The sequence below is a fragment of the Streptomyces sp. NPDC004658 genome (assembly GCF_040609555.1).
Lineage (GTDB): Bacteria > Actinomycetota > Actinomycetes > Streptomycetales > Streptomycetaceae > Streptomyces.
Genome location: NZ_JBEXKG010000014.1, coordinates 1 through 87281, shown reverse-complemented (window position 1 = coordinate 87281; position 87281 = coordinate 1). Strand labels below are relative to the sequence as shown.

Sequence of the window (87281 nt, the reverse complement as noted above, 5' to 3'; positions counted from 1 at the left end):
GGGCACCCAGCCCCCGCCGGGCCGCGCCCGCAGGCCCCGGACGCGCCGCCCCCTCTTCGTCCCGTTCGCCACGGTCACCGCCGCGGCGGCGCTCGTCGTCGCCTCCCTCTTCGCGGTCCAGGCGCACCGCACCGAGGACCGGCTCGCCGCCGAGCGGACCCGGGCGCGTGAGATCGCCCACGTTCTGGCCGCTCCGGACGCCCGCGCGGTGAGCAGTGAGGACGCGCGCGGCCGCAGTATCGGAGTAATCGCTTCCGCCTCCGAGCGGGAGGCCGTCGTCACCCTCAGCGGGTACGGCACCCCGCCCGGCGGCCGCGTACACCAGCTCTGGCTCATGCGGCCCCGGGTGCAACCGCGCTCCCTGGGCCTCCTCGCGGGCGACACGCCCTTGGTCGCCAAGGGGCTCGACGCCTCCTCGACGTCACTCGCCGTGACCGTCGAGCCTGACGGAGGATCAGCGCAGCCCACCGGTCAGCCCATTGTCCAACTCACCCTGAAATCGGTCGGATTCGGAGAGTAGTCAAAGGTGGGTGATCAACCCCCTTACGGGGAAGGTGAATCCTGTGGCCGAGATACACGCGTGCCCCACCGGGACGATAGGGTTACCCTGCCCGGGCCGGGTGGACTCGTACGGGTGGGGAGTGACATGGAGCAGATAACAGTGCGCAGCAGGGCCAGGATCCCTGCGATCACCTGCGGGAGCAGTGCGACCAGTTCGCGGCTCGACCGCCATCTGTCGGTGCTGGCGGGTCCCGCCATACCGCAGCGGGAGACGGTCGAGGCGACGTCGCTGATGCGCGAACTGACGGCGCGTGACTCCGTGCGCCAGCGCAGTGACCGGGGCACGCGGATCGGCCGCGTCTCCCTCTTCGCGCCGCTGCGCCGGCTGCGCCGTTCGCTGTTCGGCGGTCACTGACCGCTTCGCAGGGCCCCCTGACCCCGAGCAGGGGTGCCCGCGCTCAGGCCGCCACACCGTCCCGGCGCAGCGCTGCGATCTCGTCGTCCGTCATCCCCACGGCACGCAGCAGCGCTCCGGTGTGCTGTCCGAGCGCGGGCACGTCACCCATCCGTGCCTCGTCCCCGCCCGGCAGCGTGATGGGAGGCAGCAGCGCCTTCAGCGGCCCGGCCGGCGACCCCACCTGACGCCACCGCTCCCGGGCCGCCAGCTGCGGATGCTCCGCCAGTTCGCGCACGTCCCGCAGCCGGGCACACGCGATGCCCGCCTTCTCCAGCCGGGCCAGTGCCTCCTCCGCGTCCAGCACCGCCAGCGCCCCCGCCACCAGGGCGTCGGTCCGCTCCCGGTGCGCCACCCGCGCGGCATTGGTCGCGAACGCCGGGTCCGTGCCCAGTTCCGGGCGGCCCATGACCTGTTCCGCGAGCCGTCGCCACTCCCGGTCGTTCTGCACCGACAGCAGCACCCGCCCACCGTCCGCCGTCTCATAGGCGTCGTACGGCGCGATCACGGCGTGCGCGAGCCCGGTGCGGGCCGGCGGCTCCCCGCCGTGCAGCGCGTGGTGCAGCGGATGGCCCATCCACTCGGCGAGCGCCTCCAGCATGGACACCTCCACCGGCCCGCCCCGCCCGGTCGTCCCGCGCCGCACGAGCGCGGCCAGCACACCGGAGAACGCGTACATGGCCGCCGCGATGTCCGCCGCCGGGATGCCCGCCTTCACCGGCCGCTCCGGCGTCCCGGTCACCGACACCAGCCCGGCCTCGCACTGCACCAGCATGTCGTACGCCCGCTTGTCCGCGTACGGCCCCGAGCCGCCGTAGCCCGAGATGTCCACGGCGATCAGCCGCGGGTGCGCGGCGCACAGGGTGGCCGCGTCCAGGCCGAGCCGGGCCGCCGCGCCGTGCGCGAGGTTCTGCACGAACACGTCCGCGTCCGCGACCAGCCGCCGTACGACGTCCAGGCCGCGCGGGTCCTTCAGGTCCAGCGCGATGGACTCCTTGCCGCGGTTGCACCACACGAAATGCGAGGCGAGACCGCGGGCCGCCGTGTCGTAGCCGCGCGCGAAGTCGCCGCCGTCGACCCGCTCCACCTTGATGACCCTGGCTCCCAGATCGGCGAGCTGCCGGGTCGCGAAGGGCGCGGACACGGCCTGTTCGACGGCGACGACGGTGATGCCGTCCAGCGGCAGCGGGAGATGATCCATGGGGTGGATGATCTCCCCTGACCGGCGGCTTTGTCAGCAGTGCGGGCTCACCCGGTCCGTGCGTACCTGCGCACGGCGAGCGGCAGGAACACCGCGGTCAGGGCGAGGCTCCAGGCGAGTGACCCGGCGACCGGATGGGCCACCGGCCAGGCGGCGCCCTCCGGGACGGGCGCGTTGCCGAAGAGGTCCCGCAGGGCGGTGGTCACCGCGCTGATCGGGTTCCACTCGGCGAGCGCGCGCAGCCAGCCCGGCAGGTTGCCGGTCGGGATGTACGCGTTCGACAGCAGCGGCAGCACGAAGGAGGAGGCGCCGAGCTGCCCGGCGGCGTCCTCGCTGCGGGACAGCAGACCCAGGAGGATCCCGGCGCAGGTGCACGCGAACCGGAAGAGCAGCAGCAGCCCCACCGCACCGGCCGCCCCGGCCGCGGATCCCTCGATCCGCCAGCCCACCGCGAGCCCGGTCAGCAGCAGCGGCACCGTCCCGACGGTCGTGACGAGGAGGTCGGCGACGGCCTGCCCGAGGGGGACCGCGGCCCGGCTCACCGGCATGGTGCGGAACCGGTCCATGACGCCCCGGTGGGTGTCCTGGGCGGCCTGGAACATGCCGGTCATCAGCCCGCCGGCGGCGGTCGCGACGAGCAGCCCGGGGACCAGGAAGGAGCGGTACTCGCGGCCGGGCACCGCCAGGGCGCTGCCGAAGACGTAGCCGAAGAACAGCAGCATGTTGACCGGCATCAGCTGGGTCAGGACCGCCAGGCCGGGGTTGTTGCGGACCCGGCGCAGCTGCCGGCCCGCCATCGCCAGTCCGTCGTACGCCAACGCGCTCACGCGGCACGCTCCCCGGTGCCGGCGGGCTCACCGGTGAGCCGCAGGAAGACGTCGTCGAGGGTGGGCGGCCGGATGCTGGCGTCCAGCAACGGCACACCGGCCGCGTCCAGCTCCCGCACCAGGCGGGGCAGCGTGAGCGTCGGATCGGTGGTGACCGCGCCGACCGCGCCGCGCTCCCGGTCGAACACCGGCTCGCTGCCGGTCAGCCGGTCGAGCACGGCCGCCGCCCGGGTCAGCGCGCCGGCGTCCGCGACGACCGCCTCCACCTGCGACCCGATGAGCGCCTTCAGCTCGGCGGGCGAGCCGGTGTGGGCGACCCGGCCCCGGTCCACCAGGGCGATGTCGTCGGCCAGTCGGTCGGCCTCCTCCAGGTACTGGGTGGTCAGCAGCACGGTCGTGCCGTCCGCCTTCAGCTCGCGCACCGCCTGCCAGATGCGGGCGCGGCTGGCCGGGTCCAGTCCGGTGGTCGGCTCGTCCAGGAAGAGCACGTCGGGACGGCGCAGCAGGCTCGCGGCGAGGTCCAGCCGGCGCCGCATGCCGCCCGAGTACACCGCCGCCTTCCGGTCCGCCGCCTCGGTCAGCCCGAAGCGCTCCAGCAGTTCGTCGGCGCGTGCGGCCGGCCCGCGCACCCGGTGCAGCCGGGCGAACAGCCGCAGGTTCTCCCGGCCGGTGAGGTCCCCGTCGACGGAGGCGTACTGGCCGGTGACCCCGATCCGGCGCCGCACGGCAGCGGCCTCCCGCACGAGGTCGTGCCCGGCGATCCGCGCCGAGCCCCCGTCCGGGCGCAGCAGCGTGGTCAGCAGCCGCACCGCCGTCGTCTTCCCCGCCCCGTTCGGGCCCAGCAGCCCGCAGACCGTGCCCTCGGCCACGGCGAGGTCGAACCCGCGCACGGCCCGTACGGCGCCGAAGCGCTTCTCCAGACCTTCACTAAGTACAGCGTACGTAGTCGTCATGCCGGGACCATATCGCACTCCGTACGGTGTACGTAACTAGGATGGTGGCCGAGGTGATGAGCGATGGCAGTCCGAGGGGCCGTTCCCGAAGTGATCTGGGCACGCCCCGAGCGCGCCGGACGGGGCCCGAAACCGGCGTACACGCGCGACGACATCGCCGCCGCCGCCGTCCGGATCGCCGACGCGCGGGGGCTCGACGCGGTGTCGATGCGGCACGTCGCGGCCGAGCTGGGCTGCGGCACCATGTCGCTGTACAACTACGTCCCCCGCAAGGAGGACCTGCACGAGCTCATGGTGGACGCGGTGAGTGCGGAGCACGAGCTGTGGGAGCCCAGCGGCGACTGGCGCGACGACATGCGCCGCGTGGCCCGCCGGACGCGTGAGCTGATGCACCGGCACCCGTGGCTGCCGCGCCTGATGTCCCCCGTCCACGGGTTCAGCCCGCACGCCCTGCGCTACCTGGAGCACTGCCTGGCCTGCCTGGACCCGCTGGAGGCGGCGTACGGCACCAAGCTGGAGCTGATCGCGATGCTCAACGGCGTCGTGACGACGTACGTCCGCAACGAACTCGACACCGCCGAGCGGGCCCGTGCCCTGCCGTGGTCGCAGGACGAGGAGAACGCGGTCCGCATCGACTACCTGGGCCGCCAGATCGCCTCCGGCGCCTACCCGCGCATGGCGGCGGCGTTCAGCGAGGACCCGGGCCCGGTCGACCTGGAGGCGGTGTTCGAGCGGGCGGTGGAGCGGGTCCTCGACTCCTTCGACCACGCACGGCGGAGCCGGTGAACCACGAGCGCGCCCGGCGCCAGCTGGACCTGATCGCAGGGGTTCTGGAGGCCGCCCGGGCCGACGGCGTCCCGCTGTGGCTGCGCGGCGGCTGGGCCGTGGACTTCTGCCTGGGCGAGGTCACCCGGGACCACGGGGACATCGACTGGTTCGCCTGGGCGAAGGACGCGGCGCCGCTCGCCGCCACCCTCGCCCGGCTCGGCCACACCCCGGTGCCCGGGCCGCCCGCCGACCTCCAGCTGGACTTCGTCAAGGACGGGCTGGAGAGCAGCTTCACCCTGGTCGACCGGGACGCGCGGGGCCGGGTGACCGTCGCCGGCGGGCCCTGGGCCGGTACCCCCTGGCCGGATGGGCTGCTCGGTGCCGAACCCGGCCGGATCGGTGCACTGGAAGCGCCGATCGTCGATCCGCGCGTCCAGATCGAGATCAAGCGCATGATGCCGGTCTGGGACCCCTCCCGGCCCCGCCGCGCCAAGGACGCCGGGGACATCGCCCGGCTGGAGGCCGCCCTGCGCCGGCGGACGAGCGGCTAGAGCAGCGCGAACTGCCCGTCCGGGCCCTCCTCGTGGTGGTCGAGGACCGAGGCGGGGCGGCGGGAGGACTCCGGCACCGGCAGGACGCCCGCCTCCCGCAGCTCGGCCGCCGTGACCGGTGACGTCACCTTCAACTCGTCACGCACGGGCCGCAGTTCGGCCAGCAGGGCGAGGACCGTGATCAGCTCCAGCAGCTCCGACGTCCAGGACTGCGGCCAGGTCGCGGGACGGATCGCGGCGAGCGTGCCCGGCTCGGCCGGCGCGGTGCGCACCGCGAACCAGCTCTCCAGGACCCGTGCCCCGGCCACCTCGTAGTCCCAGGCCTCGGGCGGGACCGGGGAGATACGGCCCTCGTCCAGGTGCAGGGTCTCCTCGTCGCGGTCGTAGTGCAGGGTGAGCGGACGGCTCGGCAGGGGCGCGCGGACGTACGGGCGCCGTCCGCCCGGCAGCCGGGGGCGCTCGCCGTCCCGGCGCATCAGCCACAGCGCCCGGCGGCCCACCTCCACGCCGGCCGCCCACAGTCCGGGGTCGTCGGTGAGGGGGACGGTGAGGCCGGGACCGGCCGCCATGAGGATCCAGGCGAGCACGTCCGGTGCGGAGGGGCGCGTGCCGAGACGGGCCGTCAGATGGTCCAGCAGGCCGGGGGCGAGGTTCGGTTCCGTGCCGCCGGGGCGGCGGTAGAGCGGGCGGACGCGGCCCGGGCGCAGCGTGGGCAGCAGCGCGGTCGCCAGCAGTGGGGCGTGGGCGTCGCCCGTCTCGACCGTGAACACCTGTCGCGCGTCCGCCACCCGCCACAGCTCCGGGCGGGCCGTGTCGATCAGCCGGTGGTCCGGGATCAGCCACTGCTCGTCGAAGGGGGCGGCCAGCACCCGCACCGGCTCCGGGCAGGGCCCCTCGGCGCGCGCGAGCCGCTCGGTGCCGGCGGGGGAACCCGGCAGCTGGCCCACCGCCGACTGGAGCGTACGGGCGCGGGTCGGCTCGAACAGCGCCTCCCGGTCCGGGCCCTCGGCCTTCAGCAGCGCGTCCCAGCGAGCCCTCAGCGAGGCCGGGTCCGGTGCCGTCGGCCAGGCGCGGCCCGGCCGCAGCGGTGCGACGGACCACGGCATGAGGTCCGCCAGCAGCGGAGCGTCGTCGTGCGTCACGCACGGCATGCTACGACAGCGGGTGGCGCCCCCGAAGGGCGCGAGGAACCGCGCTGTCGGCCACCGCGGCCCCGCGGACGACGGACGGCCCCCGCTGAGGCGGCGGAGCGCTCACGCGTCGAGCGTGACGGTGAACGAGAAGCGGTCGCCCCGGTAGTGGATGACCGCCACGTCCAGCACCCGGCCGCCGCTGTCGTACGTGACCCCGGTGTAGTGCAGGATCGGGCTGAGCAGCGGCACGTCGAGCAGCCGGGCCGTCTCCGGGTCGGCGAGCCGGGCCTCCACGGTGTCCGTGATCCGGCTGATGTCCGCCTTGACCACGTCCCGCAGCACCTTGGTCATCGGCCAGCGGACCAGGTCGTCCGGGTCGATGCCCTCGGCCAGTTCGGGGCGGACGTGGTTGACGGCGTGGTTGGTCGGCTCGCCGGTCTTCTCGTCGCTGCGCAGCCGGTGGTACGCCGCCACCTCCGCCAGATCCGGGAAGTACTCGGCGAGCCCGGCCGGCACCGGCACCCGACCGTGGTCGAGCAGCTCGGTCATCATCCCGGACTGCTGGGCCACGATCGCGTCCACCGAGCCCAGCAGCCGCACCGGGGCCCCGCGCCGCGCCCCCGGTTCGATGAACGTGCCGCGCCGCCGGTGCCGGCTGATCAGGCCCTCGTCCTCCAGCTCCTTCAGCGCCTGCCGCATGGTCAGCACGCTCACCCCGTAGTGCTCCGCCAGCCGTTCCTCGGTGGGCAGGCGCAGCGGGGCCTCGGGGGAACGGCCCAGTATCGAGGCGCGCAGCGACTGCGACACCTGATACCACAGCGGCAGCTTGCGGTTCAGGACGATCGAATCCGGGGCGAAAGAGGTCACGCGGCTATCCGTACCTGGCGAAGAACGTTCGGCGCAACGGCGGCGGTCAGCCCCTGAAGTGCCGCTCCAGTCCCTGCCACACGTCGTCGTAGCGCTGCTGGAGGTGGTCGGCGCCTGCCGCCTGCGGGGTGAGCGTCACCGGCCAGCGGGTCTCGAACATGAACGCCAGCCCGTCGTCGAGCTTCTGCGGCTTCAGCTCGGCCGCGCTCGCCCGGTCGAACGTCTCCCGGTCGGGGCCGTGCGCCGACATCATGTTGTGCAGCGAGCCGCCACCGGGCACGAAGCCCTCCGCCTTGGCGTCGTACGCGCCCTCGATCAGGCCCATGTACTCGCTCATCACGTTCCGGTGGAAGTACGGCGGCCGGAAGGTGTCCTCTCCCACCAGCCAGCGCGGCGCGAAGACCACGAAGTCGACGCCGGCCAGGCCCGGGGTGTCCGACGGCGAGGTCAGGACCGTGAAGACGGAGGGGTCCGGGTGGTCGTAGGAGATGGTGCCGATCACATTGAACCGGCGCAGGTCATAGACGTACGGCACATGGTTGCCATGCCAGGCGACCACGTCCAGGGGGCTGTGGTCGTAGGTCGCCGTCCAGAGGTTCCCGCAGAACTTGTTCACCACCTCCACCGGCCCCTCGACGTCCTCGTACGCCGCCACCGGCGCCCGGAAGTCCCGGGGGTTGGCGAGGCCGTTGGCACCGATCGGGCCGAGGTCGGGCAGCCGGAAGGGCGCCCCATAGTTCTCGCACACATAGCCCCGGGCCGACTCATCGAGCAGCTCCACACGGAAGCGCACCCCACGGGGGATCAGCGCGACATGGCCGGGCTCCACGTGAAGCCGGCCGAACTCGGTGTGCAGCAGCAGCCCGCCGCGCTCCGGAACGATCAGCAGCTCGCCGTCGGCGTCGGAGAAGACCCGCTCCATCGAGGCGTTGGCGTGGTACAGGTGCACGGCCATGCCGGTGCGCTGGGTCGCGTCGCCGTTGCCGCCCAGCGTCCACAGACCGGCCAGGAAGTCGGTGCCGGCCGGGGGCTCGGGCAGCGGGTTCCAGCGCAGCCGGTTGGGGTCGGGCACCGCCTCGGTGAAGGGCGCCGTGCGGATCGCGCCGTTGCCGGTGCGGGTGAACGCCGGGTGCGCGGCCGAGGGGCGGATGCGGTAGAGCCAGGAGCGCCGGTTGTGCGCCCGCGGCTCGGTGAACGCCGTACCGCTCAGCTGCTCGGCGTACAGGCCCAGCGGCGCGCGCTGCGGCGAGTTGCGGCCCTCGGGCAGGGCGCCCGGTACCGCCTCCGAGGCGTGCTCGTTGCCGAACCCGGTCAGATACGACAGCCCCTCGGCGGTCTTCCGTGCTCCCCCACGCTCGAACACGCTCGCGCGGGAGGTGCCGCCATCGCTCATCATCGCTCCTTGTGCTCCCGATTCCTATGCATCACCGTAGGAATGAGCGGAGGTCCGCGCAAGAGGGAGCGTGATCCTCCCTCCGGGGTAGGGCCGGAACCAGACTTGAGGGGGATCCGCGGCGCCGGGGCGCTGCTCTACGCTCCCCGTCATGTCGTGGACGAAGTGGACGCGTGGGCCCCTCGCCGCGCTCGCGGTGTGCGTCCTGCTGCCGCTCGGAGCGGCGGCCTGCACCAGCGGTGAGGCGCACGGGGGAACGACCGTCTCGCCGTCGCCCGTGGGGGAGGTCCTGGACGACACCGACGAGACCGGGCGCAATCTGCGCGAGGTGCCCCAGCGGGACGCCCCCGAGGTCGCCGTCGAGGTGACCCCCGACTCGGCCGGCGGCTGGGACGTCCGGCTGACCCTCCGCCACTTCCGGCTCTCCGCGCCCGGCACCCGGCCGGCCGCGGCCATCGGCCGCGGGCTCGCCCACCTGTTCGTCGACGGCCACCGGGTCGCCCGGCTGCGCACACCCGCGTACCACCTGGCCGCCGACCGCGTCCCGCACGGCACCCACCACATCACCGCCCGCCTGTACGCCGACGACGGCACGGTGTGGGCCGTCCGCGGCAAACCGGTCCAGAGCACCGCCGACATCACGGTGTCCGACGCGGAGACGGGCACGGGGTGAGCGCCGGCCGGAACGGCGCCCCCGGCAGATGAGTGCACGGGCCACCCGTCTCCGTACTGTGGGGGGAGGTTCACCGGACCCCGGCGGAAAGGCATCATGAAGCCCGTGCCCCACGCGACATCGCTCCGCCGCGCGCCCGTCCAGCGGCGCAGCGCCGAACGGCTGACCAGGATCCTGGACGCCTGCGCCGAACTCCTCGACGAGGTCGGCTACGACGCCCTGAGCACGCGCGCGGTCGCGCAGCGCGCGGGCGTGCCCATCGGCTCGGTCTACCGCTTCTTCGGCAACAAGCGGCAGATGGCCGACGCCCTCGCCCAGCGCAACCTGGAGCGGTACACCGAGCGTGTCACCGAGCGGCTGAGGAAGGCCGGCCAGGAGGACTGGCGGGCCGCCATGGACGCCGTCCTGGACGAGTACCTGGGCATGAAGCGCACGGCGCCCGGCTTCTCCCTGGTGGACTTCGGCAACCAGATCCCGGTCGGCTCCCGTCACACCGAGCCCAACACCCGGGTCGCCGACCGGCTCACCGACCTGCTCGCCGGCTATCTCGGCCGCACCCCCGACACGGACCTGCGGCGGGTGTTCCTGGTCGCCGTGGAGAGCGCCGACGCCCTCGTCCAGCTGGCCTTCCGGATCGACCCGCAGGGCGACGAGGCGGTCATCGCGGAGACCCGGGAACTGCTCCGGGCGTACCTGGCGCGCGTACTGGACTGAGGCGCGGCCGACCGAAGCGGTATGCCGTCCGGCGGTGCGGCCGGGGGTCCGGTGCGGGGGAGCGGTACGGGTCGGCCGGGTTGGTGTCTGGTGGTCGGTGGGGGTGGGTCGGCGTGCCGCCCGGGGGTCCGGTGCGGGGGAGCGGTATGGGTCGGCCGGGTTGGTGTCTGGTGGTCGGTGGGGGTGGGTCGGTGTGCCGCCCGGGGGTCCGGCGGGGGAGCGGTATGGGTCGGCCGGGTTGGTGTCTGACGCCCGGTGCCGCTGGATCAGCTTGTCGCCCGGGGGTCCGGTGCCGGGCGGTTGGAGTACCGCCCCGCACCCGACGGACTGGTCCGGGCCGGTCGGCGGGAGCGTTCCGGCGGACGAGGCGTGCGCGGGGCCTCCCCTCCGGGCATACCGGTCGGTATGCTCGGCCCAGCCGGTCCGCCCGCCCGTGCGCGGGCGACCCCGTCGCCGACCCTCCGGAGGACCCGTGTCCCGCACCGCCCTGCGAATCTGCCCCCTGTGCGAGGCCACCTGCGGGCTGACCCTCACCATCGAGGGCACCCGCGTCACCGGCGCCCGAGGTGACCGGGACGACGCCTTCAGCAAGGGGTTCCTCTGCCCCAAGGGCGCCGCCTTCGGTGCCGTCGACGGCGACCCCGACCGGCTGCGCGCCCCGCTCGTCCGGGAGAACGGCAGCCTGCGCGAGGCCACCTGGGAGGAGGCCTTCGACGCGGTCGCCGCGGGCCTGCGCCCGGTCGTGGAGCGGTACGGCCCCGACGCCGTGGGCGTGGTCCTCGGCAACCCCAACGTGCACACCATGGCCGGCGCCCTCTACCCGCCGGTCCTGCTCGGCGCCCTGCGCACCCGCAGCCTGTTCACCGCCTCCACGGTCGACCAGATGCCCAAGCACGTCTCCAGCGGACTGCTGTTCGGGGATGCCAACGCCATCCCGGTGCCCGACCTCGACCACACCGACCACCTGCTGCTCATCGGCGCCAACCCCCTGGAGTCCAACGGCAGTCTGTGCACCGCCCCCGACTTCCCCGGCAGGCTCAAGGCCCTCAGGGCGCGCGGCGGCCGGCTCACCGTCGTGGACCCGCGCCGCACCCGCACCGCGAAACTCGCCGACCGCCACCTGGCGATACGCCCCGGCACCGACGCCCTGCTGCTCGCCGCGCTGGCCCACACCCTCTTCGAGGAGGACCTGGCCGACCTGCGGCACCTCGCCCCGCACGTCCAAGACCTCCCCCAACTCCGGGACGCCCTGCGCGACTTCACTCCCGAGGCCGTGGCGCCCGCCTGCGACCTCGACGCCGGCGTCATCCGCACCCTCGCCCGCGAACTCGCCGCCGCCCCGGCCGCCGCCGTCTACGCCCGCATCGGCAGCTGCACCGTCCCGCACGGCACCCTGGCCAGCTGGCTGGTCGACGTCCTCAACATCCTCACCGGCAATCTGGACCGGCCCGGCGGCGCGCTCTTCCCGCAGGCCGCCACCGACAAGACGCCCCGCCCGGCGGGCCCCGGCCGCGGCTTCGCGCTCGGCCGCTGGCACTCGCGGGTGAGCGGACACCCGGAGGCGAAGGGGGAGTTGCCGCTCTCCGCGCTCGCCGAGGAGATCGACACCGCGACCGACGAGGGCACACCGGTCCGCGCGCTGATCGCCGTCGCCGCCAACCCCGTGCTCTCCGCACCCGACGGCGACCGGCTCGACAAGGCCCTGGACGCCCTGGACTTCATGGTCAGCGTCGACCCGTACCTCAACGAGACCTCGCGCCACGCCCACGTCGTCCTGCCCCCGCCGCCGCCCTCCCAGAGCCCGCACCACGACTTCGCCTTCAACACCCTGGCCGTGCGCAACCAGGTCCGCTACACCCGCCCCGCCGTCCCGCTGGAGCCCGGCCGCATGGCCGAGACCGAGATCCTCGCCCGGCTGATCCTGGCCGCCACGGGGATGCACGGCGCCGACCCCGGCGCCGTCGACGCGATGGTCATCGACCAGACCCTCGGCAAGGCCGTCCAGGACCCGCACGGGCCGGTGCACGGCCGCGACCCGCACGACCTCGCCGCGCAGCTGACCGGCGACAACGGCCCCGAGCGGCGGCTCGACATGATGCTGCGCCTCGGCCCGTACGGAGACGGCTTCGGCGCCCGCCCCGACGGGCTGACCCTGGCGAAGCTGCTCGCCCACCCGCACGGCATCGACCTCGGCCCGCTGCGCCCGCGTCTGCCGCAGCCGCTGAAGACCCGCAGCGGCAAGGTCGAGCTGCTGCCCGGGCCCATCGCCGGCGACCTGCCCCGGCTCCGCGCGGCGCTGCGCGAGCGGCCGGCGGGCCTCGTCCTCGTCGGCCGCCGCCATCTGCGCTCCAACAACAGCTGGATGCACAACGTGCCGGCGCTCACCGGCGGCAGCAACCGCTGCACCGTCCACATCCATCCCGAGGACGCGGCCCGCCTCGGCGTCCGGGACGGCGCGGACGTGCGGGTGAAGGGCGCCGGGGGAGAGGTGGTGGTTCCCGCGGAGGTCACCGACGGCGTCCGGCCCGGCGTGGTGAGCCTGCCGCACGGCTGGGGCCACGACCGGCCCGGCACCCGGCTGAGCCACGCCTCCACCGACCCCGGCGTCAACGTCAACCAGTTGCTCGACGGCAGCCTGCTCGACCCGCTGTCGGGCAACGCGGTCCTCAACGGCGTACCCGTTGAGCTCGCAGCGGTCGTAGCACAGCCGTGACCTGGACTTTTGCGCTTATTGCTCGCACGTCGACATCTTGTTAACGCCGTTTGAACGGACCTAACGTCATCGCACCGCCGACCCCCAGGTGGGATGTTCAAGGGCGAACGTTAGGTATCCACTCATGCTGACCATCCTCGGCTTCGCCATGATCGCGACCTTCCTGGTCCTGATCATGCTGAAGAAGATGTCGCCGATCGCGGCGCTCGTGCTCATACCCGCGCTCTTCTGCGTGTTCGTGGGCAAGGGCGCCAAGCTCGGTGACTACGTCATCGACGGCGTCACCGGCCTCGCCCCCACCGCGGCGATGCTCATGTTCGCGATCGTCTACTTCGGTGTGATGATCGACGTCGGCCTCTTCGACCCGGTCGTGCGGGGCATTCTCAAGTTCTGCAAGGCCGACCCGCTGCGGATCGTCGTCGGCACGGCGGTCCTCGCCGCGATCGTCTCCCTGGACGGCGACGGCTCCACCACCTTCATGATCACCGTCTCGGCGATGTACCCGCTGTACAAGCGCCTGAAGATGTCCCTGGTCGTGATGACCGGCGTCGCCGCCATGGCCAACGGCGTGATGAACACGCTGCCGTGGGGCGGCCCCACCGCCCGCGCCGCCACCGCGCTGAAGCTCGACGCCAGTGACATCTTCGTGCCGATGATCCCGGCCCTCGCCATGGGCCTGCTGTTCGTCTTCGCCCTCGCCTACGTCCTCGGCCGCCGCGAGCGCAAGCGGCTCGGTGTGCTCACGCTGGACGAGGTGCTGGTGGAGGAGACCGAGACCGTGCTGGTCGGCGCCGGTGCCGGCAAGGGCGTGCAGAAGACCGGCGGTTCCGGCCCGGGCGCCGGCCTGCCCGACGAGCCCGCGGGCGAGAGCTTCCAGGGCCTGGACCCCGACCGCCCCACCCTGCGCCCCAGGCTCTACTGGTTCAACGCGCTGCTCACGGTCGTCCTGCTCACCGCCATGATCATGGAGTGGCTGCCGATCCCGGTGCTGTTCCTGCTCGGCGCCGCCCTGGCCCTGACCGTCAACTTCCCGCACATGCCGGACCAGAAGGCCCGGATCGCCGCCCACGCCGAGAACGTCCTCAACGTCTCCGGCATGGTCTTCGCCGCCGCCGTCTTCACCGGGGTCCTCCAGGGCACCGGCATGGTCGACCACATGGCCACGTGGCTGGTGGACAACATCCCCGACGGCATGGGCCCGCACATGGCCGTCGTCACCGGCGTGCTGAGCATCCCGCTCACCTACTTCATGTCCAACGACGGCTTCTACTTCGGTGTCCTGCCGGTGCTCGCCGAGGCGGGCCAGGCGCACGGCGTCTCCGCCGTGGAGATCGCCCGCGCCTCGATCGTCGGCCAGCCGCTGCACATGTCCAGCCCGCTCGTGCCGGCTGTGTACGTCCTGGTGGGCATGGCCAAGGTGGAGTTCGGCGACCACACCCGGTTCGTGGTCAAGTGGGCCGCGCTCACCTCCCTCGTGGTGCTCGGAGCGGGCGTCCTGTTCGGCATCATCTGATCTCTCCAGGAGGACACATGGGGCCCGGCGGGAACCGCGGCTGGCTGCTCCGCCTCGTCATCGCCTTCGGCTGCGCGCAGGGGGCGGTGTCGATGGCCCGGCCCGCCGTCTCCTACCGGGCCCTGGCGCTGGGCGCCGACGAACGGGCGGTCGGTGTCATCGCCGGTGTCTACGCCCTGCTGCCGCTGTTCGCCGCCGTACCGCTCGGCCGGCGCACCGACCACGGCCGCTGCGCGCCCCTGCTGCCGGCCGGCGTGGTCCTCATCGCCGCCGGCTGCGCGCTCAGCGGGCTCGCCGGCTCGCTGTGGGCGATGGCCCTGTGGAGCGGGGTGATGGGGCTCGGGCACCTCTGCTTCGTGATCGGCGCCCAGTCGCTGGTGGCCCGCCAGTCCGCACCGCACGAACAGGACCGCAACTTCGGCCACTTCACCATCGGCGCCTCCCTCGGTCAGCTCATCGGCCCCGTCGCCGCGGGCGCCCTCATCGGCGGCCCGGACATGGCCCGCAGCAGCGCGCTCGCGCTCGTCGTGGCGGGAGCGGGCGCGGCGGCCGCGTTCACCTCCCTGTGGCGCATCGAGGACCGTACGGCCGTCGACACCGGTGCGCGCGGCGGCGGGCGGGTGCCGGTCGGCGGCATCCTGCGTGCCCGGGGCGTGCCCGCGGGCATGCTGATCAGCCTGTCGGTGCTGTCGGCGACGGACATCCTGACCGCCTATCTGCCGGTGGTCGGCGAGCACCGGGGCATCGCGCCCTCGGTGATCGGCGTCCTGCTCAGCCTCCGGGCCGGCGCCACCATCGCCTGCCGGCTCGTCCTCACCCCGCTGCTGCGGCTGCTCGGCCGGCCCGCGCTGCTGACCGTGACCTGCCTGCTGGCGGCCCTGCTCTGCGCGGGGGTGGCGCTGCCGGTGCCGGTGTGGGCGCTCGGCGTGATGCTCACGGTCCTCGGCTTCTGCCTGGGCGTGGGCCAGCCGCTGTCGATGACGACGGTGGTGCAGGCCGCGCCGGCCGAGGCCCGCTCCACCGCGCTCGCCCTGCGGCTGACCGGCAACCGGCTGGGCCAGGTCGCCGCCCCGGCCGCCGCCGGCCTGGTCGCCGGTCTGGCGGGTGTGGCTGCGCCGTTCGTGATGCTGGGGGCGCTGCTGCTGGTGTCGTCGGGGGTGGCGCTGCGCTCGCCGGGCCGGCCCGGGGAGTCGTCCGGGCGGGTGACCGGGAAGCGGCCGAAGCGCCCGGGATTGCGCCGCACGAGCGATCTCTGACGGCGCGTCGGGCGTCAGTGCCGTGGGCCGCGCGGCCCATGAAGCAGAGTCCAGGCGAACGAGCGATTTGTATGAAAATCGTCTGAACTCGGAGGATCGCGCATGCCCACCATGACCCCACGTGCCGTCGGCCCCCGCGCGGGCGCCACAGTCGTCCTCACCGCCCTCGCCGCGGCGGGCGCGTCATGGGTGGCGGCGCCGAGCGCGGTGGCCCAGGGGGAGAACGGCGACATCAGGATCCACGACGAGCGTCACCTCCACGGAACGCCGCTCGTCGGGTCGGCCAAGGACGATCCCGTGGTGTGCAGGTTCTATCTGGAGGCCGTCAACTTCGACACGCTCACCAGCATCGCCTACACCATCACCCCGCAGCCTCCGCTTTCCACCGCCGCCACGGTCGCCGGCACCATCCAGCTCGCCGGGGGTGCCGGGCACACCGACGCGCTGGGCCTTTCGGACGGCCAGTACAAGATCAGTTGGCTCGTGGGCACCCCCGCCGCCCTGAAGGAGAAGGTCTTCCACGTCAACTGCAAGGACGGGCGCCACGAGGGGGAGCACGGCCCGGGCGGGCAGATCTCCGACGGCCGGCACGACGACTCCGACGGCCGGCACGACAACGACGCGTCCTGGGGCAAGAGCGACCAGGACGGCCCCAGGGGCGGGGTGCACGCGGGCGGGGGCGGTCTCATCGACACGGCCGCCGCCTACGCCCCGGTGGCCGCCGCGGGCGCGGTGGGCCTGGTCGCCGTCTGCGGTGTCCTGTACATCCGGCTGATCCGCCGGCGTCCCCATGGCGCCGCGTAGGTACCGACGCAGGCCCTGGTACCGGACCCGCGCCTACCGTCTCGCCAGGACGGCCCTGCTGGTGTTCGTCCTGGTGACGGTGGGCTCGCGCTGCGGGGCGGGCGGCGCGGCGGCAGGGCCCGGGCCGCACGCCGTGGCGGCCGGCAAGGACTCCGCCGGCGCCGAGCAGGCCTCGGCCCCTCCGCGCCGCCGCCCCGCCCGCTGCCCCGGTCCCGGCCGACGTCCTTCCGCGTCCCCTCCCTGGGCATCGACGCCCCGATCACCCCGCTGCGCCTCGACCGGAACCGGGAGCTGGAGACACCGCCCGTCGACCGGCCGCACCTGGTCGGCTGGTACCAGGGCGGCCCCACGCCCGGCGAGGCCGGCACCGCCGTCGCCGTCGGCCACCGCGACACCCGGACCGGGCCCGCCGTCTTCGCCGGGCTCGCCCAGGTCCGGCCCGGCAAGCCCATCGAGGTCCGGCGGGCGGACGGCCGTACCGCCGTCTACTCCGTGGACCGGGTGAAGGTCTACGACAAGGCCGGCTTCCCCGACGAGGAGGTCTACGGCGCCACCGGACGCCCGGAACTGCGGGTGCTCACCTGCGGCGGCCTGTTCAGCAGGCGGACCGGCTACACCAGCAACGTGGTGGTCTTCGCCCATCTGACCGCGACCAGGTGACCGGTGGACCGGCCGGTGCGGACGCCCCGCCCGCACCGGCCGGTCCTTCCGCGATGATGTCCCGGGGCGTCCGCGGCCCGGGAATGTCTGGCGCAGGAAAACTATCATCGCTAGTTTGTGTGCCGGACGACGCGGACCCGCCGGGAGGACACAGCAATGAAGGCACACGACGGCCTGTACATCGACGGCGCCTGGCGCCCCGCCGAGAGCAGGGACGAGATCGAGGTCGTCAACCCCGCCGACGAGCAGGTCATCGCCCGGGTCCCGGCCGGCTCGGCCCTGGACGTCGACACCGCCGTACGCGCCGCGCGGGCCGCGCTCCCCGCCTGGGCCGCCACGCCCCCGGCCGAACGCGCCGCGCGCCTGGCCGCCCTCCGGGACGCCCTCGTGGCCCGCAAGGACGAGATCGCCGAGACGGTCACCGCGGAACTCGGCTCGCCCCTGCCGTTCTCCCAGGCCGTGCACGCGGCCGTGCCGATCGCGGTCGCGGGCTCCTACGCCGAACTGGCCGCCTCCCACCCCTTCGAGGAGAAGGTCGGCAACTCCACGGTCCTGCACGAGCCGATCGGCGTGGTCGGCGCCATCACTCCCTGGAACTACCCCCTCCACCAGATCGTCGCCAAGGTCGCCCCGGCCCTCGCCGCCGGCTGCACGATCGTCGTCAAGCCCGCCGAGAACACCCCGCTCACCGCCCGACTGTTCGCCGAGGCGGTACACGAGTCCGGCGTGCCCGGGGGCGTGTTCAACCTGGTCACCGGCCTCGGCCCGGTCGCCGGCCAGGCCCTCGCCGAGCACCCGGGCGTCGACCTGGTCTCCTTCACCGGCTCCACGGCCGTCGGCCGGCGGATCGGCGCGGTGGCGGGAGCCGCCGTCAAGAAGGTGGCCCTCGAACTCGGCGGCAAGTCCGCCAACGTCATCCTGCCGAGCGCCGACCTCGCCAAGGCCGTGAACGTCGGTGTCGCCAACGTGATGTCCAACTCCGGTCAGACGTGCAGCGCCTGGACCCGCATGCTCGTCCACCGCGACCGGTACGCCGAGGCCGTCGAACTCGCCGCGACCGCCGCCGCCAAGTACGGCGACCGCATCGGACCGCTCGTCAGTGCCCGGCAGCAGGACCGGGTGCGCGGCTACATCGAGAAGGGCATCGCCGAGGGCGCCCGGCTCGTCGCGGGCGGCCCCGAATCCCCGCGCGAGCGAGGCTGGTTCGTCAGCCCGACGGTCTTCGCGGACGTCACCCCCGACATGACCATCGCCCAGGAGGAGATCTTCGGCCCGGTCCTGTCGGTCCTGAGGTACGACGACGAGGAGGACGCCCTGCGCATCGCCAACGGCACGGTGTACGGCCTCGCGGGCGCCGTCTGGGCCGCCGAGGAGGCCGAGGCGGTGGCCTTCGCGCGCCGCATGGACACCGGTCAGGTCGACATCAACGGCGGCCGGTTCAACCCCCTCGCGCCCTTCGGCGGTTACAAGCAGTCCGGCGTCGGCCGGGAACTCGGCGCGCACGGACTCGCCGAGTACCTCCAGACCAAGTCCCTCCAGTTCTGAGGAGTTCCGTCACCCATGGCCGTACGAGCCGCCGTCCTGCCCGCCATCGGCGCCCCGCTGGAGATCACCGGCATCGAGCTGCCCGACCCGGGCCCCGGCCAGGTCCGGGTCCGCCTCGCCGCCGCGGGCGTCTGCCACTCCGACCTCTCCCTGTCCGACGGCACCATGCGGGTGCCGGTCCCGGCCGTCCTCGGCCACGAGGGCGCGGGCACGGTCGTCGCCGTCGGGGAGGGCGTCACCCATGTCTCACCCGGGTCCCCGGTCGTCCTCAACTGGGCGCCCTCCTGCGGGCGTTGCCACGCCTGCGCGCTGGGCGAGGTCTGGCTGTGCGCGAACGCGCTGAACGGCGCGGCCGACGTCTACGCCCGCACGGCCGACGGCACCGACCTGCACCCCGGGCTGAACGTGGCCGCGTTCGCCGAGGAGACGGTGGTGGCCGCGTCCTGCGTGCTGCCGCTGCCGGACGGCGTGCCGCTGGTGGACGCCGCCCTCCTGGGCTGCGCCGTCCTCACCGGCTACGGCGCGGTGCACCACTCGGCGCGGGTCCGCTCCGGCGAGACGGTCGCCGTGTTCGGCGTCGGCGGAGTCGGTCTCGCCACCCTGCAGTCGGCCCGCATCGCGGGGGCGTCCCGGATCATCGCCGTCGACGTCTCCCCGGAGAAGGAGGAACTGGCCCGCGCCGCCGGCGCCACGGACTACGTCCTCGCCTCCGAGAACACCCCGCGCGAGATCCGCGGCCTCACCGGCAAGCAGGGCGTCGACGTCTCCGTGGAGTGCGTGGGCCGCGCGGTCTCCATCCGGGCGGCCTGGGAGTCCACGCGCCGGGGCGGGCGGACGACTGTCGTCGGCATCGGCGGCAAGGACCAGCAGGTCACCTTCAACGCCCTGGAGCTCTTCCACTGGGGCCGCACCCTCTCCGGCTGCGTCTACGGCGACAGCGACCCGTCCCGTGACGTGCCGCTCCTGGCCGAGCACGTGCGGGAGGGCCGTCTGGACCTCTCGCTGCTGGTCACCGACCGGATCACCCTGGAGGACATCCCGAAGGCCTTCGAGAACATGCTGGCGGGGAAGGGGGGACGAGCGGTGGTCGTCTTCTGAGGCCGAGCCCCCGAAGGGACGCGGGGGACCGCGCGGGCAGCCGCGCCGGCACCGGCACCCGGCCCGGTGCCCCGGCCCCTCAGCCGGTCTGCAGCCAAGGCCGCCCGGAAATGCCGAGCAGCTCGGAGAACACCCGCTCCCCCGACGCGGTCACCGTGACCGCCCGCCCCGACCCCACCCGGACACACCACCCCGCCTCCAGCGCCCGCCGGCACAGCGCCGCCCCCGCCGCCCCGGCCAGGTGCGGTCGCCGTTCCGTCCAGTCGAGGCACGCGCGGGCCAGGGGGCGCCGGCCGCCGCGGTCCAGGGGAACCCCCGCCGCGGCGAACCACGCCACCCCCGCGTCCGTCAGCGCGAATCCGGTGTCCTGCCGCAGCAGCCCCCGCCGGGTCAGCGCGTCGGTGAGCACGATCCCGAGACGCCCGGCGAGATGGTCGTAACAGGTCCGCCCCCGGGCCATGGCGGCCCCGGCGCTCGCCTCGCGCAGGGTGCGCGGAGGGCGCCGTGCCGCCTCCGGGGGCACCTGCGCGGCGAGGTCCTCGACCACCTGCGCGACCCGCGCGTCGGCCAGCCGCACGTACCGGTGCCGCCCCTGCCGTTCCTCCCTGAGCAGCCCGCCGGCCACCAGCTTGCCGAGGTGCTCGCTCAGCGTGGACGGTGCCACTCCGGCGTGCCGGGCCAGCTCACCGGCCGTCCACGCCCGCCCGTCCAGCAGCGCCAGCAGGCACGCGGCCCGGGTCCGGTCGGCGATCAGCCCGGCCAGCGCCGCCAGCCCGGCCGCCTGGGGATTCTCGGTGCTCATGCCCCCAGCATGCGGCAGCGGTACTTCGGCGGCGGCCGAAGTGCCGCCGGCCCCCGGCGTCCTCATAGCCCGGGGTGGGGGCAGTCGGCGGGGTCCTGGGCGCTCGCGTCGTCCATGAAGCCGCCGACGCCGATGGAGGTGGCCTGCGCGGGCGGCCGGCCGGCGTCGAGCATCGCGCCGTAGCTCATGCCCCGGCATGCGGCAGCGTTGCTTCGGCGGCGGCCGAAGTGCCGCCGGCCCCCGCGTCCTCACACCCGGACCTGCCGGTACTGGTGGGCCAGTCCGTCCAGCAGCGCGGTGAGTCCCGCCTCGAAGGCCCGTTCGTCGATCTTCTCCTGCTGTTCGGCGAGGAGGTGGGCCTGGCCGAGGTGGGGGTAGTCGGCGGGGTCGTAGGCGCTCGCGTCGTCCACGAAGCCGCCGGCGAAGGAGCCGAGCGCCGAGCCCATGATGAAGTAGCGCATCAGCGCGCCGATGGAGGTGGCCTGCGCCGGCGGCCAGCCGGCGTCGACCATCGCGCCGTAGACCGCGTCGGCCAGCCGCAGCGCGGCCGGGCGGCGGCCGGGGCCCCGGGCGAGGACGGGGACGATGTTCGGGTGGTCGCGCAGGGCGGCCCGGTAGGAGACGGCCCAGTCGTGCAGCGCCGTCCGCCAGTCCCGGCCGTCCTCGAACATCGACAGGTCGACCTGGGCGCTGACCGAGTCCGCGACCGCCTCCAGGATCTCGTCCTTGGTGCGGAAGTGGTTGTAGAGCGAGGGTCCGCTCACTCCCAGCTCGGCGGCGAGCCGGCGCGTGGACACGGCCGCCAGCCCCTCCCGGTCCACGAGGTCCCGGGCCGTCTCGACGATCCGGTCGGTGCTGAGGAGGGGCTTGCGCGGTCGGGCCATGGCGCACATAGTAGGGCTGCGCATGGAAACTAGCAGTGCTAATTTAAATGTACGGCTTTCAAGATCCGTGGTGGATGGAGTGATCTCGTGGTGTACCTGGGGCTCGACGAGGAGCAGACGGCCGTACGGCGACTCGCCCGGGACTTCGTGGAGCGCGAGATCGCCCCGCACGTGGTCGCCTGGGACCGCGCCGAGGAGGTCGACCGGGGCATCGTGAAGAAGCTCGGCGAGGTCGGCTTCCTCGGTCTGACCGTGCCCGAGGAGTACGGCGGCTCCGGCGGCGACCACCTCTCCTACTGCCTGGTCACCGAGGAACTGGGGCGCGGCGACTCCTCGGTCCGCGGGATCGTCTCCGTCTCCCTCGGGCTCGTCGCCAAGACGATCGCCGCCTGGGGGAGCGAGGAGCAGAAGCGGCGCTGGCTGCCCGGGCTCACCGCGGGCGAGTACGTCGGCTGCTTCGGGCTCACCGAGCCGGGCACCGGCTCCGACGCGGGCAACCTCACCACCCGGGCGGAGCGCGACGGCGACGACTACGTCGTGAACGGCACCAAGATGTTCATCACCAACGGCACCTGGGCCGACGTGGTGCTGCTCTTCGCCCGCTCCACCGACGCCCCCGGCCACAAGGGCGTGTCCGCGTTCCTCGTCCCCGCCGACACCCCCGGCCTGACCCGCCGTACCGTCCACGGCAAGCTGGGCCTGCGCGGCCAGGCCACCGCCGAACTGGTCCTGGAGGACGTGCGGGTGCCCGCCTCGGCGATGCTCGGCCCGGAGGGCAAGGGCTTCTCCGTCGCCATGTCCGCGCTCGCCAAGGGGCGGATGTCGGTGGCCGCCGGCTGCGTCGGGATAGCCCAGGCCGCCCTGGACGCGGCCGTGCAGTACGCCGGTGAGCGCGAGCAGTTCGGCAAGCCGATCGCCCGTCACCAGCTGGTGCAGGAGCTGATCAGCGACATCGCCGTCGACGTGGACGCGGCCCGGCTGCTGACCTGGCGGGTGGCCGACCTCATCGACCGCGGCGAGCCGTTCGCCGTGGAGTCCTCCAAGGCCAAGCTGTTCGCCTCCGAGGCCGCGGTGCGCGCCGCCAACAACGCCCTCCAGGTCTTCGGCGGCTACGGCTACATCGACGAGTACCCGGCCGGCAAGCTCCTGCGCGACGCTCGCGTGATGACCCTCTACGAGGGCACCAGCCAGATCCAGAAGCTCCTCATCGGCCGCTCCCTGACCGGGGTCTCGGCCTTCTGAGTACGCGCCGCACACGGTTCTGAGTATCCCGGCGGATGTGGCGCGGGCCACGTCCGCCGATGCTGGGGCCATGAGTGACACACCGGTCAAGCAGCAGAGCACGGCCGCCTTCTACGGCCAGGCCGTCGCCTCCTTCGCGATCGCCATGGCGGCCACCGCCATCGGCATCGCCCGGCTCGACGCCAGTGCCTGGGTCCGCGGCTTCCTGGGGATCGCCGTCCTGTACCTCGTCACCTCCGCCTTCACCCTCGCCAAGGTGATCCGGGACCGGCAGGAGGCCGGGCAGATCGTCAGCCGCGTCGACCAGGCCCGGCTGGAGAAGCTGCTCGCCGAGCACGACCCCTTCGAGAAGCTCTGAGGCGACGTGGCTAAGCGCCCGCTCACTGTCGGCGGTATGGTGGTGCTCCTGTCACCGAGAGGGGCGAGCGAGCGATGAGTACGGCGCAGGATACGACCGGCGGCGAAGTGGAGCCGTGGGAAGAGGTCACCCCTGACGCGGCCCGGCGGCTGCTCGTCGCCGCCGTGGAGGCCTTCGCCGAGCGTGGCTATCACGCGACGACGACCCGTGACATCGCGGGCCGCGCCGGCATGAGCCCGGCCGCGCTCTACATCCACTACAAGACCAAGGAAGAGCTGCTCCACCGGATCAGCCGCATCGGCCACGACAAGGCCCTCGACATCCTGCGCACCGCGGCACGGCGGGAGGGCACCGCGGCCGAGCGGCTGGCCGACGCGGTCGGCTCCTTCGTCCGCTGGCACGCGGGCCGGCGCACCACCGCGCGGGTCGTGCAGTACGAACTCGACGCCCTCGGCCCCGAGGCCCGCGCGGAGATCGTCGCGCTGCGCCGCCAGGTGGACGCGGAGGTGCGCGGGATCATCGAGGACGGCGTGGCCTCGGGCGAGTTCGACGTGCTGGACGTCCAGGGCACCACGCTCGCCGTGCTGTCGCTGTGCATCGACGTGGCCCGCTGGTTCAACGTGAACGGCCCGCGCACCCCCGAGGAGGTCGGCGCGCTCTACGCCGACCTCGTGCTGCGCATGGTCGGGGCCCGCTAGGCCCGGTCTACAGGTAGTACCGGGACACCGACTCGGCGACGCACACCGGCTTGTCGCCGCCCTCGCGCTCCACGGTGAACGCGACCGTCACCTGCACACCGCCGGTGACGTCCTCGACGCCGGTGATCTTCCCGGTGGCGCGCAGCCGGGAGCCGACGGGCACGGGGGCGGGGAAACGGACCTTGTTCGTCCCGTAGTTGACGCCCATCTTCACGCCCTCGACCTGGATGAGCCGCGGCCCGAACAGCGGGAGCAGGGACAGGGTGAGGTAGCCGTGGGCGATGGTGGTCCCGAACGGTCCGGCGGCGGCCTTCTCCGGGTCCACGTGGATCCACTGGTGGTCCCCGGTCGCCTCGGCGAACAGGTCGATCCGCTTCTGGTCGATCTCCACCCAGTCGGTGGGGCCCAGCTCCTCGCCCACGGCCGCCCTCAGCTCGTCGGGGGAGGTGAAGGTCCTCGGTTCTGCCATGTTCCCGGCCTCTCGCTCGCGTCTCTAAGCAACTGCTTAGCATGGTCGCGTGAGAGGTCGATGTCAACGGACCGCCGGCCGGCCGGGTCGGTAATCTCTGAGGGGTGCCCCAGATTCCCGAGAAGATCCACGAGCTGACCGTCGGCCAGTTGTCCGCCCGCAGCGGAGCCGCGGTGTCCGCCCTGCACTTCTACGAGTCCAAGGGACTGATCTCCAGCCGCCGGACCCCCGGCAACCAGCGCCGCTACAGCCGGGACACCCTGCGCCGCGTCGCCTTCGTCCGCGCGGCCCAGCGGGTGGGCATCCCGCTCGCCACGATCCGGGAGGCCCTCGCCGAACTGCCCGAGGAACGGACGCCGACCCGGGAGGACTGGGCGCGCCTGTCCGAGAAGTGGCGTTCGGAACTGGACGAGCGCATCCAGCAGCTGAACCGGCTGCGCGACCATCTCACCGACTGCATCGGATGCGGCTGCCTGTCGATGGAGACGTGCGTGCTGTCCAACCCGGACGACGTGTTCGGCGAACGGCAGACCGGATCGCGGCTGATGGCCGAGCGGCGCTGAGGCGGAAGGAGGCCGGCCGGTGCCCCGCTCGTGCCCGGCGGTGCGCCCGTCAGACCGCGTCGGCCGCCGCGGCCAGGATCCGGGCCAGCTCTTCGGGCCGGGAGACCATGGGCCAGTGGCCCGCGTCGAGGTCGGCGAAGTCGACATGCTTGGCCCGGGCGAGCTCCGGGACGTCACCGCCGCCGATCCACTCCCGCGCCTGAGCGGGCGTGAACTCCGGGCACACGACCAGGACCGGGACGTCGTAGCGCCGTTCGTCCGCCAGCCGCACCACGCCCTTGGCGACCGCCGCCGGTACGGGGATCGCGGCGGCCGCCAGCCCCCGCCGGGCCTCGTCGTCCAGGTCGGCGGTCTCCGGCCCCTCGAAGGGGCCCCAGTCCGGGAAGGGCACGACGCCGTCGCGCACCTCGAAGAAGTCGGCGTACGTGTGGCCGTCGGAGAACGGGAAGCCGCCGATGAGGGCGACCTTGGCCAGCCGCTCCGGCCGCCGGTCGGCGGCCAGCCAGGCCAGCGTGCAGGCGGCGGAGTGCCCGACCACCATCGGCCTGTCCGCCGCCGCGTCCACCGCGGCCAGCACCGCCGCCACCTGGTCCTCCAGCGTGGCCGACGAGGAGCCGTCCCCCTGGCCGGGCAGGGTGAGCGGCACCGGGCGATGGCCGAGCGACTCCAGCGTGGACGCCACGCGGTCCCACACGGACGCGTTCAGCCACAGGCCGCCGATGAGCAGGATGTCCATGGTCGGTTCCCCTTCTTCCAGGTCGTGGAGGTCACCGTAGGAGGGGTTCCGGACGAAGCACTGCCGGATTCTCCCGCGACCACCGTCGGACCGGCGCGGCGGACGAAACTCTTTCAAGGGCCCGGAGCCCGGCATGATCCGAACGAGAGGCCTTAGCCTGCACGGGTGCCGAACGATCTCAGTCCCACCGCGCGAGCGCTGCGCGCCCTGGAGATCCTCCAGGCCCGCCCCGGTACGACGGCCGGCGAACTCGCCGAGCGGCTGGGCGTCACGGAGCGGGCCGCGCGCCGGTACGTCGGCATCCTCCGCGAGGCCGGCATCACCGTGGAGTCGACGCGGGGGCCGTACGGCGGGTACCGGCTGGGACGCGGGACGCGGCTGCCGCCCGTCCACTTCACGCAGTCCGAGGCCCTCGCCCTGGTGATGGCGGTTCTCGGTGGCCGGGCCGCCGCGGCCGACGACCTGGTGGGCACCGCCCTGGGCAAGGTCGTCAAGGCCCTGCCGGAGAGCGTCGGCCGGCAGGCGGCCCTGCTGCGGGAGTACGCGGCGGCCGCACCGGACCCGTACGCGGTCCGCCCGGACCCGGCCGTCACCGGCGAACTCGTCGCCGCCGTCGCCGCCCGGCGCCGTGTGTCGGTCACCTACCGCGGCGAGAGCGGTGACGAGTGGGAGGCGGAGGTCGATCCCTGGTCCGTCGTCGTCCGCCACGGACGCTGGTACCTGCTGTGCCACTCCCACCGCGCGGGGGCGATCCGCACCTACCGGGTCGACCGGGTCCGCGCCGTCCGGCCGACCGCGCGCGGATTCGTCCCGCCGGAGGACCTCGACCCTGTCGCGGTGCTGGAGGAGAACCTGAGCCTCGGATGGGTGTTCCCCACCCGCGTGGTGTTCGCCGCCCCCCTCGCCGACGTGGCCCCCTGGATCCCGGCCCCCATGGGACGGCTCGAACCCTCGGGGGACGGGTGCGTGCTGGTCGGCAGCACGCGCAACCCGGCCGTCTACGCCCAGGAGTGGCTGGCGCGCGTGCCGTTCGCCTTCCGCGTCGAGGGCGGGGAGGAACTGCGCTCCGCGGTCGCGGAGCTGGGGGCGCGCTTCACCGCGGCCGCGACCGGCCGTCCCTGACCGGGCCGGGGCGGAGCCGCACGGCGGAACGGCGGAGAACTCCCCTGTGCCGCACCGCTGCCCGCGCTGCCCTCACGGGCGCCCGGCACCGTCCTCGCCGACTCCGTACCGGGCCCGCGCCTGCGCCACCAACTGGGCGTTGGACACGGCTCGCCGGCCGTCCGGCAGCAGCAGGGTGTCCTCCAAGCCGATCCGGGTGGCGAGGCCCAGCCGGCCCGCCAGCCGGAGCACCGGCCAGGTCCCGCCCTCCTCGCCGTGCAGCAGCACCGGGCGGCCGTGTGCCGTGCCCAGCGCGGCCAGCAGCGCCCGCGCCGACGCCTCGGCGGTCGCCGGGTCCGGGTCGGTCACCTCGGCCAGCACCCGCAGCACCCTCGGCCCGAGCGGCGAGACGGTGAACCGGCGCACACCCTCGGTGCCGGACCAGACGCCCGCCTCCACGGCCACGCCCATCGACAGGAGCTGTCCGGCGACCTCCTCGGCGCCCGGCTCGTGCCAGTTGACCGAGGCGAAGTCGGGCAGCACCGACCAGGAGCGCACCCGGGCGACTCGGGCGGACGGGTCGGGCTCCGCCCAGGCACCGGTGGTCACCCCTACCGGCACCGGCACCCGCGCCCGGATCGCCTCCAGAACCGGGGCCAGCACACGCGGGGAGAGGCTGTCGTGGCCGCACGGCGTCTTCGGGTGGACGTGGACCGAGTGGGCGCCGGCCGCCACCGCCTCGGCGGCGGAACGCGCCAGATCCTGCGGGGACATCGGCACGGCGACACCGTCGGCGGCCGTACGGCGCCCGTTGAGACACACCTGCACCATGCCTCGATGGTGCCGCACACCCGCCGGCAGAGGGCACGGCATCCCCTACGCGCCCCCCTTCACCACGCCCCTGGGAACTCCACCGCTCAGGCCGACATCAGCACGCGTCCCCGACGGGCGTACTCCAGGGCCCGCGGGCTGAGGACCGGACGCGGCACCAGGATCCCGCAGTCGGTGCACACCGGACCGGACGACGGCTCGTGGTCCAGGCCGTACTTCCACACCAGGCGCTCGCCGTCGCACACCGGGCACGAGGAGCCCGGTTCCCGCTCCAGCGCGGCGATCAGCCGGCGCAGCACCACCGCCAGCGGCTCATCGGGGTGCAGCCGCGGGTCGTCGCACCAGGCGACCCCGAAGCCGCCCCAGGTCAGCCGGTGCCAGTCGTCCACGCTGCCCGGCCGGCGCAGCCCGTCGTGCTTCTCCTTCCTCCGTCGCTCGGTGAAGTCGGTCTCGTAGGCGAGCCAGACGTCACGGGCCTCCTCCAGCTCCTCCAGCGCGGCCACGAGCCGCACCGGATCGGGGGAGCGGTCCTCGGGGCCGAACCCCGCCCGGGAGCACAGATGGTCCCAGGTCGCCCGATGCCCGTAAGGGGCGAACTTCTCCAGGCACTTGCGCAGCGAGTAGCGCCGCAGCGCCAGATCACAGCCCGGATCGCGTACCTGTCTCGCCAGACTCCGGAAACCTGCCATCGCCCTGCACCTCCGTCACACCTGCACCTGTACTTCGGTCACTTCGGCGTCGTCGCACGGACGTCGCCGAATAGACGTATCGACAGGCGATTCGGCTCCATCTCTTCTCGTGATCCGCTTCCAGACTCCAGAAAGTGACGCATGTTCATCTTTAAAGCTGGGGATACCGGCGGTAACGTTCGGCCACCTCTGTCGCTAGGAGCTGCCATGCCACGGCGAACCCCACGTACCGCCCTTGACAGACTGAGAACGTCCCGCCGACTCCCCGGGTTCCTGAAGACGGCGTCCGTATGCGTCCTCGTCGCCGGTCTTCTCTCACCCCTCACCGGGACGGCGGTGGCGGCGGCCGACGCCACGGCCGCCAACGACTACTGCGGCGGCCGGTGTTCGGACATCCTCCCGCCCGGTGAGAACGGCAACGCGACGCTCGCCCAGATCCTGCTCAACCAGGTCTTCGGCACCCAGCCCGCGCACGCCGAGGACCAGCTCGGCCCGTACGCCGACCTGGCCACCGGCTACAAGGGCCTGACCGACGCCACGGTCAACACCTTCTTCAACGACGCCTCGTTCGGCGTCCCCGCCGACCAGGTCGCCTCCACCGAGAAGCCGGCCGGCCGAGGCGACGTGACCATCGTCCGCGACAAGAAGACCGGTGTGCCGCACATCACGGGCACCACCCGCTACGGCACCGAGTTCGGCGCCGGGTACGCGGCCGCCCAGGACCGGCTGTGGCTGATGGACGTCTTCCGGCACGTGGGCCGCGGCCAGCTGACCTCCTTCGCCGGCGGCGCGCCCGCCAACCAGGGCCTGGAGCAGCAGTTCTACCGCAACGCGCCCTACACCGAGGCCGACCTCCAGGCGCAGATCGACAACGCGGTCGCGAAGAACGGCGCCCGCGGCCAGCAGGCCCTCGCCGACGTCAAGGCCTATCTGGACGGCGTGAACGCCTACATCGACGCCTCCGACAGCGGCCGCTACTTCCCCGGCGAGTACGTCCTGACCGGCCACAAGGACTCGATCACCAACGCCGGCACCATAGAACACTTCAAGGTCACCGACCTCGTGGCGCTCGCCTCCGTGATCGGCTCGCTGTTCGGCTCCGGCGGTGGCGGCGAGGTCGACAACGCCCTCTCCCTGCTCGCCGCCCAGGCCAGGTACGGCGTCGAGGAGGGCACCAGGGTCTGGGAGTCCTTCCGCGAGCGCAACGACCCCGAGGCCGTCCTCACCGTCCACGACGGCAAGAGCTTCCCCTACGGCGCCAAGCCCGCCGACGCCCGGGGCGAGGCCCTGCCCGACCCCGGCTCGGTGACCCTGGAACCGCTCGTCCACGACCGCACCGGCAGCGCGGCCACCGCGACCGCCACCGGCACCTCGTCCTCCGCCGCGCGGACCGCCCTCGGCTCCGCCCGGCGCGGCATGTCCAACGCCCTCGTGGTCAGCGGCAAGCACACCGCCGGCGGCCACCCCATCGCCGTCTTCGGCCCGCAGACCGGCTACTTCGCCCCCCAGCTGCTCATGCTCCAGGAGATCCAGGGCCCGGGCATCAGCGCCCGCGGCGCCTCCTTCGCCGGCCTGAGCATGTACGTCGAACTCGGCCGCGGCCAGGACTACTCCTGGAGCGCCACCACCTCCGGCCAGGACATCATCGACACCTACGCCGTCGAGCTGTGCCAGGACGACTACCACTACCTGTACCACGGCACCTGCACGGCCATGGAGAAGATCGAGCAGAAGAACGCCTGGAAGCCGACCACCGCCGACGGCACGGCCGCCGGGTCGTACACCATGCGCGCGTGGCGGACCAAGTACGGTCCCGTGGAGTACCGGGCGACCGTCGGCGGCAAGAAGGTCGCCTACACCACCCTGCGCTCCTCCTACCTGCACGAGGCCGACTCCATCATCGGCTTCCAGATGCTCAACGACCCCGACTACGTCAAGGGGCCGCAGGACTTCCAGAGCGCGGCGCAGCACATCAACTTCACCTTCAACTGGTTCTACGCCGACTCCCAGCACACCGCCTACTACAACAGCGGTGACAACCCCGTCCGGGCCGACGGCGTCGACACCGAGTTCCCGGTGTGGGCCCGGCCGGACTACGAGTGGCGGAACTGGGACCCGGCCACCAACACCGCCGACTACACCCCGCCCTCCGCACACCCCAACTCCGTCGACCAGGACTACTACGTCTCCTGGAACAACAAGCAGGCCAAGGACTACACGACCGCGTCCTGGGGCGACGGCTCGGTGCACCGCGGCAACCTGCTGGAGGACCGGGTGAAGAAGCTGGTCGCGACCGGCGGGGTGACCCGGGCCAAGCTGGTGCAGGCCATGGCGGACGCGGGCCTCGCCGACCTGCGCGCCGAGGACGTGCTGCCCAAGCTCCTCACGGTGGTCACCTCGTCGCCGGTGACCGACTCCACGGCCGCCGCGGCGGTGAGCAAGCTCCAGGCGTGGGTGACCGCCGGCGCCAAGCGCACGGAGACGTCCGCCGGTTCCAAGAAGTACGCCGACGCCGACGCGATCCGCATCCTGGACGCCTGGTGGCCGCTGCTGGTCAAGGCCGAGTTCGAGCCCGGACTCGGCAGCGACCTCTACACGGCGGTCACCGGCAGCCTGCCGGTCGACGAGGCACCGTCGGCCGGTCACGGCCCGACCGGCTCGCACGCCGGCAGCTCCTTCCAGTACGGCTGGTGGTCCTACGTCGACAAGGACATCCGGGCGGTGCTCGGGGAGTCCGTGCGGGGCGGCCTCGCCCGGACGTACTGCGGCGGCGGCAGCCTCACCGCCTGCCGGGACACCCTGATCAGCACCCTGAAGGAGGCCGCGGGCAAGACCGCCGCCCAGGTCTACCCGGGCGACGACCAGTGCTCGGCGGGCGACCAGTGGTGCGCCGACTCGATCGTCCAGCGCACCCTGGGCGGCATCAAGCACGGCAAGATCAGCTGGCAGAACCGGCCGACCTTCCAGCAGGTCGTGGAGTACACCTCGCACCGCTGAGGCGCCACGGGCGGCGGGTCAGGCGATACGGCCCGCCGCCACCACCACCCGCGCCAGTTCGGGGTGCACGATGTCGCTGTGCGCCCCGGACGGCGCGCCCCCGCGCCGGACCACGGCCGCCGCGTCCACGTTCACGCACCCCGACGCGGGCAGCCGGCCGCCGAGAGCCGCCGCCAGGTCGAGCCGGACGGTGCCCGGCACCGCCTGCACCCCGTCGTGGCCCATGGCACCCCACCGGGGCCCGAGCACCGCCGCGATCTCGTCGCCCGCGCAGCTGCGGTCGTCCCCGGCGAGCCGGGAGGCCAGCGGATAGAACGTGCCGAGGGCCGCGTCGAAGTGCGAGTAGCAGCACACCACCGGCCCGTCGACGCGCCGCTGGAGGTCCCTGAGCGCGCCCGACCGGTCCGGGGCGTGGGGCAGCCGGGCCGCGAACGCGTAGTGCGAGAAGGCACCCTGGAGCAGCGTCACCGACGTCACCGCGGCCACGGACGCGGGCAGCCCGCGCAGCGCGAACGCCACCAGCCGGCCGCCGAAGCTGTGCCCGACCAGATGCACCCGCACCCCGGGCGCAGCGCCCGCCAACCTGCCCAGCAGCGGGCCGAGTCCGCGCTCGCCGACCGTCCCGGCCCGCCGCTTCATCTGGTAGTACGTCGCCTGCCGCAGCAGTTCCTTCGCGCCGTCCCACGGGTTCGGCAGGGTGAACCGGGGGCCGCCGCCGGACGCGTCGAGGGCGGCCAGGGCCTCGGCGAACTGCTCGCACGCGGTCACCGGGTCGCCGGCGAACACGGCCGGTTCGCCGTCCTCGTCCGTGTCGGCCACCACCCCGTGCCGGTCGTCGTCCAGCAGCAGCCGCACCAGCCCCCCGAACTCGGTCAGCCCCGCGGTGCCGCCGGGCCGTTCGTCCAGCATCCGGGCCAGCCGGTCCAGCACGGTCGCCCGGCCCGGAAAGGCCTCCAGCAGGGCGCGCCGGGTCTCCTTGTCCAGCGCCGGGCGCGGTGCCGCCTGCGCCTCCACGGCCGCCACGGACCTCGGAAAGTCGGGGATCGGCTCGTCGCTGAACCGCATCGACGGCCAGATCACGCCGACGTACCCCAGCCGGGCCTTCGGGGCCAGCTGCGGGACCGGCGCGAAGAAGCGGCGGTACAGCGCGGTCGCGCCCGAGCGGTCGTTGTTCCAGCCGTGCGAGAAGACGATCAGGTCACGGACGCCCCGCTCCGCGACCTGCGTCAGCAGCCGGTCGCGTTCGGGGCCGTCCGCGTCCCCGTCCGCGTCGAAGGTCAGCTCCCAGTAGGGAGTCACACTCGTCCCAGGATCCGCCATACCAGGCTCCCTCGCCTCCCGCACCACGGTGTGCGGCGCACGTATCGTCTTGCGCGGAGGCGGGGTTGGCCATACGGCGCGTGTCACTTGTAGAGGAGATACTCCTTTCGAATCCGCCGGAACGCGGCCAGTTCCTCCTGCCAGGCGCCCGTCACCTCGTCGGTGCCGGCGCCCGCGTCGATCATCGTGCGCACCCGCGCCGAACCGGTGAGCTTGTCGATCCAGTCGTCGGCCCGCCAGGCGAAGCCGCTCCACGCCTTCCGGGCCGTCACGAGCAGCGCGATCCCGGTGCGCACGGGGTCGTAGGCGGCCCGGTCGGTCACATGGATCTGCACCCCGCCGACGGTCCTGCCCTGGAACTTGGAGAACGTGGGCGCGAAGTACGCCTCCCGGAACTGCACACCCGGCAGGCCCGCCTCGTTCGCGGCGGCGGCCCAGCGGCCGTCGAGACCCTCGGCGCCGAGGAGTTCGAAGGGCCGGGTCGTGCCGCGCCCCTCGGAGAGGTTGGTGCCCTCGAACAGGCAGGTCCCGGAGTACACCAACGCGGTGTCCGGCGTGGGCATGTTGGGGCTCGGCGGCACCCAGGGCAGGCCGGAGGCGTCGTAGAAGCCGGACCGCTTCCAGCCCGACATGCGGACGGTCTCCAGCGGGACGGGCGTGGCCAGGAACTCCCCGTTGAACAGGCGGGCCAGTTCCGCCACGGTCATCCCGTGCGCCTGCGCGATCGGCTGCCGGCCGACGAAGGTGGCGAACTCCTTGTGCAGCACCGGCCCCCGCGCCTCGCGTCCGGTCACCGGGTTCGGGCGGTCCAGCACGACGAACCGCTTGCCGGCGAGCTGGGCGGCCTCCATGCAGTCGTAGAGGGTCCAGATGTACGTGTAGAAGCGGGCGCCGACGTCCTGGATGTCGAAGACGACGGTGTCGACCCCGGAGGCGGTGAAGACGTCGGCGAGCGGCCGGCCGCTCTTGAGGTACGTGTCGTACACCGGCAGGCCGGTCGCGGGGTCGTCGTAGCGGCCCTCGGAGCCGCCGGCCTGCGCGGTGCCCCGGAAGCCGTGCTCCGGGCCGAAGACCGCGGCCAGCCGGACGCGGGGGTCCCGGTGCATCACGTCGACGATGTGCTCGGCGTCCCTCGTGATGCCGGTGGGGTTGGTGACGACACCCACTCTCTGGCCGGACAGGAGTGCGTAGCCGTCGGCCGCGAGTCTTTCGAAGCCGGTGTGGAGATGCTCGCGGCGTTCGGGCGTGCTGGCGGGCAGGGCCGCTGTCGTCGCCGATGCGAGAAGGGTCCGTCGGGACAGGTGCATGGGGCCTCCGGTGAGTGGGCACGTGCGGGCCGTCTGGGTTGCTCGCGCACGCGCGGCGGAGCCGCATATCGGCAACGCCCCGCGCCCCTAGAGGTTGGTGCAGTCACCCTTTCTTTTACACATACCGACCGGTTAGTCTGACGACCGCTGAGCCGAGTCGCACCGTGTCGAAGGAGACCGATGGTGGAAGCCGTGCAGGATGCGGGAGTGGTCGTCACCGGAGCCGGTGGGGGGATCGGGGCCGCGCTGGCCCGGCGGTTCGCCGCCGAGGGGGCGCGGGTCGTGGTGAACGACCTGGACGCGGGGAAGGCCAAGGCGGTCGCCGACGAGATCGGCGGGACCGCCGTGCCCGGTGACGCCTCCGCCGTCATCGCCGAGGCCCGTGACGCGCTCGGCGGCACGGTGGACGTCTACTGCGCCAACGCGGGCGTCGCCTTCGAGGACGGCGACCTCGAAGGCGGCCTGGACGAGAGGACCTGGGCCACCTCGTGGGACGTGAACCTGATGGCCCACGTCCGGGCCGCGCACGCCCTGCTGCCCGACTGGCTGGAGCGGGGCACCGGCCGGTTCGTCTCCACCGTCTCCGCCGCCGGACTGCTCACCATGATCGGCGCGCCCTCCTACAGCGTGACCAAGCACGGGGCCTACGCCTTCGCCGAGTGGCTGTCGCTGACGTACCGGCACCGGGGGATCAAGGTCCACGCCATCTGCCCGCAGGGCGTGCGCACCGACATGCTGGCCGCCACCGGCAGCGCGGGCGACCTGGTGCTCCAGCCGACCGCGATCGCGCCGGAGACCGTCGCCGACGCCCTCTTCCAGGGCATCGAGCAGGACCGCTTCCTGATCCTGCCGCACCCCGAGGTCGCCGGCTTCTACCAGGTACGGGCCGGCGAGCCCGACCGCTGGCTCGCGAACATGAACCACCTCCAGCAGAAGTGGGAGGCCGCCCGGTGACCGCCTCCCCGTACGCGGCCCGGCCCTGGCTCGCGCTGCTGACCGAGGCCCAGCGCGCCCCCGTCGACCCGGCCGACTCGCTCGTGCACGCCCTGCGCGGTGCCGTCGCCGAGGCCCCCGACCGCACCTTCCTCGCCTACTTCGACGCCCGGCTGAGCTACCGGGAGGTCGACGAGCTGACCGACGCCGTCGCCGCCCACCTCGCCGCGCGCGGCCTGGAGCGCGGCGACCGGGTGGCCGTCCTGCTGCAGAACTCCCCGCACTTCGTGCTCGCCGTGCTCGGCGCCTGGAAGGCGGGCGCGACCGTCGTCCCGGTCAACCCCATGTACAAGTCGGGGGAGGTGGCGCACGTCCTGCGGGACGGCGAGGTGGCCGCGCTCATCTGCTCCGACCGCGCCTGGGAGTCGTACCTGCGGGAGACGGCCGCCGGCTCGCCGGTGCGGATCGTGCTCACCGCCTGCGAACGGGACTTCCAGACCCGCGACGACGCGCGCGTGCTGGCCTTCGAGCGGCTGCCCCAGGCCCCGGACGCCGACGACCTGGTGGCCGTCGCCCGGCAGGGCGGCCGGGCCCCCGAGGGCCGCTCGCCGCGCCCGGACGACATCGCCCTGATCAGCTACACCTCGGGCACCAGCGGCACGCCCAAGGGCGCCACCAACACGCACGCGAACGTGATGTACAACGCCGAGCGGCAGGCCACCGGGCTCGGCCTGCCCGAGGCGCCCGTGTACTACGCGCTCGCACCGCTCTTCCACATCACCGGCATGGTCTGCCAGTTCGGCGCCTGTCTGAACAGCGCGGGCACCCTCGTGCTCACCTACCGCTTCGAGCCCGGGGTCGTCCTGGAGGCCTTCGCCGAGCACCGCCCGCACTACACCGTCGGTCCCTCCACCGCCTACATGGCGCTCGCCGCCCACCCCGAGGTGACCCGCGAGCACTTCGCCTCCTTCGTGAACCTGTCCTCGGGCGGCGCGCCCGTGCCCCCGGCGCTGGTGGAGAGGTTCCGGGAGCGGTTCGGGCCGTACATCCGCGTCGGCTACGGCCTCACCGAGTGCACCGCCCCCTGCGCCTCCGTCCCGCCCCACCTCCAGGCCCCCGTGGACCCGGTCTCCGGGACGCTGTCCGTCGGGCTGCCCGGCGCCGACACGGTCGTGCGGATCGTGGACGAGCAGGGTGCCGAGGTGCCGCTCGGGGAGCACGGCGAGATCGTCGTACGCGGCCCGCAGGTGGTGCCCGGCTACTGGCGGCGGCCGGACGCCACCGCCGAGACCTTCCCGGACGGCGAGCTGCGCACCGGCGACATCGGGTTCATGGACGAGCAGGGCTGGCTGTACGTCGTGGACCGCAAGAAGGACATGATCAACGCGTCCGGCTTCAAGGTGTGGCCGCGCGAGGTCGAGGACGTCCTCTACACGCACCCCGCGGTGCGCGAGGCGGCCGTCGTCGGCGTCCCCGACGGGTACCGTGGCGAGACCGTCAAGGCCTACATCAGCCTCCGTCCGGAGGCCGAGGCGGACCCGGATGAACTCGCGGTGTACTGCAAGGAGAGACTGGCCGCCTACAAGTACCCGCGGCAGGTGGAGATCCTGCCCGACTTGCCCAAGACGGCGAGTGGGAAGATCCTCCGGCGGGAACTGCGTTCCCGCACCAGCGAGTGACCTCACGGAAAGGCAGGTGGCGGCAGTGCCCAGGACGACGGACGGAGACGGGACCCCCGTCCCGCAGCGGCTGCTGGCCGCCGCCACCCGGCTCTTCGCCGAGCAGGGCTACGACCGCACCTCCGTGCAGGAGATCGTGGAGGCCGCCGGCGTCACCAAGGGGGCGCTGTACCACTACTTCGGCTCCAAGGACGACCTGCTGCACGAGGTGTACGCGCGCGTGCTGCGCCTCCAGCAGGAGCGGCTGGACACGTTCGCGAACGCCGACGAGCCCGTGGAGAAGCGGCTCAGGGACGCGGCGGCGGACGTCGTCGTCACGACGATCGACAACCTCGACGACGCGATGATCTTCTTCCGGTCCATGCACCACCTGAGTCCGGAGAAGAACAAGCAGGTCCGCGCCGAGCGCCGGCGCTACCACGAGCGCTTCCGCGCGCTCGTGGAGGAGGGCCAGAAGGCGGGCGTCTTCTCCACGGCGACGCCGGCCGACCTGGTCGTGGACTACCACTTCGGCTCGGTCCACCACCTGTCGACCTGGTACCGGCCGGACGGCCCGATGAGCCCGCAGGAGGTCGCCGACCACCTGGCCGACCTGCTCCTGCGGGCCCTGCGGCCGTAGCGGACCCCCACGGCACGGCGTCCTGCGGGGTCACCCGCGCCTCAGAGGTACTTCGTCAGCTCCCGGCGGGCCAGCGACCGCTGGTGGACCTCGTCCGGGCCGTCGGCGAGCATCAGCGTGCGCGCGCTCGCGTACAGCTCGGCCAGCGGGAAGTCCTGGCTCACCCCGCCCGCGCCGTGCAGCTGGATCGCCCGGTCCAGGATGCCGACCACCGCGCGCGGGGTGGCGATCTTGATGGCCTGGATCTCCGTGTGGGCGCCCTTGTTGCCGACGGTGTCCATCAGCCAGGCCGTCTTCAGCACCAGCAGCCGCAGCTGCTCGACGGTGACCCGGGCGTCGGCGATCCAGTTCTGGACCACTCCCTGCTGGGCCAGCGCCTTGCCGAAGGCCGTCCGGGACACCGCGCGCCGGCACATCAGCTCGATCGCCCGCTCGGCCATCCCGATCAGCCGCATGCAGTGGTGGATGCGGCCGGGGCCGAGCCGGGCCTGGGCGATGGCGAAGCCGCCGCCCTCCTCGCCGACGAGGTTCGACACGGGCACGCGCGCGTGGTCGAAGACGACCTCGGCGTGGCCGCCGTGCGCGTGGTCCTCGTAGCCGAAGACCTGCATCGCGCGCCTGACGGTGACGCCCGGCGTGTCGCGCGGGACCAGGACCATGGACTGCTGGCGGCGGATGTCCGCCCCGTCCGGGTCCGTCTTGCCCATCACGATGAAGATCTTGCAGTCCGGGTTCATCGCGCCGGAGATGTACCACTTGCGGCCCGTGATGACGTACTCGTCCGTGCCATCGGAGGCTCGCTCGATGTGCGTGGTGATGTTCGTGGCGTCCGAGGACGCCACCTCCGGCTCGGTCATCGCGAACGCCGAGCGGATCTCACCGGCCAGCAGCGGCTCCAGCCACTGCTTCTTCTGCTCCTCGGTGCCGAACTGCGCCAGCACCTCCATGTTCCCGGTGTCGGGCGCTGCGCAGTTGGTCGCGGTCGGCGCGAGGTGCGGGGACCGGCCGGTGATCTCGGCGAGCGGCGCGTACTGGAGGTTGGTCAGCCCGGCACCGTACTCGGCGTCCGGGAGGAAGAGGTTCCACAGGCCCTGCCTGCGGGCCTCGGCCTTCAGCTCCTCGACCACGGGCGGGGTGTCCCAGGGGGAGGCGAGGGCGGCCCGCTGCTCCTCGGCGACCGCCTCGGCCGGGTAGACGTACTCGTCCATGAAGGCGAGGAGCCTGGCGCGCAGCTCCTCGGTGCGCGCGTCGAACGCGAAGTCCATGCCGGTCAGCCTTCCTGAAGGGTGGTGAGTCCGTGGTCGATGAAGACGGGCACCAGGTCGCCGATGCGGTCGAAGCCGCGGCCGACCGTCTGCCCGAGCGTGTACCGGTAGTGGATGCCCTCCAGGATCACGGCGAGCTTGAACCAGGCGAACGCCGTGTACCAGGAGACGGCCGAGACGTCCCGGCCGGAGCGGGCGGCGTACCGCTCGACCAGCTCCCGCGGGTCGGGGTGCCCCGGCGCCTCGGCGGTGGTGGAGACGGGCGAGTCGGCCATGCCGAGCGGCAGGCTGTACATCACCAGCAGACCCAGGTCGGTGAGCGGGTCGCCGAGCGTGGACATCTCCCAGTCGAGGATCGCCTTGATCGTGTCGTCCTCCCCGATCAGCACGTTGTCCAGGCGGTAGTCGCCGTGGACGACCGCCGGGGCGGGGGAGGCGGGCAGCCGGCGGCCGAGGGCCGCGTGCAGCTCGTCGATGCCCGCCAGCTCGCGGTTGCGGGAGGCGTCCAGCTGCTTGCCCCAGCGGCGCAACTGCCGGTCCAGGAAGCCCTCCGGGCGGCCGAAGTCGGCGAGGCCCACCTCGGCGGGGTCCACGGCGTGCAGTTCGACCAGCGTGTCCACCAGGGACAGCACCGCGTTCCGGGTGCGCTCGGCGCCGAGCGGGGCGAGCTGGCCGGCGGTGCGGTACGGCGTGCCCTCCACGAACTCCATGACGTAGAAGGGCGCTCCGAGCACCTCCTCGTCCTCGCACAGCAGCAGCGGGCGCGGGACCGGCACCCGGGTCGGGTGCAGCGCGCTGATCACCCGGTGCTCGCGCTTCATGTCGTGCGCGGTGGCCAGTACATGGCCGAGCGGCGGACGCCGGACGACCCACTTCGACGTACCGTCCGAGAGCGCGTAGGTGAGGTTCGACCGTCCGCCCTCGATCAGCCGTCCGGTCAGCGGGCCGTTCACCAGACCGGGGCGCTCGCGGTCGAGCAAGGCGCGCAGCCGGTCCAGGTCGAGGCCGGGCGGGTGGTCGGCGCTCATACGTCACTCCTACGAACGGGCGAACAGGACTGGACTCATGATGCCGACCGGTCGGTATGCCGTCCAGTGCGCGTGAGGAAGATCGGGCGGAACGTGACCGGAGCCACGATAGGCCGACGGCCCCCCGGGTGCACTGTCCGGGGAGCCGTCGGCCCTCGTCCTGGGCGGGTCAGTGGTCGTCCCAGTGGTCCTCGTGCTCGGCGTGCCGGTGGCCGTCGTGCAGATAGTCCACGTGGTCGCCGTGCGGCACCTGGGCGTGCCCGCACTCGTCGTGGTGCACATGCTCATGGCCCTCGTGGACGGCGTGCCCGGCGGGCTCGCACTCGTCCCAGTGGCCCTCGTGCTCCCGGTGCAGATGGCCGTCGTGGACGTAGTCGACATGGTCGCCGTGCGGCACGGCGTGGTGCCCGCAGTCCGGTCCGTGGCTGTGCGTCGCGTGCTCGCTGTGTTCCTGGTGAAGGGTGGTCATGGTGCTCACCTTCGGGGGGTACGGGGTGCCTGACGTCGGAAGACTGCCACGCGAAAGTGGCATATCAGGACATCCCGGTCGCGTGGCGCACGAGTACCCCGGAGGGGCGGCGCTACGGCGGCCCTGAGGTGCTGGAGTACGGCGAGCCGCGCGACCCCAGGGCCGACCCCGACCGGGTCCTGGTCGAGGTGCGCGCGGCACCGCCGGCGAGTCCCACAACGACTAGACCACCAGCACCGCCGCGCACACCGCCATCGCCACCGCGCACAGCACCGCCGCCGCCGCGTGGCGCGGGGCGAGGGCGGGCGGCGGGGTGCCGGCCGCCAGGGCGTGGATGCGGAGGTGGGCGACCCGGAGGAAGCCCAGGCACAGGGCGCAGCACAGCGCACTCATGGCGACCCCGGTGGCCGAGGCGCCTCCGTGCAGCGCCGCTCTCACGGCCAGGACGGCGGCCACGGCGGCCGACAGGGTGGTACGCCGCCAGGCCAGCCGGGTGCGCTCGGGCTGGAGCCCGGGATCCCGTCCGGCGCCCGCCTCCCCGGCACTCACCCTTCCCACCGCACCAGGACCACCAGCACCATCGCGACGGCCACCACCGCCACGACCAGGCTCAGCAGCGCCGGGAAACGGGAGGCGGGCAGGTCCTCGCCGCGGCGCATCGCGCGCTCGCAGCGCACCCAGTGGTTCACCGCGCGCAGGGAGCACAGGACACCGGCCGCGAGCAGCGCGAGCGCGAGTCCTACCCGCCACGCCCAGCGCAGGTCCGGCAGGAACTGGTCCACCGCGAATCCGCCGCCGATCAGCGCCAGCGCGGTCCGCAGCCAGGCGAGGAAGGTGCGCTCGTTGGCCAGCGAGAACCGGTAGTCGGGCGTGCCGCCCTCGTCCCGCACCCGCTCCGGCGCGAACCACAGCCGGATGTTCCGTACGAATTCGCTCACGCGGCCGACCCTACCGGGCGGTCAGCGGCCCGCCCGGAACGCCCGCAGCCGCTCGTAGGCCGCCCGTCCGTCCGGCACCCACTCCCACTCGTCGAGCCGCCGCTCGACCTCCTCCTCGGGCAGGAAGGCGTGCCACTGGACCTCCTCCGCCTGGGGCCGGACGGGCAGCTCGCAGCGGACCTCGTACACCGCCGACCACCAGCTGTTCCCGGCGCCGTCGTCGTAGAGGAACTTGAACAGGAAGTCCGGGCGGGGCAGACCGGTCACGCCCAGTTCCTCCTCGGCCTCCCGCAGCGCCGCCTCGTCGTAGGACTCGCCCGCGCCGACGACCCCGCCGACGAACAGGTCGTACAGGGAGGGGAACACCAGCTTGGTCGCCGTACGCCGGTGCACGAAGAGCCGGCCGGCCGCGTCCCGGGCCTCGATGAACACACAGCGGTGGCGCAGCCCCCGGGCGTAGGCCTCGCCGCGCGGGTACTGGGCGACGACCCGGTCGTGCTCGTCGACGATGTCGAGGATCTCGTCAGCAGGATTCATGCCCGCCATCCAAGCAGGGCCGGCCCGTCCGGGCGGGGCCGCCCGGTCCCGGCGGGGGCCGCCCCGTCCGGGCGGGGCCGGTCAGCGGCGCTCCAGGTCCCGGGCTCCCGGCTCCGTCTCCGTCGTGCCGCACGGCATCGCGGGATGCAGTCCGAGCAGCACGATGCCCGCCACCACCGCCGCGAGCCCGGCCGCCTCCCCGGCCAGCGCGCCGGTGTCGGTGCGCAGCCGGTCGCCCATGAAGCCCACCCCGCACAGGATCCCGGCGAGCGGCTCGGCCGCCGTGAGCGCGGGCAGCGACATGCGCAGCGGGGCCGTCTCGAACGCGCTCTGCACCAGGACGAGACCGGTGACCCCGCAGGCCACCACGCCGTACGGCTGCCAGCCGGTGAACAGCTCGGTCAGGCCACCCTCGGAGAAGCGGGTCCCGCTCACCCGGGTCAGCGCGTCCTGGACGCCGTAGAGCAGCCCGGCCGCCAGGGCCAGGAGCACCGGGCCCCAGCTCAGCCGGGAGCGCTTGGCGTACGTCGTCAGGACCAGGGCGACGCCCACCACCGCTCCGATGATCAGCCAGTGCCGCAGCGGATCGGTGACCGCCGTGCCGGCGCGCGGCTCGCCCGCCACGATGAACGCGCTCACCCCGCCCGCGAGCAGGAGCAGCCCGGCCCAGCCCTGGCGGCCGAGCGGTTGTCCGGTCTGGTGCCGGGAGAGGGCGAGGGCGAACAGGAGATTGGTCGCGAGCAGCGGTTCGACCAGGGAGATCTCGCCCTTGCCGAGGGCGATCGCGCCCAGCACCATGCCGGCCACCATCAGCCCGAGACCGCCCAGCCAGCGCGGTATCCGCATCAGGTCGAGCAGCAGGCGGAAGGAGAGGAAGTCGCTGAGCGGTGCCTTCTGCGCCGCGTTCTGCTGGAGCACGAAGCCGAAGCCCAGACAGCAAGCCGCGCTCACGGCGAGAAGGAGAACCAGAACCGACACGCTGTGTACCTCGATCATCCGGCCGTACCACGGGCGGTAGTGGCCGACTGTAGCGCTCCCGGGACGGCATTGCCCCGGAAGTACCCGGAACCGGTCGGTTGACGCGTCAGGGTCCGGGGCCTGACTCGCCATGGTCCGGGGCCGGGAGGCGCGGCGCCATGGCGTACGCCACAGAACCCGGGGTGTACGCCCCGGAAAACGTGATGGCATACGCCACAGGAACGTGCCGTGGCCCGGGAGGCGTGACCCTGCCCACCTGCACAGGGACGATCAAGTTCCGTTTCGGGCAAGGAAGTTGAAGCTCGTAACACCGTGTTCCGCTTGACGCGACCCTTGGCTGAGGGTTTGCTGTGCGTGATCGGTCGATGGCAGCCCGAGAAACAGGAAGTCCCGCGGTGCCTCCTCTCCCGCCCCTGCTCGGCGCTCGCCGGGCCCCCACGGAACCGTCCGGCGAGACCGCCGAGGACGCCTCCGGGGCCTTCGACGCCGCCCTCGACGACGCCGAACTGCGCACCGCCCGAACCGCCCTGGCCCAGGGCCGGCGGCAGGCCGCCCGCTCCCTGCTGGTGCACACCGGCGACGACTGGGACCGCCGCGGCCACCGCCTCACCGTGCTCGCCCAGGACCCCTACGCCGCCGCGTGGGCGACCGACTGGCTGACCGCCGAACCCGGCTCCGCCGACGCCACCGCGCTGCTCGCCCTCGCCCTGGTGCACCGCGCGTTACGCGGAAAGGGGGAACCCGGCCCGGCCCTGGAGGCCTGCGCCACCGCCGCCGCGCTCGCCCCCGACGACCCCACCCCCTGGCTCGGCCGGCTGCTGCTCGCCCGCACCCTCGGCCCGGAGCGCGAGGTGCTCGCCGCCTTCGCCGAACTGCGCCGCCGCCACCCCGAGCACCACCACGCCCACCACCTGCTGATCGCCCGCCTCGCCGAACGGCCCGCCGGCGGCCGGGCCGAGGCGCACGAGGTGTACGACGTCGCCGAGCTGGCCGCCGCCGAGGCCCCCGCCGACTCGCCGCTGGCCGTCCTGCCGGTCGTCGCCTACGCCGAGCGCTACCGGGTCCTCGCCGCCACCGGGCTCGCCCCCGCCTGCCCGGCCGCCTCCGGGCACTGGTCCGGCCCGCGCGCACGGCGCATCCTGCGCGCCTGCTTCGACTGGTGGCTGGAATGGGAGCACGACGAACACCCGCGCCGCCACCTCGACCTCAACCACCTCGCGTTCGCCCTGTCCTCGGCCGGCCGCCCGGCGGAGGCGGCGGCCCTCTTCCAGCGCATCGGCGCTCACGCGACCCCGGTGCCCTGGTCGTACGCGCATCCCGATCCGCTGGCGGCCTTCCACGCGGCCCGCGCCCGCGCGCTCGGGTCCTGAGACGCGGGGGCCCGGAGGTCGTACGGTCGGCCTGAACCAACTTCGCGTTCGCCCTGTCCTGGGCCGGCCGGCCGGCGGAGGCGGCGGCCCTCTTCCAGCGCATCGGCGCTCACGCGACCCCGGTGCCCTGGTCGTACGCGCATCCCGATCCCGTCGTACGTAAGAAGTGATTACGGAAATCTGACCAGTGGCCCGATCGTCTGGCCCCGCGCGGCCCCGAGTGCTCGAATGAAAACGTGAACGCTGAACAATCCGAGGAACCCGCACCCGAACGGGACGGCCGGCCCATCGGCCGCCGCGTCTTCCTCGGCACCCTCGGACTGGGCGCCCTCGGCGTGGTCGCGGCACCCGCGCTGCAACGCGGCGTCGAAGGCTTCCTCGGCGGAGTCGCCGGCAAGGACCCCACCGGCCTGACCGGTCTGCTGCCCAACGGGGGCGGCTTCCGCTACTACTCCGTCGCCGCGTCCGTCCCGCACCGGACCGCCGCGGACTACCGCCTCACCATCGACGGCCTGGTCGACCACCCGCGCGGCTACACCCTCGACGAGCTGCGCGCCCTGCCGCAGACCCGGCTGGTCAAGGACGTCCAGTGCGTCACCGGCTGGCGGGTCCCCGGCACCCCCTTCGAGGGCGTACGCCTGTCCCACCTGCTCGACGCGGCGGGCGTCCGCTCCTCCGCCAGAGCCCTCCGCTTCACCTGCTTCGACGGCACCTACACCGAGAGCCTCACCCTCCGCCAGGCGCGCCGTCCGGACGTGCTGGTCGCCCTGCGGATGCAGGACAAGGACATCGGCCACGACCACGGCGGCCCGGTCCGCCTCTACGTCGCCCCCATGTACTTCTACAAGTCCGCCAAATGGCTCTCCGGCATCACCGTCACCGACCGGGTCCAGCCGGGCTACTGGGAGAACCTCGGCTACGACGTCGACGCCTGGGTCGGCCGCTCGAACGGACGCGACGATGAGCCTACGAGCTGACACCCCGGCCCCGCCGAGCGCCCGCGTCCACCGCTTCACCCGCGCCGAACGCTGGGTGCACCGCGCGACGGCCGCGCTGATGGGCGTGTGCGTGGTGACCGCGGCCGTCCTGTACATCCCGCAGCTGGCGGTCCTGGTCGGCCGCCGGGAACTGGTCGTCCGGGTGCACGAGTGTGCGGGACTCGCGCTGCCGGTGCCGGTCCTGCTGGGCCTGGCCTCCCGCGCCTTCCGCGCCGACCTGCGCTTCCTCAACCGCTTCGGCCCGCACGACCGGGTCTGGCTGCGTGCCGCGCTGCGCCGCGACCGACGCCACGGCTCGCGCCCCGCGGGCAAGTTCAACGCCGGTCAGAAGGTCTACGCGGCGTGGATCGCCGGCGCGACCCTGGTCATGCTCGGCACCGGCCTGATGATGTGGTTCACCCGTCTCACCCCGCTGATGTGGCGCACCTCGGCGACCTTCGTCCACGACTGGCTGGCCCTGACGATCGGTGTGGTCCTGGCCGGCCACATCGGCATGGCCCTGGGGGACCCGGAAGCGAGGCGGGGGCTGCGGACGGGAACGGTGAGCGAGCAGTGGGCGAACCGGGAACACCCGCTCTGGCGCCCGTAGCCCCTGTCCCGCTCAGAACTCCAGCAGCACCTTGCAGGACCGCCCCCGGTCAGCGGCCAGCGCGAACGCGGGCTCCGCTTCTGTCACGGGGACCACGGAACTGATCAGCCCGTCGAACTCGCCCCGGGCGGCGAGCAGTTCCAGCGCCTCGTCGAACTCGGCGTCGAACCGGAACGCGCCCCGCAGTTCGATCTCCCGGCTCACCACCAGGTTCCCGGCGAACGGGCTCCGCCCGGCCGGCAGCATCCCGAGCTGGACGACCACACCCCCGCGCCGCACCGACCGCAGACAGGTGTCCAGGCCGGCGGCCACCCCCGACGCCTCCACGGCCACGTCCACCTCGACCGGCCACCCGGGATCGTCCGGATCGTCGGCCCGTACGAGCGTGTCGGCGCCGGCGACGGCCGCGTACCCCAGCGCCTCGGGCACCAGGTCGGTGACCGTCACCCGTGCCGCGCCCGCCGCCTTCGCCGCCGCGACGACCAGGCACCCGATCGGCCCGGCCCCGGTGACCAGCACCTGACGCCCGGTCACCTCCCCGGCCCGCCGCACCGCGTGCAGCGCCACCGACAGCGGCTCGGCCAGCGTGGCCCGGCGCAGCCCGAGCCCGTCCGGAAGCGCCCGCAACTGACCGGCGGGGACCGCCAGTCGGCCCGCGAACCCGCCCTGCACGTGCGGAAAGCGCGCCGCACTGCCCAGATAGCGGGTGTCGCGGCACACGTTCGCCCGCCCGTCGGCACACTCCGGGCACGCCCCGCACGGCGTGGCCGGGTGCACGGCGACCGCCGTACCCGGGGCGGGACCGGTGGCTCCGGGGCCGTAGGACACGACCGTGCCGACCACCTCGTGCCCGAGGACCATCGGCTCGCGGAGCCGGAAGTCCCCGACCCCGCCGTGCCGCCAGTAGTGCAGATCGGACCCGCACACCCCGCCGTACCGGACGGCCACCAGGGCCTCGCCGGGCCCGGGCTGAGGGGGCGGCAGCTCCTCCACCCGCAGATCGCCGGCTCCGTGGACCACACACCCCAGCACGCCCGGCACCCCTTTCACAGCACGCTCGTCATGCCGCCGTCGACGTACAGCACCTGTCCGCCGACGAAGTCCGCCGCGGGCGAGGCCAGGAAGAGCAGCCCGCCCACCAGGTCCTCGGTACGGCCCCAGCGCCCGGCCGGGGTGCGGCGGCGCACCCACGCGCTGAACTCCTCGTCCTGCACCAGTGGCCGGGTCAGGTCGGTCTCGATGTAGCCGGGGCCGAGGCCGTTGACCTGGACGCCGTGCGGGCCCCAGTCGGCGCACATGCCCTTGGTGAGCATCTTCAGCGCGCCCTTGGCCGCCGCGTACGGCGCGATCCCGGGCCGGACGACCTCGCTCTGCAACGAGCAGATGTTGACGATCTTTCCGTGGCCGCGTGCCGTCATCCGCCGGGCGGCCTCCCGGCCGACGAGGAACGCGCTGGTGAGGTTGGTGTCCAGGATGCGGTGCCAGTCGGCGTCCGCGAACTCCAGCAGCGGGGCGCGCAGTTGCATGCCCGCGTTGTTCACCAGGATGTCGAGCGGGCCCACCCGCTCCTCGACGTCCGCGATCCCCGCGGCCACGGCCGGACCGTCGGTCACGTCGAACACAGCCGTACGCACCTCACCGGGAAGGCCCGCCGCGGCCTCGGCCAGCCGGCCGGCGTCGCGCCCGTTGAGGACCACCGTGCAGCCGGCCTCGGCCAGGCCCCGGGCCAGTGCGAGGCCGATGCCCCGGCTGGACCCGGTGACCAGGGCCGTACGGCCGCTGATGTCGAAGAGGGGGTGAGCCGTCATCGCCGTAGCCCTAGATGACCAGGGAGAGGAGCAGGACCAGGCCGCCGGCGACCACCGAGATGATCGTCTCCATCACCGACCAGGTCTTCACGGTCTGCCCGACGCTCAGCCCGAAGTACTCCTTCACCAGCCAGAAACCGGCGTCGTTGACGTGGCTGAAGAACAGCGAGCCGGCGCCGATGGCCAGGACGAGCAGGGCCGTGTGCGTGGTCGACATGTCCGCCGCGAGCGGCGCGACCAGGCCGGCCGCCGAGACCGTCGCCACCGTCGCCGAGCCGGTCGCCAGCCGGATCGCCACCGCGATCAGCCAGGCCAGCAGCAGCGCCGGGATCGACCAGTCCTTGGAGACGTCCAGGATCATCTGGCCCACGCCCGAGTCGATCAGCGTCTGCTTGAAGCCGCCGCCCGCGCCCACGATCAGCAGGATTCCGGCGATGGGCATGAGGCCCTTCTCGACGGTCTGGTGCAGCCGGTCCTTGGTGAACCCGGCGGCCCGGCCCAGCGTGAAGAAGCCGACGATCACGGCGGCGAGCAGCGCGATCAGCGGCGAGCCGACGACGTCGAAGACACGCTGGGTCGTGTTCGCGGTGTCGTCGATGACGATGTCCACCAGCGCCTTGGCCAGCATCAGCACCACAGGCAGCAGCACCGTGGCGAGCGTCGCGCCGAAGCCCGGACGGCGCTGAAGCTCCTCCGAGGCGCGCTGCGGCAGCATCCGGTCGGGCGCCGGAACGTCCACCCAGCGGGCCGCGACCTTCGAGAACAGCGGACCGGCGATGATCACCGTCGGGACGGCGACCAGGATGCCGAGCGCGAGGGTCACCCCCAGGTTGGCCTTGACCGCGTCGATGGCGACCAGCGGGCCGGGGTGCGGCGGGATCAGACCGTGCATCACGGACAGACCGGCCAGTGCCGGGATGCCGATGCGCATCAGGGAGTAGTTCCCGCGCTTGGCGACCATCAGCACGACCGGGATCAGCAGCACGATGCCGACCTCGAAGAACAGGGGCAGGCCGATCACGGAGGCGATCAGCACCATCGCCCACGGCATGGCGCGCCCGCCGGCCTTGGCGAGGATCGTGTCCACGATCTCGTCGGCGCCCCCGGAGTCGGCGAGCAGCTTGCCCAGGATCGCCCCGAGCGCGATCAGGACGCCGACGCCGGCCACGGTGGAGCCGAGTCCGGTGGTGAAGCTGGTGATGGCCTTGTCGAGCGGCGCCCCGGCGACCGCCCCGAGCGCCAGCGACCCGATGGTCAGCGCCAGGAAGGCATGGAGCTTGAACTTGGTGATGAGCAGGACGATGAGCGCGATGCCCACCAGGACGGCTATGCCCAGCTGGGCGTGTCCTGCGGAGGTGATCGGCGGAGGCGCGTCCGCTGCCAGCATCTCGACGCTGAGTCTGGTCACGGGGGTTCCCTTGCGGTGACGGGGGTGTTCTGACGGGCGCTACTGAGCGCTGCCCGCGGTGTCGGGAAGCACACCGAGTGCCTGCACGGCGCGCTCGGTGATCTCCTGGGGGCTGCCGCTGACGTCCACGGCGACTCCCGCCTCGTCCGGCTCCAGGGGCTGGAGCGTGGCGAACTGGGAGTCCAGCAGCGCGGTGGGCATGAAATGGCCCTGGCGCTGGGACATCCGCTCCTCGATCACCTGCCGGTCGCCCGTGAGGTGCAGGAACACGATCCCGGGGGCCACGGCCCGAAGCCGGTCGCGGTACGACCGCTTCAGCGCCGAGCTGCTCACCACCCCGCCCAGTCCGGCCCGGCCGTGCGCCCAGTGCCCGATGGCGTCCAGCCACGGCCACCGGTCGGCGTCGTCGAGCGGGATCCCGGCCGACATCTTGTCGATGTTGGCGCGGGGGTGGAAGTCGTCGCCCTCGGCGTACGGGACGCCCAGCCGCGCGGCGAGCAAGGGACCGATCGTGGTCTTGCCCGTCCCCGCGACGCCCATCACGACGACGACCTGGGGGGTACGCATGACTGCCTCGCTGTCTTCCTCGACATCGACGCCACTGCGGCGTCGCCACACTGAAACCCATTAGGTACGACGAATTCAAGAGTCTGTGACATATAAGTCTGACTTTTTGTCGCTGTGATCCACGCCGTACGCTGAGTGCATGACCACACCGGGCCGGGGGCTGCACGGCCGTGTACTGGACACCCTCGGCCCCGCGATCACGGCGGGCGAGTACCCGCCGGGCAGCGTCCTGCGCACCGACGAACTCGCCCAGCACTTCGAGGTGTCACGCTCCGTGATGCGCGAGGCGGTCCGCGTGCTCGAATCCATGCACCTGGTCGAGTCCCGCCGCCGGGTGGGCGTCACGGTCCGCCCCAAGGCCGAGTGGAACGTCTACGACCCGCAGGTCATCCGCTGGCGCCTGGCCGGCGCCGACCGCCCGCACCAGCTGCGCTCCCTCACCGTGCTGCGCTCCGCGATCGAACCCGTCGCGGCCGGCCTCGCCGCGCAGCACGCCACGGCCGAGCAGTGCGCCGAACTCACCGAGTGCGCGCTCGGCATGGTGGCCAACTCACGCGGCCACAAGCTGGAGAAGTACCTGATCCACGACATCGCCTTCCACCGGGTCGTCCTCACCGCCTCGGGCAACGAGATGTTCGCCCGCCTCGGCGACGTCGTCGCGGAGGTCCTGGCCGGACGCACCCACCACGAGGTCATGTTCGAGGACCCCGACCCGGCGGCCGTCACCCTGCACGTACAGGTCGCCGAGGCGGTCCGCGCCGGCGACGCGCCCCGAGCGCAGGAGCTGACCCGGCAGATCACCGTGGGCGCCCTGCAGGAACTGGACATCCTGGCGCCGTAAGGCCTGCCCGGCAGGCCCCGGCCCCGGCTACTCGCCCGGGAAGTCCCCGTCCACGTACACCCACGCCCCGTCCACCCGCTCGAACCGGCTCCGCTCGTGCAGCGAGCCGCCCCGGTAGGAGGCGCGGAACGTCACCGTGCCGGTGCTGTGGAACGCGGTCCCGTCGGCGGTGTCCAGGATCTCCAGCCCCGTCCACCGCATCCGCGGATCCAGGTCCAGCCGCGCGGGCCGGGTCCGGGGATGCCAGGTGCGCAGCAGATACCCCGCGTCCCCCCTGACGAAGGCGCTGTACCGCGAGCGCATCAGCAGCTCGGCCGTCGGCGCGGTCGCCGCGCCCGTGTGGAAGCGGCCGCAGCAGTCGCCGTAGGACCGGGGGAGCCCGCAGGGGCAGGTGCGCGAGGTCATGCCCCCATTCTCCCCGCAGCAGGGGAGGCGTCCGCCGCGGGTCGGGTGCACAGTGGAAGTGCCGGACTGGAGCGCCCCCAGGGGCGCCGAGAACCGCGCGACCAGCCACGATGGACCGGCGGACGGCCGGCGCCCGTCGCGGCACCCTCCGCGGAGCGAGGTGGCGGACGATGACCGGACCGATGAGCAGCCGTCCCGCCGTCAAGGAGTGGCGGCTGAACCTGTACCTGTCCGAGCACGATCCGGACACCACGGCCCGGATCATCCTCGACACCGGCGACAACGTCATCGAGAGCCACGCCGAGGCCCGCCGCAACCCCTACGACCGGGCGATGCCGGAGATCGGCGACGAACTCGCCGCCGGACGCGCGCTCATCGCCATGGGCCGCATGCTGCTGCGCGCCGCCGACGGCGACATGAAGGCGACCGGAGCCGCCGACACCGAGGCCCCGGCGCCGCTGTGGCAGCCACGGGAGTGAGGGAGCCCGCCGTGCACTTCACGAACCGCCTGGAAGCGGGACGGAGACTGGGCGAACGCCTGGAGTACCTCAGGGGCCAGGACGTCGTGGTGCTCGGGCTGCCACGCGGAGGGGTACCGGTCGCCGCCGAGGTCGCCGAGGCCCTCGACGCGCCCCTGGACGTCTGCCTGGTGCGCAAGCTCGGCGTGCCGTACCAGCCCGAGCTGGGCATGGGGGCGATCGGCGAGGACGGCGTCCGCGTCATCAACCAGGAGGTGGTGCGCGGTACCGGGGTCTCCGCCGCCGACCTCGCCCGGGTGGAGGAACGCGAGCGCCGCGTGCTGGAGCAGCGGGCCGCGCGCTACCGGGCCGCACCCCCCGTCTCGGTCGCCGGCCGGACCGCCGTCGTGGTGGACGACGGCGTGGCCACCGGCTCCACCGCGCGCGCCGCCTGCCGGATCGCCCGCGCCCGGGGTGCCGCCCGCATCGTGCTGGCCGTCCCCGTGGCCCCGCGGGACTTCGCCCGGCGCCTCGGCGGGGACGCCGACGAACTGGTCTGCCTGGACACCCCCTGGCACTTCGCCGCGGTCGGCCAGTTCTACGCCGACTTCGCCCAGGTCGACGACGCCGAGGTCACCGCCTGTCTGCGCCGGGCCGCGCACCGGCACCGGCACACCGCCGGCGCCGCCTCGACCGACCGGGAGGTGACGGTGACCGCCGCCGGTGCCCGGCTGGGCGGACGGCTCACGGTGCCCGAGGACGCCACCGGAGTCGTGGCCTTCGCGCACGGCAGCGGCAGCAGCCGGCACAGCCCGCGCAACCGGTTCGTGGCCGAGGGGCTGCACCGGGCCGGCCTCGGCACCCTGCTGTTCGACCTGCTCACCGACGCGGAGGAGGCCGACCGGGGCAACGTGTTCGATATCGCCCTGCTGGCCGGACGGCTGCTGGACGCCACCCGCTGGCTGCGCGAGGAACCCGGCACCGAGGGCCTCGCCGTCGGCTTCTTCGGCGCCAGCACCGGAGCCGCCGCCGCCCTGTGGGCCGCCGCCGACCCCGACGCACGGCCCGCCGCCGTCGTCTCCCGCGGCGGCCGGCCCGACCTCGCCGGACCCCGGCTGGCCGCGGTGACGGCACCCACCCTGCTCGTCGTCGGCGGCGCCGATCCGCAGGTCCTCGCCCTCAACCGGGAGGCACAGGCACGACTGCGCTGCGAGAACCGGCTGGAGGTGGTCCCCGGCGCCACCCACCTCTTCGAGGAGCCCGGCACGCTGGAACGGGTGACCGAGCTGGCACGTGACTGGTTCACGGACCACATGGCACCCGCGCACGTATAGCCCCGCCGCCATGGGCGGGAAGTCCGTCACCCTGCTCCTCGCCGGTGACGTCATGCTCGGCCGGGGCGTCGACCAGATCCTCGCGCACCCCGGCGACCCGGCCCTGCGCGAGGACTGCGTCCACGACGCCCGCGACTACGTCGCCCTGGCCGAGACCGCGAACGGACCGGTACCCCGGCCCGTCGACCCCGCCTGGCCCTGGGGCGAGGCCCTGCCCGTGCTGGAGCGGGCCGCCCCGGACGTGCGGGTGGTCAACCTGGAGACCGCCGTCACCCGGGACGGCGACTTCGCACCCGGCAAGGGCGTCCACTACCGGATGCACCCCGCCAACCTGCCCTGCCTCGCCGCCGTCCGGCCCGACGTCTGCGTCCTCGCCAACAACCACGTGCTCGACTTCGGACCGTCCGGCCTCGCGGAGACCCTCGACTCCCTCGCCGCCGCCGGGCTGCGCACCGCCGGAGCGGGTCCGGACGCGGACTCCGCCTGGCGCCCGGCGGCCGTCCCGCTGCGGCCGGGCGGACGCGTCCTGGTCTTCGCCTTCGGCATGCCGTCCAGCGGCATCCCGCACAGCTGGGCCGCCACCGGTGAACGTCCCGGCGTGGCCCTCCTCCCCGCACCGACCGCCGCCGCCGCGCAGGACGTCGCCGACCGCCTGCGGCGCACCGGGCGGCGGCCCGGCGACCTCGTCGTCGCATCCGTCCACTGGGGGCCCAACTGGGGCTACCCGGCCTCCCGCGACGAGATCCGCTTCGCCCACGCGCTCGTCGACGCGGGCGTCGACGTCGTCCACGGGCATTCCTCGCACCATCCGCGCCCACCGGAGGTCTACCGGGACCGGCTCGTCCTGTACGGCTGCGGCGACCTCGTCGACGACTACGAGGGCATCGGCGGCTACGAGCGCTACCGCGACGACCTGCGGCTGCTGTACCTGGTGTCGGTCGAGCCGGGCACCGGCCGGCTGACCGGTCTGCGGATGGTGCCCTTCCGGGCACGCCGACTGCGCCTGGAGCGCGCCTGCGCCGAGGACACCGCCTGGCTGCGCACGGTCCTCGACCGGTACGCGCGCGTCCTCGGCACCCGGGTCGAGCACGGCGACGGCGGCACGCTCACGGTACGGCCGCTGCGCTGATCCTCAGGGTCGCCCGCCCTTGCGCAGGAACCTCCGCAGCCGGGTCAGCGTCCACGTGTTGATCACGTCCTCCTTGGTGAGCCAGCCGCGCTGCGCGGTCGCCACCCCGTAGCGCAGCTGGCCCAGGTGCGGCACGGAGTGCGCGTCGGTGTTCACGGCGAACCTCACCCCGTGCTCCCTCGCCCTGAGGATGTCCTCGTCACGCAGGTCCAGCCGGTCCGGCTGGGCGTTGACCTCCAGCGCGGTACCGGTGCGCGCGCAGACCGCGAACACCTCGTCCCAGTCGGCGTCCACACCCGGCCGCTTGCCGATCAGCCGGGTCGTGGGATGCCCGAGGATGTTGACGTAAGGATGCTCGCAGGCCCGCACCAGCCGCCGCGTCATCGCCGCCCGGTCCAGGTCGAAGTGGGAGTGCAGCGAGGCCACGCACAGATCGAATCCGGCCAGGAACTCCTCCGGCCAGTCCACCTCGCCGTCGGGACCGATGTTCAGCTCGGTGCCGTGCAGCAGCCGCATCCGGCGCCGGGTGCCGTCCAGCTCCCGCAGCCGCTGCCGCTGGGCGAGGATCTTCTCGTCCGTCATGCGCTGCATGTACAGGTTGGGGGCATGGTCGGTGACCGCGTAGTAGGCGTGACCGCGCTCGGCGGCGGCCTCCACCATCGTCTCCAGCGAGGCCAGACCGTCCGTGAGATCGGTGTGCGTGTGCAGGTCGCCGCGGATGTCCCGCTCGGTCACCACCTCGGGCAGGCCGTCGCCCAGCGCCGCCTCGATCTCCCCGCGGTCCTCGCGCAGCGTCGGCGGGATCCACGGCAGGCCGAGCCGCGCGTACACCTCCTCCTCGGTGCGCGACGCCACCGACTCCCCGCTCTCGGTGTCGAACACGCCGTACTCGGAGAGCTTCAGCCCCCGGTGCACGGCGATGGTCCGGGTGCGGATGTTGTGCGCCTTGGACCCGGTGAAGTACTGCAACGCGGCGCCCCACGAATCCGGCGGCACCACCCGCAGATCGAGCTGGAGCCCCTTGCCGGTACGCACCGACGTCTTCTTCGTACCCCGCGCGATCACCTCCGCGGTGACCGGCAGCTCGCACAGCGCGTCCATGAACGGCACCGACCGCCGCGCCGAGACCAGCACGTCCAGGTCGCCGACGGTCTCCCGCATCCGGCGCAGCGAACCGGCGTACGCACAGCGCTCGCAGCCCGGCACGGCGGACAGCTCGGCGACGATCTGCTCGGCGGTGTCCAGCGCCAGCGGCAGCGGCACCCGCGCGCCCGCCCGCTGGAGCAGTTCGATCCCGTGCCGGATGTTCTCCTGCGTCTTCTCGCCGAAGCCCTTCAGGTCCGCCAGCGCGTCCGCCTCGATGGCCGCGGCCAGCTCGCTCACCGACGAGATGTGCAGGTCCTCGTAGAGCCGCAGCGCCTTCTTCGGCCCCAGGGTCGGGATCGTGATCAGCTCGCGCACCCCGGCCGGGATCCTCGCCCGGCGCTCCTCCACCACGGCCATCGTGCCCGTGCGCAGATACTCGGCCACCTTCTCGGCGATCGACCGCCCCACGTTCGGGATCTCCCGCAGCCCGTCGGCGTCCAGCGTGGAGATGTCCGCCGGATACCCGCCGATCGCCCGCGCCGCCTTCTCGTAGGCGCGCGCCTTGAACGCGTCGCCTCCGGTGATCGCGATGAGATCGGCGTACTCCCGAAGGAGCGCCTCGACCTCGTCGTTGCGACGGGCCACGCCTCAAGTCTAGGAAGGGGGGCCGGGGTACGCGAAAGGCCCCTGCTGAGCAGGGGCCTCCACTGGTGTCCGAGGGGGGACTTGAACCCCCACGCCCGATAAAGGGCACTAGCACCTCAAGCTAGCGCGTCTGCCATTCCGCCACCCGGACAAGGTGTCTGTCGAGCGAGGCCTGCCTTTCGGCGGGGTTTCCCTCGCGGCGACGAAGGAAACATTACCAGGCTTTCGCAGGTGGCCGATCACCCCCCGGTGCCGGCGCCGGCCGCACGTGAACGGCGCGTGACGGGCCGGGACCGGTCTTGGGCCCAAGGCGGCGCCGGAGAGAGGATGGCAGGGACCACCAGCAGTGACAGTGGGAGGAAGCAGCGTGAGCGAGACGGACACGGCCAGGAGCGTCACCGGCGAGGACGAGGTCGTGGACCTCTGCCGCGAGCTGATCCGGTTCGACACCAGCAACTACGGCGACCACTCCGGCCCCGGCGAGCGGAAGGCCGCCGAGTGGGTCGCCGAGAAGCTCGCCGAGGTCGGGCTGGAACCGAAGATCTACGAGTCGCACCCCGGCCGCGCCTCCACGGTGGCCCGCATCGAGGGCGAGGACCCGTCCCGGCCCGCGCTGCTCATCCACGGCCACCTGGACGTCGTACCGGCCAACGCGGTCGACTGGACCCACCACCCGTTCTCCGGCGAGGTCGCCGACGGCTGCGTGTGGGGACGCGGGGCCGTCGACATGAAGGACATGGACGCCATGACGCTCGCGGTCGTCCGCAACCGGCTGCGCAGCGGGCGCCGGCCGCCGCGGGACATCGTGGTGGCCTTCCTCGCCGACGAGGAGGCGGGCGGCACGTACGGCGCCCGCTACCTGGTCGACCGCCACCCCGAGCTGTTCGAGGGCGTCACCGAGGCGATCAGCGAGGTCGGCGGCTTCTCCTTCACGGTGGACGACCAGCGGCGGCTGTACCTGATCCAGACGGCCGAGAAGGGCATGCACTGGATGAAGCTGACCGTGGCCGGGACCGCCGGGCACGGCTCGATGATCCACCGCGACAACGCCATCACCGAGCTGTCCGAGGCCGTCGCCCGGGTCGGCCGGCACAAGTTCCCCGTGCGGGTCACCAAGACCACCCGGGCCTTCCTCGACGAACTGGGCGACGCGCTCGGCACCGAGCTGGACCCGGAGGACATGGAGTCCACCCTCGCCAAGCTCGGCGGCATCGCCAAGCTCATCGGCGCGACCCTGAGCAACACCGCCAACCCCACCCAGCTGAACGCCGGCTACAAGGTCAACGTCATCCCCGGCGAGGCCACCGCGCACATCGACGGACGGTTCCTGCCCGGCCACGAGGAGGAGTTCCTCGCCGACCTCGACCGGCTGCTCGGCCCGAAGGTCCGCCGCGAGGACGTGCACGCCGACAAGGCCGTCGAGACCACCTTCGACGGCGCCCTGGTCGAGGCCATGCAGTCCGCCCTGCTCGCCGAGGACCCGACCGCGAAGGCGATCCCGTACATGCTCTCCGGCGGCACCGACGCCAAGTCCTTCGACGACCTCGGCATCCGCGGCTTCGGCTTCGCGCCGCTGAAGCTGCCGCCGGAGCTGGACTTCGCCGGCATGTTCCACGGCGTCGACGAGCGGGTGCCGGTGGACGGCCTGCAGTTCGGCGTGCGCGTGCTGGACCGGTTCATCGACGCGTCGTGACGCTCGGTGCCCCGGGTATTCGGGCAGCCGTACGAGATCGACTGAGAAGGGTGAATGCGACGATAGGCTCGTAGCTTCATCAGTCCCCCCTCGTTACAGGTGACGTGATCCCGAACCTTGGGGTCGCATTGCCAATGAGGAGGAAGAATGATCAAGAAGGTCGTCGCTGCTGCGGCTGCCACCGGTGGGCTGGTTCTCGCGGGCGCGGGCCTGGCCGTCGCCGACTCCGGTGCCCAGGGTGCCGCCGTGCACTCCCCGGGTGTCGTCTCCGGCAACGTCATCCAGGTGCCCGTCCACGTCCCGGTGAACGTGTGCGGCAACACGATCAACGTGATCGGGCTCCTGAACCCCGCCTTCGGCAACGCCTGCGTCAACAAGTGACGCCGGCTCCCTGAGGGGCGTCTTCGACGAGCCGTCGGCCTCGGAGCGCGCGCCATGCGCTCCGGGGCCGACCGGTCTTTACGGAACGAAGACGAACGAAGACATGGAAGGCAGGGGGGATTCAGCATGCGACAGGTCACGCGCAAGGGCCTGATGACCATGGCCGCCGCGACCGGTGTCATCGCCGCCGCGGGCGGCTACGCCCACGCCGACTCGGGTGCGGCGGGCGCCGCCGGGGGCTCACCCGGCGTACTGTCCGGCAACACGGTGCAGGTGCCCGTGCACGCGCCGGTGAACGTCTGCGGCAACACCGTGAACGTCGTGGGGCTCCTGAACCCGTCGGTGGGCAACACATGCGCCCATCACGGCGGAGCCCCGGGGGGTCACCACAGCGGTTCCGGCGGCTCGCACGCGGGCGGCCACACCGGCGGCTCGCCGGGCGTGGGTTCCGGCAACACCGTGCAGGTGCCGATCGACGCCCCCGTGAACGTGTGCGGCAACAGTGTCGACGTCATCGGGGCGGGGAACGCCGCGGTGGGGAACGACTGCGCCGATGACGGCGGGCACGGCAATCCGCCCGGGCATCCGGGCCACCCCGGGCACCCGGGCCACCCAGGGCAGCCGGGGCACCCCGGGAAGCCGGGAGAGCCGGGGCACCCGGGGAAGCCCGGTGAGCCCGGGCATCCGGGGAAGCCCGGTCAGCCCGGTCAGCCCGGAAATCCGGGGCACCCCGGCGGTCCGGGGCACCCCGGCACCGGCTCGCACACCGGCGAGGGGGGCTCCGGAACGCACGGGGCGTCGCAGGTCCAGGCCCATGTGGGCCGCTCCGGCCAGCCCCTGGGCACCGCCCAGCTCGCCCACACCGGCAGCGACGTGCCGCTCGGCATCGCCCTGCCGGCCGGCGCGGGCGCGCTGCTCGCCGGCACGGTGCTCTACCGCAAGGCGCGCGCCAGGGCGTGACCCGAAACGGAGCGGGCCCCTGCCGTGTCGGCGGGGCCCGCTCCGTTCATCTGTCCGCACTCACTCTGTGATCACGCTCACCATGTCGCGCGCACCTGGCGGATGATCCGCCGGCGCAACCGCACCCTGCGGCTGCCGTCGCGCAACAGGCTCAGTCGGTCCAACTCCCAGTGTCCGTACTCGGCATGGTCCGTCAGCAGACGTGTGGCCTCCTTGCGGGACACCCCGCGAGGTACGTACACGTCGACAAATTCGTATTCCGGCATCGCATCTATTGTGCGGGCTGGTGCCCGGTACGGATAGCGTCTGCACTATGTCTGATGCTGCGCAGCCCACCGCTGCCGAGGTACGCGCCGCCGCCGAGGCCGTCAAGACCGCGCTCGACCGTCATCTCGCCGCGGTCGAACGCAGGTCGGGGGAGGACGACCCGGCCGTGTCCGAGGCGTTCAACCAGCTGGCCGCTGCCGCCGAGGCGTACGACGAAGTGCTCTACGACCGTTACGACGAGGTCACCCCCTTCGAGATCCCCGGCGCGGACGAAGCGCTGCCGCCGTACGCGGGCCCCGAGGAGCCGAACGCGATCAGTGTGCTGATCCGCCGCGACTACACCGTGGCGGAACCCCAGCGGCTGCTGGCGCAGGCCCAGCGGGTCGAGGCGGCGGAGTACGACGACGTCGTGGACGAGGACGATGCCGCCGGGACGGTCCCGGGGGCACTGGGCATCCTCTTCGGCGAGTTCGAACCCGACGAGATCGCCTCCCGGCACAAGGAGTTCGGCCTGGAGGAGGGCGACTCCACGCTCTGGGTCACCGCGGCGGAGGAGCCGCCGGAGGCCGGCGAGTGGCTGGAGACGCCGTTCGAGCACATCGATCCGCAGCAGGTGGTGTGCCGGTTCGACGTGAGCGCGGTGTTCGACGACGAGGTCTCCGACGGCGAGGACGACATCGACTTCGTCGACGACGAGGACGAGGACGGCGAGCTGGAGCCGATCGACGCCGAGAAGTGACAGCGGAGAATGACCGCCGAGACGTGACCGCCGAGAAGTGACAGAGGTGGACGTGACGGGGCCGGTGGCGCCGCGGGCGTGGAGCCCGTACGGCACCGCCGGCCTGTCGCCTTCCTGGGCTCAGCTCGCCGGCACCTGGGTGCGCAGCAGAGCCGGCAGGCGGGTCGTGCGCGGCTTCGGCGGGATTTCCGCCACCGCCTTCGGCAGGGCCTGTTCCACACCGTGCACGACCGACAGGTGCCGTTCCGCCCGGCCGAACGCCGTGTAGACCCAGGGGCGGCTGAGGGCCTGAGCGGCGTCGCCGGGCAGGACCACGACCGCCGCCGGCCAGCGGGCGCCCACCGCCTGGTGCGCGGTCAGCGCCCAGCCGTGCCGGACGCTCCCCTCGACCCGCTCGCGCGGTACGACGACGGGGGCGCCGGCGCACGACAGGTGCAGCCCTTCGGCGTCGGCCCTCACCACCACACCCGGCACGGTGCGCCCCGGCGCGGGGGAGTAGGCGATCCGGTCGCCGGGGTCGAAGCCGCCGAACCGGCCGGGGCCCGGGTTGAGGCGCTCCTTCAGGGCGGAGTTCAGGGCGCGCGTGCCCGCGGCGCCGCCGTGGCCCGGGGTGATCACCACGGTCTGGTCGGCCGGGACGCCGATCGCCCGGGGCACCGAGTCCGCGACCAGCTGCACCGTCCGGTGCACGGCCTCGCCCGCGTCCCGCACCGGCACGATGACGATCTCCTTGCCCGGCGCGGCGACCTGGTTCAGCTCGCCGACGCCGATGCCGGAGACCAGCTCGCCGAGCGGACCGGGGTCCGGCACACGGGAGGCGATCTGCGGGCAGGCGCGGGCCGCGAGCAGGTCGGCGAAGACGCGGCCCGGACCGGCCGACCACAGCACTCCGGGGTCGCCGCTGAGCAGCAGCCGGGCCCCGTCGGGCAGCGACTCCGCCAGCATCGCGGCGCTCTCCACGTCGAGCTGGGGCGCGTCCAGCACGATCAGCAGGTCGAGTTCCAGGGCGCCGTCCGCGTCGCGGCCCGGGCCCTCGGTGCCGGACAGCAGCCCCGCGACCGTGCCCACGCCGTGCTCCGCCGGCTCCCCGCCCAGCCGCTCGGCCAGGCGCCGGCGCCCGTCCGGGGTGTGGCAGACGGTGAAGGCCCGCAGGCCCGCGGCACGGGCGGCACCGAGCAGCGCGGCCGGCTCGGCGCGGGCCGCCTCCCCACCGGTGTGCAGCACCAGGCCGTGCCCGGCGACCGCGCGGGCCAGCTCCGCGGCACCGCCGGACACCCCGGCCGCGACGGCCTCCCAGGCCTGTCCGGCCTCCTGGGACAGGGAGTTGACCAGCCGGGCCAGCGCGTCCGCGAGGCTCTCCTCGGCCAGCGCGTACCGCTCCAGGCCGACGAGGACCCGGACCGGCCGCTCCCGCTCCTCGTCGGTGTCCGCGTCGCCCGCCTGGGGCGCGGCGGCGCCGGGCTCCTCCAGGGCGTCCTGGAAGACCAGCGCCTCACCCTCGGCGAGCGCGGCCTGCACCGCCGCGTCCGGGTCCGGCACGCCCTGCTTGCCGAGCGCCCCGGTGAGCGTGGGCAGCTCCAGGGCGGTGTGCCCGGCCACGGCCGCCTGCTCCAGCAGCCAGACGGTCAGCGCGCGGCCCCGCCGCTCGTCGTCCGGGCCGCAGGCCGCGCCGAGCAGCGCCCGGGCGAAGCCGTCGGCCTGGTCCGGCCGTACACCGCCGACCCGGAGCAGCTGCCAGGGGTCCTCCCGCAGCGCGGTGTCGGCGCCCTCGCCCAGGGCCGCGGCGACCTGGGGGGCCAGGGTGTCGGGCGCGCCGCCCTCGGCCAGCACGCGGCGCACGGCGTCGACGGTCTCCGGCGCGGGGCCGCCGGGCACGACCGGGGCCGGGGCGGGCTGGGGCCTGCGCACCGGTTCCGGGGCGGGGCGGCGCGGTGCCGGTGCGGGCTCCGCGAACACCGTGGCCGCCGGCTTCTCGCCGCTCTCCACGGCCCGGACCGCCGCGAGCAGGTCGGCCGCCTTGCCGCTGAGCTTGGCCCCGCTGGCGATCGTGCCCCTCTTCTCGGCCTTGCGCCGCTCGATCCGCTCCCGCTCGATCCGCTGCGCGGCCAACTCGGCCTCCGCCTCGGACAACCCGGCAGCACCGGCCCCGCCCTCGGCCCCGCCGGTGTCGCCGTCGGCGTCCGCCCCGCCGGTGTCGCCTTCGGCATCGGCCCCGGCCGGGTCCTCGCCGGCGTCCGCCCTGGCCGGGTCTCCGCTGGTGTCCGTCCTGTCCGGGGCCCCGCTGCTGTCCGTCCCGGCCGTATCCCCGTCGGCATCCGCCCCGCCGGTGTCGCCGTTGGCGTCGGCCCCGGCCGGGTTCCCGCTGCTGTCGCCGTCGGCGTCCGCCCCGGCCGGGTCCTCGCCGGCGTCCATCCTGGCCGGGTCTCCGCTGCTGTCCGTCCCGGCCGTATCCCCGTCGGCGTCCGCCCCGCCGGTGTCGCCGTTGGCATTGACCCCGGCCGGGTTCCCGCTGCTGTCCGCCCCGGCCGGGCCTTCGCCGGCGTCCGCGCCTCCCGGGTCGCCGGCGGCACCCGCGTCGTCGGTGGCGGTCGCGCCCTCGGCCGTGACGGCCCCGTCGGTGCCCTGCTCCGTGGCCCCCGGTGTGTCCGGCGTCCCCGGCCCGGCTTCCTCCGTGGTCTCCGGCTCCGTGCTCACAGCGTGCTCCAGTCGTGATCGGGATAGCGGTGCACGGGCGCCGACACATCGTCCAGCGCCCGGCAGATCTCGTCAGGAAGACTAAGGGCCTCCACTGACAACGCCGCCGTGAGCTGCTGGGCGTTGCGGGCGCCGACGATCGGCGCGGCCACCCCGGGCCGGTCCCGGACCCAGGCGAGGGCCACCTGGAGCGGGGTGACCGCGAGCCCGTCGGCGGCCGTCGTCACCGCGTCCACGATGCGGGTCGCCGTGTCGTCCAGATACGGCTCGACGAACGGCGCCAGGTGCTCGGAGGCGCCGCGCGAGTCCGGGGGAGTGGTGTGCCGGTACTTGCCGGTGAGCACGCCCCGGCCGAGCGGGGAGGAGGGCAGCAGGCCCACCCCGAGGTCCAGCGCGGCGGGCAGCACCTCGCGCTCCACGCCCCGCTGGAGCAGCGAGTACTCCATCTGGGTGCTGGCCAGCCGGGTCCGCACGCCCGGTGCGGCGAGCTGCCAGGTGGCCGCCTTGGCCAGCTGCCAGCCGCAGAAATTGGACACCCCCGCGTACCGGGCCCGGCCGCTGCCGACCGCGAGGTCGAGGGCGTGCAGCGTCTCCTCCAGCGGGGTGTCGGGGTCGTAGGCGTGGACGTGCCACAGGTCGACGTAGTCGGTGCCCAGACGGGCCAGGGAGGCGTCGAGCGCGGCGAGCAGATGGCCGCGGGAGCCGTCGAAGCGGCGGTCGGGGTCGGGGACGCTGCCCGCCTTGGTGGAGATGACCAGGTCACGGCGCGGCACCAGGCCGTCCATGAGCTGCCCCAGCAGGTACTCCGCCTCTCCGTCGCCGTACACGTCCGCCGTGTCGACCAGGGTGCCGCCGGCCTCCCAGAACGCCTTCAGCATGTCCGCGGCGTCGTGCTCGTCGGTGTCCCGGCCCCAGGTGAGGGTGCCGAGTCCGATCCGGGACACGCGCAGGCCGGTCCGGCCGAGATGCCTCTGCTCCATGACCGCGAGATTACTGGCCAGAACCGGTGCGGTGGGTGGCCTGTGGACAACCCGTTCGCAGTGCCCCGAAGGGCGCCGGGACCTGCGCGACCGGGACCGCCGGGGCCGGGCACCCTGCCCCCGGCACCCGCCCCCGCGCTAAGGTCTGCCGCACAGGGACGTTACTCATGGGTAAGGGGATTCGGCCATGCAGCTCGGGATCAACCTCGGCTACTGGGGTGCCGGAATGGACGGCGACAACCTGGCCGTGGCGCAGGAGGCCGACCGGCTGGGCTACGCGGTGTGCTGGGCCGCCGAGGCCTACGGCTCCGACGCGGCCACCGTGCTCAGCTGGGTCGCCGCGCAGACCGAGCGCATCGACGTCGGCTCGGCCATCTTCCAGATCCCGGCCCGGCAGCCCGCGATGACCGCGATGACCGCGGCCACGCTCGACTCGCTCTCCGGCGGCCGGTTCCGGCTCGGCCTCGGCGTCTCGGGCCCGCAGGTCTCCGAGGGCTGGTACGGCGTCAAGTTCGACAAGCCGCTGGCCCGCACCCGCGAGTACGTGGAGATCGTCCGCAGGGCGATGACCCGCGAGCGGCTGACGTACGAGGGCGAGCACTGGACGCTGCCGCTGCCCGGCGGTCCGGGCAAGCCGATCAAGCTGACCGTGCACCCGCAGCGGGAGCACATCCCGCTCTACATCGCCGCGATCGGCCCGAAGAACCTGGAGCAGACCGGCGAGATCGCCGACGGCGCGCTGCTGATCTTCCCCTCCGCCGAGCACCTGGAGGAGACCACGGTCAAGTACCTGCGGGCCGGCCGGGAGAAGGCGGGGCTGACGCTCGACGGGTTCGACGTGTGCCCGACCCTGCCGATCGCCCTCGGCGACGACAAGGACGTGGCCCGGCTCGCCGACACCTTCCGCCCGTACACCGCCCTGTACGTCGGCGGCATGGGCAGCGCCAAGCAGAACTTCTACAACCAGCTCGCCCAGCGCATGGGGTACGAGAAGGAGGCCGCCGAGATCCAGACCCGGTACCTGTCCGGGGACAAGCAGGGAGCCGCCGCCGCGATCCCGCAGGACCTCATCGACCGGACCACTCTGCTTGGCTCCGTGGACCGGATCGCCGACCGGATGAAGGCCTACGCCGCCGCCGGCGTCACCACCCTCAGCCTGGCTCCGGCCGGCTTCACGCTGGAGGAGCGGATCGCCTCCCTGCGGGCCGGCAGCGAGGCCCTGGAGCGCGCCGGACTCGCGTAAGGGGTGTCAGCGGCCGTGGTGGGGGCTCGGGGGTCTTCCCCGCCACGGCCGTCACCGGGAACAACGCGCCCGGCACCGCGCGGTTACGACCGCGCCCCGTTCTTTCACGGCTCCGCGGCACTCCGCCTCGTCGCGGCTCCGGCGGCGGCCCTCCTCCGTTCGGGCCAGTTCCGCGCACCCCACGTTGCGGCGCCTTCCCCCCGGCACTTGACTCGTTCTTCGCGGGACCCGTGCGCGCGGAGTCCGGCGTAGCCGGGGAGAGGTGTCTGCCATGCTGTCGGCCAAGAGCTTGTTCCAGGAGATCCTCGACAACGACGAGTCCTTCCGCCTCTTCTGCTCCATCGCCGCCGGCGGGGAGGCCCAGGGCGGCTGGGAGAACGGGCGGATCGCCGCGCTGGTCCCGGAGGGCGAACGCGCGCTCGCCCCGAAGATCGCCCGGCACGGCGCCGACGAGGACAAGCACGGACGCATCTTCACCGCGCTGCTGAGGAGGCGCGGCCTCGCCCCCGTCCCCGTCCCGCCCGACACCGACTACACGATGCTCCTGGAGCGGTGCGGCATCGGCATCGCCCACGACAGGCTCCGCCGGGACGAGCCGCTCACCGTGCGGGACATCATCGTCTACCTCGCGCACAGCCGGGTCACCGAACAGCGCGCCGCCGAGCAACTGGGACTGCTCCGGAAGCACTTCGCCGACCACCCGGAGATCGGCAAGGCCGTCCGCGTGATCTCCGACGACGAGGACGACCACCTCGCCTACACCCACGAGGAACTGCTGCGCCTCGCCGCCGCCGGGCACGGCCGGCTGATCCAGCGCACCCTGCGCGCGTGCGCGCTCACCGAGATCCGCGTCCACCGGGACGTCAGCCTCGCCGTCATGGCCCGCATGGGCCGCATCCTCGGCTGGCCGAAGTCCAGGTCCGCGCTGCTCGCGGCCGGCATCCGCGCCGTGTACGCCTACGAGCGCCTCGCCGGCTGGCACCGCATGGTCACCCTCGCCCCGCCCGCGCGCCGCGACGCCCTGGGGCGGCCCGCGCCACCCGCCCCCGAGTACGTCTGAGCGCGCTCACAGCCAGCCGCGCTGCTTGAACTGCCGGTACAGCAGCACCTCCAGTACGGCCATCACGAGGATCACCGCCGGATACGACCACAGCCAGTGCAGCTCGGGCATGTGGTCGAAGTTCATGCCGTAGATGCCCGCGATCAACGTGGGGACCGCGGCCATCGCCGCCCACGCGGAGATCTTCCGCATGTCGTCGTTCTGCTGCACGCTTGTCTGCGCCAGGTGGGCGGAGAGGATGTCCGACACCAGCCGGTCCAGGGCCTCCACGGACTCGTTCACGCGCGTGAGGTGGTCGCCCACGTCCCGGAAGAAGGGCCGCGCCTTGTCGTGCACGAACGGCACCGAGCCACCGAGCGGGCCGTTGCCGGCCAGCCGGGTCAGCGGCAGGGCCAGTGGCCCGGTGGCCCGGCGGAACTCCAGGACCTGCCGCTTGAAGGTGTAGATCCGGGACGCGGTGTTGCGGGAGCCGCCGGTCTCGGGCTGGAAGACCTCCGCCTCCAGCTCGTCCAGGTCGGTCTGCAGCTCCGTCGCCACCTCCAGATAGTGGTCGACGGTGGCGTCCGCGATGGCGTACAGCACGGCCGTCGGCCCCTTGTCGAGCATCTCCGGCTCCTCCTCCAGCCGGTGCCGCACCGCCGCCAGCGGCGAGCACTCGCCGTGCCGGACGGTCACCACGAAGCAGTCGCCCACGAAGACCATGACCTCGCCGGCGGAGACCGCGTCGCTCTCCGGTTCGTACACGACCGGCTTCAGCACCATGAACAGCGAGTCGTCGTACACCTCCAGCTTCGGTCGCTGATGTGCCTTGAGGGCGTCCTCCACGGCCAGTGGATGCAGTCCGAACTCCTCGGTGACCAGTCCGAACTCCCGCTCGGACGGTTCGTGCAGCCCGATCCACACGAAGCCGCCGGCCGCCCGCGCCTCGGCGAGCGCGTCGGACAGGTCCTCCGGCCCCTCGGTGCGGCGTCCGTGCCGATAGATGGCGCAGTCCACGATCACGCTGCGCATTCTCCCCTCGCCCAGCCGACGGCGCACGCCTTCATGCGCCTACCCTGGTCCGCATGCCCACGCTGATCCTCGTCAGGCACGGACGTTCCACCGCCAACACCTCGGGTCTGCTCGCCGGGCGGACGCCCGGCGTCGCCCTGGACGAGCGCGGCGCCGCGCAGGCCGCCGCGCTGCCCGCACGGCTCGCCGGCCTGCCGCTCTCCGAGGTCGTCACCAGCCCCCTCCAGCGCTGCCAGGAGACCGTACGGCCGCTGTTGGAGGCCCGCCCCGGCCTGCCCGTCCACACCGAGGAGCGGATCGGGGAGTGCGACTACGGCGACTGGTCCGGCCGCAAGCTGGCCGAGCTGAAGGACGAGCCGCTGATGGAGGTCGTCCAGGCCCACCCGTCGGCCGCCGCCTTCCCCGGCGGGGAGTCCATGCGGGCCATGCAGACCCGTGCCGCCGAGGCCGTACGCGAGTGGAACGCGCGCGTGGAGCGCGAGCACGGCGCCGACGCGGTCTACCTGATGTGCTCCCACGGCGACATCATCAAGTCGCTCGTGGCCGACGCCCTCGGACTTCACCTCGATCTCTTCCAGAGGATCTCCGTGGAGCCCTGTTCCGTCACCGCGATCCGCTACACCCGTCTGCGGCCCTTCCTCGTCCGCCTCGGCGACACCGGCGACTTCGCTTCGCTCGCCCCGCGCGAGGAACCCGGTGACGGCGACGCACCGGTCGGGGGTGGTGCGGGCGCACCGTGATCGTCGGCCGCAGTAGGGTGAAGCGATCCACCCCATCGCGTGTCCGCACGGCCCGCACCGCTGAAACGCTCGAAACCACGACATCAATGGAGACAGGACGTGTCCCGTCAGGTGTTCCTCTACGACCAGCCGGACCGCTTCGTGGCCGGCACGGTCGGACTGCCCGGGCGCCGTACCTTCTTCCTCCAGGCCACCGCAGGCCCCCGGGTGACCAGCGTGGTCCTGGAGAAGACCCAGGTCGCCGCGCTCGCCGAGCGCATGGACGAACTGCTCGACGAGGTCGTACGCCGTAGTGGCGGCAGCGCCGCGGTCCCTGCCGTGGCTCCCTCCGAGATCGCCGACACCGCACCGCTGGAGACCCCCATCGAGGAGGAGTTCCGCGTCGGCACCATGGCCCTGGCCTGGGACGGCGAGGAACAGCGCATGATCGTCGAGGCACAGGCCCTCGTGGAGCTGGAAGCCGACACCGAGGAGGACCTGGCCGAGGCCGAGGAGCGGTTGCTCCAGGACGAGGAGAACGGACCCCCGATGCTGCGGGTCCGGCTGACCGGCGCGCAGGCCCGGGCCTTCGCCAAACGCGCCCTCGACATCGTCAACGCCGGGCGGCCACCGTGCCCGCTGTGCAGCCTCCCGCTCGACCCGGAAGGACACGTATGTCCGCGCCAGAACGGATACCGCCGCGGAGCGTGACGGCCGGCCCGACCCCCGCCGAGCTGCTCGCGCGGGGTGAGCTGACCGTGCGCGGCCGGATCCGCGAGGCGTCCAACGCGGCGCTGTTCTGCACGGTCGCCCTGGACGGCCTGGAAGCCTCCTGCGTGTACAAGCCGGTGGCCGGGGAACGCCCCCTGTGGGACTTCCCGGACGGCACCCTGGCGGGCCGCGAGGTGGCCGCCTACGAGGTCTCCGAGGCCACCGGCTGGGGGCTGGTGCCGCCCACCGTCCTGCGTGACGGGCCGTACGGCGAGGGCATGTGCCAGTTGTGGATCGACGTCCACCCCGAGGCGGAGCTGCTCGCCCTGGTCGACGGCGAGGAGCCGGAGCCGGGCTGGAAGGCGATCGGGTTCGCCGAGGTCGGTGAGGGGCGCACCGCGCTGCTCGTGCACGCGGACGACGAGCGGCTGCGCCGGCTCGCCGTCCTGGACGCGGTGATCAACAACGCCGACCGCAAGGGCGGTCATCTGCTGCCCACCGCCGAGGGCCGGCTCTACGGCATCGACCACGGCGTCACCTTCAACGTCCAGAACAAGCTGCGCACCCTGCTGTGGGGCTGGGCCGGGGAACCCCTCAGCCCGGAGGCCGTCGAGGTCCTCAAGGGGCTGCGGGACGGCCTGGAGGGGGAGCTGGGCCGGCGGCTGGCCGCGCTGATCACCGCCGCGGAGATCGACGCCACGCGCGCGCGTGTCGACGCGCTGCTCACCTCGGGCGTGCATCCGGAACCGAGCGGGGAGTGGCCGGCCATCCCCTGGCCGCCGGTGTGAGCACATCCGGCACCGAGGTGCAAGACCGCGGATCCGGCCATCCGCCGCATCCCGTTCGTATCCGCAGCTCGGGGCCGGTTAGGCTCATGTACATGCATGCCTGGCCCGCTTCCGAGGTCCCCGCCCTGCCTGGTCAGGGCCGCGACCTGAGGATCCACGACACCGCGACCGGCGGCCTGGTCACCCTCGACCCCGGTCCCGTCGCCCGCATCTACGTCTGCGGCATCACGCCGTACGACGCGACCCACATGGGTCACGCGGCGACCTACAACGCGTTCGACCTGGTTCAGCGCGTGTGGCTCGACACCAAGCGGCAGGTCCACTACGTCCAGAACGTCACCGACGTCGACGATCCGCTGCTGGAGCGGGCGGACCGGGACGGCGTCGACTGGGTCGCCCTCGCCGAGAAGGAGACCGCCCTCTTCCGCGAGGACATGACCGCCCTGCGGATGCTCCCGCCGCGGCACTACATAGGCGCCGTCGAGGCGATACCCGGCATCGTCCCGCTCGTGGAACGGCTGCGCGACCTCGGCGCGGCCTACGAGCTGGAGGGTGACATCTACTTCTCCGTCGAGTCCGACCCGCACTTCGGCAAGGTCTCGAACCTCGACGCCGCCGCCATGCGGCTGCTGTCCGCCGAGCGCGGCGGCGACCCGGACCGCCCGGGCAAGAAGAACCCGGTCGACCCGATGCTGTGGATGGCGGCCCGGCCCGGCGAGCCCAGCTGGGACGGCGGCTCCCTCGGCCGGGGCCGGCCCGGCTGGCACATCGAGTGCGTGGCCATCGCCCTCGACCATCTCGGCATGGGCTTCGACGTCCAGGGCGGCGGCTCCGACCTCGCCTTCCCGCACCACGAGATGGGCGCCTCGCACGCCCAGGTGCTCACCGGCGAGTTCCCCATGGCCAAGGCCTACGTGCACGCCGGCATGGTGGCCCTGGACGGCGAGAAGATGTCGAAGTCCAAGGGCAACCTGGTCTTCGTCTCCACGCTGCGCCGTGACGGCGTCGACCCCGCCGCCATCCGTCTCGCGCTCCTCGCCCACCACTACCGCGCCGACTGGGAGTGGACCGACCAGGTCCTCCAGGACGCCGTCGCCCGCCTCGGCCGCTGGCGCGCGGCCGTCTCCCGCCCCGACGGGCCGTCCGCCGACGCGCTCGTGGAGGAGATCCGCGAGGCCCTGGCGAACGACCTGGACGCCCCGACCGCCCTGGCCGCGGTGGACCGGTGGGCGGCCCGGCAGGAGCAGGAGGGCGGCACCGACACCGGCGCCCCCGGCCTGGTGACGCGCGCGGTGGACGCGCTGCTGGGCGTGGCTCTCTGAGCGACGGCCTGCCGCGGCACCCCCGTAGCGCGCCGGCACCACACGGAAGGGGCGGTTCCCGACACGGGAACCGCCCCTTCCGTACCCTCGGGTTTCCGCGGCCTCAGTCCTCCGGGCCGTCCTCGTCGTCCTCCCTGGGGCCCCCGCCACCGGCCGGAGGCCTCGGCTTCCCGCCCGGAGGGCCCACGTCCCGGCGCCGCAGATACCGCTCGAACTCCCGGGCGATCGCCTCACCGGACGCCTCCGGCAGCTCCGCGGTGTCCCGGGCCTCCTCCAGCGTCTGGACGTACTCGGCGACCTCGCTGTCCTCGGCGGCCAGCTGGTCCACGCCCACCTGCCAGGCCCGCGCGTCCTCGGGCAGCTCCCCCTGCGGGATGCGCAGGTCGAGCAGGTCCTCCAGACGGTTCAGCAGCGCCAGCGTCGCCTTGGGGTTGGGCGGCTGGGAGACGTAGTGCGGTACGGCCGCCCACAGGGAGACCGCCGGGACGCCCGCGTGCGTGCACGCCTCCTGTAGGACGCCGACGATGCCCGTCGGACCCTCGTACTTGGTCTCCTCCAGGTCCATGCGCCGGGCCAGGTCCGGGTCCGACGTCACCCCGCTGACCGGCACCGGCCGCGTGTGCGGGGTGTCACCGAGCAGGGCGCCCAGGATGACCACCAGCTCCACGCCCAGCTCGTGCGCGAAGCCCAGCAGCTCGTTGCAGAACGACCGCCAGCGCATGGATGGTTCGATGCCCCGGACCAGCACCAGGTCGCGCGGCTTCTCACCGCCGACGCGGACCACCGACAACCTGGTCGTGGGCCACGTGATCTTGCGCACACCGCCGTCCATGAACACCGTGGGGCGGTTCACCTGGAAGTCGTAGTAGTCCTCGGCGTCCAGCGCCGCGAAGACCTCGCCCTTCCATTCGCGTTCCAGATGCGCGACCGCCGCGGAGGCGGCGTCGCCGGCATCGTTCCAGCCCTCGAACGCGGCCACCATGACTGGGTCGATCAGCTCGGGAACCCCCTCCAGCTCGATCACCCAGTGCCTCCTTCCGACGTGCCCTCGCTTGACCCACCAACCTTACGGCGTCCGGCGGGGGCGCCCGCAGCCCCCTTGCGTGGGGGAGTGAACGGATCACTGCCCCGTTCGCCGCCGAGGAACACGCGTGAGCAGCCGAACTCACAGCGTGGACCGCAGCCACTGCTCCACGCTCGCGATGTGCACCGTCGCCCAGGAGCGCGCCGCCTCCGCGTCCCGGTCGCGCAGCGCGCCGAGGATCGCCCGGTGCTCGCGCAGGGTGCGGCCGACCGCGTCCTCCTGGGTGAGGCCCCGCCAGATCCGGGCCCGCGTGGTGGGCCCCGACAGCCCGTCCAGCAGGGAGCACAGCACCGAGTTCCCGGCGCTCTGCACGATGCTCCGGTGGAACTCCAGGTCGGCCGCGACCAGTTGCTCCACGGACGGTTCCGCGCCCAGCGCGTCCAACTGGGCCTCCAGCGCGTCCAGTTGCCCCGGGTCGATCCGGGGCGCCGCCAGCGCGGTCGCGGCCGGCTCCAGGATCCGGCGCACCGCGAGGAACTCCAGCACCGTGTCGTCGCGGTGGAAGTCCACGACGAAGCTCATCGCCTCCAGCAGCAGCTGCGGATCGAGGCTGGTGACGTAGGTGCCGTCGCCCTGCCGCACGTCGAGGATCCGGATCAGCGACAGGGCGCGTACGGCCTCCCGCAGGGAGTTGCGGGACAGGCCCAGCTCGGCGGCCAGCTCGCTCTCCTTCGGCAGCCGGTCGCCCGGGCGCAGCGCACCGGAGACGATCATCCCCTTGATCTTCTCGATCGCCTCGTCGGTGACTGCCACGGCCGGCCTCCTGTCGCCCCAGACATCGGATGTCTCAGCACATTATGCGGCGGCGGCCGGGGGCCGAAGAGCGCGTTCCGGGCGCGCGGGGAAGCGGAAGGGGCGGCCCCGTCGGCGTGGGGCCGCCCCTTCCGCTGTGCCTTCCGGATCCCGTCCGGCCGGACCCGGCCCGCTCGCTACTTCTTGTCCAGCAGGTCCTGGACCTTGGCGCGGACCTCGTCCGTGGCCAGGCCCCGGATGGTCAGCGTGGTGCGGCGGCGCAGGACGTCGTCCGGCGTCTCGGCCCACTCGTGGTCACGGGCCCAGACGACCTGCGCCCAGATCTCCGGGGCGTCGGGGTGGACGCGCTCGGCCAGCTCCGGGTTCTCGTTCGCCAGGCGGGCGATGTCGAAGGCCAGGGAGCCGTAGTGGGTGGCCAGGTGCCTGGCCGTGTCGGCGGCCATGCGCGGGCCGGGCGCCGGGCCGTCGACCAGCAGGCGGTGGGCGACCGCGCGCGGGTTGGCGACACCGGGCAGCGGCAGCTTCTTCGGCAGCGAGGAGATCGGCTCGAAGTCGTCGCCGAGGGGGTGACCCGGCAGCGCCTCCAGCTTCTTCATGATCGTCCGGCCGATGTGGCGGAACGTCGTCCACTTGCCGCCCGCGACGGACAGCATGCCGCCCCTGCCCTCGGTCACCACGGTCTCGCGCTTGGCCTTGGCGGTGTCGCCGGGGCCGCCCGGCAGCACCCGCAGACCGGCGAACGCGTAGGTGATGAGGTCGCGCTGGAGCTGCTGGTCCCGGACGGAGAACGCGGCCTCGTCCAGGATCTGGGCTATGTCCTTGTCGTTGACCGCGACATCCGCCGGGTCGCCCTCGTACTCCTCGTCGGTGGTGCCGAGCAGCAGCATGTCCTCCCAGGGGAGGGCGAAGGTGATGCGGTACTTGTCGATGGGGGTCGCGAGCGCGGCCTTCCACGGAGACGTCCGCTTCAGGACCAGGTGCGCGCCCTTGGACAGGCGGATGGACGGGGCCGCGTTCGGGTCCTCCATCCTGCGCAGGTGGTCGACCCAGGGGCCGGTCGCGTTCAGCACCAGGCGGGCGTTGACGCCGAACTCCTCGCCGGACAGCCGGTCCCTGAGGTCGGCGCCGGTGACCCGGCCCCGGGTGAAGCGCAGCCCGGTGACCTCGGCGTGGTTGAGGACGACCGCGCCCGCCTCGACGGCCGCGCGGACGGTCATCAGCGCCATGCGGGCGTCGTTCATCTGGTCGTCGCCGTAGACGGCCACGGCCTTGAGGTTCTCGGTGCGCAGCTCGGGCACGTCCTGCGCCGCCTTGGCGGGGGAGAGCAGGTGGCCGACGCCGTCGCCGAACGCGGAGAGCGCGGAGTAGGCGAAGACGCCCGCGCCGAGCTTCGCCGCGCCGTGCGGCCCGCCCTTGTACACGGGGAGGTAGAAGGTGAGCGGGTTCGCCAGGTGGGGGGCCACCTGGCGGGAGACCGCACGGCGCTCGAAGTGGTTCTCCGCCACCAGCTTCACCGCGCCGGTCTGCAGGTAGCGCAGACCGCCGTGGAGCAGCTTGGAGGAGGCGGAGGAGGTGGCGCCGGCGAAGTCGCCGGCGTCGACCAGCGCCACCCTGAGGCCGGACTGCGCGGCGTGCCAGGCGGTGGAGATGCCCAGGATGCCGCCGCCGATCACAAGAAGGTCGTACGACGCCTTGGCGAGCTGCTCCCTGGTCTCGGCCCGGCTCGGGTTGGAGCCGGAAGCCGGGTGCGTCCCCAGGGCGGGCACGGTCTGCAGGGTGGACTGACTGGTCATGTCGGGTACTTACTCCTCGTCAGAGATGGCTGAGCCGGGAAGGGCCGCTCAGCTCTCGTCTTCGAGCCAGCCCATGGTCCGGTCGACGGCCTTGAGCCAGTTCTTGTACTCACGGGCGCGGGTCTCCGCGTCCATGCGGGGGGTCCACTCGGCGGCCCGCCGCCAGTTGGCGCGCAGGTCGTCGGTGCTGTTCCAGAAGCCGACGGCGAGACCGGCGGCGTACGCGGCGCCGAGGCAGGTGGTCTCGGCGACCATCGGGCGCACCACCGGTGCGTCGAGGACGTCGGCGAGGGTCTGCATCAGCAGGTTGTTGGCGGTCATGCCGCCGTCCACCTTCAGGGTCACCAGCTCGTCGCCGGAGTCCTTGACCATGGCGTCGGCGATCTCCCGCGTCTGCCAGGCGGTGGCCTCCAGGACGGCGCGCGCGAGGTGCGCCTTGGTGACGTACCGGGTCAGGCCGGCGATCACACCGCGGGCGTCGGAGCGCCAGTGCGGGGCGAACAGGCCGGAGAAGGCCGGCACGAAGTAGGCGCCGCCGTTGTCCTCGACGGAGAGCGCGAGCGTCTCGATCTCGGCGGCGGTGGAGATCAGGCCCATCTGGTCGCGCATCCACTGCACCAGCGAGCCGGTGACGGCGATCGAGCCCTCCAGGGCGTAGACCGTCGGCTGGTCGCCGATCTTGTAGCCGACGGTGGTCAGCAGACCGGCGTAGGAGTTGATGATCTTGCTGCCGGTGTTCATCACCATGAAGGTGCCGGTGCCGTAGGTCGACTTGGTCTCGCCCTCGGAGAAACAGGTCTGGCCGAACAGGGCCGCCTGCTGGTCGCCGAGCGCGGAGGCGACCGGGATGCCGCCCAGCAGCTCGCCGAGCTTTCCGCCGGTGATCTCGCCGTAGACCTCGGCGGAGGAGCGGATCTCGGGCAGGATCTGCATCGGTACGCCGATGGACTCGCAGATCTTCTCGTCCCACTGCATCGTGTGCAGGTTCATGAGGAGGGTGCGGGAGGCGTTGGTGACGTCGGTGACGTGCTTGCCGCCGTTGACACCGCCGGTCAGGTTCCAGATGACCCAGGTGTCCATGGTGCCGAAGAGGATGTCACCGGCCTCGGCGCGCTCCTTCAGGCCCTCGACGTTGTCGAGCAGCCAGCGGGCCTTGGGCCCGGCGAAGTAGGAGGCCAGCGGCAGGCCCGTCTCGCGGCGGAAGCGGTCCTGGCCGACGTTGCGGCCCAGCTCCTTGCAGAGCGCGTCGGTGCGGGTGTCCTGCCAGACGATGGCGTTGTGGACGGGCTCACCGGTGTTCTTGTCCCACAGCACGGTGGTCTCGCGCTGGTTGGTGATGCCGATGGCCTTGATGTCGTCGCGGGTGATGCCCGCCTTGGCGACGGCGCCGGCGACGACTTCCTGGACGTTGGTCCAGATCTCGTTGGCGTTGTGCTCGACCCAGCCCGGCTTCGGGAAGATCTGCTCGTGCTCCTTCTGGTCGACGGAGACGATGCGGCCGTCCCGGTCGAAGACGATGCAGCGGGAGGAGGTCGTGCCCTGGTCGATCGCCGCGATGAACGGGCCTGCGGTGTGGGCGTCGGTCACTGTGTGCTCCTGAAAGGTCCGTGGTGAGGGGGCTGTACGTACGGCGCGTGCTCGAAGACTCGGTGCTTCGTCAGGCTTCTCAAGAGGCTTCTCAGGCAAAGGCGACGTTGTAGATGCCCGCGCCGATGGCGCCGCCGATCAGCGGACCGACCACCGGGATCCAGGCGTAGCTCCAGTCGGAACCGCCCTTGTTGGGCAGCGGCAGCAGGGCGTGCACGATGCGCGGGCCCAGGTCGCGGGCCGGGTTGATCGCGTAGCCCGTCGGGCCGCCGAGCGACAGACCGATCGACACGACCACGAAGGCGGTGATCAGACCGCCGAGGACGCCGAGGCCGTTGCCCTTGTCGTTCAGGCCCTGGGTGAGGACCGCGAGGATCAGGACCACGGTGCCGATGATCTCCGTGGCGAGGTTCTGCACGGCGTTCCGGATCTCCGGACCGGTGGAGAAGATGCCGAGGACCGGGCCGGCGCCCTGCTCCTGGGCTTCCACGGCCTTGGCCGTGGTGGCCTGTGCGCCCGGACCGCCGACGATCTCCTTGTCGGTGAGGTGCGCGTAGAACTGGCCGTAGTAGGTGACCCACACCAGAGCCGCGCCGATCATCGCGCCGAGCAGCTGGCCGGCGAAGTAGGTCGGAACGTTGCTCCAGTCGCCGTCCTTGATGGCCAGGGCGACGGTGACGGCCGGGTTGAGGTGGGCGCCGGACAGGGGTCCGGAGATGTATACGGCCGTCATGACGGCGAAGCCCCACCCGAAGGCGATGGCGAGCCAGCCGGCGTTACGGGCCTTGGAGGCCTTCAGGGTGACGGCGGCGCAGACGCCACCGCCGAGCAGGATGAGTATGGCGGTACCGATGGTCTCGCCGATGAAGATGTCGGAGCTGGACACCCGCGACTCCTTTGTCCTTCGTCCAGGGGTAAGCCGAACCCCGGTCCCAGCGGGGGTTCTGGCGCCCTCGGGGGTGAGAGCGATGCCGGCCCTTGGCGTTGTCACACTCTAGCGCGTATTGCCGGAAGGTGTTCGACAATGCCGACCGATGGACGGGAGTCTCGCTTCGGCGTTACACGTGCGTCAAGGGTTCTGTTATCGAAAACAGGATCGTTATTGATCGCTGCGCGTTATCAACGTTCGTGCACGGACGTACGATCTATCCGTTTTTGTCGATTTCAGGGTAGATCGACGACCGGAACGCCGCCTGGCATCCCGGTCGTCGCAGTCCTTCCGGCCGTTCCCGGCTCGCGCCGGCCGTTCCCCGCTCGCGCCGGCGGTCAGAACCGCCCGGCGCCCAGGTCGCGGGAGACCGCGCGGGCGCAGTCGCGCACCGCCGCGATCAGCTCGGGGCGCAGCTCGCCCTCCCGGCACAGCCGCTCCACGGCGCCGGTGATGCCGACCGCGCCCACGGGCATCCGGCGCCGGTCGTGGATGGGCGCGGCGATCGACGCCACGCCCTCCCAGGTCTCCTCCACGTCGGCCGCGTAGCCACGCGCGCGCGTGACGTCGAGGAGGTGCTCGAAGTCGCCGGGGTCGCACACCGTGCGGTCCGTGAAGGCCTTCCGCTCGGTGTCCAGCGCCTCGCTGTGCGCGACCGGGTCGTAGGCGGAGAGCACCTTGCCCAGGGCCGTGGAGTGCAGCGGCTGCATGGCCCCGATCTCCAGCACCTGCCGGCTGTCGTCGGGCCGGAAGACGTGGTGCACGATCAGGACGCCCTGCTGGTGCAGGACGCCCAGGTACACGCTCTCCCCGCTGGACCGGGCCAGGTCGTCGGTCCACACCAGCGCCCGCGCGCGCAGTTCGTGCACGTCGAGATAGGTGGTGCCGAGGCGCAGCAGTTCCGCGCCCAGCTGGTAGCGCCCGGAGGCGTCGTCCTGCTCGACGAAGCCCTCCTGCTGGAGGGTGCGCAGGATGCCGTGGGCGGTGCCCTTGGCGAGGCCCAGCGACGAGGCGATGTCCGACAGGCCGAGCCGCCGCTCGCCGCCCGCGAGCAGCCGCAGCATCGCCGCCGCCCGTTCGAGCGACTGGATGTTCCGTGCCATCGCCGTCCTGCCTCCGTCCCCTTCGACTGCCCCGGTGCCGTGTGGAAATCACCGTTCGGCAATGTCGAACACTACCGGTCCATGCCGACCTCCCGCTAATGGTCGGTCGGCACCTGTTACATCACACGTGACCTGTGCGTGGCACCCGGGTCACTCGAGTCCGCCTCGTGGACGCCGCTGCCCATCCAAGCCGACTCCCGGTTACTCTGGCGCCGTGCGGCAACCCGGCCGGTCCGGGCATCCGCATAGCCGACAGCCGTCGCACTCCAGGGAGCCCTTACATGGCCTCGTCGCCAACGTCCCCTTCCGCCGACAGCCGGACCCGTGCGTCCGCGCTCCGCGAGGCACTCGCCACCCGAGTGGTGGTCGCCGACGGAGCCATGGGCACGATGCTCCAGGCCCAGGAGCCCACCCTCGAGGACTTCCAGAACCTCGAAGGCTGCAACGAGATCCTCAACCTCACCCGCCCCGACATCGTCCGCTCCGTCCACGAGGCCTACTTCGCCGTGGGCGTCGACTGCGTCGAGACGAACACCTTCGGGGCCAACCACGCGGCCATGGCGGAGTACGACATCGCCGACCGCGTTCATGAACTCTCCGAGGCCGGCGCCCGCATCGCCCGGGAGACCGCGGACGAGTTCTCCGCCCGCGACGGCCGGCCCCGCTGGGTCCTCGGCTCCATCGGCCCCGGCACCAAGCTGCCCACCCTCGGCCACATCGGGTTCACCACCATCCGGGACGGCTTCCAGGCCAACGCCGAGGGCCTGCTCACCGGCGGCGCCGACGCCCTGATCGTCGAGACCACCCAGGACCTGCTCCAGACCAAGGCCTCCATCCTGGGCGCCCGCCGCGCCATGGAGCGCCTCGGCACCGAGGTCCCCCTGCTCTGCTCGATGGCCTTCGAGACCACCGGCACCATGCTGCTGGGCTCCGAGATCGGCGCCGCGCTCACCGCGCTGGAGCCGCTCGGCATCGACATGATCGGCCTGAACTGCTCGACCGGCCCGGCCGAGATGAGCGAGCACCTGCGCTACCTCACCCGGCACTCCCGCATCCCGCTGCTGTGCATGCCGAACGCCGGCCTGCCCATCCTCACCAAGGACGGCGCCCACTTCCCGCTCGGCCCCGAGGGCCTGGCGGACGCCCAGGAGAACTTCGTACGCGATTACGGCCTCTCCCTCGTCGGCGGCTGCTGCGGCACCACCCCCGAGCACCTGCGCCAGGTCGTGGAGCGCGTCCAGGGTCTCACCCCGCAGGAGCGCGACCCGCGCCCCGAGCCGGGGGCCGCCTCCCTCTACCAGTCGGTGCCGTTCCGCCAGGACACCGCCTACCTGGCCATCGGCGAGCGCACCAACGCCAACGGCTCCAAGAAGTTCCGCGAGGCCATGCTGGCGGGCCGCTGGGACGACTGCGTGGAGATGGCCCGGGAGCAGATCCGCGAGGGCGCGCACATGCTCGATCTGTGCGTGGACTACGTCGGCCGGGACGGCGTCGCCGACATGGAGGAACTGGCCGGCCGCTTCGCCACCGCCTCCACCCTGCCGATCGTCCTGGACTCCACCGAGGTCGACGTCATCAAGGCGGGCCTGGAGAAGCTGGGCGGGCGCGCGGTGATCAACTCCGTGAACTACGAGGACGGCGACGGCCCCGACTCCCGGTTCGCGAAGGTCACCCGGCTGGCGCGGGAGCACGGCGCCGCCCTGATCGCCCTCACCATCGACGAGGAGGGCCAGGCCCGCACCCCGGAGAAGAAGGTCGAGATCGCCGAACGGCTGATCGCCGACCTCACCGGGAACTGGGGCATCCGCGAGGAGGACATCCTCATCGACACCCTGACCTTCACCATCTGCACCGGTCAGGAGGAGTCCCGCAAGGACGGCATCGCCACCATCGAGGCGATCCGCGAGCTGAAGCGGCGCCACCCGGCGGTGCAGACCACGCTGGGCCTGTCCAACATCTCCTTCGGCCTCAACCCGGCCGCCCGCATCCTGCTGAACTCCGTCTTCCTCGACGAGTGCGTCAAGGCGGGCCTGGACTCGGCGATCGTCCACGCCTCCAAGATCCTGCCGATCGCCCGGTTCAGCGAGGAAGAGGTCCAGACCGCCCTCGACCTGATCCACGACCGCCGCAGCGAGGGCTACGACCCCCTCCAGAAGCTCATGCAGCTCTTCGAGGGCGCCACGGCGAAGTCCCTGAAGGCCGGCAAGGCCGAGGAACTGGCCGCGCTGCCGCTGGAGGAGCGGCTCAAGCGCCGCATCATCGACGGCGAGCGCAACGGCCTGGAAGCCGACCTGGACGAGGCGCTCCAGGACCGCCCCGCGCTCGACATCGTCAACGACACCCTGCTGGACGGCATGAAGGTCGTCGGCGAGCTGTTCGGCTCGGGCCAGATGCAGCTGCCGTTCGTCCTCCAGTCCGCCGAGGTCATGAAGGCCGCCGTCGCCCACCTCGAACCGCACATGGAGAAGTCGGACGCCGAGGGCAAGGGCACGATCGTGCTCGCGACCGTGCGCGGCGACGTGCACGACATCGGCAAGAACCTCGTCGACATCATCCTGTCCAACAACGGCTACAACGTCGTCAACCTGGGGATCAAGCAGCCGGTCTCCGCGATCCTGGAGGCGGCCGAGGAGCACGGCGCCGACGTCATCGGCATGTCCGGGCTCCTGGTCAAGTCCACGGTGATCATGAAGGAGAACCTGGAGGAGCTGAACCAGCGCGGCCTCGCCGCCCGCTTCCCGGTCATCCTCGGCGGCGCCGCCCTCACCCGGGCCTACGTCGAGCAGGACCTGCACGAGATCTACGAGGGCGAGGTCCGCTACGCCCGCGACGCCTTCGAGGGCCTGCGCCTGATGGACGCCCTCATCGGCGTCAAGCGGGGCGTGCCCGGGGCGAAGCTGCCCGAGCTGCGGCAGCGCCGGGTGCGGGCCGCCGCCGTGGAGATCGAGGAGCGCCCGGAGGAGGGCCACGTCCGCTCCGACGTCGCCACCGACAACCCGGTCCCCGAGCCGCCGTTCTGGGGCACCCGGGTCGTCAAGGGCATCCAGCTCAAGGAGTACGCGAGCTGGCTCGACGAGGGCGCGCTGTTCAAGGGCCAGTGGGGCCTGAAGCAGGCCCGCACCGGCGAGGGCCCGACCTACGAGGAACTCGTCGAGACCGAGGGCAGGCCCCGGCTGCGCGGCCTGCTCGACCGGCTCCAGACCGAGAACCTCCTGGAGGCGGCCGTCGTCTACGGCTACTTCCCCTGCGTGTCCAAGGACGACGACCTGATCGTCCTGGACGAACAGGGCAACGAGCGCACCCGCTTCACCTTCCCGCGCCAGCGCCGCGGCCGGCGCCTGTGCCTGGCCAACTTCTTCCGCCCGGAGGAGTCGGGCGAGACGGACGTCGTCGGCTTCCAGGTCGTCACCGTCGGCTCGCGCATCGGCGCGGAGACGGCCAAGCTCTTCGAGTCCAACGCCTACCGCGACTACCTGGAACTGCACGGCCTGTCCGTCCAGTTGGCCGAGGCCCTCGCCGAGTACTGGCACGCCCGCGTGCGGGCCGAACTCGGCTTCGGCGGCGAGGACCCGGCCGCGATCGAGGACATGTTCGCCCTGAAGTACCGGGGCGCCCGCTTCTCCCTCGGCTACGGCGCCTGCCCCGACCTGGAGGACCGCGCCAAGATCGCGGAGCTGCTGGAGCCGGAGCGGATCGGTGTCCACCTGTCCGAGGAGTTCCAGCTCCACCCCGAGCAGTCCACGGACGCGATCGTGATCCACCACCCGGAGGCGAAGTACTTCAACGCACGGTGACGGCTGCCCGGCCCCGCGCGCCCAGCCGTGTGCGCCCCCCCGGCACCCGGTGACGTGTGTCTCACCCAGCACACTGATCGGACAAGTCGTACACTGGTCGGTCCACTGCAGGCCGGTTCCCCGTCCGGGAACCGGCCTGGTCGTCCCTCAAGGAGGTGCGCACGGATGACCAGTACGGTCCCCGCGCTCGGAACCCGTACGGCCGAAGGCTCCGCCCTGCAGGCGGTGCTGCTCGACATGGACGGCACCCTGGTGGACACAGAGGGCTTCTGGTGGGACGTCGAGGTGGAGGTCTTCGCCGCCCTCGGTCACACCCTCGACGAGTCCTGGCGGCACGTCGTGGTCGGCGGCCCCATGACCCGCAGCGCCGGTTTCCTCATCGAGGCGACCGGTGCCGACATCACCCTCGCGGAACTCAGCGTGCTGCTCAACGAGGGCTTCGAGGACCGGATCGGCCGGACCCTGCCGCTGATGCCGGGCGCCGCCCGGCTGCTCGCGGAACTGCACCTGCACGGCATCCCCACGGCCCTGGTCTCCGCCTCCCACCGGCGCGTCATCGACCGGGTGCTCACCGTGCTCGGGCCGCACCACTTCGCCCTCTCCGTCGCCGGTGACGAGGTCTCCCGCACCAAGCCCTTCCCGGACCCGTATCTGCTCGCCGCCGCCGGGCTCGGTGCGGATCCGGCCAGATGCGCGGTGGTCGAGGACACGGCCACCGGCGTCGCCGCCGCCGAGGCCGCGGGCTGCCGGGTGGTCGCCGTCCCCTCCGTGGCCCCCATCGGCCCGGCCGAGGGGCGCACCGTCGTCTCCTCGCTGGAAGAGGTCGACCTGGCATTTCTGCGCGGCCTGATGACGGAAATGCGCTAGCCGTTCACCCAGCGTGTTAAGCGCATTGGCGGCGCTGGACACATTTCCGGGGAAGTACACCCGAGGGGAATTCGCCAGGGGCGGTGCGGCCGAATTCCACTGACTGGCCGCACAGTTGGGGGTGTGACGTTCCCCACGCCCCGTGGGCTCGACAAAGTTGGCCAAGTGTGCTTACCCGCCCTGGCCGGGGTGTTTCCGTACGACCTTGTGTCCTGATTGATGGGAAGCTGCACTAATCCTGCCGCTGTCGGGTTTTCGGTCTGTCCGCGGCCGGTTCCACTGTGTGATGGGAAGTAACTTACGCGGTTGCGAACCCCGCTGCGGGCGCGGACTAATCTCGTCGCGACAACATCGCCGAGAACCCCCCCCGTGATCCGCCGCGTCACCCCTGCATGCCGGATACACGGACCCGAACAGCTCTGGAGAAACTCCCGCATGAACCGCAAGACTTTGGTGCTGCCGGCGGTGGCCGGCCTGCTCACCCCGGTTCTCGCCGCGTGCGGCGGATCCGACAGCGGGAGCAAGAGCGGTGACGCCATCGTCGTCGGTACCACGGACCAGTTCACGGCCACCAAGGAAGCCCCCGCGCCGCTCGACCCGGCCTACGCCTACGACGTCGGCACCTGGAACATCCTGCGCCAGACCGTGCAGACCCTGATGGCCCAGCCCAAGGGCGAGGGCGACCCCGTTCCGGACGCCGCCGAGAGCTGCTCCTTCACCGACAGCGGCAGCGAACGCTACGCCTGCAAGCTGCGGGAGGGCCTGAAGTTCGCGAACGGCGACCCGGTGACCGCCGCGGACGTGAAGTACTCCATCGAGCGCGCGCTGCGCATCAACGTCGCCGGCGGTCCGGCCGCCCTGCTGAACACCATCGACACCGTCGAGACGCAGGGCGACCGCGAGGTCGTCTTCCACCTGAAGACGGCCGACGCCACCTTCCCGTACAAGCTGTCCACCCCGGTCGCGGGCATCATCAACCCCAAGGACTACCCGAAGGACAAGCTCCGGGACGGCTTCGACATCGACGGCTCCGGCCCGTACACCTTCAAGGCCGACGTCAAGGACAACGCGATCGTCGACGCGACCTTCACCAAGAACCCCTCCTACAAGGGCGGCGTGACGGTCAACAACGACAAGGTCGAGCTGCGCTCCTTCACCGACGCCGACGCCATGGGCGCCGCGATCGACAAGGGTGACATCGACGTCATGACCCGCACCATGTCGCCCGCGCAGATCCAGAAGCTGGACGCCGGCACCGACGAGAACGTCGACCTGGTCGACATGCCCGGCCTGGAGATCCGCTACCTGGCCTTCAACACCGACGCGCCCACCGTCAAGTCCAAGGCCGTGCGCCAGGCGATGGCCCAGCTGATCAACCGCGGCGAGCTGGTCTCCAAGGTCTACGGCACCCAGGCCGAGCCGCTGTACTCGCTGGTCCCGGCCACCGTCACCGGCCACTCCAACTCGTTCTTCAACAAGTACGGCAACCCCAGCGTCGACAAGGCCAAGTCGCTGCTCACCAAGGCCGGCATCACCACCCCGGTCAAGCTGACCCTGCACTACACCACCGACCACTACGGCTCGGCCACCAAGCAGGAGTTCGAGGTGCTGCAGAAGCAGCTCAACGACAGCGGCCTGTTCGACGTCTCCATCCAGGGTCACCTCTGGAAGACCTTCCGGCCCGCCGAGCAGAAGGGCCAGTACGACGTCTACGGCATGGGCTGGTTCCCCGACTTCCCGGACGCGGACAACTTCATCGCGCCCTTCCTCGACAAGGACAACACCCTCGGCTCGCCGTACAGCAACGGCACCATCCAGCACACGCTGATCCCGCAGTCCCGCCGCGAGGCCGACCGGCTCAGCGCCTCCAAGAGCCTGACCGAGATCCAGGACCTCGTCGCCGATGACGTCCCGATCCTGCCGCTGTGGCAGGGCAAGCAGTACGTCGCCGCACGGGACGACGTCACGGGCGTGGCCTACGCCCTCAACTCCTCCTCGACGCTTCAGCTGTGGGAGCTCGGCCGCGGTGTGAGCGGCTGACGGCTCTCCGCACCCGGGGCCGAGGACGAAACGGCCCCGGGGCCCGGGACCAGGGACGGCGGTCCCGGGCTGACGAACCGACGACAAGGCACAGTGCACGTGAACCTGCGCAACCAGTGGCCAGTTCTGCCCATCGTGGCGGGGCTGGCCTCCGGCCTGTTGACCGGCTGCGGCTCCGAGACCGGCGATTCCGGGGGTACCGGCTCCTCCGTGGTGATGGGGATGTCCGACGACGTCCTCGCCACGGACCCGGCATCCGGCTACGACCCCGGCTCCTGGCTGTTGTTCAACAACGTCTTCCAGTCGCTGCTCGGCTTCCCCAAGGGGGCGACCGAACCCCAGCCCGAACTGGCGAAGCAGTGCGCCTTCACCGACACCCGGGCCATGGTCTACCAGTGCGAGCTGAAGGACGGCCTGAAGTTCAGCAACGGTGACGCCCTCACCTCCGAGGACGTGAAGTTCTCCTTCGACCGCATGCTGAAGATCGACGACCCCGCCGGTCCGGCCATCATGTTCCCCATGCTCGACAGGGTCGAGACACCGGACGCCAGAACGGCCGTCTTCCGCCTCAAGGTGCCCGACGCCACCTTCCCCAGCAAGATCGCCTCCGGCGCCGGCTCCATCGTGGACCACCGCCAGTACGACGCGAACGGCCTGCGCACCGACCACCAGGCCGTCGGCTCCGGCCCCTACAAGCTGGACTCCTTCGACAAGGACCAGGCGGTCTTCTCGGTCAACGACAACTACCAGGGCACCGCCGAGGTCAAGAACTCCGGTGTCACCCTGAAGTTCTTCCACGGCGACCGGACCGCCCTGCGCAAGGCCCTCCTCGACGGCGACGTCGACATCGCCTACCGGGGCCTGGCCGCCTCCGACATCGCCGACCTCGACCAGGGGGCCGACAGCAAGGGCGTCGACGTCATCGAGGGCACCGGCGCGGAGGTCCAGCACCTGGTCTTCAACATGAAGGACCCGGTGGCCGGCAAGGCCGGCGTCCGCAAGGCCATCGCCTACCTCCTCGACCGCGACGCCCTCGTCAAGGACGTGTACGACGGCACCGCCACCCCGCTGTACTCGATCATCCCGGCGGGCATCGTGGGCCACAACACCGCGTTCTTCGACAGGTACGGCGCCCGTCCCTCCCAGGACAAGGCCGCCGCCGCGCTGCGCGCCGACGGCGTCACCGGCAAGGTCAGGCTCACCCTGTGGTCCACGCCGTCCCGGTACGGCCCCGCCACCGACGAGGAGCTGAAGGCCGTCGCCGCCCAGCTCAACGCCAGCGGCCTGTTCGACGCCGACGTGCGGTCCGTCCCCTACGAGCGGTACGAGAAGGACATCGCCGCCGGCAAGTACGGCGTGTACGTGAAGGGCTGGGTCCCGGACTACCCGGACGCCGACAACTTCACCGCCCCGTTCTTCGGCAAGGACAACGTGCTGGGCAACAACTACGCCAACCGCACCATCACCAAGTCCCTCATCCCCGCAACGGCCGCGCAGAGCGACCGCGCGGCGACCGACAAGGACTTCGGCAGGCTCCAGGACATCGTCGCCGACGAACTGCCCGTCCTGCCGGTCTGGCAGGCCAAGCAGTACGCCGTCGTCCGTGACGGCGTCTACGGCCTGGAGTACTGCCTGGACGCCTCGACGGTGTTCCGGTTCTGGGAACTCAGCAAGGGCTGACCGCCCGCACGCGGGCCGACCCCCCCGTACGCCAAGGGCGCCCCTCCCACACGGGAGGGGCGCCCTTCGCCGTCCTGCCGGCCTACTGCGCGCCGGGGCGCACCAGACCGCTCTCGTACGCGTACACCGCGGCCTGCACCCGGTCCCTCAGCCCCAGCTTGGTGAGCACGTGGCCCACATGCGTCTTCACGGTCGTCTCGCTGACGAACAGGTCGGCCGCGATCTCGGCGTTGGACAGCCCGCGGGCCACCAGCTTCAGCACCTCCACCTCGCGGTCGGTGAGAGTGTGCAGGGTGTCCGGCACCGGCTCCTCACCGGAGGGCAGGTGCGTGGCGTACTTGTCGAGCAGTCGCCGGGTGATGCTCGGCGCGAGCATGGCCTCGCCGGCCGCGACCACCCGTATCGCCTGCACCAGCTCGTTGGCGGGAGCGTCCTTGAGCAGGAAGCCGCTGGCCCCTGCGCGCAGCGCCTCCACCACGTACTCGTCCAGGTCGAACGTCGTCAGGACCAGCACCTTGGCCGGGCCGTCCCGGCCGGGCCCGGTGATCTGCCGGGTGGCCTCCACGCCGTCCATCCGCGGCATCCGGATGTCCATGAGCACGACGTCCGGCTGCAGAGCACGCACCTGGTCGAGGGCCTGAAGGCCGTCACCGGCCTCGCCGACGACCGCGATGTCCTGCTCGGCCTCCAGGATCATCCGGAAACCGGTGCGCAGCAGGGGCTGGTCGTCGACCAGTAGGACGCGGATGGCCACGTGACACTCCTTCGCTAGTCCGGCCCCATTCTGCCCTGCCCGCGTTTCCTGGTTCACACGGTCCCGGACCCGGGCGCCGAGACCGGCAGCGGGTAGGGCGGGGGAGTGCCGCCGAACTCCGGGCAGTGCGCCTGGTGGTCGCACCAGCCGCACAGCTTGGTGGGCCGGGGCCGCCAGTTCCCGGTCTGCGTGGCCTGCTTGATGGCCTCCCACAGCGCGTGCAGCTTGCGCTCCACCCGCTCCAGGTCGGCGAGGACGGGGTCGTACGTCAGCACGTCCCCGCTGCCGAGGTAGACGAGCTGGAGCCGGCGCGGCACGACCCGCTTCAGCCGCCACACCACCAGGGCGTAGAACTTCATCTGGAACAGGGCGCCCTCGGCGTACTCGGGGCGGGGAGCCTTGCCCGTCTTGTAGTCGACGATCCGCACCTCGCCGGTCGGCGCCACGTCCACCCGGTCGATGATGCCGCGCAGCCGCAGCCCCGACTCCAGCTCGGCCTCCACGAACAGCTCGCGCTCGGCCGGCTCCAGCCGCGTCGGGTCCTCCAGCGTGAACCAGCGCTCCACGAGCCGCTCCGCCTCGGCCAGCCATCCGGCCAGCCGCTCCCCCTCGGGATCGTCGGCGAACAGCTCGGTCACCTCCGGGCGGCTCTCGCGCAGCCGGTCCCACTGCCCCGGGATCAGCGCCTTGGCGCGCGGCGCGGTCCGCTCCCCGGCGGGCGCGTCGAACAGCCGCTCCAGCACGGCGTGCACCAGCGTGCCCCGCGTCGCCGCCTCGCTCGGCTTCTCCGGCAGCCGGTCGATCACCCGGAACCGGTACAGCAACGGGCACTGCATGAAGTCACTGGCCCGGGAGGGCGACAAGGAGGTCGGCGCGACGGCGCTCCGCTCCTCGCCCGTGCCGTCCGGGGCCGGGGCCGGGGCCGTCTGCGGCGCCGCTTCCCCGGCCGGTTCCGTCGCCGCAGGCATCGCCGCGTCCGGCGTCCGGGGTGGGGTGGCCGGGGGCGTCTGCACGGCGCCGCCCGGCTGGGCCGCCGACTCCTCGATGCTGCTGTCCATGTCCACAGACCTTACGGCCCACCACTGACAGTGACCCGGCCGCCGCCCGCGTCGGCCACGCGACGTCGGGGCGAACACGGGGGGTGCCGGGGCGAAACGTGCCACCACGGCCGCATACCATCGACAGGAGACCCTTCCGTCCGGCAGGTGCGGAAGACGCTTCGAACGAGGGGACACCGTGGACGTGAGCGGCGGGAGCGGGCAGCCGCGGTCCGGCAACGACGAGCCGGCCGAGCACTCCGCTGACCCTACGGCCCCGGGGACCGGACCCACCGAGCAGCCGGGCCCGGAGCCCGCACCTCCGCGCCCCGCCGACCGGCCGGCGGCCGGCAGCGGCACGGGCGGAGGACGCGGCACGGACGACCGCACGCACGGCACCGCCACCGACACGCCCGACGCGCCCCCCACGGCAGAGGCGCCCACCACGCCCGGCGCGGCTCGCACGCCCAGCGAGGACGGCGCGCCCGGTGGCGGGGCCCCCACCGAGCCGGACCCCCGCGCCCCGCAGCACCAGGCCCCCGACGAGACCCCCGGGTCCAGCCCGGGCCCCACGCACCACGGCGACGC

81 protein-coding genes, 1 tRNA gene and 3 pseudogenes are annotated in these 87281 nt (G+C 72.8%); 44 read left to right on the top strand and 41 right to left on the bottom strand.

Annotated features, from left to right (window positions below; translation table 11 throughout):
- Both ABZV94_RS08495 and ABZV94_RS08490 read left to right on the top strand, forming a co-directional pair.
- A partial coding sequence (locus tag ABZV94_RS08495; RefSeq protein WP_356338551.1) for an anti-sigma factor occupies positions 1–520 on the top strand: 520 nt, incomplete at its 5' end.
- A 126-nt stretch (positions 521–646) separates the two neighbouring features.
- Entirely contained in the window at positions 647–916 is a 270-nt protein-coding gene (locus ABZV94_RS08490) for a hypothetical protein (RefSeq protein ID WP_356338548.1), read from the top strand.
- A 43-nt stretch (positions 917–959) separates the two neighbouring features.
- Here the strand turns inward: ABZV94_RS08490 and ABZV94_RS08485 are convergent, their stop codons facing one another.
- The 3 genes from ABZV94_RS08485 to ABZV94_RS08475 are packed head-to-tail and all read right to left on the bottom strand — an operon-like array spanning position 960 to position 3936.
- The gene (locus ABZV94_RS08485) at positions 960–2156 is read right to left on the bottom strand and encodes a CaiB/BaiF CoA-transferase family protein (RefSeq protein WP_356338546.1); all 1197 of its coding nucleotides are present in this window, start codon (positions 2154–2156) and stop codon (positions 960–962) included.
- A 47-nt stretch (positions 2157–2203) separates the two neighbouring features.
- Positions 2204–2983, bottom strand: a complete 780-nt coding sequence (locus ABZV94_RS08480) for an ABC transporter permease (RefSeq protein WP_356338544.1) — start codon at positions 2981–2983, stop codon at positions 2204–2206.
- The gene (locus ABZV94_RS08475; RefSeq protein ID WP_356338542.1) at positions 2980–3936 is read right to left on the bottom strand and encodes an ATP-binding cassette domain-containing protein; all 957 of its coding nucleotides are present in this window, start codon (positions 3934–3936) and stop codon (positions 2980–2982) included. Before ABZV94_RS08475 ends, ABZV94_RS08480 begins: the two co-directional genes overlap by 4 nt.
- A 63-nt stretch (positions 3937–3999) precedes the next feature.
- On the opposite strand from ABZV94_RS08475, the gene ABZV94_RS08470 reads away from it, so the two are divergent.
- Positions 4000–4722, top strand: coding sequence for a TetR/AcrR family transcriptional regulator (locus tag ABZV94_RS08470; protein ID WP_356338540.1), 723 nt, complete (start codon positions 4000–4002; stop codon positions 4720–4722).
- On the top strand, positions 4719–5255 hold the full coding sequence (locus tag ABZV94_RS08465) for an aminoglycoside adenylyltransferase (protein ID WP_356338538.1): 537 nt from the start codon (positions 4719–4721) through the stop codon (positions 5253–5255). Before ABZV94_RS08470 ends, ABZV94_RS08465 begins: the two co-directional genes overlap by 4 nt.
- On the opposite strand, the gene ABZV94_RS08460 is transcribed toward ABZV94_RS08465, so the two are convergent.
- The 3 genes from ABZV94_RS08460 to hmgA form a co-directional block, all read right to left on the bottom strand.
- Complete coding sequence (locus ABZV94_RS08460) at positions 5252–6406, bottom strand: type ISP restriction/modification enzyme (protein WP_356338535.1); 1155 nt, start codon at positions 6404–6406, stop codon at positions 5252–5254. The genes ABZV94_RS08465 and ABZV94_RS08460 overlap by 4 nt on opposite strands.
- 102 nt (positions 6407–6508) lie before the next feature.
- Positions 6509–7255, bottom strand: a complete 747-nt coding sequence (locus tag ABZV94_RS08455) for a GntR family transcriptional regulator (protein WP_356338533.1) — start codon at positions 7253–7255, stop codon at positions 6509–6511.
- 46 nt (positions 7256–7301) lie between these two features.
- Entirely contained in the window at positions 7302–8648 is a 1347-nt protein-coding gene (gene hmgA, locus ABZV94_RS08450; protein ID WP_356338530.1) for a homogentisate 1,2-dioxygenase, read from the bottom strand.
- 151 nt (positions 8649–8799) lie between these two features.
- On the opposite strand from hmgA, the gene ABZV94_RS08445 reads away from it, so the two are divergent.
- The 9 genes and pseudogenes from ABZV94_RS08445 (at position 8800) to ABZV94_RS08405 (ending at position 19624) form a co-directional block, all read left to right on the top strand.
- Entirely contained in the window at positions 8800–9321 is a 522-nt protein-coding gene (locus ABZV94_RS08445; RefSeq protein ID WP_356338528.1) for a hypothetical protein, read from the top strand.
- A 96-nt stretch (positions 9322–9417) separates the two neighbouring features.
- On the top strand, positions 9418–10035 hold the full coding sequence (locus ABZV94_RS08440; RefSeq protein WP_356338526.1) for a TetR/AcrR family transcriptional regulator: 618 nt from the start codon (positions 9418–9420) through the stop codon (positions 10033–10035).
- A 472-nt stretch (positions 10036–10507) separates the two neighbouring features.
- Complete coding sequence (locus tag ABZV94_RS08435; RefSeq protein WP_356338523.1) at positions 10508–12748, top strand: molybdopterin oxidoreductase family protein; 2241 nt, start codon at positions 10508–10510, stop codon at positions 12746–12748.
- A 124-nt stretch (positions 12749–12872) separates the two neighbouring features.
- Positions 12873–14261 carry a citrate:proton symporter gene (locus tag ABZV94_RS08430; RefSeq protein WP_356338521.1) on the top strand — a complete coding sequence of 463 codons (1389 nt, stop codon included), beginning with the start codon at positions 12873–12875 and terminating at the stop codon, positions 14259–14261.
- A gap of 17 nt (positions 14262–14278) precedes the next feature.
- Positions 14279–15517, top strand: a complete 1239-nt coding sequence (locus ABZV94_RS08425; RefSeq protein ID WP_356338518.1) for an MFS transporter — start codon at positions 14279–14281, stop codon at positions 15515–15517.
- 102 nt (positions 15518–15619) lie between these two features.
- Positions 15620–16321, top strand: coding sequence for a hypothetical protein (locus tag ABZV94_RS08420; RefSeq protein WP_356338516.1), 702 nt, complete (start codon positions 15620–15622; stop codon positions 16319–16321).
- A pseudogene (locus ABZV94_RS08415) lies at positions 16308–16981 on the top strand (class F sortase). Before ABZV94_RS08420 ends, ABZV94_RS08415 begins: the two are co-directional and overlap by 14 nt.
- Before the next feature lie 156 nt (positions 16982–17137).
- Positions 17138–18526 (top strand): aldehyde dehydrogenase family protein, encoded by a 1389-nt coding sequence (locus ABZV94_RS08410; RefSeq protein WP_356338514.1) that lies wholly within the window; start codon positions 17138–17140, stop codon positions 18524–18526.
- Positions 18527–18541: 15 nt separating this feature from the next.
- Entirely contained in the window at positions 18542–19624 is a 1083-nt protein-coding gene (locus tag ABZV94_RS08405) for a Zn-dependent alcohol dehydrogenase (protein ID WP_356338512.1), read from the top strand.
- A gap of 79 nt (positions 19625–19703) precedes the next feature.
- Here ABZV94_RS08405 and ABZV94_RS08400 read toward each other — a convergent pair whose 3' ends face one another.
- The 3 genes and pseudogenes from ABZV94_RS08400 to ABZV94_RS08390 all read right to left on the bottom strand — a co-directional run bounded on the left by ABZV94_RS08400 (position 19704) and on the right by ABZV94_RS08390 (position 21310).
- A complete protein-coding gene (locus tag ABZV94_RS08400; protein WP_356338510.1) occupies positions 19704–20426 on the bottom strand; it encodes a winged helix-turn-helix domain-containing protein in 723 nt (240 codons plus the stop codon).
- A gap of 68 nt (positions 20427–20494) precedes the next feature.
- Positions 20495–20608 (bottom strand): annotated as a pseudogene (locus tag ABZV94_RS08395) (TetR/AcrR family transcriptional regulator); the annotation flags it as partial.
- A gap of 66 nt (positions 20609–20674) precedes the next feature.
- Complete coding sequence (locus ABZV94_RS08390; protein WP_356338508.1) at positions 20675–21310, bottom strand: TetR/AcrR family transcriptional regulator; 636 nt, start codon at positions 21308–21310, stop codon at positions 20675–20677.
- A gap of 90 nt (positions 21311–21400) precedes the next feature.
- Here ABZV94_RS08390 and ABZV94_RS08385 point away from each other — a divergent pair, with 90 nt between their 5' ends.
- The 3 genes from ABZV94_RS08385 to ABZV94_RS08375 all read left to right on the top strand — a co-directional run bounded on the left by ABZV94_RS08385 (position 21401) and on the right by ABZV94_RS08375 (position 23608).
- Entirely contained in the window at positions 21401–22552 is a 1152-nt protein-coding gene (locus ABZV94_RS08385) for an acyl-CoA dehydrogenase family protein (protein WP_356338555.1), read from the top strand.
- Between the two features lie 70 nt (positions 22553–22622).
- Positions 22623–22910, top strand: a complete 288-nt coding sequence (locus tag ABZV94_RS08380) for a YiaA/YiaB family inner membrane protein (RefSeq protein WP_356338506.1) — start codon at positions 22623–22625, stop codon at positions 22908–22910.
- Between the two features lie 74 nt (positions 22911–22984).
- Positions 22985–23608, top strand: coding sequence for a TetR/AcrR family transcriptional regulator (locus ABZV94_RS08375; RefSeq protein ID WP_356338504.1), 624 nt, complete (start codon positions 22985–22987; stop codon positions 23606–23608).
- A gap of 7 nt (positions 23609–23615) precedes the next feature.
- On the opposite strand, the gene ABZV94_RS08370 is transcribed toward ABZV94_RS08375, so the two are convergent.
- Positions 23616–24077: a MaoC family dehydratase gene (locus ABZV94_RS08370; protein ID WP_356338502.1), complete on the bottom strand. Its 462-nt coding sequence runs from the start codon at positions 24075–24077 to the stop codon at positions 23616–23618.
- Positions 24078–24181: 104 nt separating this feature from the next.
- Here ABZV94_RS08370 and soxR point away from each other — a divergent pair, with 104 nt between their 5' ends.
- Positions 24182–24640, top strand: coding sequence for a redox-sensitive transcriptional activator SoxR (gene soxR, locus ABZV94_RS08365; RefSeq protein ID WP_356338500.1), 459 nt, complete (start codon positions 24182–24184; stop codon positions 24638–24640).
- A 49-nt stretch (positions 24641–24689) separates the two neighbouring features.
- Here the strand turns inward: soxR and ABZV94_RS08360 are convergent, their stop codons facing one another.
- The gene (locus ABZV94_RS08360) at positions 24690–25376 is read right to left on the bottom strand and encodes an alpha/beta hydrolase (RefSeq protein ID WP_356338498.1); all 687 of its coding nucleotides are present in this window, start codon (positions 25374–25376) and stop codon (positions 24690–24692) included.
- A gap of 165 nt (positions 25377–25541) precedes the next feature.
- On the opposite strand from ABZV94_RS08360, the gene ABZV94_RS08355 reads away from it, so the two are divergent.
- A complete protein-coding gene (locus tag ABZV94_RS08355) occupies positions 25542–26498 on the top strand; it encodes a WYL domain-containing protein (protein ID WP_356338496.1) in 957 nt (318 codons plus the stop codon).
- A 72-nt stretch (positions 26499–26570) separates the two neighbouring features.
- On the opposite strand, the gene ABZV94_RS08350 is transcribed toward ABZV94_RS08355, so the two are convergent.
- Both ABZV94_RS08350 and ABZV94_RS08345 read right to left on the bottom strand, forming a co-directional pair.
- Positions 26571–27308 carry a 3-keto-5-aminohexanoate cleavage protein gene (locus tag ABZV94_RS08350; protein ID WP_356338495.1) on the bottom strand — a complete coding sequence of 246 codons (738 nt, stop codon included), beginning with the start codon at positions 27306–27308 and terminating at the stop codon, positions 26571–26573.
- Positions 27309–27394: 86 nt separating this feature from the next.
- Positions 27395–27997 (bottom strand): hypothetical protein, encoded by a 603-nt coding sequence (locus ABZV94_RS08345; protein WP_356338494.1) that lies wholly within the window; start codon positions 27995–27997, stop codon positions 27395–27397.
- A 207-nt stretch (positions 27998–28204) separates the two neighbouring features.
- Between ABZV94_RS08345 and ABZV94_RS08340 the strand changes: the two genes are divergently transcribed.
- Positions 28205–30994 carry a penicillin acylase family protein gene (locus tag ABZV94_RS08340; protein WP_356338492.1) on the top strand — a complete coding sequence of 930 codons (2790 nt, stop codon included), beginning with the start codon at positions 28205–28207 and terminating at the stop codon, positions 30992–30994.
- 18 nt (positions 30995–31012) lie between these two features.
- On the opposite strand, the gene ABZV94_RS08335 is transcribed toward ABZV94_RS08340, so the two are convergent.
- Together ABZV94_RS08335 and ABZV94_RS08330 are read right to left on the bottom strand one after the other, a co-directional pair.
- Entirely contained in the window at positions 31013–32314 is a 1302-nt protein-coding gene (locus tag ABZV94_RS08335; RefSeq protein WP_356338490.1) for a serine-threonine protein kinase, read from the bottom strand.
- An 83-nt stretch (positions 32315–32397) separates the two neighbouring features.
- Positions 32398–33621, bottom strand: coding sequence for a DUF1343 domain-containing protein (locus ABZV94_RS08330; protein WP_356338487.1), 1224 nt, complete (start codon positions 33619–33621; stop codon positions 32398–32400).
- 180 nt (positions 33622–33801) lie between these two features.
- On the opposite strand from ABZV94_RS08330, the gene ABZV94_RS08325 reads away from it, so the two are divergent.
- The 3 genes from ABZV94_RS08325 to ABZV94_RS08315 are packed head-to-tail and all read left to right on the top strand — an operon-like array spanning position 33802 to position 36852.
- Entirely contained in the window at positions 33802–34575 is a 774-nt protein-coding gene (locus tag ABZV94_RS08325; protein WP_356338486.1) for an SDR family oxidoreductase, read from the top strand.
- Positions 34572–36233 (top strand): AMP-binding protein, encoded by a 1662-nt coding sequence (locus ABZV94_RS08320; protein ID WP_356338484.1) that lies wholly within the window; start codon positions 34572–34574, stop codon positions 36231–36233. The genes ABZV94_RS08325 and ABZV94_RS08320 overlap by 4 nt, the downstream gene beginning before the upstream one ends.
- Positions 36234–36258: 25 nt before the next feature.
- A complete protein-coding gene (locus tag ABZV94_RS08315; RefSeq protein WP_356338482.1) occupies positions 36259–36852 on the top strand; it encodes a TetR/AcrR family transcriptional regulator in 594 nt (197 codons plus the stop codon).
- Positions 36853–36893: 41 nt separating this feature from the next.
- On the opposite strand, the gene ABZV94_RS08310 is transcribed toward ABZV94_RS08315, so the two are convergent.
- From ABZV94_RS08310 to ABZV94_RS08280, 7 genes are all read right to left on the bottom strand, one after another.
- A complete protein-coding gene (locus tag ABZV94_RS08310; RefSeq protein ID WP_356338480.1) occupies positions 36894–38117 on the bottom strand; it encodes an acyl-CoA dehydrogenase family protein in 1224 nt (407 codons plus the stop codon).
- Positions 38118–38122: 5 nt separating this feature from the next.
- A complete protein-coding gene (locus ABZV94_RS08305) occupies positions 38123–39145 on the bottom strand; it encodes a phosphotransferase family protein (protein ID WP_356338478.1) in 1023 nt (340 codons plus the stop codon).
- Positions 39146–39314: 169 nt separating this feature from the next.
- The gene (locus ABZV94_RS08300; RefSeq protein ID WP_356338475.1) at positions 39315–39614 is read right to left on the bottom strand and encodes a hypothetical protein; all 300 of its coding nucleotides are present in this window, start codon (positions 39612–39614) and stop codon (positions 39315–39317) included.
- A 222-nt stretch (positions 39615–39836) separates the two neighbouring features.
- Positions 39837–40163, bottom strand: coding sequence for a DUF202 domain-containing protein (locus tag ABZV94_RS08295; RefSeq protein ID WP_356338473.1), 327 nt, complete (start codon positions 40161–40163; stop codon positions 39837–39839).
- Positions 40160–40552, bottom strand: a complete 393-nt coding sequence (locus tag ABZV94_RS08290; RefSeq protein WP_356338472.1) for a DUF202 domain-containing protein — start codon at positions 40550–40552, stop codon at positions 40160–40162. Before ABZV94_RS08290 ends, ABZV94_RS08295 begins: the two co-directional genes overlap by 4 nt.
- A 21-nt stretch (positions 40553–40573) precedes the next feature.
- Positions 40574–41089, bottom strand: coding sequence for an NUDIX domain-containing protein (locus ABZV94_RS08285; protein ID WP_356338470.1), 516 nt, complete (start codon positions 41087–41089; stop codon positions 40574–40576).
- Between the two features lie 81 nt (positions 41090–41170).
- Entirely contained in the window at positions 41171–42067 is an 897-nt protein-coding gene (locus ABZV94_RS08280; RefSeq protein WP_356338468.1) for a DMT family transporter, read from the bottom strand.
- Between the two features lie 395 nt (positions 42068–42462).
- Between ABZV94_RS08280 and ABZV94_RS08275 the strand changes: the two genes are divergently transcribed.
- The 3 genes from ABZV94_RS08275 (at position 42463) to ABZV94_RS08265 (ending at position 45024) form a co-directional block, all read left to right on the top strand.
- Positions 42463–43437 carry a hypothetical protein gene (locus tag ABZV94_RS08275; RefSeq protein ID WP_356338467.1) on the top strand — a complete coding sequence of 325 codons (975 nt, stop codon included), beginning with the start codon at positions 42463–42465 and terminating at the stop codon, positions 43435–43437.
- A 236-nt stretch (positions 43438–43673) separates the two neighbouring features.
- The gene (locus ABZV94_RS08270) at positions 43674–44414 is read left to right on the top strand and encodes a molybdopterin-dependent oxidoreductase (protein WP_356338465.1); all 741 of its coding nucleotides are present in this window, start codon (positions 43674–43676) and stop codon (positions 44412–44414) included.
- Positions 44398–45024, top strand: coding sequence for a cytochrome b/b6 domain-containing protein (locus ABZV94_RS08265; protein ID WP_356338463.1), 627 nt, complete (start codon positions 44398–44400; stop codon positions 45022–45024). Before ABZV94_RS08270 ends, ABZV94_RS08265 begins: the two co-directional genes overlap by 17 nt.
- Before the next feature lie 12 nt (positions 45025–45036).
- On the opposite strand, the gene ABZV94_RS08260 is transcribed toward ABZV94_RS08265, so the two are convergent.
- From ABZV94_RS08260 to ABZV94_RS08245, 4 genes are read right to left on the bottom strand one after another with little or no spacing between them, the layout of a single operon-like run.
- Positions 45037–46056, bottom strand: coding sequence for an L-idonate 5-dehydrogenase (locus ABZV94_RS08260; protein WP_356338461.1), 1020 nt, complete (start codon positions 46054–46056; stop codon positions 45037–45039).
- A gap of 14 nt (positions 46057–46070) precedes the next feature.
- Positions 46071–46832, bottom strand: coding sequence for an SDR family oxidoreductase (locus tag ABZV94_RS08255; protein ID WP_356338460.1), 762 nt, complete (start codon positions 46830–46832; stop codon positions 46071–46073).
- 10 nt (positions 46833–46842) lie between these two features.
- A complete protein-coding gene (locus ABZV94_RS08250; RefSeq protein WP_356338457.1) occupies positions 46843–48240 on the bottom strand; it encodes a gluconate:H+ symporter in 1398 nt (465 codons plus the stop codon).
- A 39-nt stretch (positions 48241–48279) separates the two neighbouring features.
- Entirely contained in the window at positions 48280–48807 is a 528-nt protein-coding gene (locus ABZV94_RS08245; protein WP_356338456.1) for a gluconokinase, read from the bottom strand.
- Between the two features lie 139 nt (positions 48808–48946).
- On the opposite strand from ABZV94_RS08245, the gene ABZV94_RS08240 reads away from it, so the two are divergent.
- Entirely contained in the window at positions 48947–49648 is a 702-nt protein-coding gene (locus ABZV94_RS08240; RefSeq protein WP_356338454.1) for a FadR/GntR family transcriptional regulator, read from the top strand.
- 27 nt (positions 49649–49675) lie between these two features.
- Here ABZV94_RS08240 and ABZV94_RS08235 read toward each other — a convergent pair whose 3' ends face one another.
- Positions 49676–50053 carry a YchJ family protein gene (locus ABZV94_RS08235; protein ID WP_356338452.1) on the bottom strand — a complete coding sequence of 126 codons (378 nt, stop codon included), beginning with the start codon at positions 50051–50053 and terminating at the stop codon, positions 49676–49678.
- Positions 50054–50223: 170 nt separating this feature from the next.
- Here ABZV94_RS08235 and ABZV94_RS08230 point away from each other — a divergent pair, with 170 nt between their 5' ends.
- From ABZV94_RS08230 to ABZV94_RS08220, 3 genes are read left to right on the top strand one after another with little or no spacing between them, the layout of a single operon-like run.
- Complete coding sequence (locus ABZV94_RS08230) at positions 50224–50532, top strand: dsRBD fold-containing protein (protein WP_356338450.1); 309 nt, start codon at positions 50224–50226, stop codon at positions 50530–50532.
- 11 nt (positions 50533–50543) lie between these two features.
- Entirely contained in the window at positions 50544–51845 is a 1302-nt protein-coding gene (locus tag ABZV94_RS08225) for a phosphoribosyltransferase family protein (RefSeq protein ID WP_356338448.1), read from the top strand.
- A gap of 10 nt (positions 51846–51855) precedes the next feature.
- Complete coding sequence (locus ABZV94_RS08220; RefSeq protein ID WP_356338445.1) at positions 51856–52974, top strand: CapA family protein; 1119 nt, start codon at positions 51856–51858, stop codon at positions 52972–52974.
- Between the two features lie 3 nt (positions 52975–52977).
- Here the strand turns inward: ABZV94_RS08220 and polX are convergent, their stop codons facing one another.
- Positions 52978–54705: a DNA polymerase/3'-5' exonuclease PolX gene (gene polX / locus ABZV94_RS08215; protein ID WP_356338443.1), complete on the bottom strand. Its 1728-nt coding sequence runs from the start codon at positions 54703–54705 to the stop codon at positions 52978–52980.
- A 63-nt stretch (positions 54706–54768) separates the two neighbouring features.
- Positions 54769–54856 (bottom strand) — tRNA-Leu (locus tag ABZV94_RS08210).
- Positions 54857–55072: 216 nt separating this feature from the next.
- Between ABZV94_RS08210 and ABZV94_RS08205 the strand changes: the two genes are divergently transcribed.
- From ABZV94_RS08205 to ABZV94_RS08195, 3 genes are all read left to right on the top strand, one after another.
- Positions 55073–56398 carry a M20/M25/M40 family metallo-hydrolase gene (locus ABZV94_RS08205; protein ID WP_356338440.1) on the top strand — a complete coding sequence of 442 codons (1326 nt, stop codon included), beginning with the start codon at positions 55073–55075 and terminating at the stop codon, positions 56396–56398.
- Between the two features lie 147 nt (positions 56399–56545).
- Positions 56546–56779, top strand: a complete 234-nt coding sequence (chpH, locus tag ABZV94_RS08200; RefSeq protein WP_014671723.1) for a chaplin ChpH — start codon at positions 56546–56548, stop codon at positions 56777–56779.
- 126 nt (positions 56780–56905) lie between these two features.
- Complete coding sequence (locus ABZV94_RS08195) at positions 56906–57739, top strand: chaplin (RefSeq protein WP_356338437.1); 834 nt, start codon at positions 56906–56908, stop codon at positions 57737–57739.
- A gap of 77 nt (positions 57740–57816) precedes the next feature.
- Here the strand turns inward: ABZV94_RS08195 and ABZV94_RS08190 are convergent, their stop codons facing one another.
- On the bottom strand, positions 57817–58005 hold the full coding sequence (locus tag ABZV94_RS08190) for a DUF5703 family protein (RefSeq protein ID WP_014671721.1): 189 nt from the start codon (positions 58003–58005) through the stop codon (positions 57817–57819).
- Positions 58006–58052: 47 nt separating this feature from the next.
- On the opposite strand from ABZV94_RS08190, the gene ABZV94_RS08185 reads away from it, so the two are divergent.
- A complete protein-coding gene (locus ABZV94_RS08185) occupies positions 58053–58745 on the top strand; it encodes a hypothetical protein (RefSeq protein WP_356338435.1) in 693 nt (230 codons plus the stop codon).
- 120 nt (positions 58746–58865) lie between these two features.
- On the opposite strand, the gene ABZV94_RS08180 is transcribed toward ABZV94_RS08185, so the two are convergent.
- Together ABZV94_RS08180 and ABZV94_RS08175 are read right to left on the bottom strand one after the other, a co-directional pair.
- A complete protein-coding gene (locus ABZV94_RS08180) occupies positions 58866–61439 on the bottom strand; it encodes a helix-hairpin-helix domain-containing protein (RefSeq protein ID WP_356338433.1) in 2574 nt (857 codons plus the stop codon).
- Complete coding sequence (locus ABZV94_RS08175; protein ID WP_356338431.1) at positions 61436–62419, bottom strand: aldo/keto reductase; 984 nt, start codon at positions 62417–62419, stop codon at positions 61436–61438. Before ABZV94_RS08175 ends, ABZV94_RS08180 begins: the two co-directional genes overlap by 4 nt.
- Positions 62420–62606: 187 nt before the next feature.
- On the opposite strand from ABZV94_RS08175, the gene ABZV94_RS08170 reads away from it, so the two are divergent.
- Together ABZV94_RS08170 and ABZV94_RS08165 are read left to right on the top strand one after the other, a co-directional pair.
- Positions 62607–63662, top strand: a complete 1056-nt coding sequence (locus ABZV94_RS08170) for an LLM class F420-dependent oxidoreductase (protein WP_356338429.1) — start codon at positions 62607–62609, stop codon at positions 63660–63662.
- Positions 63663–63933: 271 nt separating this feature from the next.
- Positions 63934–64722 (top strand): ferritin-like domain-containing protein, encoded by a 789-nt coding sequence (locus ABZV94_RS08165; RefSeq protein ID WP_356338427.1) that lies wholly within the window; start codon positions 63934–63936, stop codon positions 64720–64722.
- Between the two features lie 6 nt (positions 64723–64728).
- Here ABZV94_RS08165 and corA read toward each other — a convergent pair whose 3' ends face one another.
- Positions 64729–65724 carry a magnesium/cobalt transporter CorA gene (corA, locus tag ABZV94_RS08160; protein ID WP_356338553.1) on the bottom strand — a complete coding sequence of 332 codons (996 nt, stop codon included), beginning with the start codon at positions 65722–65724 and terminating at the stop codon, positions 64729–64731.
- Between the two features lie 62 nt (positions 65725–65786).
- On the opposite strand from corA, the gene ABZV94_RS08155 reads away from it, so the two are divergent.
- From ABZV94_RS08155 to mshC, 4 genes are all read left to right on the top strand, one after another.
- On the top strand, positions 65787–66473 hold the full coding sequence (locus tag ABZV94_RS08155; RefSeq protein WP_356338425.1) for a histidine phosphatase family protein: 687 nt from the start codon (positions 65787–65789) through the stop codon (positions 66471–66473).
- Positions 66474–66572: 99 nt separating this feature from the next.
- Complete coding sequence (locus tag ABZV94_RS08150) at positions 66573–67163, top strand: DUF3090 domain-containing protein (protein ID WP_103812375.1); 591 nt, start codon at positions 66573–66575, stop codon at positions 67161–67163.
- Entirely contained in the window at positions 67127–67951 is an 825-nt protein-coding gene (locus ABZV94_RS08145; protein WP_356338423.1) for an SCO1664 family protein, read from the top strand. The genes ABZV94_RS08150 and ABZV94_RS08145 overlap by 37 nt, the downstream gene beginning before the upstream one ends.
- Positions 67952–68043: 92 nt before the next feature.
- The gene (gene mshC, locus ABZV94_RS08140) at positions 68044–69273 is read left to right on the top strand and encodes a cysteine--1-D-myo-inosityl 2-amino-2-deoxy-alpha-D-glucopyranoside ligase (protein WP_356338421.1); all 1230 of its coding nucleotides are present in this window, start codon (positions 68044–68046) and stop codon (positions 69271–69273) included.
- Positions 69274–69376: 103 nt separating this feature from the next.
- On the opposite strand, the gene ABZV94_RS08135 is transcribed toward mshC, so the two are convergent.
- From ABZV94_RS08135 to ABZV94_RS08110, 6 genes are all read right to left on the bottom strand, one after another.
- Complete coding sequence (locus tag ABZV94_RS08135; protein WP_356338419.1) at positions 69377–70297, bottom strand: PAC2 family protein; 921 nt, start codon at positions 70295–70297, stop codon at positions 69377–69379.
- A gap of 141 nt (positions 70298–70438) precedes the next feature.
- Entirely contained in the window at positions 70439–71110 is a 672-nt protein-coding gene (locus ABZV94_RS08130; RefSeq protein ID WP_103812378.1) for a FadR/GntR family transcriptional regulator, read from the bottom strand.
- A gap of 176 nt (positions 71111–71286) precedes the next feature.
- Positions 71287–72903, bottom strand: coding sequence for a glycerol-3-phosphate dehydrogenase/oxidase (locus tag ABZV94_RS08125; protein ID WP_356338416.1), 1617 nt, complete (start codon positions 72901–72903; stop codon positions 71287–71289).
- 48 nt (positions 72904–72951) lie between these two features.
- Entirely contained in the window at positions 72952–74490 is a 1539-nt protein-coding gene (gene glpK, locus ABZV94_RS08120) for a glycerol kinase GlpK (protein WP_356338415.1), read from the bottom strand.
- Positions 74491–74581: 91 nt separating this feature from the next.
- Positions 74582–75376 (bottom strand): MIP/aquaporin family protein, encoded by a 795-nt coding sequence (locus ABZV94_RS08115; protein WP_356338413.1) that lies wholly within the window; start codon positions 75374–75376, stop codon positions 74582–74584.
- A 380-nt stretch (positions 75377–75756) separates the two neighbouring features.
- Positions 75757–76521, bottom strand: coding sequence for an IclR family transcriptional regulator (locus ABZV94_RS08110; RefSeq protein WP_103812382.1), 765 nt, complete (start codon positions 76519–76521; stop codon positions 75757–75759).
- Positions 76522–76802: 281 nt separating this feature from the next.
- On the opposite strand from ABZV94_RS08110, the gene metH reads away from it, so the two are divergent.
- The 4 genes from metH (at position 76803) to ABZV94_RS08090 (ending at position 84902) form a co-directional block, all read left to right on the top strand.
- Entirely contained in the window at positions 76803–80315 is a 3513-nt protein-coding gene (gene metH, locus ABZV94_RS08105) for a methionine synthase (RefSeq protein ID WP_356338411.1), read from the top strand.
- Positions 80316–80480: 165 nt separating this feature from the next.
- Positions 80481–81182 (top strand): HAD family phosphatase, encoded by a 702-nt coding sequence (locus ABZV94_RS08100; protein WP_356338409.1) that lies wholly within the window; start codon positions 80481–80483, stop codon positions 81180–81182.
- A gap of 435 nt (positions 81183–81617) precedes the next feature.
- Positions 81618–83222 (top strand): ABC transporter substrate-binding protein, encoded by a 1605-nt coding sequence (locus ABZV94_RS08095; protein ID WP_356338407.1) that lies wholly within the window; start codon positions 81618–81620, stop codon positions 83220–83222.
- Between the two features lie 99 nt (positions 83223–83321).
- Complete coding sequence (locus ABZV94_RS08090; protein ID WP_356338404.1) at positions 83322–84902, top strand: ABC transporter substrate-binding protein; 1581 nt, start codon at positions 83322–83324, stop codon at positions 84900–84902.
- An 82-nt stretch (positions 84903–84984) separates the two neighbouring features.
- Here the strand turns inward: ABZV94_RS08090 and ABZV94_RS08085 are convergent, their stop codons facing one another.
- Complete coding sequence (locus tag ABZV94_RS08085) at positions 84985–85656, bottom strand: response regulator transcription factor (RefSeq protein ID WP_014671700.1); 672 nt, start codon at positions 85654–85656, stop codon at positions 84985–84987.
- A gap of 53 nt (positions 85657–85709) precedes the next feature.
- Complete coding sequence (locus ABZV94_RS08080; RefSeq protein ID WP_356338402.1) at positions 85710–86714, bottom strand: RecB family exonuclease; 1005 nt, start codon at positions 86712–86714, stop codon at positions 85710–85712.
- Between the two features lie 178 nt (positions 86715–86892).
- On the opposite strand from ABZV94_RS08080, the pseudogene ABZV94_RS08075 reads away from it, so the two are divergent.
- A pseudogene (locus ABZV94_RS08075) lies at positions 86893–87281 on the top strand (hypothetical protein); the annotation flags it as partial.

What these genes read in the sequence shown, in the direction of transcription:
- ABZV94_RS08490 (WP_356338548.1), top strand. Translation starts at nt 647, where the DNA reads ATGGAGCAGATAACAGTGCGCAGCAGGGCCAGGATCCCTGCGATCACC.
- ABZV94_RS08485 (WP_356338546.1), bottom strand. Translation starts at nt 2,156, where the DNA reads ATGGATCATCTCCCGCTGCCGCTGGACGGCATCACCGTCGTCGCCGTC.
- ABZV94_RS08475 (WP_356338542.1), bottom strand. Translation starts at nt 3,936, where the DNA reads ATGACGACTACGTACGCTGTACTTAGTGAAGGTCTGGAGAAGCGCTTC.
- ABZV94_RS08470 (WP_356338540.1), top strand. Translation starts at nt 4,000, where the DNA reads ATGGCAGTCCGAGGGGCCGTTCCCGAAGTGATCTGGGCACGCCCCGAG.
- ABZV94_RS08460 (WP_356338535.1), bottom strand. Translation starts at nt 6,406, where the DNA reads ATGCCGTGCGTGACGCACGACGACGCTCCGCTGCTGGCGGACCTCATG.
- hmgA (WP_356338530.1), bottom strand. Translation starts at nt 8,648, where the DNA reads ATGAGCGATGGCGGCACCTCCCGCGCGAGCGTGTTCGAGCGTGGGGGA.
- ABZV94_RS08445 (WP_356338528.1), top strand. Translation starts at nt 8,800, where the DNA reads ATGTCGTGGACGAAGTGGACGCGTGGGCCCCTCGCCGCGCTCGCGGTG.
- ABZV94_RS08440 (WP_356338526.1), top strand. Translation starts at nt 9,418, where the DNA reads ATGAAGCCCGTGCCCCACGCGACATCGCTCCGCCGCGCGCCCGTCCAG.
- ABZV94_RS08430 (WP_356338521.1), top strand. Translation starts at nt 12,873, where the DNA reads ATGCTGACCATCCTCGGCTTCGCCATGATCGCGACCTTCCTGGTCCTG.
- ABZV94_RS08425 (WP_356338518.1), top strand. Translation starts at nt 14,279, where the DNA reads ATGGGGCCCGGCGGGAACCGCGGCTGGCTGCTCCGCCTCGTCATCGCC.
- ABZV94_RS08420 (WP_356338516.1), top strand. Translation starts at nt 15,620, where the DNA reads ATGCCCACCATGACCCCACGTGCCGTCGGCCCCCGCGCGGGCGCCACA.
- ABZV94_RS08410 (WP_356338514.1), top strand. Translation starts at nt 17,138, where the DNA reads ATGAAGGCACACGACGGCCTGTACATCGACGGCGCCTGGCGCCCCGCC.
- ABZV94_RS08405 (WP_356338512.1), top strand. Translation starts at nt 18,542, where the DNA reads ATGGCCGTACGAGCCGCCGTCCTGCCCGCCATCGGCGCCCCGCTGGAG.
- ABZV94_RS08400 (WP_356338510.1), bottom strand. Translation starts at nt 20,426, where the DNA reads ATGAGCACCGAGAATCCCCAGGCGGCCGGGCTGGCGGCGCTGGCCGGG.
- ABZV94_RS08390 (WP_356338508.1), bottom strand. Translation starts at nt 21,310, where the DNA reads ATGGCCCGACCGCGCAAGCCCCTCCTCAGCACCGACCGGATCGTCGAG.
- ABZV94_RS08380 (WP_356338506.1), top strand. Translation starts at nt 22,623, where the DNA reads ATGAGTGACACACCGGTCAAGCAGCAGAGCACGGCCGCCTTCTACGGC.
- ABZV94_RS08375 (WP_356338504.1), top strand. Translation starts at nt 22,985, where the DNA reads ATGAGTACGGCGCAGGATACGACCGGCGGCGAAGTGGAGCCGTGGGAA.
- ABZV94_RS08370 (WP_356338502.1), bottom strand. Translation starts at nt 24,077, where the DNA reads ATGGCAGAACCGAGGACCTTCACCTCCCCCGACGAGCTGAGGGCGGCC.
- ABZV94_RS08360 (WP_356338498.1), bottom strand. Translation starts at nt 25,376, where the DNA reads ATGGACATCCTGCTCATCGGCGGCCTGTGGCTGAACGCGTCCGTGTGG.
- ABZV94_RS08350 (WP_356338495.1), bottom strand. Translation starts at nt 27,308, where the DNA reads ATGGTGCAGGTGTGTCTCAACGGGCGCCGTACGGCCGCCGACGGTGTC.
- ABZV94_RS08345 (WP_356338494.1), bottom strand. Translation starts at nt 27,997, where the DNA reads ATGGCAGGTTTCCGGAGTCTGGCGAGACAGGTACGCGATCCGGGCTGT.
- ABZV94_RS08340 (WP_356338492.1), top strand. Translation starts at nt 28,205, where the DNA reads ATGCCACGGCGAACCCCACGTACCGCCCTTGACAGACTGAGAACGTCC.
- ABZV94_RS08335 (WP_356338490.1), bottom strand. Translation starts at nt 32,314, where the DNA reads ATGGCGGATCCTGGGACGAGTGTGACTCCCTACTGGGAGCTGACCTTC.
- ABZV94_RS08330 (WP_356338487.1), bottom strand. Translation starts at nt 33,621, where the DNA reads ATGCACCTGTCCCGACGGACCCTTCTCGCATCGGCGACGACAGCGGCC.
- ABZV94_RS08325 (WP_356338486.1), top strand. Translation starts at nt 33,802, where the DNA reads ATGGTGGAAGCCGTGCAGGATGCGGGAGTGGTCGTCACCGGAGCCGGT.
- ABZV94_RS08310 (WP_356338480.1), bottom strand. Translation starts at nt 38,117, where the DNA reads ATGGACTTCGCGTTCGACGCGCGCACCGAGGAGCTGCGCGCCAGGCTC.
- ABZV94_RS08305 (WP_356338478.1), bottom strand. Translation starts at nt 39,145, where the DNA reads ATGAGCGCCGACCACCCGCCCGGCCTCGACCTGGACCGGCTGCGCGCC.
- ABZV94_RS08300 (WP_356338475.1), bottom strand. Translation starts at nt 39,614, where the DNA reads ATGACCACCCTTCACCAGGAACACAGCGAGCACGCGACGCACAGCCAC.
- ABZV94_RS08285 (WP_356338470.1), bottom strand. Translation starts at nt 41,089, where the DNA reads ATGAATCCTGCTGACGAGATCCTCGACATCGTCGACGAGCACGACCGG.
- ABZV94_RS08265 (WP_356338463.1), top strand. Translation starts at nt 44,398, where the DNA reads ATGAGCCTACGAGCTGACACCCCGGCCCCGCCGAGCGCCCGCGTCCAC.
- ABZV94_RS08255 (WP_356338460.1), bottom strand. Translation starts at nt 46,832, where the DNA reads ATGACGGCTCACCCCCTCTTCGACATCAGCGGCCGTACGGCCCTGGTC.
- ABZV94_RS08245 (WP_356338456.1), bottom strand. Translation starts at nt 48,807, where the DNA reads ATGCGTACCCCCCAGGTCGTCGTCGTGATGGGCGTCGCGGGGACGGGC.
- ABZV94_RS08240 (WP_356338454.1), top strand. Translation starts at nt 48,947, where the DNA reads ATGACCACACCGGGCCGGGGGCTGCACGGCCGTGTACTGGACACCCTC.
- ABZV94_RS08235 (WP_356338452.1), bottom strand. Translation starts at nt 50,053, where the DNA reads ATGACCTCGCGCACCTGCCCCTGCGGGCTCCCCCGGTCCTACGGCGAC.
- ABZV94_RS08230 (WP_356338450.1), top strand. Translation starts at nt 50,224, where the DNA reads ATGACCGGACCGATGAGCAGCCGTCCCGCCGTCAAGGAGTGGCGGCTG.
- ABZV94_RS08220 (WP_356338445.1), top strand. Translation starts at nt 51,856, where the DNA reads ATGGGCGGGAAGTCCGTCACCCTGCTCCTCGCCGGTGACGTCATGCTC.
- chpH (WP_014671723.1), top strand. Translation starts at nt 56,546, where the DNA reads ATGATCAAGAAGGTCGTCGCTGCTGCGGCTGCCACCGGTGGGCTGGTT.
- ABZV94_RS08195 (WP_356338437.1), top strand. Translation starts at nt 56,906, where the DNA reads ATGCGACAGGTCACGCGCAAGGGCCTGATGACCATGGCCGCCGCGACC.
- ABZV94_RS08190 (WP_014671721.1), bottom strand. Translation starts at nt 58,005, where the DNA reads ATGCCGGAATACGAATTTGTCGACGTGTACGTACCTCGCGGGGTGTCC.
- ABZV94_RS08185 (WP_356338435.1), top strand. Translation starts at nt 58,053, where the DNA reads ATGTCTGATGCTGCGCAGCCCACCGCTGCCGAGGTACGCGCCGCCGCC.
- ABZV94_RS08175 (WP_356338431.1), bottom strand. Translation starts at nt 62,419, where the DNA reads ATGGAGCAGAGGCATCTCGGCCGGACCGGCCTGCGCGTGTCCCGGATC.
- ABZV94_RS08170 (WP_356338429.1), top strand. Translation starts at nt 62,607, where the DNA reads ATGCAGCTCGGGATCAACCTCGGCTACTGGGGTGCCGGAATGGACGGC.
- ABZV94_RS08165 (WP_356338427.1), top strand. Translation starts at nt 63,934, where the DNA reads ATGCTGTCGGCCAAGAGCTTGTTCCAGGAGATCCTCGACAACGACGAG.
- ABZV94_RS08155 (WP_356338425.1), top strand. Translation starts at nt 65,787, where the DNA reads ATGCCCACGCTGATCCTCGTCAGGCACGGACGTTCCACCGCCAACACC.
- ABZV94_RS08145 (WP_356338423.1), top strand. Translation starts at nt 67,127, where the DNA reads ATGTCCGCGCCAGAACGGATACCGCCGCGGAGCGTGACGGCCGGCCCG.
- mshC (WP_356338421.1), top strand. Translation starts at nt 68,044, where the DNA reads ATGCATGCCTGGCCCGCTTCCGAGGTCCCCGCCCTGCCTGGTCAGGGC.
- ABZV94_RS08125 (WP_356338416.1), bottom strand. Translation starts at nt 72,903, where the DNA reads ATGACCAGTCAGTCCACCCTGCAGACCGTGCCCGCCCTGGGGACGCAC.
- ABZV94_RS08110 (WP_103812382.1), bottom strand. Translation starts at nt 76,521, where the DNA reads ATGGCACGGAACATCCAGTCGCTCGAACGGGCGGCGGCGATGCTGCGG.
- metH (WP_356338411.1), top strand. Translation starts at nt 76,803, where the DNA reads ATGGCCTCGTCGCCAACGTCCCCTTCCGCCGACAGCCGGACCCGTGCG.
- ABZV94_RS08100 (WP_356338409.1), top strand. Translation starts at nt 80,481, where the DNA reads ATGACCAGTACGGTCCCCGCGCTCGGAACCCGTACGGCCGAAGGCTCC.
- ABZV94_RS08095 (WP_356338407.1), top strand. Translation starts at nt 81,618, where the DNA reads ATGAACCGCAAGACTTTGGTGCTGCCGGCGGTGGCCGGCCTGCTCACC.
- ABZV94_RS08080 (WP_356338402.1), bottom strand. Translation starts at nt 86,714, where the DNA reads ATGGACAGCAGCATCGAGGAGTCGGCGGCCCAGCCGGGCGGCGCCGTG.